This window comes from Nocardioides sp. dk884 (assembly GCF_009557055.1).
GTDB lineage: Bacteria > Actinomycetota > Actinomycetes > Propionibacteriales > Nocardioidaceae > Nocardioides.
On sequence record NZ_CP045649.1, the window covers coordinates 3172116 to 3286923 of the forward strand.

Annotated in this window: 104 protein-coding genes (2 of these 104 only partly in view); 43 read left to right on the plus strand and 61 right to left on the minus strand. The window is 72.3% G+C overall.

The features are described from left to right. Positions 1-1033: the 3' portion of a phospholipase D-like domain-containing protein gene (locus tag GFH29_RS15230; RefSeq protein WP_153324650.1), read on the plus strand. It extends 356 nt beyond the left edge of the window; 1033 of the gene's 1389 nt are visible here — the last part of the coding sequence; the start codon falls outside the window, past its left edge; the stop codon is at positions 1031-1033. A gap of 212 nt (positions 1034-1245) precedes the next feature. Here GFH29_RS15230 and GFH29_RS15235 read toward each other — a convergent pair whose 3' ends face one another. From GFH29_RS15235 to GFH29_RS15265, 7 genes are all read right to left on the minus strand, one after another. Then, positions 1246-2028 (minus strand): ABC transporter ATP-binding protein, encoded by a 783-nt coding sequence (locus tag GFH29_RS15235; RefSeq protein ID WP_153324651.1) that lies wholly within the window; start codon positions 2026-2028, stop codon positions 1246-1248. Then, positions 2028-2975 carry an ABC transporter permease gene (locus tag GFH29_RS15240; RefSeq protein ID WP_153324652.1) on the minus strand — a complete coding sequence of 316 codons (948 nt, stop codon included), beginning with the start codon at positions 2973-2975 and terminating at the stop codon, positions 2028-2030. Before GFH29_RS15240 ends, GFH29_RS15235 begins: the two co-directional genes overlap by 1 nt. Further along, positions 2968-4146, minus strand: coding sequence for a UDP-galactopyranose mutase (glf, locus tag GFH29_RS15245; protein ID WP_228387529.1), 1179 nt, complete (start codon positions 4144-4146; stop codon positions 2968-2970). Before glf ends, GFH29_RS15240 begins: the two co-directional genes overlap by 8 nt. Positions 4147-4197: 51 nt before the next feature. After that, complete coding sequence (locus GFH29_RS15250) at positions 4198-5103, minus strand: glycosyltransferase family 2 protein (protein WP_194289558.1); 906 nt, start codon at positions 5101-5103, stop codon at positions 4198-4200. Beyond that, the gene (locus GFH29_RS15255) at positions 5100-6065 is read right to left on the minus strand and encodes a glycosyltransferase family 2 protein (protein ID WP_228387530.1); all 966 of its coding nucleotides are present in this window, start codon (positions 6063-6065) and stop codon (positions 5100-5102) included. Before GFH29_RS15255 ends, GFH29_RS15250 begins: the two co-directional genes overlap by 4 nt. A 24-nt stretch (positions 6066-6089) precedes the next feature. Beyond that, positions 6090-7598, minus strand: a complete 1509-nt coding sequence (locus GFH29_RS15260) for an LCP family protein (protein WP_153324654.1) — start codon at positions 7596-7598, stop codon at positions 6090-6092. A gap of 228 nt (positions 7599-7826) precedes the next feature. Continuing rightward, positions 7827-8348 (minus strand): acyl-CoA thioesterase, encoded by a 522-nt coding sequence (locus GFH29_RS15265; protein WP_153324655.1) that lies wholly within the window; start codon positions 8346-8348, stop codon positions 7827-7829. Between the two features lie 23 nt (positions 8349-8371). Here GFH29_RS15265 and GFH29_RS15270 point away from each other — a divergent pair, with 23 nt between their 5' ends. Together GFH29_RS15270 and GFH29_RS15275 are read left to right on the plus strand one after the other, a co-directional pair. Continuing rightward, on the plus strand, positions 8372-9595 hold the full coding sequence (locus GFH29_RS15270; RefSeq protein ID WP_153324656.1) for an LCP family protein: 1224 nt from the start codon (positions 8372-8374) through the stop codon (positions 9593-9595). Beyond that, positions 9592-10479: a crotonase/enoyl-CoA hydratase family protein gene (locus tag GFH29_RS15275; protein ID WP_153324657.1), complete on the plus strand. Its 888-nt coding sequence runs from the start codon at positions 9592-9594 to the stop codon at positions 10477-10479. Before GFH29_RS15270 ends, GFH29_RS15275 begins: the two co-directional genes overlap by 4 nt. Positions 10480-10491: 12 nt before the next feature. On the opposite strand, the gene GFH29_RS15280 is transcribed toward GFH29_RS15275, so the two are convergent. After that, positions 10492-10833: a hypothetical protein gene (locus GFH29_RS15280; RefSeq protein ID WP_153324658.1), complete on the minus strand. Its 342-nt coding sequence runs from the start codon at positions 10831-10833 to the stop codon at positions 10492-10494. 472 nt (positions 10834-11305) lie between these two features. Between GFH29_RS15280 and GFH29_RS15285 the strand changes: the two genes are divergently transcribed. The 5 genes from GFH29_RS15285 to GFH29_RS15305 all read left to right on the plus strand — a co-directional run bounded on the left by GFH29_RS15285 (position 11306) and on the right by GFH29_RS15305 (position 18190). Further along, on the plus strand, positions 11306-12607 hold the full coding sequence (locus tag GFH29_RS15285; RefSeq protein WP_228387531.1) for a glycosyltransferase: 1302 nt from the start codon (positions 11306-11308) through the stop codon (positions 12605-12607). After that, complete coding sequence (locus GFH29_RS15290) at positions 12604-14499, plus strand: right-handed parallel beta-helix repeat-containing protein (RefSeq protein WP_153324659.1); 1896 nt, start codon at positions 12604-12606, stop codon at positions 14497-14499. The genes GFH29_RS15285 and GFH29_RS15290 overlap by 4 nt, the downstream gene beginning before the upstream one ends. Further along, positions 14496-15731, plus strand: coding sequence for a right-handed parallel beta-helix repeat-containing protein (locus tag GFH29_RS15295; protein ID WP_153324660.1), 1236 nt, complete (start codon positions 14496-14498; stop codon positions 15729-15731). Before GFH29_RS15290 ends, GFH29_RS15295 begins: the two co-directional genes overlap by 4 nt. 23 nt (positions 15732-15754) lie before the next feature. Then, positions 15755-17089 carry a UDP-glucose dehydrogenase family protein gene (locus tag GFH29_RS15300; RefSeq protein WP_153324661.1) on the plus strand — a complete coding sequence of 445 codons (1335 nt, stop codon included), beginning with the start codon at positions 15755-15757 and terminating at the stop codon, positions 17087-17089. 75 nt (positions 17090-17164) lie between these two features. Continuing rightward, positions 17165-18190 carry an OmpA family protein gene (locus tag GFH29_RS15305; protein ID WP_153324662.1) on the plus strand — a complete coding sequence of 342 codons (1026 nt, stop codon included), beginning with the start codon at positions 17165-17167 and terminating at the stop codon, positions 18188-18190. A gap of 16 nt (positions 18191-18206) precedes the next feature. On the opposite strand, the gene GFH29_RS15310 is transcribed toward GFH29_RS15305, so the two are convergent. Together GFH29_RS15310 and GFH29_RS15315 are read right to left on the minus strand one after the other, a co-directional pair. Next, positions 18207-18749: a flavin reductase family protein gene (locus tag GFH29_RS15310; RefSeq protein WP_153324663.1), complete on the minus strand. Its 543-nt coding sequence runs from the start codon at positions 18747-18749 to the stop codon at positions 18207-18209. Beyond that, positions 18742-19488: a pyrimidine reductase family protein gene (locus GFH29_RS15315; protein ID WP_153324664.1), complete on the minus strand. Its 747-nt coding sequence runs from the start codon at positions 19486-19488 to the stop codon at positions 18742-18744. Before GFH29_RS15315 ends, GFH29_RS15310 begins: the two co-directional genes overlap by 8 nt. Positions 19489-19622: 134 nt before the next feature. Here GFH29_RS15315 and GFH29_RS15320 point away from each other — a divergent pair, with 134 nt between their 5' ends. Together GFH29_RS15320 and GFH29_RS15325 are read left to right on the plus strand one after the other, a co-directional pair. After that, entirely contained in the window at positions 19623-21737 is a 2115-nt protein-coding gene (locus GFH29_RS15320) for an ArnT family glycosyltransferase (protein WP_153324665.1), read from the plus strand. Then, complete coding sequence (locus GFH29_RS15325; protein ID WP_153324666.1) at positions 21734-22945, plus strand: bifunctional glycosyltransferase family 2/GtrA family protein; 1212 nt, start codon at positions 21734-21736, stop codon at positions 22943-22945. Before GFH29_RS15320 ends, GFH29_RS15325 begins: the two co-directional genes overlap by 4 nt. Before the next feature lie 9 nt (positions 22946-22954). Here GFH29_RS15325 and GFH29_RS15330 read toward each other — a convergent pair whose 3' ends face one another. Continuing rightward, positions 22955-23515, minus strand: a complete 561-nt coding sequence (locus tag GFH29_RS15330) for a TetR family transcriptional regulator (protein ID WP_153324667.1) — start codon at positions 23513-23515, stop codon at positions 22955-22957. 119 nt (positions 23516-23634) lie between these two features. Between GFH29_RS15330 and GFH29_RS15335 the strand changes: the two genes are divergently transcribed. After that, positions 23635-24642 (plus strand): ABC transporter permease, encoded by a 1008-nt coding sequence (locus GFH29_RS15335; protein WP_153324668.1) that lies wholly within the window; start codon positions 23635-23637, stop codon positions 24640-24642. A gap of 74 nt (positions 24643-24716) precedes the next feature. On the opposite strand, the gene GFH29_RS15340 is transcribed toward GFH29_RS15335, so the two are convergent. Further along, complete coding sequence (locus GFH29_RS15340; protein ID WP_228387532.1) at positions 24717-25241, minus strand: Dps family protein; 525 nt, start codon at positions 25239-25241, stop codon at positions 24717-24719. A 254-nt stretch (positions 25242-25495) separates the two neighbouring features. Between GFH29_RS15340 and GFH29_RS15345 the strand changes: the two genes are divergently transcribed. Then, on the plus strand, positions 25496-25771 hold the full coding sequence (locus tag GFH29_RS15345; RefSeq protein WP_153324670.1) for a hypothetical protein: 276 nt from the start codon (positions 25496-25498) through the stop codon (positions 25769-25771). Between the two features lie 83 nt (positions 25772-25854). Here GFH29_RS15345 and GFH29_RS15350 read toward each other — a convergent pair whose 3' ends face one another. The 3 genes from GFH29_RS15350 to GFH29_RS15360 are packed head-to-tail and all read right to left on the minus strand — an operon-like array spanning position 25855 to position 32407. After that, positions 25855-26604, minus strand: coding sequence for a dienelactone hydrolase family protein (locus GFH29_RS15350; RefSeq protein WP_153324671.1), 750 nt, complete (start codon positions 26602-26604; stop codon positions 25855-25857). 48 nt (positions 26605-26652) lie between these two features. Further along, on the minus strand, positions 26653-31545 hold the full coding sequence (locus tag GFH29_RS15355) for an NAD-glutamate dehydrogenase (RefSeq protein ID WP_228387533.1): 4893 nt from the start codon (positions 31543-31545) through the stop codon (positions 26653-26655). 58 nt (positions 31546-31603) lie between these two features. Next, positions 31604-32407 (minus strand): tryptophan 2,3-dioxygenase family protein, encoded by an 804-nt coding sequence (locus GFH29_RS15360; RefSeq protein WP_153324672.1) that lies wholly within the window; start codon positions 32405-32407, stop codon positions 31604-31606. A gap of 86 nt (positions 32408-32493) precedes the next feature. On the opposite strand from GFH29_RS15360, the gene GFH29_RS15365 reads away from it, so the two are divergent. Beyond that, positions 32494-32982 carry a DUF2505 domain-containing protein gene (locus tag GFH29_RS15365; protein WP_194288959.1) on the plus strand — a complete coding sequence of 163 codons (489 nt, stop codon included), beginning with the start codon at positions 32494-32496 and terminating at the stop codon, positions 32980-32982. Positions 32983-32987: 5 nt separating this feature from the next. Here the strand turns inward: GFH29_RS15365 and pruA are convergent, their stop codons facing one another. The 3 genes from pruA to GFH29_RS15380 form a co-directional block, all read right to left on the minus strand. After that, entirely contained in the window at positions 32988-34622 is a 1635-nt protein-coding gene (gene pruA, locus GFH29_RS15370) for an L-glutamate gamma-semialdehyde dehydrogenase (RefSeq protein WP_153324674.1), read from the minus strand. A gap of 63 nt (positions 34623-34685) precedes the next feature. Further along, positions 34686-35030: a DUF6912 family protein gene (locus tag GFH29_RS15375; RefSeq protein WP_153324675.1), complete on the minus strand. Its 345-nt coding sequence runs from the start codon at positions 35028-35030 to the stop codon at positions 34686-34688. Beyond that, a complete protein-coding gene (locus tag GFH29_RS15380) occupies positions 35027-36472 on the minus strand; it encodes a WS/DGAT/MGAT family O-acyltransferase (RefSeq protein ID WP_153324676.1) in 1446 nt (481 codons plus the stop codon). Before GFH29_RS15380 ends, GFH29_RS15375 begins: the two co-directional genes overlap by 4 nt. A 154-nt stretch (positions 36473-36626) precedes the next feature. Here GFH29_RS15380 and GFH29_RS15385 point away from each other — a divergent pair, with 154 nt between their 5' ends. Together GFH29_RS15385 and GFH29_RS15390 are read left to right on the plus strand one after the other, a co-directional pair. Continuing rightward, on the plus strand, positions 36627-36992 hold the full coding sequence (locus GFH29_RS15385; RefSeq protein ID WP_153324677.1) for a hypothetical protein: 366 nt from the start codon (positions 36627-36629) through the stop codon (positions 36990-36992). A 1-nt stretch (position 36993) separates the two neighbouring features. Next, entirely contained in the window at positions 36994-38364 is a 1371-nt protein-coding gene (locus GFH29_RS15390; protein WP_153324678.1) for a hypothetical protein, read from the plus strand. On the opposite strand, the gene GFH29_RS15395 is transcribed toward GFH29_RS15390, so the two are convergent. Together GFH29_RS15395 and GFH29_RS15400 are read right to left on the minus strand one after the other, a co-directional pair. After that, a complete protein-coding gene (locus GFH29_RS15395) occupies positions 38327-39598 on the minus strand; it encodes an AAA family ATPase (RefSeq protein ID WP_153324679.1) in 1272 nt (423 codons plus the stop codon). The two genes, GFH29_RS15390 and GFH29_RS15395, sit on opposite strands and share 38 nt — an antisense overlap. Next, positions 39595-40293 (minus strand): hypothetical protein, encoded by a 699-nt coding sequence (locus GFH29_RS15400; RefSeq protein WP_153324680.1) that lies wholly within the window; start codon positions 40291-40293, stop codon positions 39595-39597. Before GFH29_RS15400 ends, GFH29_RS15395 begins: the two co-directional genes overlap by 4 nt. A 64-nt stretch (positions 40294-40357) precedes the next feature. Between GFH29_RS15400 and GFH29_RS15405 the strand changes: the two genes are divergently transcribed. After that, the gene (locus GFH29_RS15405) at positions 40358-40606 is read left to right on the plus strand and encodes a helix-turn-helix domain-containing protein (RefSeq protein WP_153324681.1); all 249 of its coding nucleotides are present in this window, start codon (positions 40358-40360) and stop codon (positions 40604-40606) included. Between the two features lie 24 nt (positions 40607-40630). Here GFH29_RS15405 and GFH29_RS15410 read toward each other — a convergent pair whose 3' ends face one another. Genes GFH29_RS15410 through sigE form a run of 3 tightly spaced genes read right to left on the minus strand, consistent with a single transcriptional unit; the run spans position 40631 to position 43095 of the window. Beyond that, positions 40631-41926: a S1C family serine protease gene (locus GFH29_RS15410; RefSeq protein WP_153324682.1), complete on the minus strand. Its 1296-nt coding sequence runs from the start codon at positions 41924-41926 to the stop codon at positions 40631-40633. 48 nt (positions 41927-41974) lie between these two features. Then, a complete protein-coding gene (locus GFH29_RS15415; protein WP_153324683.1) occupies positions 41975-42460 on the minus strand; it encodes a zf-HC2 domain-containing protein in 486 nt (161 codons plus the stop codon). Next, entirely contained in the window at positions 42457-43095 is a 639-nt protein-coding gene (gene sigE / locus GFH29_RS15420) for an RNA polymerase sigma factor SigE (protein ID WP_153324684.1), read from the minus strand. Before sigE ends, GFH29_RS15415 begins: the two co-directional genes overlap by 4 nt. 301 nt (positions 43096-43396) lie before the next feature. Here sigE and GFH29_RS15425 point away from each other — a divergent pair, with 301 nt between their 5' ends. After that, positions 43397-44002 carry an O-methyltransferase gene (locus GFH29_RS15425; RefSeq protein WP_323368666.1) on the plus strand — a complete coding sequence of 202 codons (606 nt, stop codon included), beginning with the start codon at positions 43397-43399 and terminating at the stop codon, positions 44000-44002. Between the two features lie 78 nt (positions 44003-44080). Here the strand turns inward: GFH29_RS15425 and GFH29_RS15430 are convergent, their stop codons facing one another. Beyond that, entirely contained in the window at positions 44081-46204 is a 2124-nt protein-coding gene (locus GFH29_RS15430) for an MMPL family transporter (protein WP_153324685.1), read from the minus strand. A gap of 74 nt (positions 46205-46278) precedes the next feature. Here GFH29_RS15430 and GFH29_RS15435 point away from each other — a divergent pair, with 74 nt between their 5' ends. Then, positions 46279-46737: a MarR family winged helix-turn-helix transcriptional regulator gene (locus tag GFH29_RS15435; RefSeq protein ID WP_228387534.1), complete on the plus strand. Its 459-nt coding sequence runs from the start codon at positions 46279-46281 to the stop codon at positions 46735-46737. Here the strand turns inward: GFH29_RS15435 and GFH29_RS15440 are convergent. From GFH29_RS15440 to GFH29_RS15450, 3 genes are all read right to left on the minus strand, one after another. Continuing rightward, a complete protein-coding gene (locus tag GFH29_RS15440) occupies positions 46723-47061 on the minus strand; it encodes a hypothetical protein (RefSeq protein WP_153324686.1) in 339 nt (112 codons plus the stop codon). The genes GFH29_RS15435 and GFH29_RS15440 overlap by 15 nt on opposite strands. Further along, positions 47058-48515 (minus strand): leucyl aminopeptidase family protein, encoded by a 1458-nt coding sequence (locus GFH29_RS15445; protein WP_228387535.1) that lies wholly within the window; start codon positions 48513-48515, stop codon positions 47058-47060. The genes GFH29_RS15440 and GFH29_RS15445 overlap by 4 nt, the downstream gene beginning before the upstream one ends. Positions 48516-48627: 112 nt before the next feature. Further along, the gene (locus GFH29_RS15450) at positions 48628-48795 is read right to left on the minus strand and encodes a DUF3117 domain-containing protein (RefSeq protein WP_081795029.1); all 168 of its coding nucleotides are present in this window, start codon (positions 48793-48795) and stop codon (positions 48628-48630) included. A gap of 176 nt (positions 48796-48971) precedes the next feature. Here GFH29_RS15450 and GFH29_RS15455 point away from each other — a divergent pair, with 176 nt between their 5' ends. Continuing rightward, on the plus strand, positions 48972-49766 hold the full coding sequence (locus tag GFH29_RS15455) for an enoyl-CoA hydratase/isomerase family protein (RefSeq protein WP_153324688.1): 795 nt from the start codon (positions 48972-48974) through the stop codon (positions 49764-49766). A 17-nt stretch (positions 49767-49783) separates the two neighbouring features. Here the strand turns inward: GFH29_RS15455 and GFH29_RS15460 are convergent, their stop codons facing one another. From GFH29_RS15460 to dapE, 4 genes are read right to left on the minus strand one after another with little or no spacing between them, the layout of a single operon-like run. Continuing rightward, positions 49784-50197, minus strand: a complete 414-nt coding sequence (locus GFH29_RS15460) for a hypothetical protein (RefSeq protein ID WP_153325831.1) — start codon at positions 50195-50197, stop codon at positions 49784-49786. 21 nt (positions 50198-50218) lie between these two features. After that, complete coding sequence (locus tag GFH29_RS15465; RefSeq protein ID WP_153324689.1) at positions 50219-50554, minus strand: DivIVA domain-containing protein; 336 nt, start codon at positions 50552-50554, stop codon at positions 50219-50221. After that, the gene (locus GFH29_RS15470) at positions 50554-51282 is read right to left on the minus strand and encodes a TIGR00730 family Rossman fold protein (RefSeq protein WP_153324690.1); all 729 of its coding nucleotides are present in this window, start codon (positions 51280-51282) and stop codon (positions 50554-50556) included. Before GFH29_RS15470 ends, GFH29_RS15465 begins: the two co-directional genes overlap by 1 nt. Next, positions 51279-52373 (minus strand): succinyl-diaminopimelate desuccinylase, encoded by a 1095-nt coding sequence (dapE, locus tag GFH29_RS15475; RefSeq protein WP_153324691.1) that lies wholly within the window; start codon positions 52371-52373, stop codon positions 51279-51281. Before dapE ends, GFH29_RS15470 begins: the two co-directional genes overlap by 4 nt. Positions 52374-52475: 102 nt before the next feature. Between dapE and GFH29_RS15480 the strand changes: the two genes are divergently transcribed. After that, the gene (locus tag GFH29_RS15480; protein WP_153324692.1) at positions 52476-53321 is read left to right on the plus strand and encodes an LLM class F420-dependent oxidoreductase; all 846 of its coding nucleotides are present in this window, start codon (positions 52476-52478) and stop codon (positions 53319-53321) included. A 21-nt stretch (positions 53322-53342) separates the two neighbouring features. On the opposite strand, the gene ileS is transcribed toward GFH29_RS15480, so the two are convergent. Further along, entirely contained in the window at positions 53343-56642 is a 3300-nt protein-coding gene (gene ileS / locus GFH29_RS15485) for an isoleucine--tRNA ligase (protein ID WP_153324693.1), read from the minus strand. Positions 56643-56931: 289 nt separating this feature from the next. After that, positions 56932-57801 carry a type IV toxin-antitoxin system AbiEi family antitoxin domain-containing protein gene (locus GFH29_RS15490; RefSeq protein ID WP_153324694.1) on the minus strand — a complete coding sequence of 290 codons (870 nt, stop codon included), beginning with the start codon at positions 57799-57801 and terminating at the stop codon, positions 56932-56934. Between the two features lie 95 nt (positions 57802-57896). Between GFH29_RS15490 and GFH29_RS15495 the strand changes: the two genes are divergently transcribed. Then, entirely contained in the window at positions 57897-58427 is a 531-nt protein-coding gene (locus tag GFH29_RS15495; RefSeq protein ID WP_153325832.1) for a DUF664 domain-containing protein, read from the plus strand. A gap of 67 nt (positions 58428-58494) precedes the next feature. Here the strand turns inward: GFH29_RS15495 and GFH29_RS15500 are convergent, their stop codons facing one another. Beyond that, positions 58495-60603, minus strand: coding sequence for an FAD-dependent oxidoreductase (locus GFH29_RS15500; RefSeq protein WP_153324695.1), 2109 nt, complete (start codon positions 60601-60603; stop codon positions 58495-58497). 111 nt (positions 60604-60714) lie between these two features. Further along, entirely contained in the window at positions 60715-61665 is a 951-nt protein-coding gene (locus GFH29_RS15505) for a patatin-like phospholipase family protein (RefSeq protein ID WP_153324696.1), read from the minus strand. 57 nt (positions 61666-61722) lie between these two features. On the opposite strand from GFH29_RS15505, the gene dapD reads away from it, so the two are divergent. The 3 genes from dapD to GFH29_RS15520 all read left to right on the plus strand — a co-directional run bounded on the left by dapD (position 61723) and on the right by GFH29_RS15520 (position 65029). Then, the gene (gene dapD / locus GFH29_RS15510; protein ID WP_153324697.1) at positions 61723-62682 is read left to right on the plus strand and encodes a 2,3,4,5-tetrahydropyridine-2,6-dicarboxylate N-succinyltransferase; all 960 of its coding nucleotides are present in this window, start codon (positions 61723-61725) and stop codon (positions 62680-62682) included. Between the two features lie 94 nt (positions 62683-62776). Continuing rightward, positions 62777-63757, plus strand: a complete 981-nt coding sequence (locus GFH29_RS15515; RefSeq protein ID WP_153324698.1) for a hypothetical protein — start codon at positions 62777-62779, stop codon at positions 63755-63757. A 258-nt stretch (positions 63758-64015) separates the two neighbouring features. Beyond that, positions 64016-65029 (plus strand): hypothetical protein, encoded by a 1014-nt coding sequence (locus GFH29_RS15520; protein ID WP_153324699.1) that lies wholly within the window; start codon positions 64016-64018, stop codon positions 65027-65029. A gap of 3 nt (positions 65030-65032) precedes the next feature. Here the strand turns inward: GFH29_RS15520 and dapC are convergent, their stop codons facing one another. Together dapC and fdxA are read right to left on the minus strand one after the other, a co-directional pair. After that, complete coding sequence (gene dapC, locus GFH29_RS15525; RefSeq protein WP_153324700.1) at positions 65033-66145, minus strand: succinyldiaminopimelate transaminase; 1113 nt, start codon at positions 66143-66145, stop codon at positions 65033-65035. 32 nt (positions 66146-66177) lie between these two features. Then, positions 66178-66504 (minus strand): ferredoxin, encoded by a 327-nt coding sequence (gene fdxA / locus GFH29_RS15530; RefSeq protein ID WP_153324701.1) that lies wholly within the window; start codon positions 66502-66504, stop codon positions 66178-66180. Positions 66505-66626: 122 nt separating this feature from the next. Here fdxA and GFH29_RS15535 point away from each other — a divergent pair, with 122 nt between their 5' ends. Both GFH29_RS15535 and GFH29_RS15540 read left to right on the plus strand, forming a co-directional pair. Beyond that, positions 66627-67574 carry a GNAT family N-acetyltransferase gene (locus GFH29_RS15535; protein ID WP_153324702.1) on the plus strand — a complete coding sequence of 316 codons (948 nt, stop codon included), beginning with the start codon at positions 66627-66629 and terminating at the stop codon, positions 67572-67574. Between the two features lie 79 nt (positions 67575-67653). Further along, positions 67654-68010, plus strand: coding sequence for a hypothetical protein (locus tag GFH29_RS15540; RefSeq protein ID WP_153324703.1), 357 nt, complete (start codon positions 67654-67656; stop codon positions 68008-68010). A 54-nt stretch (positions 68011-68064) separates the two neighbouring features. Here the strand turns inward: GFH29_RS15540 and GFH29_RS15545 are convergent, their stop codons facing one another. The 4 genes from GFH29_RS15545 to GFH29_RS15560 are packed head-to-tail and all read right to left on the minus strand — an operon-like array spanning position 68065 to position 71839. After that, on the minus strand, positions 68065-69789 hold the full coding sequence (locus tag GFH29_RS15545) for a VanW family protein (RefSeq protein ID WP_194288960.1): 1725 nt from the start codon (positions 69787-69789) through the stop codon (positions 68065-68067). Positions 69790-69799: 10 nt separating this feature from the next. Then, positions 69800-70156, minus strand: a complete 357-nt coding sequence (locus GFH29_RS15550; RefSeq protein WP_153324705.1) for a hypothetical protein — start codon at positions 70154-70156, stop codon at positions 69800-69802. 2 nt (positions 70157-70158) lie between these two features. Beyond that, complete coding sequence (gene mshB, locus GFH29_RS15555; protein ID WP_153324706.1) at positions 70159-71094, minus strand: N-acetyl-1-D-myo-inositol-2-amino-2-deoxy-alpha-D-glucopyranoside deacetylase; 936 nt, start codon at positions 71092-71094, stop codon at positions 70159-70161. A 25-nt stretch (positions 71095-71119) separates the two neighbouring features. Then, positions 71120-71839: a (deoxy)nucleoside triphosphate pyrophosphohydrolase gene (locus tag GFH29_RS15560; RefSeq protein WP_153324707.1), complete on the minus strand. Its 720-nt coding sequence runs from the start codon at positions 71837-71839 to the stop codon at positions 71120-71122. A 67-nt stretch (positions 71840-71906) separates the two neighbouring features. Between GFH29_RS15560 and GFH29_RS15565 the strand changes: the two genes are divergently transcribed. Then, positions 71907-72962 carry a hypothetical protein gene (locus GFH29_RS15565; protein WP_153324708.1) on the plus strand — a complete coding sequence of 352 codons (1056 nt, stop codon included), beginning with the start codon at positions 71907-71909 and terminating at the stop codon, positions 72960-72962. A 369-nt stretch (positions 72963-73331) separates the two neighbouring features. Here GFH29_RS15565 and GFH29_RS20840 read toward each other — a convergent pair whose 3' ends face one another. Next, positions 73332-76514, minus strand: coding sequence for a beta strand repeat-containing protein (locus GFH29_RS20840; RefSeq protein WP_153324709.1), 3183 nt, complete (start codon positions 76512-76514; stop codon positions 73332-73334). A 279-nt stretch (positions 76515-76793) separates the two neighbouring features. Between GFH29_RS20840 and GFH29_RS15575 the strand changes: the two genes are divergently transcribed. Then, on the plus strand, positions 76794-78413 hold the full coding sequence (locus GFH29_RS15575; protein ID WP_153324710.1) for a hypothetical protein: 1620 nt from the start codon (positions 76794-76796) through the stop codon (positions 78411-78413). Between the two features lie 16 nt (positions 78414-78429). Here GFH29_RS15575 and GFH29_RS15580 read toward each other — a convergent pair whose 3' ends face one another. From GFH29_RS15580 to GFH29_RS15595, 4 genes are all read right to left on the minus strand, one after another. Beyond that, on the minus strand, positions 78430-79242 hold the full coding sequence (locus GFH29_RS15580; protein WP_153324711.1) for a thioesterase family protein: 813 nt from the start codon (positions 79240-79242) through the stop codon (positions 78430-78432). Positions 79243-79362: 120 nt separating this feature from the next. Continuing rightward, entirely contained in the window at positions 79363-80901 is a 1539-nt protein-coding gene (locus GFH29_RS15585; RefSeq protein WP_153324712.1) for a malate:quinone oxidoreductase, read from the minus strand. A 193-nt stretch (positions 80902-81094) separates the two neighbouring features. Then, on the minus strand, positions 81095-82783 hold the full coding sequence (locus GFH29_RS15590) for an FAD-binding dehydrogenase (protein ID WP_228387536.1): 1689 nt from the start codon (positions 82781-82783) through the stop codon (positions 81095-81097). Between the two features lie 66 nt (positions 82784-82849). Next, positions 82850-84022 (minus strand): PAS domain-containing sensor histidine kinase, encoded by a 1173-nt coding sequence (locus GFH29_RS15595; protein WP_194288961.1) that lies wholly within the window; start codon positions 84020-84022, stop codon positions 82850-82852. A 61-nt stretch (positions 84023-84083) separates the two neighbouring features. On the opposite strand from GFH29_RS15595, the gene GFH29_RS15600 reads away from it, so the two are divergent. Further along, positions 84084-84611, plus strand: coding sequence for a GNAT family N-acetyltransferase (locus tag GFH29_RS15600; RefSeq protein ID WP_153324714.1), 528 nt, complete (start codon positions 84084-84086; stop codon positions 84609-84611). Positions 84612-84630: 19 nt separating this feature from the next. On the opposite strand, the gene GFH29_RS15605 is transcribed toward GFH29_RS15600, so the two are convergent. After that, the gene (locus tag GFH29_RS15605) at positions 84631-85440 is read right to left on the minus strand and encodes a GNAT family N-acetyltransferase (protein WP_228387537.1); all 810 of its coding nucleotides are present in this window, start codon (positions 85438-85440) and stop codon (positions 84631-84633) included. 118 nt (positions 85441-85558) lie between these two features. Here GFH29_RS15605 and GFH29_RS15610 point away from each other — a divergent pair, with 118 nt between their 5' ends. After that, positions 85559-85897 carry an HNH endonuclease gene (locus tag GFH29_RS15610; RefSeq protein WP_228387538.1) on the plus strand — a complete coding sequence of 113 codons (339 nt, stop codon included), beginning with the start codon at positions 85559-85561 and terminating at the stop codon, positions 85895-85897. A gap of 8 nt (positions 85898-85905) precedes the next feature. Here GFH29_RS15610 and GFH29_RS15615 read toward each other — a convergent pair whose 3' ends face one another. Genes GFH29_RS15615 through GFH29_RS15625 form a run of 3 tightly spaced genes read right to left on the minus strand, consistent with a single transcriptional unit; the run spans position 85906 to position 88959 of the window. Next, on the minus strand, positions 85906-86448 hold the full coding sequence (locus GFH29_RS15615; protein ID WP_153324716.1) for a TOPRIM nucleotidyl transferase/hydrolase domain-containing protein: 543 nt from the start codon (positions 86446-86448) through the stop codon (positions 85906-85908). Between the two features lie 47 nt (positions 86449-86495). Further along, the gene (locus tag GFH29_RS15620; RefSeq protein WP_153324717.1) at positions 86496-87521 is read right to left on the minus strand and encodes a formylglycine-generating enzyme family protein; all 1026 of its coding nucleotides are present in this window, start codon (positions 87519-87521) and stop codon (positions 86496-86498) included. A gap of 34 nt (positions 87522-87555) precedes the next feature. Further along, positions 87556-88959 (minus strand): MFS transporter, encoded by a 1404-nt coding sequence (locus GFH29_RS15625; protein WP_194288962.1) that lies wholly within the window; start codon positions 88957-88959, stop codon positions 87556-87558. Between the two features lie 129 nt (positions 88960-89088). On the opposite strand from GFH29_RS15625, the gene GFH29_RS15630 reads away from it, so the two are divergent. The 6 genes from GFH29_RS15630 to GFH29_RS15655 all read left to right on the plus strand — a co-directional run bounded on the left by GFH29_RS15630 (position 89089) and on the right by GFH29_RS15655 (position 95719). Beyond that, positions 89089-89772 (plus strand): IclR family transcriptional regulator, encoded by a 684-nt coding sequence (locus GFH29_RS15630; RefSeq protein ID WP_228387539.1) that lies wholly within the window; start codon positions 89089-89091, stop codon positions 89770-89772. A gap of 109 nt (positions 89773-89881) precedes the next feature. Further along, complete coding sequence (locus GFH29_RS15635) at positions 89882-90742, plus strand: alpha/beta fold hydrolase (protein ID WP_153324720.1); 861 nt, start codon at positions 89882-89884, stop codon at positions 90740-90742. A 12-nt stretch (positions 90743-90754) separates the two neighbouring features. Beyond that, positions 90755-92482, plus strand: a complete 1728-nt coding sequence (locus tag GFH29_RS15640) for a bifunctional 3-(3-hydroxy-phenyl)propionate/3-hydroxycinnamic acid hydroxylase (protein ID WP_153324721.1) — start codon at positions 90755-90757, stop codon at positions 92480-92482. Beyond that, on the plus strand, positions 92479-93423 hold the full coding sequence (locus GFH29_RS15645; RefSeq protein ID WP_153324722.1) for a 3-carboxyethylcatechol 2,3-dioxygenase: 945 nt from the start codon (positions 92479-92481) through the stop codon (positions 93421-93423). Before GFH29_RS15640 ends, GFH29_RS15645 begins: the two co-directional genes overlap by 4 nt. A gap of 569 nt (positions 93424-93992) precedes the next feature. Beyond that, positions 93993-94502: a SigE family RNA polymerase sigma factor gene (locus GFH29_RS15650; protein WP_153324723.1), complete on the plus strand. Its 510-nt coding sequence runs from the start codon at positions 93993-93995 to the stop codon at positions 94500-94502. Next, positions 94499-95719 carry a hypothetical protein gene (locus GFH29_RS15655; RefSeq protein ID WP_153324724.1) on the plus strand — a complete coding sequence of 407 codons (1221 nt, stop codon included), beginning with the start codon at positions 94499-94501 and terminating at the stop codon, positions 95717-95719. The genes GFH29_RS15650 and GFH29_RS15655 overlap by 4 nt, the downstream gene beginning before the upstream one ends. A 47-nt stretch (positions 95720-95766) precedes the next feature. Here the strand turns inward: GFH29_RS15655 and GFH29_RS15660 are convergent, their stop codons facing one another. From GFH29_RS15660 to GFH29_RS15675, 4 genes are all read right to left on the minus strand, one after another. Further along, complete coding sequence (locus GFH29_RS15660; protein WP_228387540.1) at positions 95767-96960, minus strand: PP2C family protein-serine/threonine phosphatase; 1194 nt, start codon at positions 96958-96960, stop codon at positions 95767-95769. 587 nt (positions 96961-97547) lie between these two features. Then, positions 97548-98153 (minus strand): hypothetical protein, encoded by a 606-nt coding sequence (locus tag GFH29_RS15665; RefSeq protein WP_153324726.1) that lies wholly within the window; start codon positions 98151-98153, stop codon positions 97548-97550. 359 nt (positions 98154-98512) lie between these two features. After that, the gene (locus GFH29_RS15670) at positions 98513-99739 is read right to left on the minus strand and encodes a Fic family protein (RefSeq protein WP_153324727.1); all 1227 of its coding nucleotides are present in this window, start codon (positions 99737-99739) and stop codon (positions 98513-98515) included. Between the two features lie 410 nt (positions 99740-100149). Further along, entirely contained in the window at positions 100150-100431 is a 282-nt protein-coding gene (locus GFH29_RS15675; RefSeq protein WP_228387541.1) for a hypothetical protein, read from the minus strand. 133 nt (positions 100432-100564) lie between these two features. On the opposite strand from GFH29_RS15675, the gene GFH29_RS15680 reads away from it, so the two are divergent. Next, positions 100565-101413, plus strand: a complete 849-nt coding sequence (locus tag GFH29_RS15680; protein WP_153337344.1) for a helix-turn-helix transcriptional regulator — start codon at positions 100565-100567, stop codon at positions 101411-101413. Positions 101414-101778: 365 nt separating this feature from the next. Further along, positions 101779-103092, plus strand: a complete 1314-nt coding sequence (locus tag GFH29_RS15685) for a DUF222 domain-containing protein (RefSeq protein WP_153324728.1) — start codon at positions 101779-101781, stop codon at positions 103090-103092. A gap of 228 nt (positions 103093-103320) precedes the next feature. On the opposite strand, the gene GFH29_RS15690 is transcribed toward GFH29_RS15685, so the two are convergent. Both GFH29_RS15690 and GFH29_RS15695 read right to left on the minus strand, forming a co-directional pair. Beyond that, positions 103321-103884, minus strand: coding sequence for a hypothetical protein (locus tag GFH29_RS15690; protein ID WP_153324729.1), 564 nt, complete (start codon positions 103882-103884; stop codon positions 103321-103323). A 124-nt stretch (positions 103885-104008) separates the two neighbouring features. Beyond that, positions 104009-105331 (minus strand): hypothetical protein, encoded by a 1323-nt coding sequence (locus GFH29_RS15695; RefSeq protein WP_153324730.1) that lies wholly within the window; start codon positions 105329-105331, stop codon positions 104009-104011. Positions 105332-106200: 869 nt separating this feature from the next. On the opposite strand from GFH29_RS15695, the gene GFH29_RS15700 reads away from it, so the two are divergent. After that, positions 106201-107193 (plus strand): tyrosine-type recombinase/integrase, encoded by a 993-nt coding sequence (locus GFH29_RS15700; RefSeq protein ID WP_228387542.1) that lies wholly within the window; start codon positions 106201-106203, stop codon positions 107191-107193. Positions 107194-107252: 59 nt separating this feature from the next. On the opposite strand, the gene ychF is transcribed toward GFH29_RS15700, so the two are convergent. The 3 genes from ychF to GFH29_RS15715 are packed head-to-tail and all read right to left on the minus strand — an operon-like array spanning position 107253 to position 109933. Continuing rightward, the gene (gene ychF, locus GFH29_RS15705; protein WP_153324731.1) at positions 107253-108326 is read right to left on the minus strand and encodes a redox-regulated ATPase YchF; all 1074 of its coding nucleotides are present in this window, start codon (positions 108324-108326) and stop codon (positions 107253-107255) included. 11 nt (positions 108327-108337) lie between these two features. Next, the gene (locus tag GFH29_RS15710) at positions 108338-109096 is read right to left on the minus strand and encodes a CDP-alcohol phosphatidyltransferase family protein (RefSeq protein WP_228387543.1); all 759 of its coding nucleotides are present in this window, start codon (positions 109094-109096) and stop codon (positions 108338-108340) included. 6 nt (positions 109097-109102) lie between these two features. Continuing rightward, positions 109103-109933, minus strand: coding sequence for an SDR family oxidoreductase (locus GFH29_RS15715; protein WP_153324732.1), 831 nt, complete (start codon positions 109931-109933; stop codon positions 109103-109105). Positions 109934-110009: 76 nt separating this feature from the next. Between GFH29_RS15715 and GFH29_RS15720 the strand changes: the two genes are divergently transcribed. Genes GFH29_RS15720 through GFH29_RS15730 form a run of 3 tightly spaced genes read left to right on the plus strand, consistent with a single transcriptional unit; the run spans position 110010 to position 112388 of the window. Further along, the gene (locus GFH29_RS15720) at positions 110010-110786 is read left to right on the plus strand and encodes an exodeoxyribonuclease III (RefSeq protein ID WP_153324733.1); all 777 of its coding nucleotides are present in this window, start codon (positions 110010-110012) and stop codon (positions 110784-110786) included. A gap of 56 nt (positions 110787-110842) precedes the next feature. Next, a complete protein-coding gene (locus GFH29_RS15725; RefSeq protein WP_153324734.1) occupies positions 110843-111907 on the plus strand; it encodes a DNA recombination protein RmuC in 1065 nt (354 codons plus the stop codon). 28 nt (positions 111908-111935) lie between these two features. Then, positions 111936-112388 carry a DUF6542 domain-containing protein gene (locus GFH29_RS15730; protein WP_153324735.1) on the plus strand — a complete coding sequence of 151 codons (453 nt, stop codon included), beginning with the start codon at positions 111936-111938 and terminating at the stop codon, positions 112386-112388. On the opposite strand, the gene GFH29_RS15735 is transcribed toward GFH29_RS15730, so the two are convergent. Together GFH29_RS15735 and GFH29_RS15740 are read right to left on the minus strand one after the other, a co-directional pair. Continuing rightward, entirely contained in the window at positions 112345-112971 is a 627-nt protein-coding gene (locus tag GFH29_RS15735; RefSeq protein WP_153324736.1) for an L-threonylcarbamoyladenylate synthase, read from the minus strand. The two genes, GFH29_RS15730 and GFH29_RS15735, sit on opposite strands and share 44 nt — an antisense overlap. A gap of 7 nt (positions 112972-112978) precedes the next feature. Next, positions 112979-113986 (minus strand): 4-hydroxy-3-methylbut-2-enyl diphosphate reductase, encoded by a 1008-nt coding sequence (locus GFH29_RS15740; RefSeq protein ID WP_153324737.1) that lies wholly within the window; start codon positions 113984-113986, stop codon positions 112979-112981. Positions 113987-114031: 45 nt separating this feature from the next. On the opposite strand from GFH29_RS15740, the gene xseA reads away from it, so the two are divergent. Continuing rightward, positions 114032-114808: the 5' portion of an exodeoxyribonuclease VII large subunit gene (xseA, locus tag GFH29_RS15745; protein ID WP_153324738.1), read on the plus strand. It continues 474 nt past the right edge of the window; 777 of the gene's 1251 nt are visible here — the first part of the coding sequence; its start codon is at positions 114032-114034; the stop codon falls past the right edge of the window.

Below are 114808 nucleotides of genomic sequence, written 5' to 3' on the forward strand. Positions count from 1 at the left end.
CAACCGGGACAACCGCGCCAAGCGCAAGGGCACGTTCAAGGACGGCACCCTGCGCCGCTGGGGCAAGGACCGCAGCTTCGTGACGTACTGCCAGGCCAGCTGCCGGGGCAAGATCGCCAACAACCACTCCAAGTTCTACGTCTTCACCCACACCGGCACGGCGAAGAACGTCGTGATGGTGAGCTCCTCCAACCTCAACCGCGGTGGCGCGGAGAAGGGCTGGAACGACCTGGTCACGATCAAGGGCCGGCCCAAGCTCGTCGCCCGCTTCGCCCAGGTCCACGTGGAGATGTCGCGCGATCGCCCGGTCCCCGGTGAGTCCCTGCGTGCCTGGCGCGTCGGGCCGTACTTCGTGCGGTTCTACCCCAAGCGCAGCAGCGGCGACCCGGTGATCGCCGACCTCAACAAGATCAAGTGCTACGGCGCCACCGGCGGTGCCGGCCGCAACGGCCGCACGGTCATCAACGTCGCGATGTTCGCCTGGTACAACGAGCGCGGCTTCAACATCGCTCGCAAGCTCGTGCAGCTCGCCGACCGCGGCTGCTACCTCTCGATGGTCTACGGCGCCCCGGGCCCGGAGCTGCGCAAGTTCCTCACCGACGCCACGAAGCGCAACCCGCGCATCAAGCTGTGGGACAGCCGCCTCAACCTCGACCTGGACGAGGAGTACGAGATCCGCGTGCACAACAAGTTCTATCTCGTGCAGGGCCACTACGGGAAGGACAAGTCGGCGTACCGCGTGCACACCGGCACCGCCAACTGGGCCGAGGGCACGCTGCACGCCGGCGATGAGAACACGATCAACATCTCCAACAAGGGTGTGTGGCGCCAGTACATGGACAACTGGGACCACATCGTGAAGAAGGGCAGCCGCCGCGTCGGCACCCGGATCCCGGCGAGCAAGCAGATCGGCAGCCGCCAGTTCCCGCGCCTCTCCCCCGACATGGCCGTCGGCCGCCCCGCCGTACCCCAGGCCCAGCTGAAGAAGAAGCAGGACCGGCAGGACGACGCCCAGTCGCAGTCGCAGGACTGACCGACACCCCCGCCTGACCCACGCACGCCGAGTCGGCGCCAATGGTTGCCCGACTCGGCGCGTGTGGCGGCGCGAGTCGGCGCCAATGGTTGCCGGCGTACGGCGTACCGGCGTACGACGCAGCAGCTGTCACCACAAGCGCCGACTCGATGCGCCATTCACGCCGACTCGGCGCGCCATTGGCGCCGACTCGGCGAAGGGTGGGGGGGTGCCTAGATGTCGGCGCCCATCTCGTCCTCGAGCTCGGAGTCGGCCGGGTCGGAGCCCGAGGCGTCGTCGTACTTGAGGTAGCGGATGCCGGCGGCGACGCCGCCGTCGAAGCCGACGCGTCCGTTCTCGAGCACCAGGACCCGGTCGCACATGCGGCGCACCGAGGCGGCGGAGTGGCTGACGTAGAAGAGCGTGCGGCCGCTGTCGCGGATCTCCTGCATCTTCTCCAGGCACTTCTGGCGGAAGGGCTTGTCGCCCACCGCGAGGACCTCGTCGGCCAGGAAGATGTCGGAGTCGACGTGGATCGCGATCGCGAACCCCAGCCGGGCGAACATCCCCGAGGAGTAGTTGCCCACCGGGGAGTCCAGGAACTTGCCGAGGTCGGCGAAGTCCACGATCGAGTCGAGCTTGCGCTCGGTCTCGGCCTTGCTCATGCCGAGGATCGCGGCGTTGAGGTAGAGGTTCTCGCGACCGGTCAGCTGGGGGTGGAACCCCGCACCGGTGGCGATCAGCCCGGAGATCCGGCCGCGGGTCAGCATCCGGCCCGAGTCGGGGCGCATGATGCCGTTGACCAGCTTGAGCAGCGTCGACTTGCCGGAGCCGTTGAGGCCCATCAGGCCGATCGACTCGCCCTGCTCGACGGTGAAGGAGACATCGTCCAGGGCGTTGAACGACTCGCTCAGCGGCTGGCGCCGAGCCGCCGCGATGGTGATCTCCTTGATGCTGCGGTGGTAGCGGATCGTGAACTGCTTGGTGACGTTCTCGGCGACGATGGAAGCAGTCATCACAGACGCTCCGGAATCTTGTTCTCGAGGCGGGTGAACGCCAGCTGGGCGATGACCAGGAAGACCAGCGCGACGCCGACGTGCGCGAAGCCGATGAGGAACAGGTCATCGGGGAAGTGGTCGGCCAGCGTGGCCTCCACGTCCTTCGTGGTCCCGGCCCAGAAGCCGCGCTGGAACAGCAGCACCGCCTCGGCCATCGGGTTGAACAGGTAGAACTGCGCGTACTCCCCGAACCGGTCCGAGACCATGCTGTAGGGGTAGATCATCGGGACGCTGAACGTCGTGAACTGCGTCAGCGTCTGCACGACGTTGCTGAAGTCGCGGAAGAAGACGTTCGCGGCGCTGAAGAGCAGCGCCAGGCCGGTCCCCCAGATCGCCACCAGCGTGAACCCCAGCAGTACGGCGGCGACGCCCACGGGGTCCGGCGTCCAGCCCAGACCCACGCAGAAGGCGACGAGCAGCACCATGCCGGGGATCACGTGGTAGGCGGAGGTCAGCATCGAGGCCACGGGGAACATCTCCCGTGGCACGGCCATCTTCCGCACCAGCGCCTTGTTGCGCACGATCGAGTGCGTGCCGGCGCCGAAGGTCTCGGTGAAGTAGTGCACGATCACCAGACCCGCGAACAGGTGGATCGCGAAGTTCTCGATCCCCTTGTCGAGGATCACGCTGATCACGAAGTAGTACATCGCCAGCCGGGTGGCCGGCTGGATGTAGGACCAGAACAGACCCAGGAACGAGCCCTGGTAGCGCGCGCTGATCTCGCGGCGCACGAGCAGGCTCAGCAGGTAGCGGCGCCGGAAGACCTCCAGCAGCCCGCTGTTCGCCGACGGCGGCGCGAGCGGGGCGTCGACGACGCGGGACTCGCGCTTCACGCGCTCCTGGCGCCGGGACGCCCGTCGCTCCCGGCGCTGCTCGGCGCGCTCGGCGCGCTCGGTGTCACTCATCCACTCCGCCACTGGTCAGCGGGGCACCCTCGGCGAAGTGCGGGCGCAGGCGGTTGTCGAACATCGACAGCGCGGACCCGATCGCCATGTGCATGTCGAGGTACTTGTAGGTGCCGAGGCGACCGCCGAAGAGAACCATCGGCTCCTTCTTGGCCAGGTCGCGGTACTTCAGCAGCTTCTCGCGGTCCGCGGCCGTGTTGACCGGGTAGTACGGCTCGTCGCCCTCCTCGGCGAAGCGGCTGTACTCGTGGACCACGATCGACTTGCCGGGCAGGTAGGTGCGCTCGGGGTGCAGGTGCTTGAACTCCAGCACCCGCGTCCACGGGACCTCCTGGTCGTTGGCGTTCACGACGCCGGTGCCCTGGTAGTCGTCCACGTCGACAGTCTCCGCCTCGAGGTCGATGGTGCGCCAGGAGAGGCGGCCCTCGCAGTTGCCGAAGTACTCATCGACCGGGCCGGTGTAGACGATCGGGACCTTGCCCTTGAACTCCTCGGCCACGTCGAAGAAGTCGGTGTTGAGGCGGACCTCGATGTTGGGGTGGTCGGCCATCCGCTCCAGCCACGCGGTGTAGCCGTCGACCGGCAGGCCTTCGAAGTCGTCGTTGAAGTAGCGGTTGTCGAAGGTGTAGCGCACCGGGAGGCGGGTGATGATGTCCGCGCTCAGCTCGGTGGGGTCGGTCTGCCACTGCTTCGCGGTGTAGCCCTTGACGAAGGCCTCGTAGAGCGGGCGCCCGATCAGGCTGATCGCCTTCTCCTCGAGGTTGCGCGCGTCCTCGGTGGCGATCTCGCTGGCCTGCTCGGCGATCAGCGCACGCGCCTCGTCGGGCGTGTGCGACTTGCCGAAGAACTGGTTGATCAGCCCGAGGTTCATCGGGAAGGAGTAGACCTGCCCCTGGAACTTCGCGAAGACCCGGTGCTGGTAGTTGGTGAACGCGGTGAAGCGGTTCACGTACTCCCACACGCGCTTGTTCGAGGTGTGGAACAGGTGGGTGCCGTACTTGTGCACCTCGATGCCGGTCTCCTCGTCGAACTCGCTGTAGGCGTTGCCGCCGAGGTGGTGGCGACGCTCGAGGACGAGGACCTTCAAGTCGAGCTCGGTGGCACAGCGCTCGGCGATGGTGAGGCCGAAGAAGCCGGAGCCGACGACGACGAGGTCGGGGGTGACGGACAAGGTGCTTGCTCCTGGAACGGGAAGGATCAGGGCCGGGCGAACTGGGTGAGTCTAGCCACCGGAGGAGCCGCGGGCGGGGACGGCACGCATGCCTCGGGCCGCCCTCATGGCCCGAATCACGTTGCGGGCCTCCGCGCGACCGCCGCGCAGCGGGCTGAGGAGCACCACGACGGCGGTGATCAGCCACGGCTTGAGACGCACCGCGAGGTTGGTGCCGTAGCGCAGGTGGACCACGAAGAGGTTGCGGTACATGTAGTAGCCCTTCCACCCCGCGAGGTCGTGCTGCTGGTCGAAGTCGAGCTGGCGCACGAGCACCGCGTCGCGCACCGCCCAGATCCGGAAGCCGGCGGCGCGGGCGCGCACCGCGTAGTCGACGTCGTCGTAGAAGATGAAGTACGACGGGTCCGGCAGGCCGATCGCGTCGATGACCCGGCGCCGGCACATGAAGCCCTCGAAGGCGACGTTCTCCAGCTCCACCAGCGGCGGCATCGCCGCACGGGTGCCGAAGTCGGTCTCGACCATGGACGTCTTCGGCTTGATCGCCAGCGGGTTGGTCAGGTCGAAGCGGGTCGCGGCCTTCTCGCACAGCCGGCCCTGGCGGTCCTCGCGCACCGCCATCAGGCAGTCCTCGTCCAGCGCCATCAGCACCGTCAGGCAGTCCGGCGCCGGGACGACGTCGTCGTCCATCAGCCAGACCCGGTCGAAGCCCTGCTCGTACGCCGTGCGCACGCCGAGGTGGAAGCCGCCGGCGCCGCCGAGGTTGTCCTCGCTGCGCACCACCTGCAGCCCGGGCACGTCGGCCTCGGCGAGCACCTGCGCGGTGTGGTCGGTGCTCGCGTTGTCGACCACGACCACCGCGTCGGGGGCGCGCTCGAGCGCGGCCAGGCCGGCCAGCATCTCGGCCAGGAGGTCGGCACGGTTGTAGGTGACGACGACGATCGCGACTGTCTCGTTCACCGCAGGAACCGCTCGTGGCCGGTGAAGTCGCCGCGCAGGCCCGCCACCCAGGCGCGCACGCTCAGCAGCAGCCGGGCCGGGCTCGGACGGGTGACGGTGTAGAACCACAGCGTCTTGGCGACGAACGCCAGCGCGTGCGGCGAGCCGTGGTAGTCGCGCAGGTTGATCAGGTTGTTACGCGCCATGCAGTAGTGCTTGAGGTCGCTCGCGCTGTGGTTGTACGTCGTGCGCCCGCCGAGCATCGGGGTGCCGAGGTCGTCGGTGGCGGGGTGCAGGAAGCGCGCGGCGGTCACGGTGGCGATCCGGGCGCCGGCCGCCTGGGCGCGCCAGAGGTACTCCACGTCGTCGCCCCAGATGAAGAAGTCCTCGCGGACCGAGCCGATCCGCTCGACGAGCTCACGGGTGACGAGCACGCCGTTGAACGGGATCACCACCTCGGGGATCAGCCCGTCGCGGGCCGCGGCCTCCACGTCGGCCATCGCGTGCACCACCTTCGTGCCGCCGGGCAGCCGGATGGGGAAGCACAGGCGCGCGGGGTCCTGCTCGGCCAGCACCGCCGGGCCCCAGAAGTCGAGCTCGCCGGCGTACGCGAGCAGCTCCTCGAGGCAGCCGGGCTCGGGGACGCCGTCGTCGTCCATCAGCCAGACCAGGTCGGCGCCGCGGTCGACCGCCTCGAGCAGGCCGACGTGGAACCCGCCGGCGCCGCCGCGGTTGCGGTCCAGCGTGCGCGCCAGGACCGGCACCGTGTGGTGCTCGTCGGGCGCCTCGCGGTCGTCGAGCGCGGCCAGCCACTCCCCCGTGCCGTCGCTCGAGGCGTTGTCGATCACGACCACCTCGGCCAGCCCGGGGACGGTGTCGAGCCGCTCCAGGAGCCGCTGCAGGAGCGTCAGCCGGTTGTAGGTGACGACCACCGCGACCACCCGCGGCGGCGCCTGGGCGCTGGAGTCCTCGGGCGCGATCACGGCGCCCACCCTAGGCGCGGCCGATCAGCAGGCACTGCCCAGGTCGTCGCTCTGGTTGGCCAGGTAGCCGTCCGAGAGCGACCCGAGCGAGCCGCCGGTGACCGGCGCGCTCCCGGCCCCGGCGGTGGATCCGCCGCCCTGCGAGCCGGCCGAGCCGTCCTGCGAGCCGCCCGCCGCCTTCGCCGGCGCCTCGTAGGTGCCCTCGGCCTTGGCGATCGCGTCGGCGACCTTGCGGTGCATCAGCTCGATGTCGGGGTCCGCGGTGTTGATCAGCGGCGGCACCAGGGAGACCGTGGACATCTTCTGCCCCCGGGCCTTGAGCGCGAGCTCGACGAAGCGCCCGACCTGGGAGGCCGGCAGGTTCGTGGAGACCATCTCGTTGGAGGCCTCGGCGATGGACCCGAAGTTGGTGACGGCCTTCTGCGGGCTGATCTGGCCGAGCATCGCGTTGAGCACGCACTTCTGCCGCGCCATCCGCGAGTAGTCGTCGGAGCCCTCCCGGGCCCGGGCGTACCAGAGGGTCTCGAAGCCGTCGAGCTTGCGCACGCCCGGCTCGATGTAGCCGGTGACGTCGTCTCCGAGACCGCCGACCGGGATCGGCTCGCGGACGTTGAGGGTCACGCCGCCGACCGCGTCGACGATGTCCTTGAAGCCGTCGAGGTTGACCATCGCCCAGTAGTTCATCTCCAGGCCGGTCGCCCCCTCGACCGCCGACAAGGTGGCGTCGATGCCGGGGTTCTCGGAGTCGCCGAACAGCTCGGCGTTGTCCTGGGCCCAGGTGCTCACGCCGTTGAGGTAGCAGCCGTCGCAGTCGAAGCCGTCGGGGAACTGCTCGGCCATCACCGAGCCCGGCGCGAACGGGAAGTCCTGCAGGTTGCGCGGGAGGCTGATCAGCACGGTGCGCCCGGTGCTGGCGTCCACCGAGGCCACGTTGATCGAGTCCGGTCGCAGTCCCCAGCGCCCCGCGCCGGCGTCGCCGCCGAACAGCGCGATGTTGAAGCGCCCGTCGTGCGCGCCCTTCACCTCGGTGGCGTTGAACATCGTCACCATCAGGTCGCGCTGCACGCCGACGAGGTGGGAGCCGAAGAGCAGCACGCCCGCGACGCTGAGGGAGAGGAAGCCGTTGACCCCGATCGCCGCGCGCCGCTGGACCAGCCCGAGGGTGAGCGGCTGACCGATCCGCCAGGCGTCCATGAACAGCGCCGCCCAGGCCACCGCACCGACCATGAGGAACAGGCGCAGCAACAACAAGAAGCCCGCGTCGGAGGCCAGCGCGAAGGCGACCTGGTGCCGCACCAGCGAGGCCAGCGCCACCAGCACCAGGGCGACCAGCGAGCCGAGCCACACCCGGATCGCGATCAGGCCGACGCGCCGGTTGCCGTGCAGCAGCTGCGCCGATCCCGGCACGAGCAGCGTCATGAGCATCAGCGCGACGGCGCGGCGGAAGCGGACGCGCGAGGCACGCTCCTGCGTGCTGACACGACCTGCTGCGTCGGCGGCGTCGTGCGACCCGGGGGAAGTGACGGGCGGCATCGAGATGCCTTTCATGTGCGTGGAGAACTGATGGGGAAGGATCAGTGGTGGTGCGGCCACCGCCGGGGCGGAGACGTCCGTCCAGTATCACCAGTCACAGCAGTCACCGTCCGTCGCGACGCGCCGGGGAATGGACCACTCGACGCTCAGGCACGCACAGGCCCGCTCAGCGCCGGTCGGCGCCGCTCAGGAGGCGACGAGCATCACGGGGCGCATCACGGGGCCGCATCACGGGGCGAGCGGGCCGCCCGCGCGACCGGAGTCGATCTCGCGCTTGCGCGCCAGGCGCGAGGCCCTGCGGATCTGCGCCTCGCGGTGGCGACGCACCTCGTCCGGGGTCTCCGGGCGCAGCCCCGGCACCTCGCGGGCGTGGCCGTGCTCGTCGATCGCGACGAAGACGAAGTACGCCGAGGCGACGTGCAGCGGGTCCACCGACGGGTCGTCCCAGGGCTGGGTCTCGATGCGCACGCCGATCTCCATCGAGGAGCGGCCGGCCCAGTTCACCTGGGCGAAGGTGCGCACGATGTCCCCCACGTGCACCGGGCGCAGGAACGCCATCGAGTCCAGGGCCGCGGTCACGGCAGGACCGCCGCTGTGGCGCTGCGCGACCGCTCCGGCGGTGGAGTCGGCGAGCTTGACGATCTCGCCGCCGTGCACGTTGCCGAGCAGGTTCGCCTCGCGGCCGGAGGTCATCATGGCGAGCGACACGCGGGCGTACGACGGGGTGCGGTCCTCAGCAGCTGAGGTCATAGGGGCACGGTAGCGTCGGCGCCATGGCAGACCGTCCCCGGTACGACGGCTCCGGGGACGACGCCCCGGAGTACGGCTGGCTCTACGGCGCGAAGGGCGAGGGCGACCCCGACGCCACCCGCCCCGTCCCGCGCCAGCCGCGTCCCGACGAGACCCGCGTCCTCCCCGTGCAGCCCCGCCCCGAGGCCGGCGGGTCGCGCACCCGTGCCGCCGAGCGCCCGGCCCCCGCACCGGCCCCGGCCCCCGCCCCCGCGCCCCCGCCGCGCGCGGGATCGCGCGGGCGCCGGCTGCGGTTCCGGCCGCGCTACCTGCTCGCGCTGATCCTGGTCTGGGTGGTCTACCTCGTGGCCGTGCCGATCTATGCCTGGACCGAGGTCGAGTCGGTCCCGTGGGAGCCCGAGGGCGAGCGCCCCCCGCAGCAGCCGGGCACGACGTACCTCATGGTCGGCAGCGACTCGCGCGACGACCTCTCCGAGGACGAGCGGCGGCGCCTCGGCACCGGCGGCGCCGCCGGGCAGCGCACCGACACGATCATGCTCCTGCACACCGGCGACGGCCCCAACGTGATGATGTCGATCCCGCGCGACTCCAACGTGGAGGTCCCCGGGCACGGCGTCACCAAGATCAACGCGGCGTTCGCCTACGACGGCGCACCCGGTCTGGTCCGCACCATCGAGAACGCCACCGGCATCCGCATCGACGAGTACGTCGAGATCGGCATGGGCGGCCTGGCCGGCGTGGTCGACGCGGTCGGCGGCATCGAGATCTGCCCCGAGTTCGCGATGAAGGACCCCGACGCCAAGCTCGACATCGACAAGGGCTGCCAGCAGGCCGACGGCCAGACGGCGCTGGGCTTCGCCCGCTCCCGCAAGACCGACCCGCAGTACGGCGACATCACCCGGGTGCGCCACCAGCGCGAGGTGGTCGCCGCGGTCGGCGACAAGGTGCTCTCGCCGTGGACCTTCCTCAACCCGGTGCGCTACTGGCGCCTGGCCAACTCCGTGCCCGGCTTCTTCGTCTTCGGCGACGGCACCGGCCCGATCGACGCGGCGCGCTGGGCCCTGGCGATGACCCGGGTGGAGGGCGACGCGGGGATGACCTGCACCGTCCCGATCCGGGACCTCGCGGTCAACTGGGACGAGGAGCGCTCCCAGCGGATGTTCCAGGCGATCATCGAGGACCGCACCGACGACATCGGCAAGGACCTGTGCACGCCGACCGGCCTGCCCCAGGAGGTCACCGGATGAGCCCTGACAGCGGCTCCGACTACGAGACGCTGCGCTGCGAGATCGACGAGCACGGCGTCGCCACGCTGACCCTGCACCGTCCCGACGCGCTCAACGCCTTCGACCTGACGATGGCCCGCGAGCTGGAGCGCTTCTTCCTCGTCGACGCCCGCGACGAGGCGGTTCGCGCCGTGGTCGTCACCGGGGCCGGCCGGGCGTTCTGCGCCGGGATGGACCTCGGCGCGGAGGGCAACGTGTTCGGCCTCGACGAGTCGGTGACCCCGACGCCGGAGGACCTGCGGGCCCACCTCACCGAGGCGCCGTACCACGACGGCGTGCGCGACACCGGCGGTCGGGTGACCCTGGCGATCCACGCGCTGCCCAAGCCGGTGATCGCCGCCATCAACGGCGCCGCGGTCGGCATCGGCGCGACGATGACGCTGGCCATGGACCTGCGCCTGGCCTCCACCCGGGCCCGCATCGGCTTCGTCTTCGGCCGGCTCGGCATCGTGCCCGAGGCCTGCTCGAGCTGGTTCCTGCCGCGCATCGTCGGCATCCAGCAGGCCCTGGAGTGGGTCTACGCAGCGGAGATCCTCGACGCCGACGCGGCGTACGCCGGGCGGCTGGTCCGCTCGGTCCACGAGCCCGACGACCTGCTGCCCGCGGCCCAGGCCCTGGCCCGGTCGTTCGTGGTGGACCGCTCCCCCGTCGCGCTCGGTCTGGCCAAGCAGCTGCTCTACCGCAACAGCGCCGCCGCCGACCCGCTCGAGGCGCACCTGTCGGACTCGCTGGCGATGTTCTGGACCTCGATCGGCGACGGCAAGGAGGGCGTGGCCGCCTTCCTCGACAAGCGCGCCCCGCGCTTCACCGGGCGCGCCGACGAGCTGCCGCGCGTCTTCGGCTGAGCGTCTCGTCCCTCACTGCCGGCCGGTCGCGACGACGGTCGTCTGGTAGCCGCGCCCCGGGTCGACCTCCAGGCTGAGGCGTTCGGCGTCCGGCACCCAGTAGCCCACGTAGAAGCTGACGCTCCCGCCAGCGGGCACCCGGTCCTCCGGTCGGGCGATCACGTCCTGCTCGTAGTCGAAGATCTGCTCGGTCGGCGCGAAGCCGCTGGCCAGCCGCAGGTGCAGCTGGCTGGGGTTCCATTCCTCCTCGGTGCCGTTGCGCACGCTCACCCGCAGCCGCATCGGCGCGCCCGGGCGGCGTTCGATCCAGGAGGAGGGCGTGAACTGCTCGGGCGGGTCCACCTGCACCCTCAACCCGCTCCCATAACGGAAGGATTCGCCGAATCCGGGCACTTTCGCCTGATCCGAGAATTGATTTGTTTCCGCGGTATTAACCGGCTCGCTCGGCGCGGCCCGCACATTCTTGGGCGGTTGCGCGCCCGCCCCCGCTGGCGCGCCGAAGTCGGCCTCGTCGCCGGGCCCTAGAACGCCACACCCGCTCAACAACAGGGGAATCGCGGCAATCGCGGCCCGTCTCGCCAGTCTCATGGCGCGACGTTAAGCGATCGAGGACCGCTCCCATCGAGTTCTTCGGGAAAAGGGCGCCTGTCCACGCCGCCGATACACAGAATTGGGGATAGGCGGGGCGATCGCAGAGGTCGGTCGCGGATTCCGCACATACGGTCTGGCCGACACGACAGCGCGACCCCCCGGTGCTGGTGTCTCTCGGCCTCAGCTCGGCGCGCTCCGCGCCGAGGAGCCCTCCAGACCAAGGATCTCCGTCACCGTGCCCGACCTCGCCGACTTCACCCTGCCCGAACTCGACCTTGCCGCGTGGCGGGCGGCCTTCCCGCTCGCCGTGGCCGGCGTCATCGTGTGGTCCCTGTGGATCTACCGGTGTGTGCTGTCCGCCCGGGCCCGGCCCATCGAGAACGACTTCACGACCACCACCTCGGTCGTCGTCCCCAGCTTCCACGAGGACCCCGACATCCTGATGCGGTGCGTGGCCAACTGGCGCGCCCAGGGACCCACCGAGATCATCATCGTCCTCGACGTCGCCGACACCGTGGCCTTCCACCGCCTCGAGGCCCTCGAGGACCCGGTCGTGCGGCCCGTGCTCTTCCGTCACGCCGGCAAGCGCTCGGCGCTCGGCGTCGGCATCCGGATGGCGACCTCCGAGGTCTTGGTGCTGGTGGACTCCGACACCCAGTGGGAGCCCGGTCTCCTGCTCGCCGTGCAGCGCCCGTTCCTCGACCCCGAGGTCGGCGGGGTGAGCACGCAGCAGAACGTCTATGAGGCCCGGGGCAACGTGTGGCGCCGGATCGCCGACTGGATGGTCAACCTGCGCTACTACAACTACGTGCCGGCGATGGGCCGCGCCGGCGCCGTCGCCTGCGTCTCCGGGCGGACCGCTGCGTACCGTCGCGCGGCGGTGCTGCCGGTGCTGGAGAACCTCGAGAACGAGTTCTTCCTCGGCCGCCGCTGCATCGCCGGCGACGACGGCCGGCTGACCTGGCTGGTCCTCGCCTCGGGGTTCAAGACCGTGCACCAGTCCTCGGCCCGGGCGCTCTCCATGTTCCCCGCCTCCTTCCGCGCCTTCGTCAAGCAGCGGGTGCGCTGGAGCCGCAACTCCTACCGCTGCTACCTCACCGCCGTCTACAAGGGCTGGCTGTGGCGCACGCCGTTCGTCACCAAGGTGACGGTCCTGCAGATCCTGCTGACGCCGATCACCATGGGCGTCACCATCGGCTACCTGCTCTTCAGCCGTCTCGAGCTCACCGTCCCCGGCGCCCTGTTGGCCGTGGCCTGGCTGCTCGCCGGCCGCGGGATCCGCGGCTTCTCCCACCTGCGCCGCCACCCGGTCGACATCCTGCTGCTCCCGCTGATGACGCTGGTGGTGATCTTGGTGGCGCTGCCGATCAAGCTCTACGCGTTCTTCACCATGAACAAGCAGGGCTGGCTGACCCGCTCGGAGACGACTGTCGGCGGGGAGGGCCAGGACCAGGCCTCACTGGCACCGCGCCACCACGCCCGCCGTACGACGACTGTCGCCGAGCCGTCCCTGTCCGCGGCGGGAGGCAACCAGTGACGCGCCGGTTGCGCCGGGTGCTCCTCGGCACCGCCCTCGCCGCCGTGCTGGTGGGGATGAGCGCCCCGGTCGCCGCAGCCGACCCGGAGATCGAGCCCGGCACCGACCCGGCGAGCGCGCAGTTCCCCTACCCCGGCGACCCGGAGTCGGAGGCCGCGCTGGTGGCCGGGGAGGACGACCGGCTGACCGAGGTGCGGACGGTGAGCTCCCTGGCCAGCTGGACCGCGAGTCCGACGAAGAGCCCCTACCGTCTCGCGACCGGCTCGGCCTACACCCTGGTCCTGACCGCCCGCTCGCAGCCCTACACGGTGGCCGACCTGCTGCTGCTCGCCCCGCAGACCTTCGTACGCCGCCCCGACGGCTCCTACCTGCTCAGCGAGCACCTGGTGGTGGAGTCCGGGGCGACCCTGAACCTCGCCAACCCCGGCGGACTGCGCCTGCACCTGGCCAGCGACTCCGACGGGTTCGTCTCGATCGTGAACTACGGCGGCCGGCTCAACATCGCCGGCGCGGACGGCGTGCCCGCGGTCATCTCCAGCTTCGACCGCGACACCGAGCGCCTCGACTCGCTCACCGACGACGGGCGTGCCTACCTGCGCGCCATCGGTGGCCAGGTCTCGCTCTCCCACGCCCGACTCGAGGGGCTCGGGTTCTGGAGCGGGCGGACGGGTGGGCTGTCGCTCACCGGCACCGACCGTCCCGACGCCGGGTCGCTGCACGACCTGGCGGACTCCTTGAAGGTCGGCCCGGTCGCCGACCAGGGACCCGACATCGACGGCAACAAGAACTCCGCCCTCGGCGACGTGCTGCCCGCTGGCGACCTGCCCGTGCCGACCGTCGACGTCGACGACCCGCGGTACAGCTATGTGTCGGCCGCCGTGGCCGACACGACGGTGACCGACAGCGCGTTCGGTCTCTTCGTCTCCGGCGCCAACGGCCTCGACATCCGCGACAGCGTCTTCGACGCCAACATCGTCTCCGGGCTGGTCCTGCACCGCTACGTGATGAACGCCGTGGTCGAGACGACCAGTGCGTCCGGCAACGGCCTGGACGGGCTGCAGCTGGCCCGGGCGACGACCGGCATCGTGCTCTCCGAGGTCGTCGCCAACGAGAACGACCGCAACGGCGTCACCATCTCGGGCCTGCCGCTGGCCACCGGACCGTCCGCGACCGGCACCAGCGTCGGCAGCTACGGCAACAACTCGATCGCCAACAGCCAGGTGCGGCGCAACGGCCGGTACGGCGTGGAGGTGATCGGCGGGCAGAACGTGGACGTGCTCGCCAACGACATCGCCGCCAACGCCGTCGGCGTGGTCGTCCGCGACGCCGCGACCGAGGTCAGCGTCGTCGGCAACCAGGTCAGCAGCTCCCACGACCAGGGGATCGCGCTGCGCGACGGCGTGGACGGAGCGGTCGTCACCGGCAACGTGGTCAGCGGCGGCGAGACGAGCGTCTACGTCCGCGACTCCAGCGCCGAGATCGACCAGAACACCCTGGAGGACGCGACCACCCACGCGGTGAGCTTCGTGGGCGAGGTCGGCAGCTCCTCGCTGCGGCAGAACAAGATCAGTGGCCGCGGTCCCAGCGCGATCGAGGTCGGCCGCGCGGACGGCCTGGACACCGGCGGCTGGGTCAACGACCAGGACGGCTGGGACGACACCACGCCGTTCCTGGTGACGCTCAAGCGGTTCGCCCAGCCGCTGACGGTGCTCTGGAGCCTGCTCGGAGCACTGCTGCTCTTCACCGCCGTGCGCGGCGCGCGCAGCCACCGCGCCCGCCGGCACCCCTACCTGGACAAGGCCCCCGCCTGGGACCCGGCCCCGGTGCAGGTGGGTGCGGTGCCGATGGGTGCGGCGCCGAGGGGCGCGGGGCATGACGGGAGCCCGTCATGAGGCTGCCCGAGTCGCCGCGCTCGCGGCTCCTCCTCACGGGCGCGGGCGGGGTCGTCGTGGGCATCCTCCTCGCCCTCCTCGTGGTCGCGGCCTGGCCGAACAGCAGCGAGACCCCGCAGGGACGGGACGCGGTGATCACCCCGCCGGTCCCCCCGCCGCCGAGCATCGAGGAGCTCCCGGAGTCCACGGTCCTGCCGGACCCGGGCACGCCGCTGCCCACCGACGAGGAGACCGACGAGGGCGACCAGGGCGACGGGGACGAGGGCGACGGCGAGCAGCCCGACTCCGCGCCTCTCCTTCCCGACGCGGCCCCGGCAGGAGAGGGCCCGCTGCCGGAGACCACGCCGGTCCGCTGCCCGGCCCCGACGACCACCGTCGCCTCGGCCGCAGAGCTCGAGCAGGCCCTCGCCTCGGCGGCCCCGGGCGACAGCATCGAGCTGGCCGACGGGACCTTCGCGGGGAACTTCACGACCACCGTCTCGGGCACCGAGGACGCACCGATCTTCCTGTGCGGCACCTCGGAGGCGGTGATCGACGGCGGTGACATCGAGGGCGACTACGCGCTCCACCTCGACGGCGCCCGGCACTGGCGGCTGGTCGGCTTCACGGTCTCCGGGGGCCAGAAGGGCATCGTGGCCGACGGGACCGAGTGGTCGGTGTTCCAGGGCCTCACGGTCTCCGGCACCGGCGACGAGGCGATCCACCTGCGCACCCACAGCACCGACAACGTCGTGCGCGACGCCACGATCAGCGACACCGGCCTGCGCCGCGACAAGTACGGCGAGGGCGTCTACCTCGGGTCCGCGGTCAGCAACTGGTGCACCTACACCGGCTGCGAGGCCGACCGCAGCGACCGCAACGTGGTCATCGCGAACACGTTCACCGACGTCACCGCCGAGGCGATCGACGTCAAGGAGGGCACCACCGGCGGCGCCATCCTCGACAACACCTTCGACGGCTCGGCCGTCACCGGCGCCGACTCCTGGGTCGACGTGAAGGGCAACAACTACCTCGTCCAGGGCAACACCGGCACCAGCGCCCCCGAGGACGGCTACCAGACCCACCAGATCCTCGACGGCTGGGGCGACTTCAACGTCTTCACCGCGAACCACGCCGACGTCAGGGGGCCGGGCGCCGCGATCTCGTCCTGGCCGCCGGGCGCCAACGTCGTGCGCTGCGACAACACCTTCGTCGCCGCCGACGAGGGCCTCAGCAACATCTCGTGCTCATGACCACCGACCAGAGGAACCCCACCATGTCCACCCCCGCTACCCCCCGCCTCACCGTCCTCGGCACCGGCTACCTCGGCGCGACGCACGCCATCTGCATGGCCGTGCTCGGGTACGACGTCCTCGGGGTCGACACCGACCGGGCCAAGGTCGCCGCCCTCAACGAGGGCCGCGTCCCGTTCTTCGAGCCCGGCCTGCCCGAGCTGCTCCGCAAGGCCCTGGACTCCGGTCGGCTGTCGTTCACCACCGACCTCTCGGCGGCGGGCGACTTCGGCGATGTGCACTTCATCTGCGTGGGCACCCCCCAGCAGGCCGACTCCCACGCCGCCGACCTGCGCTACGTCGAGGGGGTGGCGCGCGACCTCGCGCCGTACCTGCGCCGCCGGTGCCTCGTGGTCGGCAAGTCCACCGTGCCGGTCGGCACCGCCGCCCGGCTCACCCGGATCGTGCAGGACAACGCGCCCGCCGGCACGGAGGTCGAGCTGGCCTGGAACCCCGAGTTCCTGCGCGAGGGGTACGCCGTCGAGGACACCCTGCGCCCGGACCGGCTCGTCTTCGGCGTCGCCTCCGCCTGGGCCGAGGAGACCCTGCGCGCCACCTTCGCGCCGGTCATCGACGCCGGGGTCCCGGTGGTCACCACCGACCTCCCGACCGCGGAGCTGGTCAAGGTGGCGGCGAACTCCTTCCTGGCCACCAAGATCTCCTACATCAACGCGATGGCCGAGGTCTGCGAGGCGACCGGTGGGGACGTCCAGGACCTCGCCACCGCGCTCTCCTACGACACCCGCATCGGCGGGCGGTTCCTGCACCCCGGTCTCGGGTTCGGCGGCGGCTGCCTGCCCAAGGACATCCGGGCCTTCGTCCACCGCGCCGAGGAGGTCGGGGTGGGCAAGTCGGTGGCGTTCCTGCGCCAGGTCGACGCCATCAACCAGCGGCGTCGGGCCCGCACCGTCGACCTCGTGCGCGAGCAGGCCGGGGGCTCGCTGGCGGGTGTCCGCGTGTGCTGCCTGGGCGCCGCCTTCAAGCCGAACTCCGACGACGTCCGCGACGCCCCCGCGCTCGACGTGGCGCGCATGCTGCAGGAGGAGGGCGCGGTCGTGTCGGTCTACGACCCCGAGGCGATGGAGAACGCTCGCCGGGTCCAGCCCGGCCTGCACTACGCGGAGAGCGTCTTCGACGCCGCGGCCGGCGCGCACGTCGTGGTGCTGCTGACCGAGTGGGAGCAGTTCCGCTCGCTGGACCCGCGCCGGCTGGCCGAGGTGGTGGCCAGCTGCGCGATCGTCGACGGGCGCCACGCCCTCGACCGCGACGAGTGGGAGGGCGCCGACTGGACCTACCGCGCGCTGGGGCGGGCCGGCTGAGCAGGTGGTGCCCCTCGACGTGAGCGGCCTCCCGGTCCACACTGGCGCACCGGGGTCCGACGGGGTGGAGGCGCGATGAGGACGTGGGTGGCACTCACCGTGCTCGCCGTGCTGGGCACCACCGCGTCCTGCTCCGGCGCCGGCGACGAGGCGGCCCCACCCGGCGCCGCGCCGTCCTCGCCCGCCGCGCCGTCCTCGCCCGTGTCCGCGGTGCCGCCGACCGATCCCCGCTGTGAGCCGGGACCCGGGCGCGAGGTCGAGGAGCTGCCCGACGTGCGCGTGCCCGCCGTCCCGGTGCCCGCGGTCAGCGACCCCGCCACCGGCGAGCAGCTCGCCCCGGCCACCGAGGTGCCGGCCCAGGTCGTGGACGCGGGCTGCGTGATCCGCTACGACGCGCCGGGCGGCTGCCTCGGCGCCGTCGAGATCACCGCCGCGACGATCCCACCGGTCACCATCCCCGAGACCCGCGCCGGCGAGCGCACCTACGACGCCGTGACAGTGCCGGGGGACGAGCGTCCCGCGGCGCGCGCGGAGCAGGTGTGCCGGGTGCGGCGCGACGGCGCCGGGCTCTCCGCGTCGCGTCCCGGCGTGGTCCGCGAGGGGTTCTCCCGCGCCGGTGCGGCCCGGCCCGGGGACGACCTGGCGCCCACCGTCCGGATCCCGCCGGTGCGGCTGCCGGACGTCGACGTGGACCCCGAGCGCCTCGCGCGCACCGAGATCGAGGACGGTGTGGGCCGCCTGGACGGCGCCGACACGACCTCCTGGGTGGCGCCCGCCGCTGTCCTGTTCGACACCGACGAGGCCACGCTGCGCCCCGAGGCGGTCGCCGCGCTGCGCACCATCCTGGCCCAGGTGCGCGCCGAGCCCGGCGACCGGCCGCTCCTGGTGGAGGGGCACACCGACGACCGCGGCGACGCGGCGTACGGCCAACGGCTCTCCGAGCGACGAGCCCGGGCGGTCGCCGACTGGCTGGTCTCGGCCGGGTTCGACGAGCAGCGGGTGCGCACCCGCGGATGGGGCGAGCGGCGCCCGGCGTACCCCAACGACAGCGACGCGAACCGCCAGCGCAACCGCCGGGTGGTGCTGACCCTGCGGCGCTGACCCGGGTTGACCGGGCTCAGCCGGCGGCGCGCTCGGTGGGCGGCGCGTGCCGCTCCTCCGCCTCGTGGCCGGGGGTCAGGTGCGCGGCATCCGAGAGCCGTAGCGGCGTGAACGGGCCGCCGGAGACCGCCGAGACCGGCTCGGTGGCCAGGCAGAGGTGGTCGCCGCCCTCGTCGAGCAGGCTGGTGCGGCGTACGACGAGGCGGTGCGGGTGGTCCACGAGCACCGGCAGCCCGCCGGGCCCCGTCTCGGTGCGCAGCCCGGCGAACTTGTCATCGGTGTCGCCGGTCAGGGTGCCGAACCGCTCGGCGAGCGCCAGGTCGTCGGCGGTGAGGAAGTGCAGCGCCAGGTGCGTGGAGCGCTGGGCCACCCGGGCGGTGTGGTTGGCCTTGGACAGCCACACGCAGTAGCGCTCGGGGTCGATGCTGGACTGCGCGTGGAAGCCGACCAGGCAGCCGCCCCACTCGCGCACGCCGTCGGTCTCGTTGCCGGTCGTCACCACGATCAGCGGCGTGTCGATCGAGGACATGATCACCGAGAACGGGTCCTGCTCAGGCATCGGCCGGCCTCTCGTAGCGGAGGAAGAGGGTGTCGTCGGCGGCGATCGCGTGCCGCAGCGCGAAGCGGCGCAGCGGGCTGTCGGGCGGGGCGATCGACACCGGCAGCAGGTCGCCGCCGAGGATCGGGGCGACGGTGAGGCAGAGCTCATCGAGGCAGTCGTGTGCGACCAGCTCGCCGAGCCAGCGCGGCCCGCCCTCGCAGAGCACCACGCCGTGACCGCGCTCGGACAGGGCGGCGACGGCCAGGGCCGGGTCCACGGACCGCTCCCCCGCCACCACCACGTCGGCGACCTCGCGGGCGCGGGCGAGGCGGGCCGGATCGGCGCTCTCGCAGGTGAGCACGATCGTGCGCCGCCCCTCGGGGGCGTCGGCGAAGACCGGGCGGTCCCAGTCCAGCTCGAGGGAGCGGCTGACGACCGCGACCACCGGGCTGTCCGGGCGGCCCTGGTCGCGGCGGGCCGCGACCAGCTCCTCGCGCAGCCGCACCGGGCCGTAGCCCTCGCGGCGTACCGTCTCCGCACCGACGAGGACCACGTCGGCCAGCGAGCGCATGTCCACGAAGAGCCGGGCGTCCGGACCCTCCGAGAGCTCCCCGACCTTGCCGCCCACGGCGGCCGAGCCGCTCAGGGTGCCGACCATGTTGGCCATCACCCAGGCCCGGCCCGGGCGGCACCGGTCCACCGCGGCGTACGGCGTGAGCAGGTCGCCCAGCTCCTCGCCGGGTCGGAGCAGGTGCATGGGAGCCTCGAGACGGTCGGGGACGGTGGGCACCCGCGCCAGTGCCCAGCCTGACCGCTGTGCACACCGCACCTCACAGCAAACCCATAGCCGGCACACGGAGCAGGCCCAACGGCGCACCGGACGGTGGTGCCATGACCGCCACCACCGTGCTCCCCGAGACCACCCGGTCGGACACCGCGTCGCCTCCGACGCGCTGGTCCGCTCGCAGCTACCGCCTGGGGCTCGCCGTCCTGCTGGCCGGCACCGCCGTGCTCTACCTGTGGGGGCTGTCCGCCTCCGGGTGGGCCAACAGCTTCTACTCCGCGGCCGCGCAGGCCGGCTCGGAGTCCTGGACCGCGTTCTTCTTCGGCTCCTCCGACGCCGCGAACAGCATCACCGTCGACAAGACCCCGCTCTCGCTGTGGCCGATGGCCCTGGCGGTGCGGGTCTTCGGGCTGTCGTCCTGGTCGATCCTGGTGCCGCAGGCCATCGCCGGGGTGCTGTCGGTGTGGCTGCTCACCGCGACCGTCCGCCGCGCCACCGGCTCCCCCGGCGCCGCCCTGCTCGCCGGTGCCACGCTCGCGCTGACCCCGGTGGCGGCGCTGATGTTCCGCTTCAACAACCCCGACGCGCTGCTGGTGCTGCTGCTCATCGCCGCGGCGTACGCCGTGCTGCGCGCGGTCGAGCCCGGCGACGACCAGACCGTGCGGCACCCGGTCCGCTGGCTGGCGCTGGCCGGCGCACTGGTCGGCCTGGCGTTCCTCACCAAGATGCTCCAGGCGTTCCTGGTGCTGCCGGCGTTCGCGCTGGTGTACCTGATCGCCGGACGGACCACCGTGCTCAAGCGGCTCGGCCACCTGCTGGTCGCGTGCGGGTCGATGGTCCTCGCCGGCGGCTGGTGGGTCGCGATCGTGGAGCTGTGGCCGGCCGCCAGCCGTCCCTACATCGGCGGCTCGCAGCACAACTCGATCATCGAGCTGACCCTGGGCTACAACGGCCTCGGCCGCCTCAACGGCAACGAGACCGGCGCGGTGGGCGGCGGCGGTCCCGGTGGGGGTGGCCCCGGCGGCGGGATGTGGGGCGAGACCGGCCTGGACCGGATGTTCTCCGGCGAGATCGGCGGCCAGATCGCCTGGCTGCTGCCGGCGGCCCTGCTCCTGGCTGTGGCCGGGTTCTGGTTCACCCGCGGCCGCGGGCGCACCGACCTGACCCGCGCCGCACTGGTGCTGTGGGGCGGCTGGCTACTGGTCACCGGGCTCACCTTCAGCCTGATGGCGGGCATCTTCCACGCCTACTACACCGTCGCGCTCGCGCCGGCGGTCGCCGCGCTCGTCGGCATCGGCGCCGCGCTCGTCTGGCAGCACCGGCACACGGCCCTCGCGGGGGGTGTCGCCGCCGCCACCGTCGCCGCGACCGCGGTGACCGCCTTCGTCCTGCTCGGCCGCAGCGCCGACTTCCTGCCCTGGCTGCGCTGGGTGGTCCTGATCCTCGGCCTGCTGGCCGCCGTGGCCCTCGCGGCGCTCGCCTGGCTGCCGCGTCGCACGGTCCTCGCCACCGTGGCGGTCGCGCTGGTCGCCTGCCTGGCCGGCCCGACGTCGTACGCCGTGCAGACCGCGAGCACCCCGCACACCGGCTCGATGCCCACCGCCGGCCCGATGACGACCGGGGGCCCGGGCGGTGGACCCGGTGGCGCGCCGGGCGGTGCGCCGGGTGGTGCGCCCGGTGGTGCGCCGGGTGGTGCGCCGGGTGGCGCGCCCGACGGCGGGTTCGGCACCCCGCCCGCCCAGGGCCAGCTCCCGGGCCAGCCGCCGACGCAGGGCCAGCCGCCCCAGGGGAAGGCGCCCGGACAGGGCGGCGGTCCCGGCGGCCTGCTGCACGGCAGCGAGCCGGGCGAGGAGCTGACCGCGATGCTCGAGCAGGACGCCGAGGACTACACCTGGGTCGCCGCCGCCGTCGGCTCCAACAGCGCCGCCGGCTACCAGCTGGCGACCGAGGAGCCGGTCATGGCGATCGGCGGGTTCAACGGCTCCGACCCGAGCCCGACGCTCGCGCAGTTCCAGCAGCACGTCGCGGACGGCGAGATCCACTACTTCATCGGCGGGGACGGCTTCGGCCCCTCGATGGGCGGCAGCCGGGCCAGCAGCGAGATCGCCGCCTGGGTGGAGGAGAACTTCACCGCGACCACCGTCGACGGGGTCACCGTGTACGACCTCACCAGCCCGGTCAGCGACCGCAGCGACGTCAGCGACCTCGGGGGTACGGCATGAGCGCCCTGTCCTCGACCGTCCCGGCCCTCGGGCCGACCGCGGCCGTGGCGACCCTCGACGTGGTGATCCCGGTCTACAACGAGGAGCGCGACCTGGCCCGGTCCGTGGAGCGGGTGCGTGCCCACCTCCAGACCCTCCCGTGGCCGAGCCGGGTGACCATCGCCGACAACGCCAGCACCGACGGCACCGCCGTGGTGGCGCACCGACTGGCGCGCGCCTACGACGACGTCCGCGTCGTCCACCTGCCCGAGAAGGGCCGCGGGCGGGCGCTGAAGAAGGTCTGGTCCACCTCCGAGGCAGCGGTGCTGGTCTACATGGACGTCGACCTCTCCACCGACCTCAACGCGCTGCTCCCGCTGGTGGCACCGCTGATCAGCGGGCACTCCGACCTGGCGATCGGCACGCGTCTGAGCCGCGCCTCCCGGGTGGTGCGCGGGCCCAAGCGGGAGCTGATCTCGCGCTGCTACAACGTGCTGCTGCGCGGCACCCTGCGGGCGCGGTTCTCCGACGCCCAGTGCGGCTTCAAGGCGATCCGCGCCGACGTCGCCCGTGAGCTGCTGCCGCTGGTGCACGACGACGCCTGGTTCTTCGACACCGAGCTGCTGGTGCTCGCCGAGCGGGCCGGGCTGCGCATCCACGAGGTGCCGGTCGACTGGGTCGACGACCCGGACAGCCGGGTCGACCTGGTGCGCACCGCGCTCGACGACGTCCGCGGCATCGTCCGGCTCGGTGGCGGCCTGCTCACCGGCCGGGTGCCGGTCGCCGACGTCGCCGCCCGGCTGGGCCGGGCCTCCACCGACGCCGGCGGCGGGCGACTCGGCCCGCAGCTGGTGATGTTCGCGCTCGTCGGGGCCGCCTCCACCCTCGCGTACGCCGTGCTGTTCCTGGTGCTGCGCGGCGCCGTCTCACCGTTCCTTGCCAACCTGCTGGCCCTGCTGCTCACCGCGGTCGCCAACACCGCGGCCAACCGGCGGCTCACCTTCGGCGTGCAGGGTCGCAGCGACGCGGTGCGCCACCAGCTGCGCGGGCTGGTGGTCTTCGGCGTGGGCCTGGCGGTCACCAGCGGCTCGCTGTGGCTGCTCCAGCTCGCCGGCGTCGACGACCGGCGCCTCGAGGTGGTCGTGCTGACCCTGGCCAACCTGGTGGTGACGGTGCTGCGGTTCGTGGCGATGCGGCTGTGGGTGTTCGCCCGGCGCCGTCGCCGCTGAACCGCGCGATCAGGCCTCGGGGCGCAGCCCGGCCAGCAGGATGGATGCCAGGCGCTGCTGGAGGTCGGGTGCCGCGCGCAGCACGGCCTCGGGCTGGGGTCGCGTGACCATGCCGATCGCGACCACCAGCTCGAGGGCGCTGAGGTCGGCACGCACCAGGTGCCGCTCGCGGGCCGCGACCAGCAGCGCGTCGACGCGGGCGAGCGTGCGGTCCTGCGCCTCGCGGACCCGGTCCGACAGCGCGCCGGCGACGTGGTCGGCCAGCGCCGCCGTCAGCGCACCGAGGTCGAGATCGACGAGCCGGCGCAGGCAGCCCTCCCACGCCGCGGTGGCGCCCTCGTCGAGGCCCGCCAGCGCCTCGTCCACCACGACACCGACGTCGGTGAGGATCGCCAGCGCGACCTCGTCGAGCAGCGCCGCCCGCGAGTCGAAGTTGCGGTAGAGCGTCGCGATCCCCACCCCCGCCGCGTCGGCCACGGCGTCGAGGGCCACGTCGCTGCCCCGCTCGGCGAACAGGGTGCGCCCGGCATGCACGATCGCCGCCCGCCGTCTGGCTGCATCGGCTCGCACGTGCACCCTCCTCGTCGTGGTGGGGCGCGGCCCCGGGTTGACTTCGGCAGCGTAGCGGAGGAAAGTTCTCCAGATAATAACCGGAGACATATCCTCCGGTTGGCAGGACGAGGAGCCCGATGACGCAGACCGCCCGGACCGACAGCACCGACGCGCCGAGCGGCCGACCGACGCCACCGCCGCTCGTCCGCCTGATCGGCATGAGCGCGGGCCTCGGCGCGATCCTGGTCGTGCTGCTCGCGCTGTTCATCCTGCCCTCGCTCGAGAGCGGCCCGCGCGACCTGCCGGTCGGCCTCGTCGGCGACAGCGCGGCGAGCTCCCGCGTCGAGGAGGCACTGGAGACGGCGGCGCCCGGGGCCTACGACGTCGCGCGCTTCGACACCGCTGAGCAGCTCGCCGAGGCGGTGCGGGACCGCGAGGTCGTCGGAGGCCTCGTGGTGAGCCCCGGTGCGCTCGAGGCCGTCGTGGCCAGCGCGGGCTCCTCCGCGATCTCCGGCGCGCTCAGCGGTGCCGCCGAGGCCGTGGGTGCGGCCACCGGCAGCGAGGTGCGCGTCACCGACGTGGTGCCCCTGCCCGACGAGGACCCGACCGGGCTCGGGATCGGCGGTCTCGCCTTCCCCCTGGTCTTCGGCGGCATCGTGCCGGTGGTCGCGTTCGGCAGCCTCTTCCCCCGCAGCAACCGCTGGCGGCTGGCCGGGCTGACCGTGTTCGCCGGCGTCGGCGGGCTCCTGGTGGCCGGCGTGCTGCGCTTCTGGTTCGGCAGCATCGAGACGGGCTTCTGGCCGGTCGCCGGCGCCATGGCGCTGGGCATCGCCGCTCTCGCCCTCCCCCTGGCGGGGCTCAAGCAGCTGCTGGGCGCCAAGGGCTTCACGGTCGGCGCGATGACGATGATGTTCCTGGGCAACCCGCTCGCCGGCATGGCGACCACCGGCGCGTGGCTGCCCGCCGGCCTCGGCACCGTCGGCCAGCTCCTGCCCCCGGGCGCGGCCGGTGCGCTCGTGCGGTCCGCGGCGTACTTCGGCGGTGCCGGCGCGCTGGTCCCGGCCCTGACCCTCCTCACCTGGGTGGTCGTCGGGCTCGTGCTGTACGCCGTGGGCAGCCGGCGTCATCCCCTTCGCGCCGCCTGAGCCGGACATGACGCGGCCGCGCACCCGTGGAGATGGTGCGCGGCCGCGTCGTACGCAGAGCTGGTCTGCGAGGGTCAGGAACCGGCAGCAGCTGCCTTCGCCGCGTCGACCTCGGTCTCGGCGCCGGCGGTGGAGAGGTTGCCGCCCTTGTCCTCGAGGTGGGCACGGATGAACCAGTGGAACAGCTCCAGCTGCTCGGTCTGGCTGACGAACATGTCCTCGGTGACCGGGTCGAGCTCGCCGAGCTCGCCGATGCCCTCGCGGTAGCTCTTGATCACACCCTGGTAGACGAGGTCGAGGGCACCGAGGTGCTCCTGGGTCGTGGCCCGCCCGATCGAGTACTCATCCCACGAGCGCTCCTTGACGATCGAGCCCGGCGTGCCCATCGGCGAGCCACCGAGGGTGGCGATGCGCTCGGCGAGGTCGTCGGCGAAGCCGCGGACGGCCTCGACCTGCGGGTCGATCATCTCGTGCACCGCGATGAAGTGCGGGCCCACGACGTTCCAGTGCACATGCTTCAGCGTCAGGTGCAGGTCGTTGCAGGCGTGGAGGCGATCCTGGAGGAGAGCGACCGTGCGCTTGGCATCCTTGGCGCTCATCCCGGGGACGGTGTACTGGAGCTTCGACGTGGTAGCCATACCTCGCGGTACCCGTGGCCCATTCGGCACAAACGGCTCGACCAGACCGCCGCGCCGTCTGTCGGGATGGTGGCGCGGCGGCGGGCTGGTGGCGGGGGTGGCGCGCACAACCGCGCAATTGCTGGGAAAAACACCTCCCCCGGCCCCGGACCGGTGCTTTTCCCAGCAATTGCGCCGATACGTGCACCCGCCCGCCGACCCGGGTACCGGGCGGCATGCATCCCGAGACCAACCGACCCGGCCACACCGGCAGCGACCGCCCCGTCGACCTCGAGGGCGTGCCTGATCAGGAGGACATCTCCACCGCCGACGCCGTCGAGCGCGTGGAGCGCTCCCCGGAGGAGCAGGAGAACCGCGAGGAGGGCCCGGACGGCCGCGGCCCGGAGATCGTCGTCGACGAGGTCCCCGAGTACGACCCCGCCCAGGAGGTCGCCACGACCTCCCCGCCCCCGGAGGAGCCCACCGGCACCTCGCAGTGGCCGGCGCCCTGAGGGCGCCCGCCCGCCCCATGTAACGCGGGGTTATTGCCGCTGCACCCGTCGCATACGGCCTGTGCAGCGGCAATAACCCCGCGTTACAGCTGGTTCCCGGCCACCAGCACCCGCCCGAACAGCTCGCGCAGCGCGGCGAAGTGGCGCTCGGTGGCGGCCTCGTCGTACGCCGCGGAGTCGGACATCGTGTAGCCGTGCGGGGCGGGGTAGACCTCGTTGCGGTGGCGCAGGCCGGCGGCCTCGAGGGCCTCACCGAGCGCGGCGACCGCCTCGGGCGGCATCGAGGCGTCCTCGGCCGCGTGCCCGAAGACGAACTCGGCGCGCGCCCGCGCGAGCGAGAGGTGGGGGCTGTCGGGGGCGTCGGTGACCAGCCCGCCACCGTGGAACCCGCCCACCGCGGCCACCTCGTCGGGGCGCAGCCCGGCGGTGCGGACCGCGAGCCGGGCGCCCATGCAGTAGCCGGTGACCCCGAACGGCCCACGCGCGTGCGCGCCCAGCGTCGCCAGCCAGGCCGGCACGTCGGCGTCGGAGAGCTCCGGGGTCAGCCGGCGCACCCGCGGCATCGCCGTGGCGAAGAACGCCTCGCGGTTGCCCGGGACCCGCAGGTCAGTGGTCGGGGCGAGCTCGGCGGCGCGTCCCTCACGGTGGAAGACGTGCGGAGCCAGCACGACGTAGCCCCACGAGGCGATCCGGTCGGCCATCTCCTCGATGCGCGGGCGCAACCCGATCGCGTCGACGTAGAACAGCACCCCCGGTCGTCCGGAGCCGTCGTCACCGGTCAGGTAGGCCTCGGCGTCGCCCGCGGGCGTCGCGATCTCGATGGTGCGTCCCATGGCCGGCAAGCCTAGTGAGCCACCGCACCGCCCCTCGGCGCACCGCCCTCAGCCGGACGCCAGCAGCCCCCGCACCACCCGCAGCCCCACCGAGACCCGCGCCAGGTCGGTCTGGTCGTCGGCGCAGATGTCGGCGAGGGTCTCGGCCGCGCGGCTGATCGCCGCCGGGTCGGCCTCCTCCCAGGTCGCGACCCGGGCCGCCGCGGACTCCTCGGGCGAGGAGACCTCGAGCACCCGCGCGGTGAGCTCGGTGTGCACGGCGTACAGGTCCTCGCGCAGGGCGGCGCGCGCCATCGTCTGCCACCGGTCCGCGCGTGGCAGCGAGGAGATCCGGTGCACCAGCCCCGGCAGGCCGAGCCGCTCGCCCAGGGTGAAGTGCACCCGCACCACCTCGGCGGGATCCAGGCCCTCGCGGTCGGCGACGTCGATCGCGCCGAGCAGCATCGAGGCCGGCGCCAGCACCGCGACCCGGGTGGCGAGCTCCTCGGGCACCCCGTCGTCGACCAGCCGCTCCAGCCGGGCGTGGTACGCCGCGAGCTCGCGCCCGACCATCAGCTCCGGCAGCCGCGCGAGCACCGCCTGCACCGGGCCCCGGAAGCGCTCGACGGTGCCGATGCTGTCCAGCGGTCCGCGCCGGGTGGTGACCAGCCAGCGCGAGGCGCGCTCGACGAGCGTGCGCATCTCCAGGCGCATCCGGGTCTGCAGGGCGGCGTCGATGCGGTTGTCGTAGGCAGCGATCTCGCGGCGCAGCTCCAGGGAGCCGAACATCTCCCGGGCCACGAAGTTGGCCAGCGTCAGCTCCGCGGCGGAGGCAGTGGTCTCCCCCGCCAGCCGCGGCCAGAACGTGGTCCCGGCGCCGTTGACCAGGTCGTTGACGACCTGGGTCACGATGATCTCGCGGCGCAGCGGGTGGACCTGCACCTCCTCGGGGAAGCCCTCGCGCACCGCCCGCGGGAAGTAGCTCGACAGCTCGCGGGCCAGGTAGGGGTCCTCGGGCAGGTCGGTGGCGAGCAGCTCGTCGGCCAGCACGATCTTGGTCCAGGCCATCACCACCGACAGCTCGGGCACGGTGAGCCCCTCCCCACGGTCCAGGCGGGCGGCGACCTCGCGGCGGCTCGGCAGCCCCTCCAGCTCCCGGTTGAGCACGCCGCGGCGCTCGAGCTGGCGGATCCAGTCCTCGTGCACGTGCAGCATCGACGGCGCGTGGTGGGCGGAGTTGGCCAGGGCGAGGTTCTGCTCGGCGTTGTCGTGCAGCACCAGCGCGGCGACCTCGTCGGTCATCTCGGCCAGCAGCGTGTTGCGCTGCTTGGTGGTCAGGTCGCCGCCGCGCACCACCCGGTCGAGCAGGATCTTGAGGTTCACCTCGTGGTCGGAGGTGTCCACGCCGGCGGAGTTGTCGATGAAGTCGGTGTTGATCCGCCCGCCCGTGCCGGTGCCGCCCTCGCGGGCGTACTCGACCCGGCCGGCCTGGGTGAGGCCCAGGTTGCCGCCCTCGCCGACACAGGCCGCACGGACCTCGCGGCCGTCGACGCGGATCGCGTCGTTGGACTTGTCCCCGGCGTCGGCGTGGCTCTCCGCGGAGCCCTTGACGTAGGTGCCGATGCCGCCGTTCCACAGCAGGTCGACCGGCGCGCACAGGATCGCGCGCATCAGCTCGGCAGGTGTCATCGTCTCCACGTCGTCGCCCAGGCCCAGCGCGGCGCGCACCTGCGGGGTGATCTCGACCTTCTTGGCCGAGCGGGACACCACCGCGCCGCCCTCGGAGATCAGGCCGCGGTCGTAGTCCTGCCAGCTGCTGCGCGGCAGCTCGAAGAGCCGGCGCCGCTCGGCGTACGACGCGGCCGCGTCGGGCGTCGGGTCGAGGAAGATGTCGCGGTGGTCGAAGGCCGCGACCAGCCGGGTGTGCTCGGAGCAGAGCATGCCGTTGCCGAAGACGTCGCCGCTCATGTCGCCGATGCCGACCGCTGTGAAGTCCTCGCGCTGGCAGTCGATGCCGCGCTCGCGGAAGTGGCGCTGCACCGAGACCCAGGCGCCGCGCGCGGTGATGCCCATCGCCTTGTGGTCATAGCCCACCGACCCGCCGGAGGCGAACGCGTCACCGAGCCAGAAGTCGTAGTCGGCGGCGACCGCGTTGGCGAGGTCGGAGAAGGTCGCCGTGCCCTTGTCGGCGGCCACCACCAGGTAGCTGTCGTCGCCGTCGTGGCGTACGACGTGCGGCGGCGGCACCGTCTTGGCGTCCACCCGGTTGTCGGTCACGTCGAGCAGCCCGCAGATGAAGGTGCGGTAGCAGGCCTGCCCCTCGGCCAACCAGGCCTCACGGTCCCCGGGCGCCGGCAGCTGCTTGGCGTAGAACCCGCCCTTCGCCCCGACCGGCACGATCACGGTGTTCTTCACCATCTGCGCCTTGACCAGCCCGAGCACCTCGGTGCGGAAGTCGTCGCGCCGGTCCGACCAGCGCAGCCCGCCGCGGGCCACCGCGCCGAAGCGCAGGTGCACGCCCTCCACCCGCGGGGAGTACACGAAGATCTCATACGACGGGCGCGGCTCGGGCAGCTCCGGGATCGCGGCGGGCTCGAGCTTGAGGGAGATGTAGGGGCGCGGGCCGCGGTCCGGGTCGTCGTCCAGGGGGCGGAAGTAGTTGGTCCGCAGCGTGGCGCGCACGTGGGTCAGGTAGGAGCGCAGCACCCGGTCGTGGTCCAGGCTCACCACCGCGTCCAGCGCGGCGGCGATCTGCTGCTCGAGGTCGTCGACGAGCGCGACCCGGTCCTCGGCCTCCGGCTCCAGCCCGGAGGCGGGGTCGAAGCGGGCCTCGAAGAGGCGCACCAGCAGCCGGGTGATGTCGCTGTTGGCGACCAGCGCCTGCTGGATCGTGGAGAGCGCGAACGGCGATCCGCCCTGGCGCATGTACTTGGCGTAGGCGCGCAGCAAGGTGGCCTGACGCCAGGTGAGCCCGGCGCCGAGCACCAGCGCGTTGAACCCGTCGGTCTCGTTGAAGCCCTCCCACGAGGCGCGGACCGCGTCCTGGAACAGCTCGTGGCCGTGGGCCGGCAGCTCGCCGTCGTGGCGCAGGCCGAAGTCGTAGACCACGAAGCGCCGGTCCTGGCCCTCGAGCTCGTAGGGCCGCTCGTCGATCACCTCCACGCCCATCGAGGACAGCATCGGCAGCACCCGCGACAGCGAGAGCGGCGGTCCGACCCGGTAGAGCTTGAGCCGCATCTCGCCGCGGTCGGCGTCGGGGGTCTGGTGCAGGGCCAGGTCGATGCCCTCCTCGCCCGGGATCGCCTCCAGGCGGGCGGCGTCGACCGCGCCGCTGCGCGGGGAGAAGTCCTCCTTGTAGGCCTCCGGCCAGGCGTCGGCGAAACGGCGGCCGAGGCGGGCGCCGACCTCCTCGCCGTACTCGCTGATGACCGCGCCGAGGAAGTCGTCGCGCCACGACCGCGAGGCCTCGGCGAGACGCCGCTCGAGGTCGGCGGTGTCGATCTCGGGCGGCTCGGTGCCCTCGGGCAGGTGCACGACGAAGTGCACCCGCGCGGTCGTGGACTGGTTGATCCCGACGGTGAACTCCGTCGACACCGCGCCGAGCTGGTCGCGCAGGATCCGGGCGAACCGCTCCCGCACCGTGGTGTTGTAGCGGTCGCGCGGGAGGTAGACGAGCACCGAGACGTAGCGGCCGTAGGTGTCGGTGCGGGTGAGCACCCGCACCGCCCGGCGCTCCCGGGCGTGCATCGCGGCCTCGGCCAGCGGCGCGAGCTCATCGATGCTGGTGTGCAGCAGCTCGTCGCGCGGATAGGTCTCCAAGGTGTCCATCAGCGCCCGACCGGCATAGCTGCGCGGGTCGAAGCCGCTGCGGCGCAGCACCGCGGCGGCCCGCTCGCGCAGCAGCGGGATCCGCACCAGCGACTCGGCGTACGCCGAGCTGGACAGCAGACCCAGGAACCGGCGCTCGCCCACGACCTCCCCCGCGGCGTCGAACACCTTCACGCCGACGTAGTCGAGGTACGCCGGGCGGTGCACGGTGGCGCGGGAGTTGGCCTTGGCGAGCACCAGCAGGGTCTTCTCGCGGGCCTTGGCCCGCACCCGCGGCGGCAGCACCCCGGCCTCGGGCGACATGTCCGGGTCGGGGCGCAGGATGCCCAGGCCGGTGCCGGGGACTGCGCGCAGCCGGTCCTGCCCGCCGTCGCGGCACAGCTCGTACTCGCGGTAGCCGAGGTAGGTGAAGTGGTCGTCGGCGAGCCAGCGCAGCAGCTCGCGGCTCTGGCGGACCTCCTCCGGGTCCAGGCCGGCGGGCGGCTCGGAGCCGAGCTCGGCGACGATCTCCAGCATCCGGCCGCGGGTGCGCGACCAGTCCTCGGTGGCGTCGCGGACGTCGCGCAGCACCGCCTGGACCCGCTCGACGACCTCCTCGACGTCACCGCCCTCGGCGATCCGGCTGACCTCGATGTGCATCCAGGACTCGCGCACCACCCCGCTCTCCGGGACCCGAGCCCCGTCGCGCACCGGGCCGAGGGAGACCAGCTCCCCGGTGATGTCGCGGACCACGTCGAACTGCGGGTGGATCACCACGTGCACCTCGCGCTGCTGGCGCGAGAGCTCCATGGTCAGGGAGTCGACGAGGAACGGCATGTCGTCGACGACCACCTCGACCACGGAGTGGCCGGCCGCGGCCCAGCCGTCCTCGGCCAGGGTCGGGGTCACCACCCGCACCGCGGCGGTGCCCTGCGGGCGGGCCTTCGCCAGGCGGTAGTGGCTGGCCAGCGCGCCGTACACGTCCACGGCGGCGCGCCCGAGCATGTCCTCGGGCGCCACGTGGCGGTAGTAGTTCGCCAGCAGCGCGTCGATCTCGTCGGGGGGCGGGCCACCGCTCCCCCGGCTGCCGCGCGCCACCTGCGCAGCCTGCTCGACCAGCTCGGACTTCTGGACCACCTGCGTCGACACTGACACGCCCCTGACCCTAGGCCGCGGGTGTGACCGAGCCAACTCTCCTCGCCGACGCGGCCGCTCAGAGCGTCGAGCGCAGCTCCCACAGCAGCGGGTAGTACTGCAGCGGCACCCGCCCGCGCAGGTAGCCCGCGCCGCTGGACCCGCCGGTGCCGGAGCGCGCCCCGATCATCCGCTCGACCATCACCACGTGCCGGGCCCGCCAGGCCGCCGCCAGCTCGTCGTGCTGCAGCAGCGCCTCGGCCAGCGACCAGACCTCGGCGTACCCCTCCCGGTCGCGGTACGCCGTGCGCAGCGAGACGCTCACCTCCTCCTCGGTGGCGGCGGCGAGCCCCTGGGCGCGCAGCACGTCGAGGAAGGCGTCCCACAGGGTCGGCTCCGCGAGCCGTCGGGCCAGCCGCTCCTCCTCCTCGCTCGTCAGTCCGCGGAAGCGCTCGAGGTAGCCGGGGTCCTGGGCGCCGGAGAGGAACTCCAGCTCGCGGAACTGCACGGACTGGAAGCCGCTGGCCGGCGCCAGCCGCTGGCGGAACTCCAAGAAGTCCTGCGGGGTCATCGTCTCCAGCACGTCGATCTGCTGCACCAGCACCCGCTCGATCACGTGCACCCGCTGCAACAGGTGCCGCGCCCACCACACCCGCCCGTCGCTCATCGCGTCGCGGGCGGCGCCGAGCTCGTGCAGCAGCTGCTTGAACCACAGCTCGTAGACCTGGTGGATGGTGATGAACAGCAGCTCGTCGTGCGCCGGCGGGTCGGACTCCAGGTGCTGGGCGTCCAGGAGCTGCGGCAGGCGCAGGTAGCTGCCGTAGGTCAGCTGCGCGCCCTGCTCGCCGAAGGAGACGAACGGCTCGCGCGGATCGGCGTCCATCCGGGCACGGTAGCCCGCGCGGGCCGCGATCGCGACGCATGGCACGATCGCGCTCGACCCGCACCACCGTGAAGGAGCTGGAGCCCATGGGCACCCGTGTGAGCCACACCCTGACCTACGACGCGCCGCTGGCCGACGTCCGCTCGATGCTGCTCGACCCCGCCTTCCGCGAGGAGGTGTGCGCACGCTGCAAGGTCCTCAGCTCCACCTCGACCCTCGAGCCGCTGCCCACCGGGCACCGGATCACCATCGAGCAGGTGCAGTCCGCGAGCGGGCTGCCGTCGTTCGCGACCAAGATCGTTGGCGACACGATCCGGATCGTGCAGGTCGAGACCTGGGCCGCACCCGAGCGCGCGGACGTCGAGGTCACGATCCCGGGCAAGCCCGGTGAGATCACCGGCAGCATCGTGCTGAGCGAGTCCGGCGGCGTCACCACCCAGCAGGTCGAGCTCGACGTCCGGGTCCGGATCCCGCTGGTGGCCGGCAAGATCGAGAAGCTGGTCGGCGAGATGCTGGCCAAGGCGCTGACGGTGGAGAACACCGTCGGGCGCGAGCGCCTCGCCCGCGCCGCCTGAGCGGGTCAGTCGCCCTCCATGTGCGGGTAGCGGTAGTCGGTCGGGGGCACGAAGGTCTCCTTGATCGAGCGCGGCGAGGTCCAGCGCAGCAGGTTGCTCGCGGCGCCGGCCTTGTCGTTCGTGCCCGACGCCCGCCCACCGCCGAAGGGCTGCTGGCCCACGACCGCGCCGGTCGGCTTGTCGTTGACGTAGAAGTTGCCGGCGGCGAAGCGCAGCCGCTCGCTCGCCCAGGCGATCGCGCGCCGGTCGCGGGCCACCACCGCCCCGGTGAGCGCGTACGGCGCGAAGGACTCCATCTGGTCCACGACCGTCTCGAAGTCGGCGTCGTCGTAGACGTGGACGGCCAGGATCGGGCCGAAGTACTCGGTGCGGAACATCTCGTCGGTCGGGTCGCCGCCCTCGACCACCGTGGGGCGCACGAACCACCCGACCGAGTCGTCGCACTGGCCGCCGGCGAGCACCCGCAGGGAGTCGCTGGCTCGGGCGCGCGCGATCGCGGTCTCGTGCTTGGCGAACGCGCGGGCGTCGATCACCGCGCCCATGAAGTGCGACAGGTCGCGCACGTCGCCCATGCTGAGACTCTCCACCTCGGCCACGAGGTCGTCGCGGATGCGGTCCCACACCGAGCGGGCGACGTACGCACGTGACGCGGCGGAGCACTTTTGGCCCTGGTACTCGAAGGCGCCGCGGACCAGCGCGGTGCGCAGCGCGTCGGGGTCCGCGGAGGGGTGGGCGAGGATGAAGTCCTTGCCGCCGGTCTCGCCGACCAGGCGGGGGTAGGCGCGGTAGGAGGCGATGTTCTCCCCGACCGTGCGCCACAGGTGCTGGAAGGTCGGCGTCGAGCCGGTGAAGTGGATGCCGGCCAGGTCGGGGTCGCCCAGCACCACCTCGGAGACCGCCACCCCGTCGCCGGGCAGCATGTTGATCACCCCGGGCGGCAGCCCGGCCTCCTCGAGGAGCTCCATCGTCAGCGAGGCAGCGAGCTGCTGGGTCGGCGACGGCTTCCAGATCACGGTGTTGCCCATCAGCGCGGGCGCGGTGGGCAGGTTGCCGGCGATCGCGGTGAAGTTGAACGGCGTGATCGCATAGACGACCCCCTCGAGCGGGCGGTGGTCGGTGCGGTTCCACACGCCGGGGCTGTTGGCGATCGGCTGCTCGGCGAGGATCTGGGCGGCGTAGTGGACGTTGAAGCGCCAGAAGTCGATGAGCTCGCAGGCGCTGTCGATCTCGGCCTGCGCCACCGTCTTGGACTGCCCGAGCATCGTGGCGGCGTTGAGGCGCTGGCGCCACGGCCCGGCCAGCAGCTCGGCCGCCCGGAGCAGGACCGCGCCGCGCTCGTCGGCCGGCATCGCCCGCCAGCCCGGCGCCGCGGCCCGGGCGGCCTCCAGCGCCGCACGCGCGTCGTCGTGGGTGCTCGCGCGCGTCACGCCCAGCACGTGGGCGTGGTCGTGCGGCTGCACGACGGGGATCTCCTCACCCCCGCCGGACACCCAGCGGCCGCCGATGTGGGCGGGCAGGTCGCGGGCGCCGGCCGACAGGTGCTCGAACTCGGTGCGCAGCGCCGCGCGCTCCGCGCTGCCGGGCGCGTAGGTCAGGATCGGCTCGTTGACGGGGGTGGGCGGCGTCGTGAGGGCGTCCATGGGCCGACTCTCTCACCCGGTCCGCGGCCCTCCAAGGGTTTCGCCCCGGCGGCCGCGGCCGCTTTAGAAGGCGGAGCCGTCGAGCAGCTGCGGGATCTCCTGGGTGGCGAACCAGGCCAGGTCGTCGTCGGGGTCGGGCTCGGCGTCGATGTCGACGTGGACGGCGACCAGGTCGCGCAGCGGCACGGCCGCGTCGGGGTCGGCGACCTCCGCGACCAGCACCACGCGCCGCCCGGGTGCGCCCAGCAGCTCGGCGGAGGCGAGGGCGGCCTCGGTGAGCGCGGCGTACTCGCCCTCCTCGGTCTCGTCGGGGGCGACGAACCGGTCCTCACCGGCCGGCACCTCACCGGCGGCGACGTGCGCGGCCAGTCCCTCGAGGGTGGTGGGGACGTAGACCCGGGTGCTCATGACTGCTTCTCCTTGGTGCGCCGCCGCCCGCGCGGCGCCTTCGGCCGCCCGCCGGTCACGGTGTCGAGCAGCTCGTCGAGCGCCTCGCCGATGCTCTGGGCGAGCACGTCGGCGTCCGGGACCAGGTCGCGGTCGGCGGTGATGCCGTAGTAGACCTGCCCGTCGTACGACGTGACGCCGATCGCGACCGTCTGGCCCGGCAGCAGCGACGGGACGGGGTAGGTCGCGACCATCCGGGACCCTGCGGCGTAGAGCGGGGTCTGCGGGCCGGGCACGTTGGTGACGGTGAGGTGGAAGCCGCGGCGCCGCTGGGCGGCCGCGACCCGGGCGCCGATGGCGTGGAAGGTCGCCGGCGCGAAGCCGGCGATGCCGGCGAGCCGGTCGGCCGCGACCGCGCGGCCGGTCTCCTGGTGGAGCTTGAAGGAGTAGGAGACCTGGTGCAGGCGGACCACGGGGCTCGGCTCGCCGACGGGCAGGTCGACCTCGTGGGCGGCGATCTGCGAGCCGAGCGAGGTCGCCTCGAGCTCCTCGTCGATGACCGAGACCGGCACGACCGCGCGCACCTTGCGCAGGCCGGCAAGCGACTCCGCGCGGTTCATCAGCCAGGCCCGCAGGCCGCCAGCGACGCTGGCCAGCACGACGTCGTTGACGGTGCCGCCGTGCGCGGTGCGGATGCGCCGGTGGTCCTCCAGCGGGCGGGCCACGCCGACCACGCGGCGCTGCTGGGACAGCGGGCCGCTGAGCGGGGTGACCCGCTCCGGCGGCCGGCCCGAGAGGCCGGTGGCGACCCGGGCGACCCGGTGGGCGGACTCGTCGGCGCCGCGCAGGACCTCCTCGGCGCGGCTGCGGGCGGTGTCGAGCAGAGTGGTGCGGTCACGCAGGTGGTCGCGCAGGGCGCCGACGACCAGGGAGGTGGGCGAGGGGCCGCGGTCCGGGCGCCACGGGTCGGCGCCGAGCTCCTTGGGCTCCGGGGAGGTGTCGAGCAGCACCTGGCCCAGCTCGACGGTGTCCACCCCGTCCACCAGCACCTGGTGGGACTTGTAGAGCAGCGCGACGTGGCCCTCGCTGAGGCCCTCGATGAAGTAGACCTCCCACAGCGGCCGGTTGCGGTCGAGGGGTCGCGACACGATCCGCGCGACCAGCTCGCGCAGCTGGTCGGCGCTGCCGGGGCGGGGCAGCGCCGAGCGCCGCACGTGGAACTCCAGGTCGAAGTGGGGGTCGTCGACCCACACCGGGTTGGCCAGCCGACCGGGCACCGACTGCAGGCGCTGGCGATAGCGCGGGACGAACGAGATCCGCTCGGAGATCAGCTCGCGCAGGCACTCGTGGTCGAACCCGCGCTCGCCGGGCTCGAAGATCTCGACCGTCGCGTTGTGCATCGGCGTCGCCGGGGTCTCCTCCGCCAGCAGCGCCAGGTCTCGTGGGCGCAGTCGCTCGCTCATCCGCCACGCCCTTCCCTCGCCGGTCCGGGCCGCCAGGCCCCCCACTTGCTCCGCATGGGATTCTGACAGACGTCGCGCCCCGGACGGCGCAGCAGCCGTCCGACACGTGCAGACGCCCGCACCCCACCGTGAAGAGGATGAGGAAGTGTCCCCCATGCGCCGTTCGATCGCGATCCCTGCGGTCCTCGCCACCTGCCTGTTCTTCGCCGCCTGCGGGGAGGACGACAGCGACTCGCCCACGGGCGACGCGGCCCCGCAGGTCATCGAGGTCACCATCCAGGACGGCACCGTCACCCCGAACGGCGAGCGCGTCCGGCTCGAGCAGGGCCAGGACGTGGAGTTCCTGATCGACGCCGACAAGGCCGGCGAGCTGCACGTGCACACCGACGGCGAGGGACAGACCCTCCCCTACAACAAGGGCGTGAGCACCCTGGAGCTCCCCCTCGACGAGTCCCCGGGCCAGATCGAGGTGGAGACCCACGACCCCGACGTCGTGGTCGTCCTGCTCGAGATCCGCTGAGGTGCCCGCCGACGGGCTGACACTGGCGCACGGCATCGGCGGGGCCAAGGACCTGCCGATCTCCCCCGAGCTGGCGATCGCCGGCGCGGTGGCGGCGCTGGTGCTCTCCTTCACGGTCCTCGCCGTGGCGTGGCGTACGCCGCGCTTCGACGGCCCCCGCAGCGGCCGGCCGGTCCCGCGGCTGGGCCGGATCGTCCTCTCGACGCCGTTCCGCGTCGCCGCGCGGGTGCTCGGCATGGCGCTGTTCGTGTTCGCCGCCGTCGCCGCGCTCTTCGGTGAGAACCTCCTGACCAACCCGATCTTCGGGATCTTCTACGTCTGGTGGTGGGTGGGCCTGGTGCCCGCCTCGTTCTTCCTCGGCCCGGTCTGGAAGGCGATCAGCCCGGTCCGCACCATCAACCTGCTCGTGGCCCGGGCTACCGGGTCGGACCCCGACCGCGGCCTGTTCGACTACCCCGCCCGGCTCGGCTACTGGCCGGCCGCGCTGGGCCTGTTCGCGTTCGTGTGGCTGGAGCTCGCCTACGTCTACTCCACCGAGCTCGGTCCGGTGCGGCTGTGGTGCGCGGCGTACGTCGCGATCATGCTCATCGGCGGCGCACTGTTCGGCAACACCTTCTATGAGAAGGCCGACCCCTTCGAGGTCTACTCCACCCTGGTGGCGAAGATGTCGATCTGGGCGGTGCGCGACGGGCAGCTGGTGGTGCGCACCCCGCTGTCCAACCTCGACTCTGCCGAGGTCGGCCCGGGCCTGGTGGCGGTCGTGTCGGTGCTGTTCGGCAGCACCGGCTACGACTCGTTCCGGGAGAGCACGTACTGGCTGAAGTTCATCCAGAACAACGAGACGATCACGACCACCCCGTGGCTCGGCGAGTGGATCGGCACCTTCGGCCTGCTGGCCATGGTGCTGCTCGTGGGGCTGATCTTCGTGGTCGCGACGATGGCGACCGGGGTGCTGTCGGACCCCGAAGGTGGTGCGCGCGGCCGCTGGGCGGTACGCCGCCGGCTGCCGAACCAGTTCGCGCACTCGATCGTGCCGATCATCGTGGGCTACATCGTGGCCCACTACTTCACCTACCTGGTGGAGATGGGCCAGCTGACCCTGATCCAGGCCAGCGACCCGCTCAGCAACGGCAGCAACCTCTTCGGCACCGGCGACTGGAAGGTGAACTACGGCCTGGCCGATCACCCGACGTTCATCGCCAACCTCAAGGTCGTCGCCGTGGTCATCGGCCACGTGCTCGGCGTGATCTCCGCGCACGACCGCGCGGTCCGGCTGCTGCCGCCGCGCCACCAGCTCACCGGCCAGCTGCCGCTGCTGTTCGCGATGGTCGCCTTCACCGCCGGCGGGCTCTACCTGCTCTTCGCGTCCTGACGCTCCTCGCCGGCGCCCCGAGCAGGGCGTCGGCGAGGGCGCCGACGCCGCGGGTCAGCGCGGAGTCCCCACCGTCGAGGAACGTGCGGCCGGTGAGCAGTGCCCGGTCGGTCGCGGCCCGGTCCTCGGGCAGGAAGTGCAGCCCGGCGAGAGGCACGAAGCCCGCCACCATCGACGCGACCTCGCGCTCGGACCATCCCAGCGTCGGGCGCATCCGGTTGAGCACCACCCGCAGCGGCGCGGTCACGCCGTTCTCGCGCAGCTCCACCAGCGCGCGCGCCAGCCTGGCCAGCCCCACGGGATCGGGGGCGCCGACCACCACCACCTCGTCGGCCGACTCCAGCGCGGCGAGCGTGAGCTGGTGGCGCGCCGGGCGCGGTCCGACGTCGGCCAGCGGATCGCTCTCCAGGCTGGCCCCGGTGTCCACGACGACCTGCCCGGCGGCGCGAGCGACGTCGAGGAGCACCTCGAGCGCGCCCGGCCGGACCTCGGTCCACCGGTCCGGGCGCGGGAGCCCGGTGATGACCGACAGGTCCGCGCCGATCGAGCGCTGGACGGTGGCGAAGCGGTCGGCGAGCTGTCCCGCCGCGGCCAGCCGGGCGGCGGCCAGCAGCCCGGAGACCTCATCGAGGATGCCGAGCTGTTGGGAGATGCTCGCGGCCTGCGGGTCGGCGTCGACCAGCACCGTGCGCAGTCCCCGGCGAGCCAGCTCGGCGGCCAGGCCCACCGCGACCGTCGAGCGCCCCGGGGCGCCGGCGGGGCCCCACACCGCGACGATGCGACCCGGGCGCCCGGGGGCCGAGCCCGCGGCGGCGTCCCCGCGGTCGTCCGGCAGGTCCTCGGCCGCCGGCTGCGTCGGGGGCTGCTCGCGGGCCGCCAGGACGGCGCCGGGCAGGTCCTCCAGCCCGTCCTCGCCGAGCACCGAGGCGATCCCCAGCCGGACGGCGTGCAGGCGCGCGGCGTCCGCAGGAGTCGTGCGCGCCGCGACCGCCACCGCGCGTACGCCGTGGGCCCGCAGGTGCTCGATCGCCGGCCCGTCGAGGCCGGGGGCGTCGAGCCCGACCACCGCGACGTCGGCCTGCCCCGCGGAGGCAACGGCGAGCAGGTCGTCGACGTCCACGCACCGCTTCAGCACCACCACGCCGGTGGTCTCCCCCAGCAGCGTCATCGCCCGGGACTCCCAGGCCGCACCCGCCGCGACCACCAGGACGACGACGGGGGCGCGCACGCTCACCGACCCAGGGTCACGGTGACGACGGCATCGCCGCTGCGTCCGAGCCTGTCGAAGAACGCGGCCACGTCGGACTCCTCGACGGCGAGCACCAGCTGGCGCCGGCCGCTGACGCCGTAGGCCTCGTCGGGCGCCGGCACCTCGACGACCGCCACGTCGTCGAGCGCCGGCCCGGCGGCCAGGGTCGCGGGGTCGACCCCCGCGCCCGCGACGAGATAGACATCCACGGTCGACCCCGGTCCGACGGCCGGCGGGACCTGGTCGACGGCCACCGGCACCTGGACGGTGCCGGCGTCGGCCGCGGGGCCCACCGCCGAGCGCGGCAGCAGCTCACCGGCCCCGACCGCGCGCAGCAGCCGCAGGTCCGCGGGGATCTCCTCGTCGGCGGTGAAGTACCCCTCGAGGTCGGCCTCGTCGGCAAAACCGACCTCGTGGGCGACCAGGTCGGCAGCGGTGAGGACGTCACCGGCGCCGAGGTCCTCCGACACGGCCCAGACCGGCACCCGGTCGTCGGCCGCGGCGAGGAGCCGCGAGCCCAGGACCACCGACACCGCGACGAGCGCCACCCCTGCCCACATGCGCGGGTCGCGCCACCCCGGACGGCGCGTGCGCGTGGCCGCCGGGACGGCGGACGCGGCGACCTGACCGGGTGCTCTCGACACGGCGCCCATCATGCCCAGCACGGCTGTTGCGGACACCTGGTCCTCCACAGGACCGACCGGGGTGCTGCCAGCAGGGGGACCCGGGTGCGACGATGTGGCCATGGCCGGCACGCCCCGCTTCCTCACCCTCGCCGACGTGGCCGAGGTGCTCAACACCTCCGCGGCGCAGGTCTATGCCCTCGTGCGTCGCGGCGAGCTGCCCGCCATCAAGATCGGCGGACGCGGGCAGTGGCGCGTGGAGTCCGCCCAGCTCGAGGAGTTCATCGAGCGGATGTACGCCGAGACCCGCACGTTCGTCGACGAGCACCCGTTCGTGGAGGCCGAGCCGAGCGCAGATCCCCGTCCCTGAGCGGGATCGGCGCGCTCGACCGGGTCAGCCGACCTCGGAGTCGAGCTCGACCTCGACCAGGCGCTCCTGGCCCTCGCGCACGACGGTGAACTCCACGGTCTCCCCCGGCTGGTGGGTCCGGATCGCCACGATCAGCGCGATGCCGTCGCTCACCCGCTCCCCGTCGATCGCCACCACCAGGTCACCGGCCTCCAGGCCGCTGTCCTCGGCCGGGCTCCCGGCCATCACCGAGTCGATCTCGGCGCCCGCGCCCTCCTGGCGACCGGTCTGGACCTTTGCCCCGATCACGGGGTAGCGCGCCTCGCCGGTGCGCAGGATCTGGTCGGCGGTGATGCGGACCTGCTCGATCGGGATCGCGAAGCCCACCCCGATGTTGCCGGACTCGTTGCCCAGCAGCGTGCCGCCGGTGGTGGCGATCGCGGAGTTCACGCCGACCACCTGGCCGCGCAGGTTGACCAGCGGGCCACCGGAGTTGCCGGGGTTGATCGCCGCGTCGGTCTGCACGGCGTTGATGTAGGAGGAGTCGTTCGCCGAGTCGCCGGTGGTGACCGGACGCTGGAGGGCGCTGACGATGCCCGCGGTGACCGTCGAGCTCAGCCCGAGCGGCGATCCGATGGCGACGACCGTCTCCCCCACCCGCAGCGCCTGCGAGGCGCCCAGCGCGGCGGGGGTCAGGCCCTCGGCGTCGGCGGCGTACAGCACCGCGAGGTCGTAGACCGGGCTGCGCCCCACGATCTCCGCGGAGTAGCGGTTGCCGTCCTGGTCGACGATCGTGATCGCGTCGTCGCCGCGGCCGGCCTCGGCCACGACGTGGTTGTTGGTGACGATGTGCCCCTGCTTGTCGAGCACGAAGCCGGACCCGGTGGCGCCGCCGCCCTCGCCGTCGACCTCCGCGAGGATCTGCACGGTGCTGGGCAGCAGCTCCTGGGCGACCGCGGCGACCGAGCCGTCGTCGCCGTCCAGCGGCGGCAGCTCCATGAGGTCGACCCCGGCGAGGCCGGCGCTCACGACGCCGGGCTCGCGCTCGGCCAGCTCCTCGTGCAGCACGGCGCCGCCGTACCCGCCGAGCAGGCCCACGGCGAGCGCGAGCACGGTGACCGCCGGCCACATCCAGCCGCTGGGCCGGGCACGCCGGTGCGCCGGCTGGGCCGGCTGGGGAGCCGTCGGCGCCGCGCCGTAGCCCACCCACGGCGGCGGTGCCGTCGGCCGCGGTCCGGCGGGCGGCGTCCAGGTCGGCGCCGCGGCCGTCGGGACGATCGGCTGGGTCGGCTCGCCCTCGCCGGAAGCGGGCCGGGGCGCGGGCTCGTCGTGGTCGTTCACTCCGCCATCATCACCCGCACCCCGAAATCACGGCACCGCGGCCGGGTGTCAGGGACGGTGGGGCACCGGCCCGAACAGGGGCGAGGGTCCCTGTGTCGGGGTGACGTGGTTGACCGAGGCAGGCGCCGGCGGGCGGTCGACCGGCGGGGCGGAGGACTGGCTGGACCCGAGCACGAGCACGCCCAGCACCGCGGCGCCGACCGCGCCGCCACCGACGGCCGCGACGGTCCCGCGGCGGGGCCGGCGGGAGGCGGCGGTGGCCAGGGCGAGATAGGCGTCCCCGGGAGGTACGCCGAGCCGTGCGTCCGGGTGCATCCCGGCACACGCGCCGCGCAGCGAGCCCTTCAGCCCGTCCGGTGCGTGGGCCTGCCCCATGGCCAGGCCGGCGAGGCGGGTCTTGACCCAGCCCTCGCGCTCCACCAGGTCCCGGCAGCTGTGGCACTGGTGCACGTGGGCCCAGGCGCGCTCGGCCTCGGCCTCCGGCAGCTGACCGTCGAGCAGGGCGCTGACGCGGGTCCCGAGGTGGCCGATCACTGTGCCCTCCCCCGTCCGAGCAACCGGTTCGTGGCACTGTCGGCCGGCTCGAGCACGTCGGGCGTCGGGCCGGAGTAGCGGGTGCGCCCCGCCGCCGGCGCCCGGTGCGCGAGCGCGGTGCGCAGCATCGCGCGCCCGCGGTGGATGCGGGAGCGGACGGTGCCGAGCTTCGCGCCGAGGATGTCGGCGATCTCCTCGTAGGCGAGTCCCTCGACGTCGCACAGCACGACGGCGGCACGGAAGTCCGGGGGCAGCGTGGCGAGCGCGGCCTCGACGTCGTCGTCGAAGCGCTGCTCGGTGTAGGCGGCCTCCGGGGGCAGCGAGGTGCTGGTGAGCCGGTCCGCGCGGGCGTCGGACAGCGCGTCGAACCGGATCCGCTGCTTGCGGCGGGCCTGGTCGAGGAAGAGGTTGGTGGTGATCCGGTGCAGCCAGCCCTCGAAGGTGCCCGGGGTGTAGCTCGACAGCGAGCGGAAGACCCGGACGAACACCTCCTGGGTGAGGTCCTCGGCGTCGTGCCGGTCGCCGGTCAGCCGGTAGGCGAGGCGATAGACCCGATCGGAGTGGCGCTCGACGACCTCGTCCCAGGTGGGCACCTCGGCGGAGGGGACGGCGTCCTGGTCTCGGTGGCTGTCCATCCCTGCTCCTTCGCCGCGCGACTCGGTCGGCGTCGCGTACCTCGTCCGCACTGGCGCTCTGACCTTCCTCACGCTAGGGGTGCTGCCTGAGAGGAACCTGACCGGCTCTCGTGCTGCAGAACGAACGACACGGAGGCGGTGTTCCCCCGAGCCGCACCGGCCTCGCGCCCGGTACGGTGAGCATGCACGTCCGCGACCTGCCCGCGATCCGGGCCGGCGACGTACCCAGGAGGCCGACATCACCACCAACCCGCCGACGAAGCCCGTCCAGGCATCGAGCTGGGCTCATGCCGAGACCTACGTGCCCGAGGACGAGGTCCTCGCCGCGGCGCGGGCCCGCGCCGCCGAGGTCGGAGTCGTCCCGATCGGTTCGGGCAGCGGCGCCGCGCTGCGCTTCCTGGCCTCCGTCCTGGAGGCCCGTGCGGTCGTCGAGGTCGGCACCGGCACCGGCGTGTCCGGGCTCTGGCTGCTGCGCGGAATGCGTGCCGACGGCGTGCTGACGACCGTCGACATCGAGACCGAGCACCAGCGCCTCGCGCGCCAGTCCTTCACCGAGGCCGGGATCCCGACCAACCGGGCCCGGACCATCTCCGGCTCGGCCCTCGACGTGCTGCCGCGCCTCACCGACGGCCACTACGACCTGGTCTTCTGCGACGGCGACAAGACCGAGTACTCCGCCTACCTCGCCGAGGCGATGCGCCTGCTGCGCCCCGGCGGCGTGGTGGCCTTCGACAACGCCCTGTGGCACGACCGGGTCGCCGACCCGGCCCAGCGCGACGAGGAGACCGTCGCCATCCGCGAGCTCGGCAAGGAGATCGCCGCTCACGACGAGCTCGTCTCCCTGCTGCTCCCCGTCGGCGACGGGCTGCTGCTCGCGAAGAAGGAGTGGAACCCCGAGACCCACTGAGGTCGGGGCTCCCCCACCGCTCGCCGCGACGGGCTCGGACCTGCTGGTCCGAGCCCGTCCGCGTCTTCCGTCACGTCCTCAGCGTGCGTTCGCCGGCTCCGGGGCCTCGGCGCCGTCCGCCGCGGGCCCGGAGACCTCGAAGCGCGTGGGCCACCAGAACCTGTCGCCGAGCAGCAGGGCCAGGGCCGGCACCAGGACCGTGCGGACCAGCAGGGTGTCGAGCAGGACGCCGATGCAGATGACCGTGCCGATCTGGGCCAGCACCACCAGCGGCAGCACGCCGAGCACGGCGAAGACCGCTGCCAGCACGATGCCCGCGCTGGTGATCACCCCGCCGGTCGCGGTCAGGGCCCGGAGCATGCCGCGGCGTGGGCCGTGGGTGCGTGCCTCCTCGCGTGCTCGGGTGACGAGGAAGATGTTGTAGTCCACGCCGAGCGCCACCAGGAACAGGAACGACAGCAGCGGGGTGCTGTTGTCCAGGGCGTCGAAGCCCAGCGGACCGGTGAACAGCCACCACGAGGCGCCGAGCGCAGCGACGTACGTCGCCAGCACCGTGAGCACCAGCAGCACCGCGGCGACGGGGGCGCGCAGGAGCGCCAGCAGCGCGCCCAGCACGAGCACCAGGATCAGCGGCAGGATCACCATCCGGTCCCGCACGGCGCCGGTGTTCTCGTCGACCGCCTGGGCCTCGGTGCCGGTGACGTGGGTGTCGTCGTAGTCCGCGAGCCGGTCGCGCAGCCGCTCGATGCCGTCGCGGACCTCCTGCGAGCCGGGGTCGCCGGCCAGGACCGCGTCGATCTGGGCCACGCCGCCGCCCTCCTCGGTGATCCGCGCGCCGCTGACCCCCTCGGTGTCGGCGATCGTGCGCAGCACGCCGCGGGTGTCCTCATCGCCGGTGACCACCCGCGCCGGGTCGATCACGCCGGCGGGGAAGGACTCGCTGACCCGCTGGAGCGCGGTGATCGCCTCGGGCTCGTCGAGGAACTGGTCCTCGGTGTCCAGCCCGGAGCGCAGGCCGAAGACACCTGTCGCGAGGATCGCCAGGAACACCAGCGAGGCGACGACGAACGCCGCGGGCCGGCGCGAGACCTGGTGCCCGATCCGGGCCCAGACCGAGGTGGTGCTGTCGACCAGCGAGGCCTCACCCACGTGCGGCACCTTCGGCCAGAAGATCCACCGCCCGAACAGCACCAGGGCGGCGGGCAGCACGACCAGCGCGGCGACGGCCGCCACGACGATGCCGATCGCGCTGGCCAGGCCCAGCCCGCGCGTGGTCGGTGTCAGCGAGAGCAGCAGCGTCAGCACGCCCAGCACCACCGTCGTGGCGCTGGCGAGCACCGCCGGCGCCGTACGACCCAGCGCGACGCGCATCGCCTCGTGGCGCGACTCGCGTCGGCGCAGCTCGTCGCGGTAGCGCGAGATCAGCAGCAGGGCGTAGTTGGTGCCGGCGCCGAAGACGAGCACCGACAAGATCCCCACCGTCGACTCGTCCCAGGCCACGTCGAGGCGCGCGAGCACCTGGGTGGCCAGGATCGCCGCGACCCGGTCGGCCACGCCGACCACGATGATCGGCACCAGCCAGAGCACCGGGCTGCGATAGGTGATCACCAGCAGGATCGCGACGATGCCGATCGTGGACAGCAGCAGGCGGACGTCGGCGCCGGCGAAGACCTCTGCGAGGTCGGCGCGCACGGCCGCCGGGCCGGTGACCTCCTCCTCGACCCCGTCCGGGACGCCCTGGGCGAGCTGGTCGCGCAGGTCGGCGACCACGTCGGAGTTCTCATCGGAGGTCGCGGCCTTGACCGGGACCACAGCGATGGCCGCGGTGCCGTCCTCGGACACCTGGAGCGGGCCGTCGGGGCCGACCGGCGCGGCCTTCACCTCGGAGGCCAGGCCGCGGAGCTCACCGAGGGCCGCGTCCTCCAGCTGGCCGCCCCCGGCGGCGCTGAAGACGACGACCGCGGTGCTCGCGCCCTCGTCGGGCAGCTGCTCCTGGAGCTCGGTGGCATAGGTGCTGTCCTGCCCGGCGGGCAGCGCGTCGAGGTCAGAGCGGGTGCGGTCGCCCTCGCCCACGAGACCGAGCATCAGCACCCCCAGCACCAGCGGGAGCAGCGCCACCAGCCAGGCGGTGCGGCGTCCGGTGATCAGCCTCGTCAGCCGACCGCCCGCGTGCTGCCCGGAACGGGCCGCGGTGTTGTCCATGAGCGCTCTCCCTGCATCCTTCTCGCCGCAATTCCTGATGGTTCGCTAACTTAGATACTAAGGAGGCGAGCAAATTGCCGGAGCAGCCGTACCAGACAGGCCCGATCCCCGCGTTGCGCGAGCTGATGACGCTGACCGGACGGGTGCGTCACCACCTCGCCCGGCGTGCGGGGCTGAGCGAGACCGAGCTGCTCGCGCTCGACCACCTCTCCACCGGGGTGCGCGGCCCCGCCGAGCTCGCCCGCCTGCTCGACGTGAGCACGCCGGCCGCGACCGGCATCGTGGACCGTCTCGAGCGCCGCGGGCACGCCGTACGACGCGCGCACGAGGCGGACCGCCGGCGCACCGAGGTGCACATGACCCAGTCGGGGCGGGTCGAGGTGCGCGCCCAGCTCGAGCCGATGATCGGGGCGATGCACGACCTCGACGCGGAGTTCAGCCAGGAGGAGCTGGACGTGGTCGAGCGCTACCTGCGCGGCGCCCAGGGCGCGATGCGCGCACTGCTGGACGAGCCGGAGTCAGAGCCGCGCTGAGGCCTCGAAGCCGTCCCAGCCCTCCGCGACCCCGACGATCTCGCAGGGCTGCACGAGCACGGGCGGGCTGCCGATGATCCGAGAGATCTCCGAGCCCGCGACTGTCTCGGCCAGCTCGGCCTCGAAGTCCGCACACGCCTCGTCGGAGGCGAAGACGTAGACCGCCTCGAACCACTCCCCCGGCACCGTGCGCCAGACCTTGAACCGCAGCCCGGAGCGGCCGGTGTAGCTCGCGTGCTCGGCGCTCGCCACGTGGCGGGCGAGCTCCTGACCGACGCCGGCCGGGGCATCCCCCAGCGGCCAGCGCACGGTCAGGCCGTTCACCCGATGCCCGCCAGCGGTGACTCGCCGCCCAGCCACTGCAGCAGCGCCCGGGCGCCGAACCCCGTGGGCCCGGTCGTCCACTCGTGTCGCTCCTCCGGGGCATCGCCCACGGAGGCCACGTCGAGGTGGGCCCAGGGGACGTCGCCGACGAAGTGCTGGAGGAACAGCGCCGCGGTGATGGCGCCGGGTCCGCCGGCGGCGTTGTCGGCGTCGGCGACCTTGGAGGAGAGCTTGTCCTCATAGACCGAGGCCAGCGGGAAGCGCCACAGCTCCTCGCCCGAGGCCGCGCCGGCGGCGTCGATCGCTGCGGCGAGCCCGTCGTGGTTGGCGAAGAAGCCGCCGAGGTGCTGGCCGAGCGCGACCTTCATCGCGCCGGTGAGCGTGGCGACGTCGACGACCACGGCCGGGTCGAGCTCGCTGACGGCGTAGGCCAGCGCGTCGGCGAGGACCAGGCGTCCCTCGGCGTCGGTGTTGGTGACCTCGCTGGTGCGCCCGCCGTAGTGGCGCACCACGTCGCCGGGACGCATGGAGCTGCCCGACACGGCGTTCTCCGCCGCCGGGACCAGCCCCACGACGCGCACCGGGCAGTCGACGTCGCGCAGGGCGGCCATCGTGGAGAGCACCACGGCGCCGCCGGTCATGTCGCGCTTCATGGTGGTCATGGCCTGGGCGGGCTTGATCGACAGCCCGCCGGTGTCGAAGGTGATCCCCTTGCCGACGAGCACCACGGTGGGCGTGTGCCGCCCGGCCGTGCGGGGCACGTAGTCCAGGCGGATCAGGCGCGGCGGCGTCGCCGAGCCCTGACCGACCCCGATCACGCCGCCGAAGCCCTCGGCGGCGAGGCGCTGCTCGTCCCAGACGGTGGCCTCGAGGCCGGCCTCGGCGGCCAGCTCGACGGCCTGCTCGGCGAGCCAGGCGGGGTTCTTCAGGTTCGAGGGGACCGTCGCCAGCACGCGGGAGCGCCACCCGGCGCCGCCGATCGCGATCGCACGTCGTACGACGTGGTCCTCGGCGCCCGGGACGCCGGCGAGGACCACCCGGGTGACGGGCAGGTCCTCGGGCGGCGTGGAGCGCCAGTGGAAGACGAAGGAGCCGAGAATGGTCCCGACCACGAACGCCTCGATGCCCTCGGCGCCGGCGACCGCCGGGACCGAGGTGGCCACCGCGTCGCGGCGGCGTACTGCTCGGGCGAGCTCGGCGCCGGCGCGACGCAGGTCGGCCGGCCGGGCCGCACCCACCCCGACGAGCAGCACCAGGCGGAGCTCGGGGTTGTCTGGACCACCGGGCGCCACCGGCAGCGCGGTGACCTCGCCGGCGGCACCGGTGGCCCGCTCACCCTCGAGGAGCGCGAGGAGGTCGACGCCCAGCAGGGTGGCGAGCTCCTCGGCGCCCGGGCCGAGCAGGACACTGCCCGCACCGTCGGCGGGCAGGACCGGCACGGCCACCACGTCCACCCCGCGCACTGCACTCGGCCGCTGCTCGCTGATCGCGAACTGCGGAGGTGAGGGCTGCGCGGGGAGGACGGGGGTGGTCCGAGCGGAGGACGATCGTGCGGGTGTCAACGACCTAGCCCACGACATCCTTGAGAGCATTGCCGAGCGCACCGGCTTCCTCGGCGTTGAGCTCGACAACGAGACGGCCACCGCCCTCGAGGGGAACGCGCATCACGATGCCCCGCCCCTCCTTGGTGACCTCCAGCGGACCGTCGCCCGTCCGCGGCTTCATCGCCGCCATCCGGCACCTCTTCCTTGCGGTTGTCCCTGCACCGGATCGAGCGACCGCGGCGCGCGTGCTGGATCATTATCCCCCATCCCCGGAGTGACTGGGGCCACACCCCACGCAGTGCGTGCGGCGTGTTCTGGTCGGGTACGTCTTCAGGTTGCAGTACCGCAGTGGGGCAGACTGCCCGGATGACCGACTCCACCGTCCTGCTCGACCTCACCGACGGGGTCGCGACCGTGACCCTCAACCGTCCCGGGGCGATGAACAGCCTCGACGTCGCGACCAAGGAGCTGCTGCGCGACACGCTCCAGCAGGTCGCCGACGACCCGGCCGCGCGCTGCGTGGTGATCACCGGCACCGGTCGCGCGTTCTGCACCGGCCAGGACCTCAAGGAACACATCGAGATCCTGCACAGCGCCAGCAGCGAGCAGCTGTTCCGCACCGTCGAGGAGCACTACAACCCGATCGTCACCGCGATCGCCACCATGCCCAAGCCGGTGATCGCCGCGGTCAACGGCGTCGCGGCCGGCGCGGGCGCCAGCATCGCGATGGCCTGCGACCTGCGGGTCGTGGCCGACACGGCGGGCTTCAACACGGCGTTCGCCAACGTCGCGCTCTCCTGCGACACCGGCGCCAGCTACTTCCTGCCCCAGCTGGTCGGCAAGGCCCGCGCCCTGGACCTGCTGTTCTTCCCGCGCACCGTCGGCGCCGCGGAGGCACTCGAGCTCGGGCTGGCCAGCAAGGTGGTCGCGGCCGCGGACCTGGGTCCGGAGGTCGGGCTGCTGGCCCAGCGCCTCGCCGAGGGGCCGACCCTGGCCTATGCCTCGATCCGGCGGGCCGTGGACCACTCCGCAGGCCACGACCTCGCCGACTCGCTCGCCTTCGAGGGCCAGATGATGAACCTCACCGGCGCGAGCGCCGACCACCGCACCGCGGTCGCGGCGTTCGTGGCCAAGGAGCAGCCGGTCTACGAGGGGCGCTGAGCGGCCCTCGGGCCTCCTCAGACCACCTGGGTGACGTAGGCCCAGGTGAAGACGCCGACGCCGACGACCATCCCGAGATGGGCCAGCAGCGAGAGCCACGGCCCCTGCGACCAGCCGTCGCCGGACCCCTCCGCGGCGTGCTTGCCGCGCGCGGGCAGCCAGCGCATCAAGATGGCGAGGCCGGCGAGCCCGACGACCCACCACAGGCCGATCGCCACGATCCCGACCGTCGGACCGCCGAGCACCGTGTCGTCGCCGGCGACGAGGAACACCGTCCAGACGACCAGCGCGAGCACGCCGGCCACCGTGTGCAGGTCGAGCAGGCGTCGTCCCACCTGCAGCGTGCCGGCCGCCTGGGAGCCGCCGAGACGCAGGCGGGTCAGGACCACCACGACGGCCGCGAGAACGGTCAGGACGACGACGACAGACATGGGCACGGGGGGCAGTGTGCCCTACGCCGTCCCGGCCTCGCGATCGGACGGCGCCCCGGTGGACGGCGACCCGGTCGAGGACGGGCTCGTGGTCTCCCCCGGCGGCGTGGTGGCCGCGGGCTCGTCGAGCTGGCCCGCCAGGCGGTCCAGGAGCGCGTCCACCTCGGACATCCGGTAGCCGCGGAAGGCCAGCGAGAACCGCACCCGCCGCAGGTCCTCGGCGCGCACCGGACCCTCGGCGGGCACGAGGACGTCGGGGCGGTCGTCGTACTCCTCGGCCATGGGGGTGCCGCGTCCCGCGGCGACCACGGCCACCGCGCCCATGAGCAGGACCAGCGCGACGCCGAAGAACCACATCACTTCGGGTGCTCCTCGCGTGCGGCCCGCAGCAGGGCGACCGCCTCCTCGACGTCGTCGGTGATCGTGAGCATGTCGAGGTCGGACTGCTGGATCTTGCCCTCGGCGAGCACGGTGTCGCGCAGCCAGGCGATCAGCCCGGTCCAGTAGGCGGTGCCGAGCAGGATGATCGGGAAGCTGGTGACCTTGCGGGTCTGCACCAGGGTCATCGCCTCGAAGAGCTCATCGAGCGTGCCGACCCCGCCGGGCAGCACCACGAAGCCCTGGGTGTACTTCACGAACATCGTCTTGCGCACGAAGAAGTAGCGGAAGTTGACCCCGGAGTCGACCCACTCGTTGAGGCCGGACTCGAAGGGCAGCTCGATCCCGAGCCCCACGCTGAGGCCGCCGGCCTCGCAGCAGCCCTTGTTGGCCGCCTCCATCGCGCCGGGGCCGCCGCCGGTCACCACGGCGAAGTCGGACTCGGCGAGCGCGCGCCCGAGCTGCTCGCCCAGGGCGTACGCCGGGTCCTCGGGCGAGGTGCGCGCGGAGCCGAAGACCGCCACCGCCGGGCCGAGCTCGGCCAGCGCCCCGAACCCCTCGACGAACTCGGCCTGGATCCGCAGCACCCGCCACGGGTCGGCGTGCAGCCACTCGGCGGGGCCGCGGGTGTCCAGCAGCCGTTGGTCGGTGGTCGTGCCGTCGACCTGCGTGCGCCGCTGGATCACCGGTCCCTTGTACTTCGTCATGCCTCGCCTCCCAGCCAGGCGCGCAGCCGCGCCTCGCAACGCTCGATGTCGGCCACCGGCACGTGCTCGTCCTGCTTGTGGGCGAACAGCGGGTCGCCGGGTCCGTAGTTGACCGCCGGGACCCCCAACGCGGTGAAGCGGGCGACGTCGGTCCAGCCGAACTTGGGGGCCACCTCGCCACCGACGGCGGCGATGAAGGCCTGGGCCGCGGGGCGGTCCAGGCCGGGCAGGGCGCCGGGGGCACTGTCGGTCACCCGCAGCTCGAAGCCGTCGAAGACCTCCCGCACGAACGCGAGCGCCTCCTCCTCGCTGCGGTCCGGGGCGTAGCGGAAGTTCACCGTCACCACGCACTCGTCGGGGATCACGTTGCCGGCGACCCCGCCGCGGATGCCGACGGCGTTGAGGCCCTCGTGGTACTCCAGCCCGTCGATGACCGGGCGCCGCGCCTCGTAGGCCCGCAGCCGGTCGAGCACCTCCCCCGCGGCATGGATCGCGTTGACGCCGCGCCAGCTGCGCGCGGAGTGGGCGCGCTCGCCGGTGGTGGTGACCTCGACGCGCAGCGTGCCCTGGCAGCCGGCCTCGACGGCGGCGTTCGAGGGCTCCATCAAGATCGCGAAGTCGGCGCGCAGCAGCTCGGGGTCGCTCGCGGCGAGGTGGGCCAGGCCGTTGTGCTCCGAGGCGATCTCCTCGCCCTCGTAGAGCACGTAGGTCACGTCGCGCACCGGCTCGGCGAGGTCGTGGGCGAGCTTGAGGATGACCGCGTCGCCGCCCTTCATGTCGCAGGTGCCCAGGCCGTGCAGCACGCCGTCGACAAGGCGGCTGGGCAGGTTGTCGTTGACCGGCACGGTGTCGAGGTGCCCGGCGATGACGACGCGCTCGGGGCGGCCCAGCTCGGTGCGGGCGACGATGGTGTTGCCGCGTCGTACGACGTGGAGGTGGGCCAGGGGCTGCAGCGCGGCCTCGACGGCGTCGGCGATCGCGCGCTCCCCCAGGCTGACGGACTCGATGTCGACGAGCGCGGCGGTGAGGGTGACCGCATCGAGGCTCAGATCCAGCGTCGGGCGTCCGGTGTCCTGGTCGGTGGAGGTCATGGCTGAAGTCAACCAGCCGCCGGTCACCGTCGGCCCCCGCACCGGCACCCGGGTGCCCCGAACGACTACCGGATCGGTAGAACGCGTTCTAGTGTGACGGCCATGCGCCACGGAATCGTCCTGTTCACCTCCGACCGCGGCATCACGCCCGCCGCCCTGGGTCGGGCCGCCGAGGAGCGCGGGTTCGCCACGCTCTACGTGCCCGAGCACACCCACATCCCGGTGCGGCGCACGGCGGCGCACCCCGGCACGGGCGACGAGACGCTGCCCGACGACCGCTACGCGCGCACGCTCGACCCCTGGGTCTCGCTGGCGACGGTCGCGGCGGTGACGGAGCGGATCGGGTTGGCCACGGCCGTCGCGCTGCCCGTCGAGTCCGACCCGATCACGCTCGCCAAGCAGATCGCCACGCTCGACCATCTCTCCGGCGGGCGGGTCACGCTGGGCGCGGGGTTCGGCTGGAACACCGACGAGCTCGAGGACCACCACGTCCCGCCGGCCCGACGGCGCACGGTGCTCAAGGAGTACGTCGAGGCGATGCGGGCGCTGTGGACCCAGGAGGAGGCCTCCTACGCCGGCGAGCACGTCTCCTTCGGCCCGTCGTGGGCCTACCCCAAGCCGGTCGGCCGGGTGCCGCTGGTGATCGGCGCGGGCGGCGGGCCGAAGACCTTCCGCTGGATCGCCGCCCACGCCGACGGGTGGATGACCACGCCCCGCCAGACCGACATCAGCGCGAACATCGAGGCGCTGAAGAAGGCCTGGGCCGAGGCCGGGCGCAGCGGGCAGCCGGACATCCGGGTGCTGATCGCGTTCCGCCCCGACCCCGCCGACCTCGCCGCCTGGGAGGCCGCCGGGGTCACCGAGCTGATCTGGGGCGTCCCGGACGCCGCGCCGGACGGCGTACTCGCCCACCTGGACAAGCTCGCCGTCCGCCTCGGCCTCTCCTGACCCTTCGCCGATCAGGGTGGGTCAGGCCTTGCGGATCACCAGGGTCGCCTGCTCGCCGTCGCCGACCGTCACGGTGGTCGCGTCGGTCCCGGCGCCGTCGCCCGCGTCGCTCACGTCGTACGACGTCGCGAGGGTCTCGCCGGCCACGAGCTTCTCGTGGGTGCGGGCGGCCTCCTGGACGGTGGCGGAGCCGGCGATGCTGAGCGCGATCCGGTCGGAGACCTCCAGGCCGGCCTCGCGGCGGGCCTGCTGGACCGCACGGACCAGGTCACGCGCCAGGCCCTCGGCGGCCAGCTCCGGGGTGACAGCGGTGTCGAGCACGACGAACCCGCCGCCGGCGAGCATGCCCAGCGCGGTGTCGTCGCCGGTGGTGCCGGCCACGGTCTCCAGGGTGTACTCGCCCTCCTGGAGCACCAGGCCCCCGGCGGTCACGGTGCCGTCCTCGGCCACCGACCAGTCACCGCTCTTCGAGCCCTTGATCGCACGCTGGACGTCCTTGCCCAGGCGCGGCCCGGCGGCGCGCGCGTTGACGGTGAGCTTCTGCTCCACGCCGTACGCCGAGGCCTCGTCGGAGGCGGCGTCGAGCAGGCGGACCTGCTTGACGTTGAGCTCGTCGGCGACGATCGAGGTGAACCCGGCCAGGGCGGCGGCGTCCTCGACGACCACCGTCAGCGAGGCCAGCGGCAGCCGGTTGCGCAGCCCGGAGGCCTTGCGCAGCGCCGAGGCGGCCGAGCAGACCTCGCGGACCTGGTCCATCGCGGCGACGAGGGTGTCGTCGGCCGGCAGCTCCTCGGGCGTGGGCCAGTCGGTCAGGTGCACCGAGCGGCCACCGGTGAGCCCGCGCCAGATCTCCTCGGCGGTCATCGGCAGCAGCGGGGCGACCGTGCGGGTCACGACCTCCAGCACCGTCGCGAGGGTGTCGAACGCCTCGGGCGAGGCCTCCCAGAACCGGTCACGCGAGCGGCGGACGTACCAGTTGGTGAGCACGTCGATGAACCCGCGCGTGGTCTCGCAGGCGTCCGCGATCGCGTAGCCGTCGAGCTGCTCGGTCATCGTCTCGACGTACTGGCGGGTCTTGGCGAGCAGGTAGCGGTCCAGCGGGTCGCTCGAGGTGGTCGAGCGGCTCGCCTCGTAGCCCGCGCCGTCGTTGGCCGCGTTGGCGTAGAGCTGGAAGAAGTACCAGGTGTTCCACAGCGGGATCATCACCTGGCGCACCGAGTCGCGGATGCCCTGCTCGGTGACGACCAGGTTGCCGCCGCGCAGGATCGGGCTGGCCATCAAGAACCAGCGCATCGCGTCGGCGCCGTCGCGGTCGAAGACCTCGCTGACGTCGGGGTAGTTGCGCAGCGACTTGCTCATCTTGTTGCCGTCGCTGCCCAGCACGATGCCGTGGCTGATGCAGGAGCGGAACGCCGGCTTGTCGAACAGCGCCGTGGCCAGCACGTGCAGCGTGTAGAACCAGCCGCGGGTCTGGCCGATGTACTCCACGATGAAGTCGCCCGGGAAGTGGCCCTGCTTCTCGGCGGTGCCGTCGAACCAGTCGCGGTTCTCGAAGGGGTAGTGGTTCTGGGCGAACGACATGGAGCCCGAGTCGAACCACACGTCGAGCACGTCGGGGACGCGGCGCATCATCGAGCGACCGGTCGGGTCGTCGGGGTTCGGGCGCACCAGGTCGTCGACGAACGGGCGGTGCAGGTTGGGCTCGCCGTCCTCCCCGCGCGGGATCCGGCCGAAGTCGCGCTCGATCTCCTCGAAGGAGCCGTACACGTCGAGACGGGGGTACGCCGGGTCGTCGCTCTTCCACACCGGCACCGGGCTGCCCCAGAACCGGTTGCGGGTGATCGACCAGTCGCGGGCGTTCTCCAGCCACTTGCCGAACTGGCCGTCCTTGATGTGCTCGGGCACCCAGCGGATCTGCTGGTTGAGCTCGACCATCCGGTCCTTGAACGCGGTGACCTCGACGAACCACGACGAGACGCCCTTGTAGATCAGCGGCTCGCGGCAGCGCCAGCAGTGCGGGTAGGAGTGGTCATAGGTCTCGCGGCGCAGCAGGATCGTGCCGTCGGTGACCGACCCGCGCTCACCCTCGCCGCGGGTGGCGGCCTTGAGGTGGTCGATGATCTGCAGGTTGGCGTCGAAGACCAGCACCCCGGCGTACTCCTCGACGGGGTGGGTGAAGCGGCCGTCCTTGCCGACCGGCATCACCGCCTCGATGCCCTCGCGGTCGGTGACCTCCTTGTCGACCTCACCGAACGCGCCGGCGGTGTGCACCACGCCGGTGCCGTCGGTGGTGGTGACGGCGTCGTCGGCGGCCACGACGCGGAAGGCGTTCTCGTGGCCGAGGTAGTAGCCGAACGGCGGGGTGTAGCGGCGCCCGACCAGGTCCGCACCGCGGTAGCGGCCGAGCACCGTGAACTCGCCCTCAGCATCGGCGAGCTCGCGCCGGTACGCCGGGAGGCGGGCCTCGGCGAGCAGGTAGCGCGCGGTCCGCTCGGTGCCGGGCACCGGCGCCTCGACCACGACGTAGTCGATCTCGGAGCCGACCATCACCGCGAGGTTGGAGGGCAGCGTCCACGGCGTGGTGGTCCAGATCAGGATGTGGGCGCCGTCGAGCACCGGGTCCTCGCCGGTGGCCTCGAGCGGGTAGCCGACGGTGACGGCGGGGTCCTGGCGGTCCTGGTAGACGTCGTCGTCCATGCGCAGCTCGTGGTTGGACAGCGGCGTCTCGTCGTTCCAGCAGTAGGGCAGCACCCGGAAGCCCTCGTAGACCAGGCCCTTGTCGTGCAGGGTCTTGAAGGCCCAGATGACGCTCTCCATGTAGGAGGGGTTGAGCGTCTTGTAGTCGTTGTCGAAGTCGACCCAGCGGGCCTGGCGGGTGACGTACTCGCGCCACTCGCCGGAGTACTTCAGCACCGAGGCGCGGCAGGCGTCGTTGAACTTGTCGATGCCCATCTCGACGATCTCGTCGGTGGTCTTGATGCCGTTGAGGCGCATCGCCTCGAGCTCGGCGGGCAGGCCGTGGGTGTCCCAGCCGAAGCGGCGCTCGACGCGCTTGCCGCGCATGGTCTGGTAGCGCGGGACGATGTCCTTGACGTAGCCGGTGAGCAGGTGGCCGTAGTGCGGCAGGCCGTTGGCGAACGGCGGGCCGTCGTAGAAGACGAACTCGTTGGCACCGTCCGCCCCCGGGTCACGCGCCTCGACACTGGCCGTGAACGTGGCGTCCTCGTCCCAGTAGGCCAGCACCTTCTTCTCGATCTCGGGGAAGCGAGGGCTGGAGGGGACGGCGTCGTGGCCGGCGGTGGAGACCTTGGGGTAAGTCATCGGGGGCTCTCCTGGGTCGTCGTGCTCGGGCTTCGGCCACGAGGACGACAAACGCCGCGGTACCACCTCGTTTGCCCCGCCCCAGGGGCGAGACCACTCATTGTCGGCTGTGACGGGCCGGCCCGCCCGGTTCTACTGGGCCCGGACCTGAGTCTGGGCCGTTCTTCCGGGGGCTCGCCGCTGATGACGGCTCGAACGCCTGTGCCTCAAGGGTACGCGTGGCCCCGGAGCGGCGCCAACCGGTCGGCGCTCGTGGACGGGCGGGCAGAAGTTGCCCGCGCGGGCCAGCTCACGCAGCACGGCACACCCGGCAGCGCACTTCTGCCCGTTCGGCCACGGCTGCCTCCAGCACCTGGCGCACCGCGGCGGGGTACCGCATCACGTCCTCCCAGGAGAACCGGAGCACCAGCCATCCGTGGACCGCGAACCCGTTGTAGCGCCGGCAGTCGTGAGCCAGCTGGTCCCGTCCGCCGTGCCACTCGAACGAGTCAGCCTCCGCGATGATCCGGCGCCCACGATCGGCCAGGTCGACGCAGCCGAGCAGCTCGGGCTCGCGGATCTCGACCTGAGGCTCCACCCCGAGCCCCGCGTCCAGCGCGATGGCGCGCAGCACCGACTCGAAGGGGTTCGCCGCCAGGGGCGTGGCCGCGGCGGCCACCGCCCGGACCCGAGCGGCGCCCGCGCCGCGGACCCCGTCCGCCAGCTCGGCGAGGTTGCCCCTCCCGAACCCGGCTCGCAGCGCGGAGTCGGCCACTGCCAGGGCCTCGTCGAACGGCAGCGTCCGCAGGCAGTCCACCAGCGTCCGCTCCGGTGTGGTGACGAGGCCGTCGCGCTCGGACAGGTCGGCCCAGTGGAGGACCACGCCCGGGCGGACCGGAGCGCGCCGGCTGCGCGGCAGCGTCACGTGCGGGCGGTCCGGCACCGTCTTCACCGCCCAGCCGTGGGTCAGGGCGGCGCTGGTGTGGGAGACCGTCCCCGCCAGCCGGTGCGCCGCCTGCCGCGCCTGGTCCACCCCGGGCAGCGCCCAGCGCCCGCGGGCCAGCCGGACCAGGTCGCCCGAGGCGACCGCACGGTCGAACGCGGCTCGCGAGGTGAGCGCGAGCAGCTGCCCGGTGGTCGCGGCGCCGCCGAGCTGCTCCAGGGCCTCGAGGACTGACACCCCGCCACCCTGACCCGGAAGCGGCCCGCGGCGCGCCCGCGTCTCCACAGCTTGACCCTCAACGGTCGCGCTGCTCGGATGCAACGGTGAGTGACATGTGGCTCGACCCCGCCGAGGACCCCCGCGACCTCTCCCCCGCACGCGGCGAGAAGGGGACGGTGCTGCAGTACCTGCGCAACTACCGCCTGACCTTCGAGCTGAAGTGCCAGGACCTCGACGCCGAGCAGCTGGCCCGGCGCGCGGTGCCGCCCTCGACGCTCTCGCTGCTCGGGCTGCTGCGCCACCTCGCCCAGATGGAGCACCACTGGTCGGTGCGGGTGCTGCGCGGCGTGGACACCCCGCAGCTCTACAAGACCCCCGAGGACCGGGAGGCCGACCTGCACGGCGGCAGCGCCGACCCGGCCGTGGTCGAGGAGGCGTGGGCGACCTGGCGCCGGGTCAGCGCCGAGGCCGACGCGGTGTACGCCGCCGAGGACTGGGACCGGCTCCTCGGCGATCCGGGCACCCCCGAGGCGGAGCGCAACGAGGTCCGCGACGTGATCGTGCACGTGCTCGAGGAGTACGCCCGGCACGTCGGCCACGCCGACCTGCTGCGCGAGTGCCTCGACGGGCGCACTGGGCAATAACAGCGCTCGACCCTGCCCGGCACGGAGCCGGACAGGGTCGAGAGCGCGTGACGGGGCTCGCTCGAGCTCAGAGCTCCGTCGTCGCCTTCCAGGCGGAGTGGATGGCGCCGTGGATGTAGTTGACCTCGCCGGCGTCGCCGACCACGTCGACGCTGAACCCGGCGGCCCGCAGCTCGTCGGCCAGCGGCGCCGCGGAGGTGGTGCCGTCGGCGTAGATCACCATGTCGGCGGACGCGGAGTGGCTTGTCTCCCCCTCGGTCCACTCGACCCCGGACTCGGTGATGCGGGTGACCGACACGTTGCGGTGGATCTGCACCCCGTGCTGCTTCGCGTTGCGTACGGCGGTCCAGCGTCGGGGCATCGCCAGCGGCAGGCCGAGCTGCTGCTGCTCGTGCAGCAGGGTCACCCGGCGACCCCGCTCGGCGAGGAACTCGGCGAGCTCGAGGCCGACCAGGGACCCGCCGATCACGACGACGTCCTTGCCCATCGGCAAGAACCCCTTGGTCAGCTGGCGTACGACGCCGGGCCGCTTGGTCAGCCCGGAGAGGCGACCGAGGCGACCCAGGGTGCGCAGCACCGGGCCGGCCTCGTCGGCGGTGGCGGTGCCCAGCATCAGCGCGCGCAGCGTGTCACCGGTCTGCACGATCGGCAGGTCGCCGCCGGGGAAGTCCGGCTTGGGGCGGACCGCACCGGTGGCCACGACCACGTGGTCGGGCCGCAGGGCGCGGATCGTCTCGACGTCCGCCGGGGTGTTCAGCTTGACCGCGATCCCGAGACGCTGGATCTCCGAGCGGAACCAGCGCAGCAGCCGCTCGTTGTCGGGGGTGGTCATCGTGGAGAACCACATGGTGCCGCCGAGGCGGTCGGACTTGTCGATCACCGTGACCCGGTGACCACGCTCGGTGAGCACCCGGGCGCTCTCCAGGCCACCGGGGCCGGCACCGACGACGACCACGTGCTTGGTGGCCGAGGCGGGCTTGAGCGGGAGCAGCGTCTCGTTGCCCAGCGCCGGGTTGACCGCGCAGAACGGGGTGTCGTCGAAGAAGTTCTCCGCCACGCACAGGTAGCAGTTGATGCAGGGCCGGACCTCGGCGAAGCGACCGTCGCGGATCTTGTTGGGCAGCTCCGGGTCGGCCAGCAGCTGGCGGCCCATCGCGGCGTAGTCGATCTGCCCCTTGGCCAGCGCCTTCTCGGCGACCTCCGGCAGCATCCGGCCCACGGCGATGACCGGGACCCCGACGTGCTTCTTGATCTCCGCGGCGTTGGCGAGGTAGGCCCCGACCTTGTCGGGCAGCGGGCCGTCGGTGAAGTTGTCGAAGGGGTTGCGCCCCCAACCGGTCACGTGGATGGCGTCGGCGCCGGCAGCCTCGAAGAGCTGTGCCGCCTCGACCGCCTCGTCCAGCGTGAGACCGCCCTCCTGGCCGTACTCCTCACCGGAGACCCGCACCAGGACCGCGAGACGGTCGCCGACGCGCTCCTTGACCGCGCTGATTACCTCGCACGCGAGGCGGGCCCGGTTGACCAGCGGGCCGCCGTACTCGTCGGTGCGCAGGTTGTCGCGCCGGTTGAGGAACACGCCGAGGATGTAGCCGTGGGCGACGTGGATCTCGATCGCGTCGGCGTCGGCCTTGGCGACGCGCTCGGCGGCGTCGGCCCAGGTGGAGACCAGCCAGGCGATGTCCTCGTGGGTCATGTCCTGGTAGACGGTCGGCTTGCCGGCGGTGGCGGCGCCCATCCGAGCCAGCTCGCTGGGCGTGCTGTCGGCCAGGGCGGACATGTCGTAGCTGTAGTCGGGCTGGTTCGGGGCCAGCACCGGGCGGTCGTTGGCGACGTCGACGCGCGCCACCTTGCCGTGGTGGGTCGACTGGATGCACAGCTTGCTGCCGGCGGCGTGGATGGCGTCGGCGAGCGCCTTGAGGCCCGGGATGTACCGGTCGTCGGAGAGGCCGGGCTCCTTCATGGAGGCCGCCCCGTGGGGGAACGCGATCGCGCAGGCGCCGGTGATCACCAGGCCGGCGCCGCCGGCGGCGCGGGCCACGTAGTGGTCGATCTCCGTCTGCTCGATCTCGCCGTGCTCGGAGACGTTCATGTCCATCGCGGGGAGGACGATGCGGTTGCTCAGGGCCATAGGGCCGATGCGCCCCGAGGCCATCAGGTAGGGGAACTGGACGCTCATGTACTCAACGGTAGGACGCGGTTCCCGCATGCTGAGAACCGCTGCCGACGTGAGAACGCCGACACTCCACCAGTCCCCACCCCGGCCCCCAGAAGGAGGTCACCGGAGAGGTCACCGGAGCGGGTCTGCCTCGACCCCCGCGGCGTCCAGCGCGTCGCTCGTGAGCCGGTACCCGAGCTCGATCAGCTCCTCGGCGCGGTGGAAGTCCAGGGACCGGCACGAGTCCACCGGCACGGTCACGACCACGTCGGCCGGCACCGCGGCCATCCGGTAGCGCGCGACCACCCCCTGCATGGCCTCGAAGGACTGGGCGGTCACGTCGCGCATCGTCAGCTCGGCGGGGAGCTCGTCGGTGCCCCAGCTGGTGCGCACCGGCTGGGGCACCAGCTCCTGGTCGCGATCCTCGCGGCCGGTGATGCCGACGACCGTACGACGCAGGCGGCTGCGCCACTCCTCGAAGCGCTGGGGTGCAGCCGACTCCTGGGTGGGTGCGACGTGGTCGCGGACCCGGCGCCGCGGGCCGGTCAGCGACACCGCGACGGTGAGGTCGGACGCGACACCCACCGTCGGGTCGATCGGGACCGGGTTGGTGAGCCCGCCGTCGACGAGCAGCCGCCCGTTGATCATCACCGGCGTGAACACGCCGGGGATCGCGATCGACGCGCGGACGGCCGCGCGGAGCGGGCCGCGCTGGAACCACACCTCGCGCCGGGCCGCCAGGTCGGTCGCGACCGCCGTGAAGGGCACCGGCAGGTCCTCGATCTGGACGTCGCTGAAGATCTCCTGGATGGCGTCGAGCAGCCGGTCGGCCGCCAGCACCCCCGGCGAGGCGAGCTTCGGGTCCAGCAGGCGCAGGACGTCGCGCCACTGGAGCGACGTCGCCCAGTCGGCGAACTCCTCCAGGCGCCCCGCGCTCGCCAGCCCGCCCACCAGCGCGCCCATCGAGGTGCCGGCGACGGCGACGATCTCGCAGTCACGCTCCTGCACCGCCCGGACCGCGCCGATGTGTGCGTAGCCGCGAGCGCCGCCGGAGCCGAGAGCCAGAGCCACGCGAGTCGCCATGGCCCGACGCTAGAACACGGCGGGGTCCCGCGGCGCCGCGACGGTAGGATCCGGAAGGTGACTGACGCCCTTCCGACCACTGCCTGGGGCCACGGCCTCGCCACCCTCGACGCCGACGGCCACGTCCTGGACGTGTGGTTCCCCGCCCCGGCTCTCGGAGCGTCCGACGGCAGCGCGGCGCCGGCCGAGCTCGCCGCGGCCGCCGGGGAGGATCCCCTCCGCGGCGTGCGCACCGAGGTCCGCACCGTCGAGATCAGCGACCTCCAATCCGCGCCGACCTCCACCGAGGAGGTCTGGCTGCGCCTGCACCTGCTCTCGGCGCGCCTCGTGCGCCCCCACACGATCTCGATGGACGGCGTCTTCGGGCTGCTCACCAACGTCGTGTGGACCTCCGCCGGGCCGTGCGCGGTCCAGGGCTTCGAGCTGACCCGCGCGCGACTGCGCGCCGCCGGCCAGCAGGTCGCGGTGTACGGCGTGGACAAGTTCCCCCGGATGGTCGACTACGTCGTCCCCACCGGCATCCGCATCGCCGACGCCGACCGGGTCCGCCTCGGCGCCCACCTGGCCGAGGGCACCACCGTCATGCACGAGGGCTTCGTGAACTTCAACGCCGGCACGCTGGGCGCCTCGATGGTCGAGGGCCGCATCTCGGCGGGCGTGGTGGTCGGCGACGGCTCCGACGTCGGCGGCGGCGCCTCGATCATGGGCACCCTGTCCGGCGGCGGCAAGCAGGTGATCTCGGTCGGCGAGCGCTGCCTGCTTGGCGCCAACTCCGGCCTCGGGATCTCGCTGGGCGACGACTGCGTCGTGGAGGCCGGCACCTACATCACCGCCGGCACCAAGGTCGTGGTCTCCGACGCCTTCGAGACCGAGGGCAAGCCGCGCGTCGTCAAGGCCCTCGGCCTCTCCGGGATCAACAACGTGCTGTTCCGCCGCAACTCGATCACCGGCGCGATCGAGGCCGTGCCGTGGAAGAGCGAGCGCGTCGAGCTGAACGCCGCGCTGCACGCCAACTGACCGAGTCGGCTGACGTCTCGAGGAGCGGGTCCCCACACCGGGGACCCGCTCCCCGCATCTCGGATGCGTTTCGCGACACCCGGAGAATGAGGGCATGCGCAAGAAGTTGGGAGCGGCAGCGCTACTGGGAGCCGGCGGCCTCCTCGCCGTGAGCCTCACGGTGGGCATCGACGGCGTACGCGAGGAGATGCGGGACGCGATCCCGTTCCTGCGACCCACCGAGCAGTGCACCGCGAGGGTCGACGGTCGCACGGTGACCCTGAGCCTGGAGCAGGCCGAGAACGCCGCGCTGATCACGGCGATCTCCGTGCGCCGCGGCCTGCCCGCACGAGCGGCCTCGATCGCGCTCGCCACGGCGTACCAGGAGTCCAAGCTGGTCAACATCGACTACGGCGACCGCGACTCGCGCGGGCTCTTCCAGCAGCGTCCCTCCCAGGGCTGGGGCACCCCGCGCCAGGTGACCGACCCGGTGTACGCGACCAACGCCTTCTACGACGGGCTGACCAAGGTCCGCGACTACGAGTCGATGGAGGTCACCGAGGCGGCCCAGGCGGTGCAGCGCTCCGCGTTCCCGAACGCGTACGCCGACCACGAGGCCGATGCCCGGGTGCTGGCCTCCGCGCTCACCGGCCACTCGTCCGAGGCCTTCACCTGCACCGTCGACCTCGACCTCCCCGAGGCCTCCGACAAGCTGACCGGCACCGGCCTGGTGCCGCGGGCACAGCACGTGCTCGAGGAGGTCGAGGGCGCCTTCGGGCCGCAGTCGCTCGGCGGCTTCGCCCCCGGCGGCGTGCGCGACGGGCACATGAAGGGCTCCGCGCACTACGACGGGCGCGCGATCGACATCTTCTTCCGCCCCATCAACGAGGCCAACCAGGTGAAGGGCTGGGCGCTCGCCCACTACCTGGTCGCCAACGCCGAGCGCCTCGGCATCGAGACCGTCATCTTCGACGACCGGATCTGGCAGGCCAGCGACTCCGAGGACGGCTGGGAGGACTACCGGCCGCAGTCGTCCGCAGGCGACCGCGCGATCCTGGAGCACCGCGACCACGTGCACGTCGACGTGGCCGACTAGTGCCTCGGCCGGGGCTCGGCTGAGGCCCGGCTGAGGCCCGGCTGAGGGCTTGCTAAGACCCTGCGGCCAGGCGTGTGACCTCGGCCCCGATCCATGGGGCGGGCGCATTCGGCTCCGTACCGTGGGAGACGTCCAAGACGCGGAGCTGGGAACAACCCTCCGCGCGACCAGACCAGACCCGCAGGTCACCACCCCACGGGTGGGACCTGTCGTGTGTCCGGCGGACCACTCCGCCGCCTCGACCCCATTTCTGGAGACATGCGCGCCCGGACAGGAACAGCCGCCATCCTCGGAGGACTCGCCTCAGCCCTCCTCACCGCCACCCTCAGCACCGCCGGCGCCCCGGCGACGCCGGACGAGGCCCACGAGAAGCCCACGCACTCGCAGACGGCCCGGCACCGGCACCGCGCCGGTGACTGGCAGTGCGTCGCGAGGGCCGACGGACGACGTGTGCGACTCACCGGCGAGCAGGCCAGGACCGCCACGCTGATCGCCGCGACCGCCCGCCGACGCGGCCTGCCCACCAGCGCCGCCACCACGGCGCTCGCCACGGCGTACGACCAGTCGGGCCTGCGCAACATCGGCCCGCACAGCGGCCCCGGCCGCGGCGTGTTCCGCCAGTCCCCCGCCAAGGGCTGGGGCACCGCACGGCAGCTGAGCGACCGCCGCTACGCCATCAACGCCTACTACGACGTGCTCGCCCGCGTCGAGCGTCTGGGGACGCGACCGGTCACCGGCGCCGCCCGCAGGGTGAAGCGCGCCGACCTCCCGAAGGCGCCGGCCCGGCTGCGCCCCGACGCACGGACGCTGTCGGCCTCCCTGCTGGGATCGGCCCGCGGCTCGTTCACCTGCACGGTCGGCAAGAGGTTCCGCAAGGCGCCCGACCGCCTCACCCAGGTCGGCCTGGTCCCCCGGGCCTACGCCCTGCTGGGGGACATCGAAGGGACCTTCGGCCCGCAGATGATCGGCGGCTTCGAGCCCGGCGGAGTGAACCACGGGCACATGAAGGGCTCCGCGCACTACGAGGGCCGCGCCGTCGACATCTTCTTCCGACCCATCAACCCGGTCAGCAAGCTGCGCGGCTGGGCGATGGCGCACTACCTCGTCGCCCACAGCGAGCGGCTCGGCGTCCGCACCGTCATCTACGACGGCCGGATCTGGCAGGCCGAGGACTCCGAGGACGGCTGGGAGCGCTACACCCCGCAGTCCGACATCGGCGACCGCAAGATCCTCGAGCACCGCGACCACGTGCACGTCGACGTCTTCGACTGATCCTCAGCCAGCGGAGCGAAGGCGGTCCACCGCGGCGGCGACGCGCTCGTCGGTGGCGGTGAAGGCCACCCGCACGTGGCGGCGTCCGGCCGCACCGTAGAAGGCGCCCGGCGCGACCAGGATGCCGCGGTCGGCGAGCCAGGAGACGGTGTCCCAGCAGTCCTCGTCGCGGGTCGACCACAGGTAGAGCGACGCCTCGGAGTGCTCGACGCGGAAGCCGGCCTCCTCGAGCGCGGCGCGCAGGACGCCGCGGCGCGCGGCGTACCGGGCGTGCTGCTCGAGGGCGTGCGCGTCGTCGTCGAGCGCCGCCTTCATCGCGACCTGCTGGGGCTCGGGCATCTGCAGGCCGAGGTTCTTGCGGACCGCGAGCAGCTCGCCGACCAGGTCGCGGTCACCGGCGATGAACGCGCAGCGGTAGCCGGCCAGGTTGGAGCGCTTCGACAGCGAGTGCACCGCGAGGATGCCCTCGTGGGAGCCGCCGCAGACGTCGGGGTGGAGCACCGAGACCGGCTTCTCCCCCTCCCACGAGCACTCGATGTAGCACTCGTCGGAGACCAGGATCGTGCCGCGCTCACGGCACCACTCGACCACCTTGCGCAGGTGGTCGATGCCGAGCACCCGGCCGCTGGGGTTGGACGGCGAGTTCAGCCACAGCAGCGCCGGGACCTGCGGGCCCAGCGCGGTGAGCGAGTCGGTCGCCATCGGCGTCGCACCGCACAGCGCCGTCCCGACCTCGTAGGTCGGGTAGGCCAGCTCGGGGTGCACGATCAGGTCGCCCGCGCCGAGACCGAGGTGGCCGGGCAGCGAGGCGATCAGCTCCTTGGAGCCGATCAGCGGCAGCACCTGGTCCAGACCGAGGCCGGTGACCCCATGACGGCGCTCGAGCCAGTCGATCGCCGCCTGCCGCGTCGTAGCCCGCCCGATCGTGACCGGGTAGCCCGGGGAGTCCGCGGCGTCGCACAGCGCCTGCTGGGCGACCTGCGGGGTCGGGTCCACCGGGGTGCCGACCGAGAGGTCGACGATCCCGTCGGGGTGCTGACGCGCCCGCTCCGCATGGGCCGCGAGGTGGTCCCAGGGGAAGTCGGGCAGCAGGCTGGAGACGCGGGTGCGCGACAAGCTCGGGCGCCGTTCTGGAGTCGTGGAGAGGATCAGTGGTCCTGGTTCTGCGGCGGGAGCGCAGCGACCATCGGGTGGTCCTTGTCGATCTCGCCCATCTTCGCGGCGCCACCGGGCGAGCCGAGGTCGTCGAAGAACTGGACGTTGGCGTCGTAGTAGCCCTTCTGCTCCTCCGGGACGTCGTCCTCGTAGAAGATCGCCTCGACCGGGCAGACCGGCTCGCACGCGCCGCAGTCCACGCACTCGTCGGGGTGGATGTACAGCATCCGCTTGCCCTCGTAGATGCAGTCGACCGGGCACTCATCGACGCACGCGCGGTCCTTCAAGTCGACACACGGCTGGGAGATGACGTACGTCACCGGTTCCTCCTGAGGGGTCTGCGCCCGACGGGCGCGGACGAGTGGGCGAATGGTGGAAAGCCTAGTATCCCGTCGTGCACGGAGCGCCGGAACCCCAGGATGCGAACAGAAATGTCGGACGATTGAGGTCACCGTCGCCGGACGGGCCGGTCGGGCAGCACCTGCTCGGCCCGCACGTGGTAGGCCAGCGGGTCGTCGTACGACGCCTGCTGCGCGGCGAGACCGGGCCCTCCGGCGGGCCGGGGATGACCGACCTGCTCGGCGTCTGCACCGCGTGGGACGCCCGGTCGTGCACCGTCGCCCCGGAGGACGGCGAGCCCGTGGTGATCGCCCTGGCCGACATCGTCTCCGGCAAGCCGGTGCCGCCGCGCCCGTCGGTGCGCCAGCGGGTCGGGGTCCGCGAGGCCGAGGGCCACGCGCTCGCGCTCTGGCCCGACGTCGAGCAGGAATCCCTCGGCGACTGGGTGCTGCGCACCGTGGCCCAGCCGGTCGGGCGCCCGCTCAAGCGGGCCAACTCGTGCCTGGCGATGGGCGATCCGGGCCGCCCGCTGCCCGAGGCCGTGGCGGCGGTCCTGTCCTTCTATCGCGAGCGCGGGCGCACGCCGCTGGCGCAGGTGGAGGCGGACTCCCCCACCGAGTCCTGGCTGCTCGCGCACGGCTGGTCGGCGTACCCCGGCGGCGAGGCGGCGTTCGAGCTGGCCTCCGTCGCGCGCGTGCGCCGCGCCCGCCGGGCGATCGGCGGCACCCTGCCCGACGGCGCGACCGTCACCCTCGAGGTCGACGGCCCCCGCGCCCTGGCCGAGGTACGCCGCGACGACGAGCTGCTCGCGAGCGGGCGGGCCGGGCTCGACGGCGACTGGATCGGCCTGCACGCCCTGCACGTCGCGGAGCCGCACCGGCGCCGCGGGCTGGCGGGCCTGGTGCTCGACGAGCTGCTCGAGCTGGCCGCCGAGCGGGGCGCGACCACGGCCTGGCTGCACGTGGAGACCGACAACGAGCCCGCCCGCGCGCTGTACGAGGGCCTGGGCTTCGCCACCCACCACGTGGCGCGCTACCTCCAGGCCGACTGACGCCGGCCGGCCCGGACACGCCCGGGGCCATCGTGCGAACGAGCCCCGGTTATCCAGACTTTGTTTGTATGGTTACCTCATGTTGAGCCACCACACCCAGCCCGTCACGGGCGCGACCCTGCCGACCAGCACGCTCGCCCACGTGGACGCCGCGGTGTGTCAGGAGCTCACCGTGCTCCAGGGCCGTGCCTGGTCGCCGCGCGCCACCATCAGCGTCGTCGAGGTCAGCACCGACGGCGGCACGACCTGGGAGGAGACCACGCTCACCGGCGACAACGGCCCCTCCGAGGGCGTCGAGTGGGAGCACCCGTGGCGACCCGGCGAGCCGGGCACCCACCTCGTGGTGCTGCGCACCAGCGACTCCGCGGGCAGCGTCGCCACCACCGAGCCCGGCATCCGGGTGACGGTGGCGCCGGCACGCCGGCTCGCGGGCTGACCGACCTGCCGGCTGCGGCCGGGGGCACGCGCCCCCGGGCCGCGGCCGGGCCCGTCAGGGCTTGCAGATGATCGTGTCGGAGGGGATGTAGGTCGTGGTGATCTTCTCGGTGCGCACGACCTCCTTGGAGCCCGGGCGCTTGAAGATCCGCTCGACGTCCACGTCGAACCCGCTGTAGCCGGTGTTCGGCAGGCACTCCGGCCCGCTCAGCGTCTGGGTCTTCGGCGACGTGTAGGCGTAGCGCTCGCTGGTCGTGGTCTCGATGTCCCACGTCTTGGTGGACCACATCGACACGGTCACGACGCCCTGCGAGCGCCCCGCGCTCGGGGTGACCTTGGCGTCGATCAGGACGCCGTGGTCGGTGTCGTTGCGGAAGCGCAGGTCGACGGCGCCCCAGGCGACGGTGGCCTCGCGGCCGACCGGGTAGCGGTCGATGTAGACCGAGTGGGGCTTGTGCTCGACGTCCTCGAGACCGGCGAAGAAGGCCGCGTTGAACAGCGTCGTCGCCATCTGCGACACCCCGCCGCCGAGGTCCTCCTTGAAGATGCCGTTGCTGATGATCGTGCCGGTCGTGAAGCCGTTCTCGACCGTGCGCTCGCCGACGGTGTCGTTGAGCGAGAAGGTCTCCCCCGGCTTGAGCACGGTGCCGTCGATGAGCTCGGCGGCCCGGCCGATGTTGACGTCGCGGTAGGTCGCCGGCGGGTAGTACGTCGTGAACGAGGAGACCTTCTCCTTGATGCCGAGCGCCTGGGCGTCCTCGGCGGTGAAGTCCGGCTCGTCGACGGTGGCGGCGATCTCCATGCTGCGCTTGCCCTCGGGGGCGGTGACCAGGCGCAGGAAGCCGCCGGTGACGTCGTCGGGGTCGTAGGTGACGCCCTCGCGACCGGGCACCACCTTCGGGCGGCCGTTGACCAGGCGCACGGTCGCGTCGACCGCGGCGCCCTCGTCGCCGATGTTGTCGTCGATGAGCTCGATCAGCGCGGCCTCGTCGAGCTCCGGGACCAGCCGGCCCTTCTCGGCCCGCACGCCCAGCACCGGGGCGAAGTCGTCGGGGCCCAGCTCCACCGAGGAGCCACGGAAGTCCAGCGTCACCGGTCCGGAGAGCGCCGGGTTGGCGAACTCGTCGAGCGCGCGCTGCACCTCGGCCTCGTCGATGTCGGGGTCGGCGGCGCGGACCGGCAGCTTCGCGACCGGGTCCTCGCGCAGGTAGGCGGAGAGGATCTCCTCGCGTGCGGTGTCGGGGTCGATCGCGCGTCCGTTGCGGGGCTCCACGACGCGCACGCCGCCGTCCTCGAAGACCAGGTCGCCGTCGCGCGGCGGCGTACCGACCCGCTCGGCGAGCTCCTTGAGGAGCGCGTCCATCCGCGCGTCGTCGACGTCGACGACCGCGTCGAGGTCGTCACCTCCGACGAAGTAGTCCCACAGCCGCGAGGGCGACCAGCTGCGCTCGCCGCCGGCGGCCGCGACCGAGCTCTCGACGTCGACCGACAGGCCGGCGTCCGCGGCGGTGACCTGCTCGACCCGCTTGCCGACCTTCACGGTCACCGAGCCGTCGACCCGGTCGGCCAGCGCGTCGTCGAGCACGCGCTCGGCCTCCGCCCGACTCTTGCCGCCGATCTCGACACCGGCGACGGTCGTGCCGCGGGGTACCTTGTCGCCGGCCAGGACGTAGAGCGCGCCGTAGGTCAGCGCGCCCAGCACGACCAGGCCGAGGACGACGAACGCGACGACGCGGCCGCCCGCCTTCTCTCGTCCAGGGGTAGTATCCGATGCACTCACGGCGCACATCTTAGGTAGTGGGTGGGAGCCGAGTGCGCATTGACGAGCGCCCCGGCAGGGTCGCTAGCGCGCCCAGGGCCACCACCGCAGCGGTGATCAGCACGGCATAGCCCGCCAGATCCCCCGCGATGACGTAATCACCTTCACTCCGCGGCACCGCCAGGTAGCCCACCATCGCCACCCAACCGGCGGCCCAGGCGACGCGCCGGGTCCACCCCGGCGGCAGCGCGATCGTGGTGGCCACGGTCGCGGCCAGGCCGAGCAGCAGGCCCCACCAGTGGCCGTGGACGGCCACCGTGGCGAGCGCCGTCGCCGCCCCGAGCAGGAGCACCGGCACCGCGAGCAGGCCGGAGAGGACGCGCCGCACGCTCAGTCGTCGAGCGGGAGGCCGGCGAAGAGATCGGTCTCCAGGCCGTCGGGGCCGAGCTCGCCGCGCTGGCCCTTGGCGATGCGGTAGAACTCCTCGCCCCAGGCGGTCTGGCCGACGTTGTTGCTCAGCGCGAAGAACGGGCCGTCGGTGGTGATCTGGGTCGCGTGGGCGGCCAGGGCCGCCATCTTGCGCTCCACGTGGTCGGTGGCGTCGATGCGGGCGGAGAGCAGCTCGTCGGGGGTGACGAAGTGCGGCAGCGGGCCGTCGGGGTCCATGCCCTCGAAGCTGTTGTCGCCCGCCGCGCGCAGCGTGCGCAGCCCCTCGCGCATGCGGCTCTCCGACATCGCGCCCCAGTAGATCTTCGCGATGTCCCACGGCTCGCCGAGGTCGAGGCGGTAGGACGGCACCGCGGCGAGCGAGGCGGCGTACGTCGCGACGCGGTGGGCCTGGATGTGGTCGGGGTGGCCGTAGCCGCCGAACTGGTCGTAGGTCACCAGCACCTGCGGGCGGACCTCGCGGATGATCTCCACGAGCAGGTCGGCAGCCTCGGTGAGGTCGGCGCGCCAGAACGCGTTGTCGTGGATGTCGTCGGCCGGGATCGCGTGGCCCTGCTCGTGCCACTTCATGCCGGAGTCGCGGAAGCGGCCGAAGCCGCCGAGGAACCGGTGGTCGGTGACCCCGAGCGCCTTCATCGCGTCCGCCAGCTCGCCGCGGCGGTGCTCGCCGAGGCGGTCGTCGCGGTCGGCACCGAGGTGCTCGAGCTCGGGCACCAGGATCTCGCCCATCTCACCGGCGGTGCAGGTCACGAGGGTGACGTGGCGGCCCTCGGCGACGTACTTGGCCATCGTGGCGCCGTTGCCGATCGACTCGTCGTCGGGGTGGGCGTGCACGAGCAGCAGGCGCTGGGACGCCTGGGCCGGGAGGTCTGCGGTCATGGCTCGATCCTAGGGGGCGCCACCCTCAGGGGCGCTTGAGGCGTCGGGGCGCGGTGGGCAGGTCGAGCGGGGCCGCACCGGGGAGGGGCTGCGGGGCGTCCTCGCGGTCCAGCCAGCCGTCGTAGGCGTCCACGAGCAGGTCCAGCACCGCCTCCGGGGCGTCGCTGACCACCGCCCACGGGTGGTCCTCGTCGTCGTCCTCGCCGGCCAGGCGCTCGCGCAGCACCTCCGCGTCGTACCCGTCCGCGCGCAGCCGGGCCTCGAGGGCGTGCGCGTCGTCCTCCTCGAACACGATCGCGCGCAGTCCGGTGGGCGCCGGCATCGCGCGCAGCACGGCCGCGAGCTCGGCGAGGAAGGGGCGGTCGGGCTCGAGCCAGTCCACGGCGTCGGGGTGCGTGGGGTCGAGCTCGTCGGCGCCGAGCCAGCGCACCGCGTCGTGCTCGACCGGCTCCGGCTCACCGCGCACCAGCCGCGCGGTGGCGACCCGCAGCTCGTGGGTGTCCCCGATCGGCGCGGTGCCCTGCAGCCAGCCGGTCACCTCGACGCCGCAGCCGAGCTCCTCGGCGATCTCCCGCTCGAGGGCGGCCGCGGGCCGCTCCCCCGGCTCGACCTTGCCGCCGGGCAGCTCCCAGCGACCGGCGAGGGCCGGGGGCGACGTGCGTCGGGTGGCCAGCACCCGGCCCGCGCGGACGATGGCCGCCGCGACGACCTGCTGCCTGGTCTCTGCGTCCCTGCCGGTGCTCACGGACCCCGAGCCTAGTGCGGGGCGGGGACCGTCCCGCGTCGCGGCCCCGGGGGTCTACGGTCGTGGGATGAGCGAGCCCACCCAGCGCGCCGCGGTCCACCTGCACCGCCGAGAGGAGGACCCGGAGGCACGCGCGGCCCTCGCCGCCGACCTGGGCGGCCCGGTCGGGCTGTCCGGCGTGCTCGGCGACCTGGACGGCCGGCTGCGCCGCACCTGGGCGCCGGGACGCGCCGTACGACGGGCGCTGGCGTGGGAGCGCGCCGACAGCCGCGACCGTGGCTGGTGGCCACAGGGCATCTCCTCCTCCGCGGAGGCCGCGGCCGATCCGGTCGTCGACACCGTCGAGGGCCGGCGGCTGCTGGTGACGACGTGGTACTCCAAGGCCGGGGCCGGCGCGCGGGTCAGCTTCGTCGACCTCGACTCGCTGCGCTACCGCCACGTGCTGCTGGTGCGCGCGGTCGGCGGCGGGCCGGACGGCGCGCGCCCGGGGATCGCGCCGGTGACCGCGCACGCGGGCGGGATCGTGTGGGACGGACCCCGGCTGCACGTGGCGGCGACCCGGCGCGGCTTCCACACCTTCGACGTGCGCGACATCCTGCGGGTCCCGGAGGGCCACGGGCTGGAGACCTCCGGGCACCGCTACGTGCTGCCCATGGCGTCCTCGCAGCGCGGTGGCGTGGACGGTGACGGCGAGCGGCTGCGCCACTCCTTCCTCTCCCTGGACCGGGAGGCGGCGCCGCCTCACCTCCTCGTCGGCGAGTACGGCTCCGCGCGCCAGACCCGCCGCCTGGCGCGCTTCCTCCTCGACGCCGAGGGCGACCCCGTGGTCGGGGACGACGGGCTCGCCCGCGCGCTCACCGCCGACGACGCGACGATGGTGCGCTCCCAGGGGGTCGCCGTCGCCCGCGGACGCCACCACGTGACCGCGTCGCAGGGCCCGTGGACCCCCGGCACCGTGTATGTCGGCGGGCCCGGTGACTGGCGCGCCCACCGCTTCGCCGTACCGATGGGGCCGGAGGACCTCACCTGGTGGCCCTCTCGCGACGAGCTGTGGACCCTCACCGAGCACCCCGGCCGCCGCTGGCTGGTCGCCCTCGACCGGGCGTGGTTCGACCGCCGCTGAGGCCGGTGGGCCGGGTGCGCTGATCCCATGTAACGCGGGGTTATCGACGCTGCACACGTGGTGTACGCCGTGGGAAGCGTCCACAAGACGTGGGAACAACGCGCCAGCAAAGCGGTCCGAGGGATGTCCCCCGACACCCCGAAAACGCAAAAACCCCTCGAAGAGGGGTTGATGGCCTAACGTGACGGGGCGGTCCGGGTCAAGCTCGCGCAGCGGCAACAGAGAATGGCCCGGACCGCGTCCGTGGAACCGGCACGTGATGGCCGGTAGTGATGTCAGCGGGAGGATCGAATACCTCTCCCCCGCCGGGGGTCGGGCCCCGCGAGATCCTCAGATCCCGCGGAGCCCTCCCGTGTCAGACCTCTCGCGTCAGCGAACGGCCTTGGTGTTCGACTTCGCCTTGGTGTGGACCGACTTGGAGCCGACGATGACCGCGCGGTACTTGGTCTTCTTGGCCTTGTTGTTGTCGGCCACCGTGAAGACGCGCGAGCCGTTGGCGTTGAGCACGTCGGTGTCGACCAGGACCTGCTTGCCCTTGGCGTTGATCTTGAACAGCTTCACGATCGCGCCCGCGGCGATCTTGTTGCTGGCCTTGACGGTCAGCTTGTCGGCCTTCTTGCCGTTGTTGGCACCGGTGATGCTGGCGGTGATCTTCACCGGCGGGTTCGGGTCAACGACGACCGGGGCAGCCTCGACCTCGATGGTGTCGGTCAGGGTCTCGGACTGGATGCCCGAGGTGACCAGCGCGGTCACGTTGACCGTGCCGGCCTCCGTCACCGAGAAGGTGTACGTCGCGACACCGGCGGCGTTCGTCGTGCGGTTGACGGTGGCGTCGCCGCCCGCGCCGTTGCGGTTGAACTCCACGCTGGCGCCGGCGACCGGGCGACCCTCCTGGTCGACGACCTTGACGGTCTCGGTCACCGAGGTGCCGATCTCGACCGCGCCCTCGGCGCTGGAGGTCATCTCGAACGTCGAGCCAGCGAAGTCGACCGCGTAGTACTCGACGGTCTCGGTGTCGGTGAAGGTCTTGCCGTTCACCACGGTCGACACGGCGCCTGCGGCGGAGGTGTAGGTGGTGGTGTCCGTCGTCCAGCCCGCCGTGACGACTGCGTCGAGCTCGGCGGTGCCGGTCACGTAGAAGTCGCCGTCCGCAGCGAAGTCGGACGTCGCGGTCGTCGACGAGAGCGTGAAGTTCTCAGCGGTCTCGCTGAGGGCCACGTCCTCCCCACCCACGCGGTTGCCGAACTGGTCGGTGGTGAACAGGTCGAAGTAGACCCGGTCACCCTCGAGGGCCGGCGCCACGGCATTGCGCTGCACCGACTCCGGCGACATGACGATCTCGACCTTGCCGCCGTTGAGCGGGTTCGCGGAGGAGAAGTCGACGCCCTCGGTGTCGCTCGCGCCGGCGGCGGCGGCGGTCAGGGTCGCGGCGACCTTGCCGTCGTCGTCGAAGCCCGTGTCGCGACCGATCGTGTAGGCGAAGGACACCTCGCCGTCGGCGTCGGTGACGAGCGTGCGGCTCGTGCCGATGTTGAGGTAGTCACCGACCAGGTCGCCCGCCTCGATGGTGGTCTTCGCCGGAACGGCCGCGCCGGGGCGGGTCGAGGCGACGAAGTGGCCCTTGTCGAGGGTGACGGTGACCTGCTGGCCGACGACCGGCGTGCTGGTCCCGCCGGCGCCCGGGATGGCGACGGTGGCCGTGCCGGTCACCAGGGTGCCGGGGGTGTTCTCGCCGGTGTTCTCGGCGATGGTCACCACGGCGCCCGCGATGGGGGCGGCGCTGATGAAGTTGATCGCGACGTTGGCGACCTGGGTCGCCGCGACGCCGAGGGCGGGGGCGGCCGCGTCGAGCGAGCCACCGAGCTCGGTGCGCTGCGGGGTCTCTGCCGGGTCGCTGATCTTGACCTCGAAGGTGCCGTCGGCACCCGTGGTGAACGTGCGCGAGGCCACCAGACCGGTGCCGGTCGCGGGCACGATGCCGGCGTCCTTCGCGGAGTCCGAGCCCGTGGTGCCCTGGGCGTAGGTCACGTCGACCGAGCGGTTCGCCAGGACGGTGCCGTCCTCGAGGGCAACCTTGCCGGTCGCGGTGGCGATGCCACCGGCGGCGACGTTCTGCTCCCGCGCAGGGGTGAGGACGACCGAGGCCTGGCCGACCTTGACCGAGAGCACCTCGGCAGCGGCGATCGCGCCGTTGCCCAGCGCGTCGGCGCCAAGCGCGGCGTTCAGGGTGTAGGTGCCGGACGGCGTACCGGTCGGCAGCGTGACGTCGAAGCGGCCCGCGGTGGAGCTGGCCTGGGTGCTCGTGCCCGTGGCCGGCACCCGGACGGGGGCGGCGGTGGCGTCGAACGGCGTGACGGTCCAGAAGTAGTTCAGGCTCTGGCCGGGCACGGCGCGGTTGGCGCCCTCCTGGTCCTTGACCTGCACGCTGAGGTCGCCCGCGGCGTACTCGTCGCGGTCGAAGGCGGCGCCGTCGGTCGAGGTCGCGGAGAGGGTCGCGGGCGCCGCGACGTACTCCGAGACGGTGATGTCGGCGGACTTCTGGTCACCGGCGCCGGCGGAGTAGCCGGCCGTGTTGGTGGCGTCGGCGTAGTAGTACGCCGTGCTCGGGCCCTGGTCGAACGTGGCCTGGCCGGCCGCGTCCGTCGTCTCCACAGCCGTGGCGTCGGCGCTGCTGGTGACCCGGGCACCCGCGATGGGCGCACCGTTCTGGTCGACCACGGTGACGGTGACGGTCGCCTCGCCGCCCTCCTCCACCTTGGTGGAGCTCGCGGTCGCCGTGACCGTGGTGATGGCCTGCTTGTAGAGCGTGTAGGCCTCGACGTGGTCGCTGCCGCCCGTGACGGTCGCGCCGACGAGCAGCTGGTCGGTCGCGCCGTAGGTGTAGTCCGCCGAGATGTCAAGGACACCGCGGAAGGAACCGGTGGTGGCGCCGCGCACCGGGGTGACGGTGGCGGGGGTCGCGGAGGCTGCGGCGTCCGTGATGGCGTCGCCGGTCTTGAGCGCCACAGCGCCGCTGGCGAGCGACGTGGTGCCGTTGACGATCACGTTGTGACCGGCGCCGTACGGCGACTGGAACACGCCGAGCGCGGAGCCCGCGGCCAGGTTGACCGTGGCCACGGCGCCACCGGCGGGGGTGATCGTGAGGCCGGTGACGTCGTCCGCCTGCTGGGTGCCGCCGGTCGGGGTGCCGATCACGCGCAGGTCGACGTTCGCGCCGATGATCGCGCCGGTCGGGGCCCACTCCTGGGAGAAGGCGCCGTCGTCGTTGCGCGAGGAGACGGTGGCGATGTCCTGCCAGTCCGCGCCGATCTTGTACTGGAACGTCACCGACGTGATCGACGCCGGGGCCACAGCCTGCAGGCGGATCGTGGAGTCGGTGCCGTCGTTCTTCACCGAGGCCTCGCCGGAGGACTGGCTGACCAGCTCCAGTGCGGTGACCTGGTCGTTGATGGTGTCGGCCGAGGCCGAGGAGGCGAGGAGCGGGAGACCCGCGATCGCCAGGGCGGAGACGGCGGTTGCCGCCAGTCCCCGCTTAATGCCGCTGCTGTTCATTGCTTTGGTTCCTTCCGGATTGTCAGTCACGGCAGGAACATCCGCCCCCACCGCTGCCCGGCGATGCGACCGGAGTCGCAAGCCCTCATTGCTGAGACCGGGCTTCCTCGAAAGTAGGGATTTCCAGAACTTGTCACGGGGTTGTTGCACGCCACCATTCGTGTTGCAAGAACTCCTCCGTGCATCAATGCGCGGCTAGGTTCATTGGGCGACGTTCTGCGTCGAGCCGGTCAGGGGGGTCGGCTCGAGGACGGCGTGCAACGGGGGAACGAAAGGTACGTGGGCGCACTGAGCACCACAGAAGGCACCACCAGCACATCACCAGGCAGACGGCGGGGTCGCCCGCAGCGGCTTCCCGAGGACCCGCACCCGATCGATCGGGCCGAGGTCGGGGTCACCCAGCGAATCGCGTGGCTGTTAGCCACCGCACGTCTCTCCGGTGACCAGGAGACCTGCGCACGCGAGGCCTTCGTCGTCGGGCTGGGCGAGCGGCACGAGATCCACGTCGACCGCACCCGGATCAGCCGCTGGGAGTCCGGGCTCCACCTGGTGCCCGAGCGCACCGTGCAGGCCTACGAGGAGATGGTCGGCGCCGTGCCGGGCTCCTTCCTCGCGGTCGCGCGTGGTCTGGCCCGCTCGTTCGGCGCCGAGCAGCCCGCGCGGCGACTGCCGCGACCCGAGGAGGTCACCGACCTCGACCGCGTGTTCGAGGACCTCGACGCGGGTCGCGCGAGCGGCGCGCAGTGGCTCGGGCTCGCCGTCGAGCTCACCCAGTACGACCGGGTCTACCTGCACCCGGACACCTGGCGCTCCGTGTGCCGCTCGCTGCTGGCCGAGCTGGCCCGCGCCGTCGGGCCGGCGTACGTGTCGCGCTATGAGACCGCGACCATGCTGCTGCTCCAGCCGGACTCCCAGCGGCACATGCTGCGCGCGCTGGGCGAGTACTGCACCGACCCGCACGTGCAGGTCGGCCGGGGCGCGGTGAGCATGCTCGCCCAGCTGCCCGGCGACCAGGCCAGCGACCTGCTGATCCGCCTGCACGGCTCCGGCCACCGGACGCTCGCGCCTGCCACCTGGGGCGTGCTCGCCGCCAAGGCCGGGCGTCAGCAGTTCAGCGACGACTACCGCGACGTGCTGGTCCGCGCGGCTGTCCACGGGCTGCGCCGGGCGGAGGCGACGCCGCACGGCGTCAACGCCCTCGAGCTCGCCGCGCACCTGCCGGACCCGGCCTTCGAGGTGGTCCTGTCCTCGCTGCGCAACGAGGCCAAACGCACCTGGCTGCTGCAGAGCCGCACGACCCGCGAGCTGGTGCCGCCGGCCACCGCGCGCCAGGTCGCCTACCGCATCGCCGACCGCGCGCAGGCCACCGGGCCCCGCGCGCTGCGTGACGACCCCGACCTGATGCTGCGCCGACTGGTCCGGGAGGGCCTGTTCCACCTGGTCAAGGTGCGCCGGCGCCACGCGGCGCACCTGCTGGGCGCCAGCCCGTACGCGCGAGCCCTGGCTCCGCTGCTGCTCGACCTCGCCTGCGGACAGGACGAGTTCCTGGCCAGCCGCGCCTGGTCCCTGCTCTCCAGCCTGGACTGCACCGAGGTCCGCGACCGGGTGCGCGCCGCGGCGTTCGACTGCCGGCGCCCCTGGGTGCAGGGCCGGGCGCTCACCCAGCTGGGCCGCGACCGGCAGCCGCTGAGCGAGGCCGACGCCGACGCGGTGACAAAACTCCTGGCGACCGAGCACGCCGAGCTGCGCTACGCCGCGATGTTCGCCCTGGGGATGTCGAGCACCGACCACGTGCTGCCGCTCGCGACCCACGCCGACGACGAGCTCGCCGCGGCCGCCCAGTGGTGGCTGCGCACCGGTTCCGCGCTGCACGACCCGCTGCCGGCCGCCGCCGCCTGAGGCGGCCCCTGGTTGCTCAGGCGCGCGGCGCGCGGGCGAGCTGGCGCGACTGGGCGACGAGGCGGCCGGCGGAGTCCCAGACCTCGCAGTCCTCCTCGAACATCCCGCCCGCCAGGGTCCGGGTCGCGTGCCGCACCTTGAGCCACCCCGGCGCCGGGGTGGCTCGCAGGTGCGCGGTCAGCTCGATCGTGGGCGCCCAGCCGGGGCGGCCGAGGTCGAAGGTCACCGGCGGCAGCGCGTCCACCGCGAGCAGCAGCGCGAGCGGGTCGGGCTCGCGACCGGGCAGGCGGAACCACGCGCTCATCACCCCGGTCCCGCTCGGGGCACCGACGGCCCAGCCGACCTGGTCCGGGTGGAAGAGCATCTCGAAGCGGTCCATCAGCGGGGCCACCCGGCGCAGGTCCGCCGGGGCCACGGCGGTGGACACGCACTGCTCGCGCGGCGGGAGCTCCGGCTCGACCGCGGTCGTCCACACCTCCCCCGCGCCCGTCAGCTGGCCGTACGTCGCCAGCACCTCGATGCGCGTGGTGCCGTCCTGGCACAGACGCGCCGCAGCGGTGGCGAGGCTGCCGCCGTCGCGTCGTACGTCGACCTCCACGGTGGCGGGCCCGGCGACCGAGGCCGACAGGTAGTGGGCGCTCACCGCGAGCGGGTCCGGCTTGCCGGGCAGCGCCGCACGCAGCGCGGTCCCGACGGTCGCCAGCAGGTAGCCGCCGTTGAGCCCTCCCCCGACCTGCCACCCGGCGGCGAGGTCGGCGGCCCACACCCCCGGTCCGGCGGCACGCACCGCGGTGTGCAGGTCGAACTCCGATGAAGCGGTGGTCGTCATGGCGGACAAGGTATCCAACGATGCCCCCCAACGATGCCCTGCATCGAGAGGCGGTCCGGACGCCGACGGCCCCCGCCGCGCAGTGCGCAGCGGGGGCCGTCGAGGGAGTCGGGAACGACGTCAGCGGGGGGCGGGGACCTCGCCCAGGCCGAGCACCTCGGTGGTGTGCGCCATGACCTCGCGAGCGAGCTCGGGGTTCGCGCTCAGGTCGGTGCCGTAGGACGGGATCATCTTCTCCAGCGCCGGGCGCCAGTCCTCGATGCGGTCGGGGAAGCAGCGCTCCATGATCTGGAGCATGATCGGGGTGGCCGTCGAGGCGCCCGGGGACGCGCCGAGCAGGCCGGCGATCGACCCGTCGGCGGCCGTGATGACCTCGGTGCCGAACTGCAGCACACCGCCCTTGCCCGGGATCTTCTTGATGACCTGGACGCGCTGGCCCGCGGTGATCTTCTCCCAGTCGCCGGCCTCGGCCTCGGGGACGAAGTGGCGCAGCTCGGCGAGCTGGGACTTCTTGGTGGCCAGCACCTCCTTGATGAGGTACACGACCAGGCTCACGTTGCGCAGGCCGACCTGGAGCATCGGCCACACGTTGTGCGGGCGCACCGAGCGGAACAGGTCGAAGAGCGAGCCGAACTTGAGGAAGCGCACGCTGAACCCGGCGTACGGGCCGAACATCACGCTCGCCTTGCCGTCGACGACGCGGGTGTCGAGGTGGGGCACCGACATCGGCGGGGCGCCGACGGCCGCCTTGCCGTACACCTTCGCCTGGTGGCGGGCGACGATCTCGGGGTTGGTGGTGCGCCAGAACTCGCCGCTGACCGGGAAGCCGCCGAAGCCGCGGATCTCCTCGATGCCGGCGCGCTGCAGGAGGTTGAGGGCCTGGCCGCCGGCGCCGACGAACACGAAGCGGGCGGTGGCCTCGAAGGGGCCGGAGCCGTCGCGGCGCTTGCCGCGCACCCGCCAGCCACCGTCGTGACGCTGGAGGCGGCGTACCTCCACACCGGTCACCAGGTCGGCGGCGCCGCGGTCGCGCAGGCCGCCGATGAGCTGGCGGGTCAGGGAGCCGAAGTCGACGTCGGTGCCGGCCAGCGAGCGGGTCGCGGCGACCGGCTCGTCACCGGTGCGGCCGGCCATGAGCAGCGGGGCCCACTCGGCGATGACGGCCGGGTCCTCGGTGTACTCCATGCCCGCGAAGAGGGGCTGGTCGGCGAGGAGCTCGTAGCGCTTGCGCAGGTAGTCGACGTTCTTCTCGCCCCACACGAAGCTCAGGTGCGGGGTGGGATGCACGAACGACGTCGGGTCGGGGATCTGGCCGGACTCGACCAGGAACGCCCACATCTGACGGGTCAGCTGGAACTGCTCGTTGACCGAGAGCGCCTTGCTGACGTCGACGGAACCGTCGGCCAGCTGCGGGGAGTAGTTCAGCTCGCACAGGGCGGCGTGACCGGTGCCGGCGTTGTTCCAGGGGCCCGAGGACTCCTGGGCGAGCTCGTCGAGGCGCTCGACGATGCCGATCGTCCAGGTCGGCTCGACCTGGTTGATGAGCGTCGCGAACGTCGCGGACATGACCCCGCCACCGATGAGCAGCACGTCGTAGGCGGCGGTGCCGCCTGTCTGCTCAGTGGGAGCGGCGTTGGACTTGTCGACCTGAGTGGACACAGCGTTATCTCCTCGAAGAGCCGTGGCAGTTCGAGGGGTTCTGCCACGCGCGCGACCATTCAAGAAGGCGCTCTACACCCGGCATTCAGGGGGTGGTTGCAGGGGGGTCCCATTTGAGACCTGCACCACAGCCGCTCCACCGCTCTCCCCGTCGCACCGGGAACGGCTCGGCAACGACACGTACGGCGACGGCTCAGACGTCGACGGCGGCGGTGCGCCCCGCGGCACGTCCGGAGAACAGGCAGCCGCCCAGGAAGGTGCCCTCGAGCGCGTTGTAGCCCATCATCCCGCCGCCGCCGAAGCCGCTGACCTCGCCCGCGGCGTACAGCCCGGGGAACGGGGTCCCGTCGGCGCGCAGGCAGCGGCCGCCGAGGTCGGTCTCCAGGCCGCCGAGGGTCTTGCGCGACAGCACGTGCAGGCGCACCGCGATCAGCGGGCCGGCCTTCTCATCCAGCATCTTGTGCGGGGTGGCGACGCGGATCAGCTTGTCGCCGAGATAGCTGCGTGCGCCGCGCAGCGCGGTGACCTGCGCGTCCTTGCTGTAGGCGTTGTCGATCTCGCGGTCGCGCTGCTCCACGAGCGTGCGCACTGCGGCCTCCTCGACCAGCCCGGCGCCGTCGGGGCCGGGCTCGAGCCGGTTCATGCCGGCCACCAGCTCGGTAAGGGTGTCGGCGACGACGAAGTCCTCGCCGTGCCGCTTGAACGCCTCCACCGGCCCGGGGGCACCGGGGCGGATCCGCTTGAGCAGCAGCCGGACGTCCTTGCCGGTGAGGTCGGGGTTCTGCTCGGAGCCGGAGAGGGCGAACTCCTTCTCGATGATCTTCTGGGTCAGCACGAACCAGGAGTGGTCGTGACCGGTGGTGCGCAGGTGGCGCAGCGTCCCGAGGGTGTCGAACCCGGGATAGAGGGGCGCGGGCAGGCGCCGGCCGGTCGCGTCGAGCCACAGCGAGGAGGGGCCGGGGAGGATCCGGATGCCGTGGTTGTCCCACACCGGGTCGAAGTTGCGGATGCCCTCGACGTAGTGCCACATCCGGTCGGGGTTGATCACGTTCGCGCCGGTGTCCTGGGCGATCATGAGCATCCGCCCGTCGACGTGGGCCGGTACGCCGCTGACCATCCGCGCCGGCGGGGTGCCGAGCCGGGCCGGCCAGGCCTTGCGGACCAGGTCGTGATTGCCGCCGATGCCGCCGCTGGTCACGACGACCGCCTGAGCGCGCACCTCGAAGTCGCCGACCTGGACCCGGCTGCTGGGCCGGCCGCGCTCGACGTCGCTGGGCTCCAGCACCGCGCCGTGGACGCCGACCGCGACGCCGTCCTCGACCACGATGCCGTCCACGCGGTGGCGGAACAGCAATCGGATGCGCCCCGCCTCGGCGTGCGCGCGCACCCGTCGTTCGAACGGCTCGACCAGGCCCGGGCCGGTGCCCCAGGTGATGTGGAAGCGCGGCACCGAGTTGCCGTGGCCCTCCGCGCGCCCGTCGCCGCGCTCGGCCCACCCCACGACCGGGAACAGCCGGTGACCCATCTGGCGCAGCCAGGCGCGCTTCTCCCCCGCCGCGAAGTCGACGTAGGCCTCCGCCCAGGCGCGCGGCCAGCGGTCCTCCTCGCGGTCGAACTGGGCGCTGCCCAGCCAGTCCTGCCAGGCCAGCTCGTGGGAGTCGCGCACCCGCATGCGGCGCTGCTCGGGACTGTCGATGAGGAACAGCCCGCCGAGGCTCCACCACGCCTGGCCGCCGAGCGACTGCTCCGGCTCCTGGTCCAGGAGTACGACGTGGCATCCCGCGTCAGCTGCCTCGGCGGCGGCCGCGAGGCCGGCCAGCCCGGCGCCGACGACCACGATGTCGGTGCGGGTCAGGGTCGGGGTGCTCGGCTGTGGCTCCACGGCCGCGATCCTCGCACGCCCCGGGGCGGATCGGCCGCGATCGGCGCGCAGGGATCAGCGCACGGATCAGCGCGGCAGGCCGAGCGGCAGGACGAAGGAGAAGGTGCTGCCCTCCCCGGGGGCCGACTGCACCCAGATGGCGCCGCCCATCAGCGTGAGCAGCTGGCGGCACACCGCGAGCCCCAGCCCGGTGCCGCCGTACTGCCGGGTGATCGTGGGGTCGGCCTGGCTGAAGGTCTCGAAGAGCCGGTCCTGCTCCTCGGAGGCGATGCCGATGCCCGAGTCGGACACCCGCACCAGCACCTTCACCACCTCGGTGGTGCGCTCCGCGACCTCGACGTCGACGGCCACCCCGCCACGGTGGGTGAACTTCACGGCGTTGCCCAGCAGGTTGGCCAGCACCTGCGCCACCCGCTCGGGGTCTCCCACGAGCGCGGCGGGCAGCTCCTCGTCGATGCGCACGGTGATGCCGAGCCGGGTGGCCTCGGCCGCGGCGCGGACCCGCTCCACGCTGCCCGCCACGACCGCGCGCAGGTCCATCGGGCGTCGGTCGAGCAGCAGCGCACCGGCTTCGATCCGGGAGAAGTCGAGGAGGTCGTCGACCAGGCTGCGCAGCCGCTCGCCGTTGCGCGCGAGGCTGCCCACCAGCATCCGCTGGTCCGGCTCCAGCGGCGTCTCCGCGAGCAGCTCCGCGCTCGCGAGGACGCTCGTCAGCGGGGTGCGGATCTCGTGGCTGATGTTGGCCAGGAACAGGGACTTGGCCCGGTTGGCCTGCTCGGCGCTGCGCCGGGTGCCGTCGAGCTCGCGCTGGAGCCGGTTGCGGGCGGTGATGTCCTCGGCGATGCCGTAGACCCCCTCCACCACGTCGTCCACCACGATCGGCAGCGCGGAGATCGCCAGCTCGACCAGCTCGCCGTCGGGGCGTCGCAGCACCGTCTCGAACTGCACCGACTCCCGATCCAGGGCCCGCTGGAAGTGCACCAGCACCGGCACCAGGTGGGCGGGCGCGAGCAGCTCGGCGAAGCGGCGCCCGAGCAGGTCGCCCACCGCGCGCCCGCTGAGCCTCGCTGCCGCCGGGTTGACCGAGTCGAAGCGCCCGTTGAGATCGACCGAGAACACGGCGTGCGGGTGGTAGTCGAACAGGGAGCGGAAGCGCTCGCTGGTCTCCGCCAGCACGCGCTCGGCGCGCCGCAGCTGCTCGGCCTCGGCACGCAGGCCGTCGCTCTCCTCCCCACCCACGGGCGGAGTCTTGCACCATCTGTCCCCTCGGTGGGGGACTCGCGGCTGCCATGCTGGAGCGATGACCCCCGAGATCGTTGCCAGCGAGGCCCTGGACACCGCCACGCGCGCGGCGCTGTGGCGGCTCTGGGCGAGCGCCTTCGACGACTTCGAGGACACCGACGGTGCCCACGCCTTCGGCGGCCTCCACGCGCTGGTGCGCGAGGGCGCGGAGGTCGTGGCACACGCCAGCGTCGTCCCGCGCCGGCTGCTGATCGGGCGCGAGGCCTGGGCCGTGGGCTACGTCGAGGCGGTGGCGGTCGCCCCGGCCCGCCAGCACCAGCGCCTGGGGAGCGCGGTGATGACCGCCCTGCAGGACCTGCTGCCCGGCCGCTACCCGTTGGCGATGCTCGCCACCGGCGAGCACGGCTTCTACGAGCGGCTCGGCTGGGAGCGCTGGCGCGGTGCGTCGTACGTCGTGCGCCGCGGCGTACGCGTGCGGACCTCGGAGGACGACGACGCGCTGATGGCGCTGCGGCTGCCGGGCTCCCACGGGCTCGACCTCAGCTCGCCCGTGGCGTGCGAGGACCGGCCCGGCGACGCCTGGTGAACCGGCCTGGTGAGCTAGCTCAGAGCCCGATGTCGTACGGCGTGGTCGTGGTGACCCGGACCATCCCGGAGCGCTCCAGGATCGGCCGGGAGTACTCCGTCGAGTCGCTGTGCAGCAGGGTGCGGCCCAGGGCGAGCGCCGAGCGCGCGCGGGCCGCGGTGACCGCGCGGTAGATCCCGCGGCCACGCCACGGGGCGAGGGTCGCGCCACCCCACAGCCCCGCGAAGTCGCTGTGCGGGACCGGCTCGAGGCGGCCCGTGCAGACGACCCTGCCGTCGGCCTCGGCCACCCACAGCTCGGTGCCGTCGCCGGCGGCCAGGCGGCGCAGGAGGGCCTCGGCGGTCCGCTCGGAGACGGGATCACCGAAGGCCTCATCGAGCATCCGGCAGGCCGCGCGGACGTCGGCCTCCTCGTGCACCCGCCGCAGCGTGACGCCGGCCGGGAGCGCGATGTCGAGCGCCAGGAGGCGCGCGTCGCCGACCATCACCGACTCCTGCTCGGCCGGCTCGAAGCCGTGCGCGAGGAGCAGGTCGTGCAGGCCGGGCGCCCGGTCGTGGCCGCGGGTCTTCCACTCCAGGCGCCGGACGCCGCGCTCGCGGAAGTGCGCGAGCACCCGCGGCACCCACTCCACCAGGCGCGCGCGCAGCTCCTCGTCGCTGCCCTCGCCGAGGTCGCGGTAGGTCACGAACCCGCGCTCCCCCGGGAACTCCAGCAGGTGCAGCGGCCCCAGCCGCACCCGAGCACTCGCCCCGATCGCCTCGGCGTCGGTGCGCAGCTGGTCGTCGTACGCCGCCAGCAGTCCCGCCTTCTCCAGCACCTCGTCCGCCACGCTCCCCATCCTCCCGCGAGTCGGCGCCAATGGTTGCGCGAGTCGGCGCTCGTGGTTGCGCGAGTCGGCGCCCATGGCGGCGGTACGACGCGCGCCCGCCGATCGCTAGGCTGCGCCGGTGCCTCCACGCCGCCGGTCCGCCACCTATGCCAAGCGGCGCCGCACCCGGATGGCGAAGGTCGAGCACGACCTCACCGACGCCCAGTGGCACGCGCTGATGGAGGCCTGGGGCGGGTGCGCCTACTGCGGCGGCGACGGCGCCGCGCTGCAGAAGGACTGCATGCTGCCCATCTCGCGCGGCGGCCGCTACACGCTGCTCAACGTCGTGCCGGCCTGCGCCTCGTGCAACGCCAGCAAGTGCAACACCGAGGTGATCACCTGGATGCGCCGCAAGCGCCTGGACGAGCCGGCGTTCCTGGCCCGCCAGCTGACCATCGCTCGCGCGCTCAGCGACTGAGGGGCGCCTCAGGCGCTCCAGATCCAGCTCAGCAGACCCTCGAGCGGCTCCGGCACGGACTCGAAGGCCACCGCCTCCGCCATGAGCGCGGCGTACTTGGCCTTCCTCGCACCGGACGCGGCGATGTAGTGGCGCAGCTGCTCGAGGACCTCGAGGTCGCGGTAGGCGGGCTGGTCCTGGAAGTTGCGGAAGGTCTTGAGGTCACCACCCGCCTCGAGCAGCGGGGTCATCCCCGCCGCGCCGATGGCGCGCACGAGCTCGAGCTCGAGGTCGGGACGGCAGGCGAAGAACCCCTGCCGGGTGAGGTCCTCGCCCTCCTGGCGGTTGAGGGCGCCGGCGACGAAGCGCTCCTCCTTCTCGTCGTACAGCCCGCCGACCCGGTGGCCGAGCGCAGCCGCCTCGGCGATCGCGCGGCCGAAGTTGCCGGCACCGCCGATCACGGTGACGGTGATCTGCTCGGCATCCAGGTCGACTCCGAAGCGAGGGGCGAGAGCGACGACGGCGGCCTGGTCGGACGCACCTTCGACCAGCAGCGTGATGGGGCGGGGCACGACGACATTGTCTCTTCCTCGCCATCGGGGGATGGCGCCAGGGCCGCTCAGACGACGTCGTTGGCGCAGCGGAACCCGATGTTGCCGGCGGAGGACTCGGCGGTGTTGGAGGAGCGCGCCGCCACCCGGTAGCGGTTGCAGTAGCTGTCGTGGCACAGGTAGGACCCGCCCCGCATCACCCGCGGCACCCCGCCCTCCTCGCCCGGCACCACGTCGCCCTCGGGCGCGAGCGGGTCGCGCACCGGATCACCGGCCGCCGAGCGGTCGGCGTACTCGGTGGGCCGGAAGGTGTCCTCGCACCACTCCCAGACGTTGCCGACGGTGTTGTGCAGGCCGAAGGCGTTGGGCTGGTACGCCGTGACCGGGGCGGTGGTGAGGTGGCCGTCCTCGAGGGTGTTGACCTCGGGGAACGGGCCCTGCCAGATGTTGCAGCGCCAGCGCCCCTTCGGCTGCAGCTCGTCGCCCCACGGGTAGCGCGCCCGGTCCAGCCCGCCGCGGGCGGCGCGCTCCCACTCCGCCTCGGTGGGCAGCCGCTTGCCGGCCCAGCGGCAGTAGGCCTGCGCGTCGCGCCAGCTCACGTGCACGACGGGATGGTTCTGCAGGTCGGTGCTGCTCGACCTCGGCCCGCCCGGGTGGCGCCAGTCGGCGCCCCGGACCGCCAGCCACCACGGCGTACCGGCGGCGGGGCCGAGCACGTCGGCGGGGCTCGCCTCGACCGCGAGGTGGAAGACCGCCGAGATCCCGTCGCGCTCCGCGTCGGTCACATAGCCCGTCGCCTTCGCGAACGCCGCGAACTGCGCGTTGGTGACCGCCTTCGCATCGATGAGGTACGCCGACAGGTCGACCTGGTGCACCGGCGTCTCGCCGTCGCCGAGGTAGCCGTCGCCGTGGGAGTCCCCCATCGCGAAGGAGCCCGCGGGGACGCGCACCTGGCCGCGGGTGCTGCGCGCGCCCTGCGGCACCGCCTCGGCTGGGTGAGCGATCGGCGACCGGCCCACCACACCAGTCACAGCACCGGCCGCACCCGCCGGTGCGCAGCACGCCGGGGCCGCGCTCGCGGGGTCGCTCGTCATGGGCCGATCGTACGCACGCCCCGCCGACAGCGGCTCAGCGTGAGGCGTCCACGACGCGGGCCGACCGCTCGGTCTCCGCGAGGTCGTACGCCGCGTTGGCGGTGTCGTCCTCCTCGTCCATGGCGTCCCGGCTGTGCGCGCCGCGGTAGGTGGCGTGCAGCAGGTACACCGCCACGCCCGACAGCACGAGGATGACGGCGTACACGCGGTAGAGCCCCGACGGAGTGAGGCCCTGGCCCTGCAGGAACGTCGCGAGGTTGGGGGCGAAGAACGCCACCGCGCGCCCCAGGCCCATCATCAGCCCCACGGCCGCGGCCCGGATCGCGATCGGGTAGATCGAGGGACTGATGGCGTAGTACGCCGCGACGCCGCCGTTCACGGCCAGGCCGACCAGGACGGCGAGCACCAGCACCATCGTCTTGTCGTCGAAGAAGGCGGCGAAGGCGAAGAAGATGCCGAAGCCCAGGAACCCGATGATGGCGGTCACCACACGTGGGTGGATGCGGCGCGCGGCCAGGGAGAAGAGCAGGGCACCGATGACGCCGCCGGCGGCGACGAGCGCCTGGGCGGTGATGCCGAAGTCGGCGTTGCCGGTGGCCTCGGTGACCAGCTTGGCGGTCAGGCTGTTGGCGAAGTAGAACGCCGCGATCATCAGCGAATAGGCGATCCACAGCAGGATCGTGCGGCGCAGCATGATCCCGCGCAGGGCCCCGGCCACGAAGCCGCCCTGCTGCGCGCCGGCGCTGCGCGCCGCGGGCAGCTCGGTCGCCTGCTGGGCCCCGACCTTGGCGGCGATCTTGTTGTAGGCCTTCAGCGCGCCGGCAGGCCGCTTCTCGACCAGGAAGTCGACCGACTCCGGCAGCACCAGCCAGGTGACGACGAGGAGCACGGCGGTGACGATCGCGGAGAAGAAGTAGGGCCCGCGCCAGGTGAAGGCGTCGATGAGCGCGACCGAGAGGAAGCCGCCGATCGCCGCGCCCAGCGGCAGGCCGATGCCGTAGAGCCCCATGACCGCGCCGCGGCGCTTCTGGTTGGAGTACTCGGCGACCAGGACGCTGACGCTCGGGACGATGCCGCCGAGGAAGAGCCCGCCGAAGAAGCGGAAGGCGAGGAACGACTCGAACGACGTGGCCAGGCCGGCGAGGACCATGCCCACCACGATCAGCGCGAGCGAGAACAGGATGTGCTTGCGGCGCCCGATCCGGTCCGCGAGCGGGCTCAGGAAGATGGCTCCGATGCCCATGCCGAGGGTGCCGAAGGAGGCGACCAGGCCCTGCTGCCCCTTGCCGAGGTCGAAGTACTCGGTCATGGCCGGCAGCGTGAAGGCCGTCACCAGGATCTCGTAGCCGTCGACCATCGTCAGCAGGATGCAGAGCGCGACGATGACCCACTGGTACGGGCTCATCGGGTTGCGCCGAATAGCGTCGGTGAGTTGCACGGGATCTCCTGCCGCGTAAACGTGTAGTAAATGCACGGCCCCGTGCATCTAACGAGCAAGAGTCGGGCCAGCGATCCCACCTGTCAACCCCCCAGCGCCGTGGGGCATCCCTCGTCTAGGGTGCCGAGCGTGAGCGACAGCCGACCCGCACCCGGAGCCCAGACGCTCGCACGCGGGCTGCGCGCACTCGAGCTGGTCGCCGTCGCGCGCGACGGGGCGACGATCCAGGAGATCGCCGCCGAGCTCGACGTCCACCGCTCGATCGCCTCGCGCATCCTCTCCACGCTGGCCGACGCGCGCCTGGTCGCCCGCAGCACCGACGGCCGCTATCGCCCCGGCGCCGGCCTCGCCGCGCTCGCCACCGGGGTCCACGGCACCCTGCGTGCGATCGCCGAGCCGTTCATGCGCGAGCTCGCCAGCGAGCTCGGCGCCACGATCTCCCTGCTCGTCGCCGAGGGCGAGGAGGCGGTGGCACTCGCGGTCATCGAACCGCCGGCGTCGGGCTACGTCCTCTCCTTCCGCACCGGCGCCCGCCACCCGCTCGGCCGCGGCTCCTCGGGCGTGGCCCTCCTCGCCGCCGGGCCGCCGGCCCCGGGCGAGGCGGAGAAGGTCACCACGTCGCGCACCCGCGGCTACGCCGCCACCTTCGGCGAAGTCGAGCCGGGCGCGTACGGCGTCGCCGTGCCGCTGTCGCTGGCCGAGGGCATGCCAGCCGCCTGCCTCAACCTCATCACCTACCGCCCCGAGGTGGCGGAGTCGGCCGCCCCTCGGCTGATGGCGGCCGCCGAGCGGATCTCCGCCGCTCTCTCCTGAGCGATTCCGCTCAGGTCCTTGACAACCCCCGGATGCGGGTGGTGCCCTGTTATGCATCTCGTTGTGTAATTATCGACCAGCAACGTGTAAATAACGCACAGGAGCCCGCATGTCCCTCACGAAGGAATCCGCCGCCCGCGACGTGGTGCTGTCCTCTGGCACCCACGTCCGCTACTACGAGGCCGGCGACGCCGACGCGGCGAGCGTCGTGCTGCTCCACGGCTCGGGCCCCGGCGCGACGGGCTGGTCGAACTTCTCCGGCAACATCGGCGCCATCGCCGACGCCGGCTTCCACGTGATCGCCCCGGACATGCCCGGCTGGGGCGACTCCGACGCGGTCGCCACCAAGGACATGGACCACGACCGCGACCTGATCGAGCTGCTCGACGCCCTCGGCCTCGAGCGCGCCGCCCTGGTCGGCAACTCGATGGGCGCGCACACCGCGGTCCGCTTCGCGACGCTGCACCCCGAGCGGATCACCCACCTGGTCACCATGGGCGCCTCGCTCGGCAAGGGTCAGGCCAGCCTCTTCGGACCCTCCGGCGGCCCCAGCGAGGGCCTCAAGGTCCTGGTGCGTGCCTACAAGGACCCGAGCCCGGAGAACATGAAGGCGCTCGTCGAGATCATGACCTACGACACGGCGCGCTTCGCGACCCCCGAGCTCACCGAGGCCCGCTCCGCGGCGGCGCTCGCGCGCCCCGACCACCTGGCCAACTACGTCGAGGGCCTGGCCCACGGCGCGCCGATCCCGATCAAGGTCGACCGCGAGAAGATCCGCGAGATCCAGGCCCCGTCGCTGCTCATCCACGGCAAGGACGACCGGGTCCTGTCCTACGAGGTCACCCTCTGGCTGCTCGCCAACATCCCCCACTCCCGTGCCGTGCTGCTCAACCACTGCGGCCACTGGGCGATGATCGAGCACGCCGAGGAGTTCAACCGCCTCGTCGTCGACTTCCTGCGTCACAACTGACGAGGCGCCGCGATGACCGCCACCTCACACCTCGACACCGACGTCCTCGTCATCGGCGCCGGTCCCGTCGGGCTGACCCTCGCCAACCTCGTGGCCCTGCGCGGTCATCGCGCGACGGTCCTCGAGGCTCGCACCGAGCTCATCGACTACCCGCGCGGCGTCGGCCTGGACGACGAGGCGATCCGCACCCTGCGCACCGCCGGGTTGTGGGAGCAGATCGAGCAGTTCACCGTCCCGCACCACGTCGTACGCCTCGTCAACGGCAAGGGCAAGGTCCTCGCGACCAACGACCCGCAGACGCAGGAGTTCGGCTTCCCCCGCAAGCACGGCTTCAACCAGCCGGTGGTCGACCGCGAGCTCGCCAAGGGCCTGGGCCGCTTCGCCGACTCCTCCCTGCGCTTCGGGCACCGCGTGATCGACCTCGTGGACCACGGTGACCACGTCAGCGTCACCGCGGAGACCGTCGACGAGCACGGTGCCGTGACCGGCACCGCCTCCTTCACCGCGCGCTACGTCGTGGGCTGCGAGGGCGGCAGCTCCTTCACCCGCAAGTGGATGGGCGTGGAGTTCGTGGGCAAGTCGCCCTCGACCCGCTGGGTCGTGGTCGACGTCGAGAACGACCCGATCGGCGCCCCCAACGTCTACCTCGGCGCGGACCCGGAGCGTCCCTACGTCTCCATCGGTCTGCCCCAGGGGATCCGCCGTTGGGAGTTCATGCTCCACGACGACGAGGCGACCGAGCTGTGCGATGACCGCGAGTTCATGAACGGGCTGCTCTCGCGCTTCGTGCCGGACCCGGACGCGCTGCAGATCATCAACCAGCGCACCTTCACCCACCACGGTCGTGTGGCCTCGGACTTCCGCAAGGGCAACGTCCTGCTCGCCGGCGACGCGGCGCACCTGATGCCGGTGTGGCTGGGCCAGGGCTGGAACTCCGGCATGCGCGACGCGACCAACCTCGCGTGGAAGCTGACCGCCGTGCTCAACGGCGACGCCACCGAGGCGCTGCTCGACACCTACACCCTCGAGCGCCACAAGCACGTCTCGGACATGATCGACGTCAACATGACGGCCGGCACGGTCATGAAGATGAAGCCGCTCGGCGGCTGGGTCCGCGACCGCGCCGCCTCGGCGCTCAACTTGGTGCCGACGTGGAAGTCGTACTTCACCGAGCTGCGGTTCAAGCCGATGCCGCGGTACGCCGCCGGCGTCGTCGTCGACCAGGTCACGATGGAGCCGGGCACCGCCCAGGCCAGCTTCAAGGGCTCGCGGCTCGCGCCGTTCGTCGACTCCCCCGGCGCGGCCTCCCCCGTCGGCCTGCAGTTCATCCAGCCGCGGGTCAACACCACCGACGCCCGCGACGTGCTGCTCGACGACGTCACCGGCGACTGGTGGGCGCTGGCGACCTGGGGCACCAACCCCACGACGTACCTCTCCGCGGAGGACCTGGAGCTGGCGCGCCGCCACGGCGTCAAGCTGCTGAGCTTCATCCCCGAGACGCAGCGCGAGTGGGCCGAGAAGCAGTACGCCGACTCCCCCGCTCCGGTCACCGTCGTCGGCGACACCTCCGGCGCCCTCAAGCGCTGGTTCGACGTCCGCTCCTGCGGCCTGGTCATCCTGCGCCCCGACCACTTCATCGCCGCGGCCGCGCTCAACCAGCAGGCCTCCCAGGCCCTGGCCGCCGTGGCCGAGGCCGCATCGCTGTCCCCCGTCACCTCCTCGAAGGGAGCACTCGCATGAGCCTCGCGATGGTCTGCATGTCGCACAGCCCGCTGCTGGAGTTCAACGACCCGTCGCCCGCGGTCAAGGCCGAGGTCGACGCGGCGTTCGCCACCGCGCGCGCGTTCGTGGAGGACTTCGCGCCGACGCTGGTCCTCGCCTTCGCGCCCGACCACTACAACGGCTTCTTCTATGACCTGATGCCGCCGTTCTGCATCGGCTACGAGGCGCTCGGTGTCGGCGACTACGACACCGCCGAGGGCCCGCTGGTCGTCCCGACCGGTCTCGCCGAGCGGCTCGCGGAGTGGGTCGCCGACCGCGACCTCGACGTCGCGATTTCCCGCAAGATGGAGCTCGACCACGGCGCCATCCAGCCCCTGGAGATCCTCTTCGGCGGCATCGACGCCGTGCCGACGATCCCGGTCTTCGTCAACGGCGTCGCCAAGCCGTTCGTGAAGATGTCGCGGGTGCGCAAGCTCGGCGAGGCGATCGGCTCGTTCCTCGCGACGCTGGAGGACGAGCGCGTCCTGGTCATCGGCTCGGGCGGGCTCTCCCACGACCCGCCGGTGCCGCAGTGGGCCACGGCCGACGACGACCAGCGTGCCCTGCTGCTCAACGGCCGCCACCCCACTGCTGCGGCCCGCGACGCCCGCCAGCAGCGCGTCATCGACACGGGCAAGGCGTTCGCCGCCGGCACCGCGACCATCCAGGACCTCAACCCCGAGTGGGACCAGGCCCTGATGGACGTGCTCGCCTCGGGCGACCTCTCTCCCATCGACGCGATGACACCGGAGCAGATGGCGAAGGACGCCGGCAACTCCGCGCACGAGGTCCGCACCTGGGTGGCCGCCTTCGCCGCCCTCGGCGCGGCCGGGAGCTACGAGGTCACCTCGTCGTACTACCGCCCGATCCGGGAGTACATCGCCGGCTTCGGCGTGATGACCGCGCGCACCACCGACTGAGGTCCCCCCTCCCCCCACCCGGTCGGTCGGAACGACACCCGGGGCCCGCTCGCGCGGGCCCCGGGTGTTTCGCATCTGGGGGCCCAGTCGCCCCGGCCGACCTGCACGTGCGGGTCGGTGCAGTACTCGCCCAGCGCGCGCAGCATGTGCCGCTGGGGCGAGGTAGGGATGAGCCAGTTCGGCCATCGGAGCCTCCCGAGACGGAGTCGAGATGGGGTGCTGCCACTGGTTCAACCGTATGCGTGACCACCGACAGCCGGCGACGCGATCGCGCGGACGCCTCAGCCGGTCCGAAGCGACCTCGACGCGCCACGCGTGCTGAATGGGATGGACGTCCCGCTGCTTGTCGTCCCACCCCAGCTGGCGGACCTCGATCCCATGGACTCGCCCGAGGCTGCGATCGGCGTCAGCGGTGCCACCCCGGTGCACCTCGAGAAGACCCACTGGTCATCGGTCACAAGTGCCACACACCTGTTCGACGACAGTTTCCGGGTGCGTGGCTGCACCCGGTGAGAACCCGCCCCAACCATCCCTGCCCGTGCGAGCGTTCCCCCGGTGAGGAGGTGGCCGTGGACGAGCAGGCGCTGGACCGGGAGTTCGCCGAGTGGGCGGCGGGCACGGAGCGCGCGCTGCTGCGCTCGGCGTACCTGATCTGCGGCGACCTGCACCGCGCGCAGGACCTGGTCCAGGAGGCACTGGTCAAGGTCGCCCAGCGCTGGCCGCGGCTCCGCGAGGGCAGCCCGACCGCCTACGCCCGCACCATCGTGCTGCGCGACCACGTCTCCTGGTGGCGCCGCCGCCGGCTCGAGGTGCTGACCGAGGATCCCGGTGCCCGCGAGCACGCCGCGGTCTCCTCGGACCCCGACACCGCCCTCGTCGTACGACGCGCGCTGGCCAGGTTGACCCCGGCGCAGCGCGCTGTGCTGGTGCTGCGTCACTTCGACGACCTGACCGAACGCGAGACCGCCGATGCCCTGGGGATCGCGATCGGGACCGTGAAGAGCCAGAACGCCGCCGCACTGGCGCGGCTGCGAACCGGTGCCCCGGAGCTGCTCGAGCTGATCGGGAGGACCCCATGAGCGACCCCGCCGACCGCATCTCCCTGCACGACGCCCTGCACCGCGCGAGCGACGCGATCGAGGCGCCCGGCATGGCGGGAGCCGCACTGGCCGAGGCCCGCCGCCGGGGCGCTCGCCGTCGCGGCGTCGCCTCGGCACTCGCGGCGGCCGCCGCGGTCGTGGTCGTGGTCGTCTCGGTGCAGGTCGCCACCGACGATCCCCGGGCCGAGAACTCACCGCACCGCCCGACCTCGCCGACGACGGGCGCCGCGGCGACCGCGCCGCCCGTCCCGCGGTCGCGGGTGCAGGAGCTGTGGGACCCCCGTGGCGCCGGCGCCCTGCCCGCCCTCGATCTCGGCACGCCGCACGCGCTGCCCGCCGCGCCGACCGCGCCGGGTCCGATCGCCGAGGCCGTCGCCCTCCTCGACGACGACGCCCGCCCGCTGCTGGTGGCCGCCGACGGCACCGCGGTGGAGCTGGACCTGCCCGCGGACCTCGGTCGTTGGCGCAGCCTGGCCCTCTCCCCCGACGGCCGTCGGGTCGCGGCGCTCGGCCGGGCCGTGTTCGTCCGGGACCTCACCGAGCGGTCCTGGCAGCGCATCGAGCGTCCTCGCGGCATCGACGTCGAAGCCCACGTGCGCTGGTTCTCCGACGACGTCCTGGCCCTGGAGAGCTATCGGGGCACCGTCCGGCTGGACCTGCGCACCGGCGAGCAGCAGGCGCTTCCGTTCGCCAGGTCCACCTCCTCGTGGGCACCGGCACCTGGGGACGACTCCTACGTCGCCCACACCTTGTCCGGCGTCCATGCGCTGCGCGAGCTGCGCGGGGCCGAGGAGGTCGCCCGGACCCACCTGGGCCAGATCGGCAGCCTCCAACGGTTCGTGGTGAGCGACGACGCGATCGCCGCCGCTCGGGGGAACACCACCTTCCCCCCGACCGCACCCCAGGACCGGGACCGGGACGGCCTGATCGCCGTGGACCGCGGGACGCTGGAGACCCGCGCCTTGCTCCCCGTCCCCTACGAGAGCTCGTGGTACTCCGACGGCGGCAACCTCAGCCCGCTCCTCTGGCTCAACGACGACACCGTGCTGTTCGTCGTCCAGGCCCCGGACGCTCCGAGCGAGTACCTCCTCGCCTGGGACGTGGAGACTGGCGACCTCGCCCGCGTCACCGAGTGGCCGGCGGCGTACGTCGTCACGTTCGCCGTGGACCTGCTCACGGCCGCCGACGACGACTGATCGAACATGGCCGCCCCGGGCCGCTGGGCGGCCTCATCGCCGACGGGCTACGGAAGCCGGTCGCTCGCCCGAGACGGGTCGGCTCCCGAGGCGGCCGTCCTGGACCCCTCGTGCCAGCCGTGCCAGTCCAGGACGAGCACGGTGGCGTCGTCCTGCAGAGCGTGCCCGGCGGCCGCGAGGGCGGTGTCGGACAGCGCCCGGACGACCTCGCGCGGGTGCAGGTTCTCGGTTTCCGAGATCGCGCCGGGGAGGTCGAAGTCTGCGGCGTTGCGTTCGAGCATCCCGTCGGTCACGAACACGATCCGGTCCCCGGGCTCCAGGGTCACCTGTGTGCTGGCGTAGCCGCTCTCGGCGAACATCCCGAGCGGCAGGTCGGCGTCGCACTCCAGCACGGTCAGCGCCCCGTCGCGCAGCAGGTACGGCGGCACATGGCCGGCGTTGACGAGATCGAGGCGGCCGGTCTGCAGCTCGACGCGCCCGATCAGGCCGGCGACGAAGTCCTCGCCGGCACGACTGGCGGCGTGGTCCGCCAACGCATCATTGGTGAGCGTCACCTGCTCGATCAGCGACATGCCCCGACGGCGCGCACCCCGCAGTCCACCGAGGCACATGCTGGCCGTCAGCGCAGCGTCGACACCGTGGCCCATGGCATCGGTCAACGACAGGTGCAGCCAGTCCCGCGCCAGGCTGTAGTCGAAGGTGTCTCCCCCGATGTCGGCGGCTGGCTCCAGCCAGCCGGCGAGGGTGAACGAGGCCGCCTCGCACGTGCGAGCCTCAGGAAGCAGCCGCTGCTGGATCTCTGCGGAGAGGCTGAACTGCTGGCTGCGCTCCGCCCAGTCGAACAGGTCCGTGTGCCGGCGGTTGGCGATCACGACGAACGCCAGGAGGTGCGCCAGCTCGGCGAGCTCGGCGACGACCTCGTGATCCGGCTCGTCCGGCAAGAACATCTCGAGCAGCCCGATCGCCTCGCCCCGCTCGGTCACCGGGGCCAGCACGCGCCACAGATGCGCCAGCTCGCCGTCTGCCCCCGCGTCACCCGGGGCGAGCACCTGGACCGCCTGGGTGCGCACCGCCTGCTCCCCGGGTCCCCCGTCGAACGGGAGCACCGTCGCGGACTCCTCGTCGTCGCGGCGCTCGCGCCGCAGCGCGGGATCATGCCCGGCCCCCTGGCCCGGCGCGAGCGGCACGTGCGCCAGGCGCACCAGCGCCCGCCCCGACAGGTCGGCGATGAGGAAGGACACGGCGGCAGCGTCGAACGCCAGACCGAGCTCGCGCGATACCTGATCCACAGCCTCGACCGGTGAGGCCGCCTCCGCTGCCGCGATGAACCGTCTGACGTCTGCGAGTCTGCGCCGACGCACCATTGCGGGAGCGTATCGACGGTACGCCGCGGCGACTCCGGCAGGGTCGGCTCCCGACGGCGCGGCAGGCCAGGCCAGGCCAGGCCAGGCCACCATCGTCAGGCAGAACGCGATCGGCCACGCGATGAGAACTGCAGCGGCCAGTCCTTGAGCCCTCCAGGGTCAGGCCCACGCGTCATCGAGGTGACGACCGCGTGGTTTCAGACGTTGAAGCGATAGGTTCCTGGCACTTTCCGCCCCTCGCCGACTCTTGCGGAAAACACGCCCTGACCTGGACAAACACCTCGTTGCCTGCCGGTGGATAGTCGTCGTTTGCGGTCGATTTCAGTGCTCGTGAGGGCAAGTTGAGGGCAAGACGCCTCGTCCGGACGACCTGTGGACGCCTCCGCCGCGCGCGAGTCCGACCCGTGCTCGTGCATCACCAACCCGGGTAAGGGCAACCGCTGGACTCCTTGGAGCCGGCGCCACTAGGCGATGTTCACTGGGCGCCAGCCCTTCCCTGAGTCCATCTCGCTTTTCCAGGCTTTGGGACTGAACTCACGCGACTCAAACGCGAGCCTCTGCTGGAAGTCCACGAGCTCCCACCCATCTTCTCCCTGCGCAACCGTGAGGAGGTTGTCACTCCAGAAGTAGTAGGGATCGTCCTCGGCGTCGCCTAGGAATGGGCACTCGACGAGTTCGACGAGGTGCACCACGAATGCTCCACTGGAGGATTCCTGGGAGCGCACCCAGGCCTGTTCCCCGGGTGCAGTCCTGTTGCCGGGGAAGCGCCTTGAGTCCGAGATGACCTTCAAGGCCTCCTCCGGAATGTCGGCCGCGAGATGCTGCTCGAACACCTCCTGCCCCAGGCCCGCGGTCTGGTCTTCCACGGCGTGGCTCATCGTGAGCGCAAAAACCTCAGCTCCATACCGATCCGCCGGCCCAGCAGCAGCCTCGCTCAACTCCTCGGTAGACGGCTCGGCCGGCACAGCCTCGGTGTGCACCGGGCCACCCGGATCATCGGTACTTGGCCGCGCGAAGGGTCGGGGGTCGTGCTTGACAGGCAGCGCGCTCTCCTCCACCGAAGAACCCACGGTCGCCTCCTCCGCCGGCGTCGCACCCGGGCCCTCGCCGCTTGAGCACGCCAGGGCTGACGCAGCGGTCATGGTCAGTGCCAACCAGAGTGCGAGACGATGGGTTCGCAAGCTACCGAACCTCCTCAGAAGGCGTCCGCAAAGACAAGAACGTACACCTTCTGTCCTTTGTACGCCCACGCATCCGTAGTTCGCCAGCGCGCGCTCGGGCACTCGAAGGCGACCACCACGCTCAACACGTACGCGCACCTCTGTCCCATCGCCGAGGACCGCACGCGGGCTGCAGCGGAATCGATCATGATGGCGTCGCGGGGCGATAGCCCGTGGGCTCCGTGCAGGTAGCCGGGCCGCGACGTCCCTCAGCCAGCAGCGAAGCGACGCCGCCCGGCCCGTTCAGCAAAGGCGTCCAACACCTCGACGACCTCGCCGGCCACCCACACGCGGTTACGGCGGAAGTTGTTGGCGGGGGCCAGCACCTCGGCGGCGACCATCTGGTCGATGGCGGTCTGCGCGGCGGGCTTGGAGATACCCAACCACTCGGCCAGCCGGTTCACCGTGACGGCGGGCTGGCTCATCACCAGTGGCAGCGCCCGCCACACAGACGCATCCGAGCGCGCCTTCACCCGTCCTGCCCAGTCCTCACGGATCGCCACCAGTTCTCGGACCAGAACCTCCCCGTTGCCGATCGCTGCGAAGGCAGCCCGCGAGAAGGCGCTGACGGTCGGATCCAGCTCGCCCGACCGGTAGGCGGTCAGGGCGTCGTAGTAGCCCTCCACCTCGCTCAGCAGGCCAGCGGAGACCGGCACGGTGATCCGTTGGGTGATTCCGTACGAGCGCAGCATCGCCTGCACCAAGGCACGGCCGGTACGTCCGTTTCCGTCGGTGAACGGGTGGATGGTCTCGAACTGCGCGTGGGCGACGGCCACCTGCAGGAACGGCTCGATGTCGACACGGCGGGTGAACGCCACCAGATCGTCGATCAGGCTCGGGACGCGATCGGCCCGCGGCGCAACGAACGACGCGGTGTGCGGCGAAGATCCCTTCGCGCCGATCCAGACCGGCTCGGAGCGAAACGCACCAGCGTGAGCAGGGTCGCTGTCGTGCAGCAGTGCCGACTGGACGTCGATGATGGTCTCCGCGCTGATCTGGTCGGACAGCGCGACAGCCTTCTCCATCGCGGCGGCGTTCGCGGCGACCAGATCAGCATTCGGGCGGTCGGACTCACCGATGCTGGCCATTGCCAGGGCCCTGGCCCCGGCGGTGATCTGCTCGATCTGCGAGCTCGACGCCGACTCCGTGCGCAGCAACACCGCGGCCAACGGACTGACCTCTTCCCCACCCAGCGCGCTCGCCATGGAGGCGTCGAAACGGGTCAGCGCGTTTGCCGCCTCAGCAGCTTCGGCCGCCGCTTCGGGAGAGACGACCAGGGCCAGCTCGGCGATCCTCGGCGGTACGGAAGCGGTGTATGGCCCGCGACTGCGCAGCCGCTCTCTGCGCGACATCTGCCTGGCCTCGTCCGGTGATGGCGCGGACCACTCCACCTGCTCAGAAGAGCAGGCCCAAGGGTTCGACGCAACGGGGGGCATGCAGCGATCTTAACCAAGGATCAGCGCTTAACCTTTAACAAGAGGCATCCTAAGTCAGGCTTTTCCGAACACCCTTGGTGAAGGGCCCAGCCACCTCAGGCTCTGGGCGGCTCGAGTCCACAGCCGGAAGGGGCGCGCCACGCAGAGCGGGTCCTTGGCGGCGACGGAACCCATCTGGCACCGGCACCGTTTGACGGTCGTGACTTCGCGCGTCGACTATTCCGTTTGCTTCTTTGGCTTCATCAACGGCCGGGGCGCCCAGGGCCATTGACAAGGCGCTGCACGTCCACTTCTTCTGGAAGGAGTCCAACGACGACGAGAACGAGGGCTCTGCCGCCCGATCGTCGCCTCGGAGGTTCATCCGTACGTCGACCCGGCTCGTCCCGACGAGCCGGGTCGACGTGTCTAGGTCACCCGCGCCGGGTCAGGAGCCAGACGCGGGCGCGCTGCAGCCAGGGCAACTCGCCGAACACGATGGTCGGCACGGCAACCGTCGCCAGTACGAACGTGCGCAGGACCGTGTTGGCGTCGCTTAGCCACGGGCCGAGGACCAGCGACAGTACGGTCAGGGTCGGGAAGACCGCCAGCCAGATCATGACGGCCATCTGCGGCCGGGTGGGCGGACCGACCGGCGCGGGTGCGGTCGCTCGGACGTGGCTGGTGTCGGCCTGGCTTTGGGTGATGGTGCTCATCGACTTCTCCTTGGGGTGATGACGGGGTGTCGAGCAACCACGGTGGTAGCGCATGACCATGCGGAGAAGGCACAGCTCAACCGGGGACTGGCGGTCCCTGTCTGAACCATCGCCGGCGACGCATGATGGGGGCATGATCGACCGTGCCGGCCTGGCCGACTTCCTCCGCCGGCGCCGCGACGCCCTGCGCCCCGAGGACGTCGGGCTGCCGCCGGGCTTCCGGCGCCGCGCGCCGGGACTGCGCCGCGAGGAGGTCGCGCAGCTGGCCGGGATGTCGACTGACTACTACGCCCGGCTGGAGCAGCAGCGTGGCGCGCACCCGTCGGCGCAGATCGTGGCGTCGCTGGCCCGAGCGCTGCGCCTGGAGCTCGACGAGCGCGACCACCTCTACCACCTCGCCGACCTCACGCCCCCGGCGCGGCGGGCGGGGCGGCACATCGGTCCCGGCCTGCTCGCCCTCGCCGACAGGCTCACCGACGTGCCGCTCGTCATCGCCACCGACGTCGACGAGGTGCTCTGGCAGAACACCCTCGCCGACGCGGTGCTCGGTCACCGAGAGCCCGGGACGGGTCGCGAAAGCAACATCACCTGGCGCTGGTTCGCGGTCCCCGGGAGCCGGGACCGCTTCCCCGGGGAGCACTGGTCGACCCATTCCGCCGCCCACGTCGCCGACCTCCGGGCGACCCACGCCAGGAGAGCCGGCGACCCCGACGTCGTCGAGCTAGTCAACGACCTGCTCGAGCGGAGCGCGGAGTTCCGCAGGCTCTGGGAGCGGCACGAAGTTGCTGTACGTCGACACGCGCTCAAGTCGATCGTGCACCCGGAGGTCGGGCTTCTCGAGCTGACCTGCGAGATCCTCTTCACGCCCGAGGAGGACCTGCGGATTCGTGCGTTCCTGCCGGTCGAGGGCACCGATGCCCGGGAGAAGCTCGAGCTTCTCCGAGTGATCGGCACGCAGAGTTTCGAGCAGAGCGGCACCTGACGCAGGCGCCCTCGGTGCGCGACTGCCGACGATCCTCGACGGTTGTGGCTCTCATTTAGCCTGCGTGACCCGGGCGTCGCCCACATCGACGAAGACAGGCCGAGTCGTCATGGGGATGGACCCGCACAAGCGGTCGGCGACGATCGAGGGGGACTGCTGCACGAGCGCGCAAGCCAGTAGTTGCTTGGCTCGGGAATCGTCGTCCGCTTCGCGGCGGATAGACGCAGCTGGACGCGGGCGTCCGGGTGACCTTCGGCCCACAGCCCGGGTCGGCTACGCAGGGTCGAGCCGCGTCGATCACGCAGCATCTGGGTGGTCGTGAGTGGTGAGGGCCCAGTGTCGGTGGTGGCTGTTTGACTGTTCTCATGCAGGCGGACCCGGTGTGGGATGAGATGTCGGAGGACGAGGTCCTCGACTTCGCCGGCGCCTGCGCCGAGACCGCACAGCGGGCCGAGGTCGACCTGCTGCACGCGGCTTACCAGTGGGCGGTGATGCACTGCGCGCAGCGGTTGGACCCCCTCGAGGCCGCCAAGCCCGGCCGGGAGAACGCGCGGCGGCTGGGCGGTGCCGGCGTGTCTGAGGTGAGCGAGTTCGCTGCCGCGGAGCTCGGCGCGCGGATCGGGCGCTCTCCTTACGCCGCCGCGCGGCTGATCGCCGACGCCCAGGACCTGCACCACCGTCACCCGCGGCTATGGGAGAGGGTGCAGGCCGGCGAGGTACGCGCGTCGTACGCCCGTCACGTCGTGACCCGGACCCGCGACCTCAGCGTCGAGCAGGCGGCCTACGTCGACGCGGCGGTGGTCGAGTCCGCCGACGGGCGGATCACCTGGTCCCGGTTCGAGGCGCTGGTCGAGGGCAAGGTCGCCCAAGCGGCGCCCGAGGTCGCGCGGGAGAAGGAGGAGCGGGCCGCGAAGGCGCGGTTCGCCAAGAAGCTGCGCGGTGAGGCGCACGGGATGGCCTCGTTCATGATCCGCGCCGACCTCGCCACGATCGAGGCGATCGACGCGGCCGTGAGTGCCAAGGCCACCCGCATCGCGCAGGCCCAGCCCGACGCGCCGCACCGGCAGACCGACGACGAGCGACGGGTGTACGCCGTGCTGCTGCTGGCCACCGGCGCAGAGCCCGCCGCCGACCCGGCCGACCTGGTCCCCGACGTCCACCTCGTCGTGCACGTCTACCACGGCCCGGACCGCGAGGGCATCGCCCGGATCGAGGGCCACGGTCCGGTCACGGAGGAGTGGGTGCGCGAGGTGCTCGGGCCGCGGGCCCGCTTCCGGATCAGACCCGTGCTCGACCTCGCCGGTCAGGCGCCCGTGGACGGCTATGAGATCCCGGAGCGACATCGCCAGGCCGTGCATCTGATGACGCCGGCCGACACCTTCCCCTTCGCCTCCTGCACGAGCACCTCGATGCAGGTCGATCACACCATCGCCCACGATGACGGCGGTGCGACAGGCGTGGGCAACTACGGGCCGATGACCACCTTCCACCATCGGATCAAGACCCACGGCCGGTGGCAGGTCCAGCAACCCTTCCCGGGCATCTACGTGTGGCGCGACCCCCACGGCGCCCTCTTCCTCGTCGACCACACCGGCACCCGCCGGATCCCGACCCGATTCACCGAGCCGGTGGCCGTCGAGCTCTGGCACTCCCCGATCAAGATCGAGTACGCCGCTTGACCACACGCAGCAGACGCGGCTACTCGTGAGCGGCGAGCCTAGGTGGGACGGTTCCGCGCTCGAATCTCCCATCGCCTGGGGGTGCGGATTCAGTCGCTACTACGACCCTGCAACTGCCACGGCCTGGCGTGACGCCTTGACGCGCTGAGCTGCGACCAGGGAACGTCTTCAGGTTGGCGGTTCGGGCTGCCGGGGCCCACGAGGATGCCGCAATAGGGACACACCCAGTTAGGTGCACTCCTCGTCAAAGTCCGCAATGTCGGGCCCGCAGGCAGTCAAGAGCTGCTGGATGTGCAGCGTCATCGGGGCGCCGTCGGCCTGGTAGTCGACGTACAGGTCGGACACCTGCGCGCCACCTCGGTCGGCCGTGAGGGTGACCACCAGCTCCTCGAAGCCGAACTCGATGGGTTCGCTGCCGCAACTGTGGCTGACGGGTACACCGGAGACCCCCTCTTCGAAGGACCCGCGCAGTGGCACCTTCACGTAGGGCTCATCGAAATTGGGAGGGCTGCCTGCGCCCATGGCAAACGGGTAGTAGGAGTCTTTGACCCGGGCGGTTCCCCGCGCGAAGTCCGCCCGGGTCACTGTACGAATCCAAGCCGAGACCTCGAGGGGTTCGACGGGCGCTGTGAACCGGACGTCTTCCAAGACGATGTCGATGTCTTCCTCGGTGGAGCAGAGAAGGAAGGTGCCCCAGCTGGCGGCCCACGGTTGATTACCAGGGGGGCTGAAGAGCGACTTGCCGCCGACGCTGCTGCTTGCCGACAGCGGTCCGCTGCCGTCAACATGCACGGGCCTCTCGGTCGTAGCTCCTTCGGACTCCTGACTCGAACACGAGGTTGTAGCAGCGACGACACCCAGGAGCGCAGCGGAGACCGCTGCGCCCCTGAGTCGCCGGCGAATGATTACCCGCGGATTAGGCATTCCTGAGACGCTCCATGACTTTCCCGGCCCTGTCCGGGATGTCGTTGCTGCCACACAGCCACCGGCCGGCAGTGATGCTGTATGTCAGACGCGCCTCTTCGTTGTATGCCCGCGTTGAGCTCAGGTCGATCCCAATGATGCCCTTGAACTTCACGCCGGCCGAGTACGTGTAGGAGTTCGCGCCGGCGAGTTCCCGGTGCCAATTACCATCGCTGGTGAATCTCACGCACTTGCCCCAATCGGGACGGGTCACGCCACTGGTGTTCTCGCCAGCCTTACCGGTATAGCCCGTCGGCCTCCAGTAGACGACGTCGGGTTCGTCGCAGGGCTTCTGGGTGAAGTAGGAGAACACCTTCGTGTACTCCACGCCGACCCGGTAGCTACGGGCGTACGTCTTCATAGTCCAGTCGAACCCCGAGCTGCGAGAGGTGGTCGCTGCCCCGGAGGTCCCGAAGTCCCAACCGGATCCTGCGGTAGCAGCCGCCACTCCGAAGCTTGCGACGAGCGAGTCCGTCGACTTCACCCTGTGGGCCATCCGGGACCCATTGCCGCCGATGGGATAGGCGGTACCGATCGTGGCCGTCCGCTTACGCGTCCGACCGGTGTAGGCGCCGTAGCAGACCACCTGGTCCGGAGTGCCAGCCACGGCCCGCTCGGGGACGCTGACCGGATCGCCAAGACCGTCGTCTCCTGTCCCATCGGTCTCGTCGTCAACGAGCGTGGACCCGTCCCCCACCTCAGCCACGTCGAGAGCTACTGGTTCTTGATCTTCCGCAGCCTGGGTGCTGAGCATGGCGATGTCCTCACCGATGGAGAACGGCTGAACCTTCGCACTGCGGAGAGCCTTCGATGTCACGGCCACGGTGGGTGCAAGCGGGTCTACCCACTGCATCGTCCCATCGCTGGCGAGGACGGCCCGCACCGAGCCTGTGCCCGCGCCCTGAGCATTTCCCGCCTGGTCGAACGTGACGACTTGAAGAGTCGCTAAGCCGTCCTCGGTGAGGGTGTTGTCCGGCAGCGTCTCGGGAGCGATGCGCACTGAGTAGGTGTCACCGTCCACGGTGATGCTCGAGTCCGGCAACCAGTAGATCGGCGCCGCAGCCTTGGACCCGCCCATGACTTCCCGGTCGACATACACCGCGACACGGTCGACGCCGGAGTCCGGAAGACTCCCGGCGATAGCGAGGGGCGCCGCATCTACGGCCCCTGCTTGCGGAACGAGAGAGACGAAGCTCCCGACCAGAGCAGCGACCGCAGCCGCCGCCAAAGAAGTCTGCAATCGTGTGTTGCGGGCGTGAACCATGGTCCACCACATCCATTTATGTTATGGAAATCTCTCTCCGAGAAGTATTGATTTGTAGGTTCACACCGGACGTGGGCCTTCGTCCATACGCTGATCCGGGTATTCAGCCAGCTACCCAACTCGGTCGTTTCGTCCCCAGCGGCGTGCGGCGTGCGCCGAACAAGTCGGAGGGGGATCAGTAGACGCGGATTCTTCGAGCCCGTCAATGGCGGTGCCACGTGCTCGACTTCCGCCGCTGGGCGCATCAGGGCCGGACGAACACCTCGCCGGCGTCGCCGCGCAGGCGCCACCGCCCGCCGCTGATCGCGTCGGACGCAACGAGCCTGCAAGCCGAGACCGACGCGAGGGCACGAAGTGCATCTGCGTAGCCCAGGTCACTATCCGAGAACACTTGCCCGCCTGCGGCTTCACTGCCGGCATCACGTGGCAGTTCAGGACGGGCATGTCTTCTCCGAGGCCCTCGAGCCGCAGTTGAACGTAGTCGTGAACGTCCCAGAGGGTCGGCTGGTCCTGACTCTTGTTGTCGTGTCGCATGGCGTCGCGTCTCTCTCAGGCGGTGGCGGTTACGGCTCGTCAGTCACCAAGGGGCCGCGAGCGTGCCCTGGCGATCACGTCGCCCCAGCCAGGGGCGCGTGTCCGGGCCGCGACGGCGAGGGACCACGACCGATGGGATGGGACCAGTCGTCGACCTCGACCGTCGTCGTAGGACGCAGTTACCGTGATGGGTCTCGGAGAGGAAGGCTATGGCGTCCATCGAGCAGCAGTCCGGGGTTCCCGATGCCTGAGGGCATCAGCCGGCGCGGCGACTCCTGGCGGGCGCGCTACCGCAACCCCGAGACGGGCCGCCAGCACGAACGACCTTCGACAAGCAGGTCGACGCCGTGCGGTGGCGCCGCCAGCAGCTCGACGCCCTGGACCGGGGCCGCTGGGTCGACCCGGAGGCCGGCAAGGTCTCCTTCCTGGCCTACTTCGAGGCCTGGGGGCGCGACCAGCTGTGGACCGACGGGACCCGCAAGGCGATGTCGCTGGCCGCCCAATCCACGACCTTCGCGGAGCTGGACCTGCGCCTGATCCGGCCCAGCCACGTCGAGGCGTGGGTGAAGTCGATGACCGTGCCCACCGCCACCCGGGCGCGTCCGCTCGCTCCGGGCACGGTCAAGACCCGGTTCGTCAATGTCCGGACCGTGTTCCGCGCGGCGGTGCGCGACGGCATGATCGCCGTCGACCCGACCGGCCAGGTCCGTCTCCCCCGGCTGCGCAAGCGGGAGGCGGCAATGACGATCCCCACCCCCGAGGTCGTCCGGGCGATCCTCGAGGCCTCAGCGCCGCGCTTCCGCGCCTTCGTGGGGCTGTGTGCGTTCGCCGGCCTGCGGCTCGGTGAGGCGACCGCCCTGCAGGTCGGCGACGTCGACTTCCTGCGCCGCCAGGTGCACGTGCGACGGCAGGTCCAGCGCCTCGACGGCGCGGTCGAGATCCGGCTGCCGAAGTACAACTCCGAGCGCACCGTCCACGTCCCCGACGCGCTGCTGGAGATGCTCGCCGAGCACGTCGCGCTGGGGCTGGCCTACGACTGGCTGTTCGCCGAGGTCGAGGACGTCCCGCCGCACCAGAACACCATCGGCTACCGGTGGCGCACCACCCTGGAACGGGCCGGGGTCGCGGGTGTCCGCCTGCACGACCTGCGGCACTTCTACGCCTCCGGGCTGATCGCCGCGGGCTGCGACGTGGTGGCCGGACAGCGCGCTCTCGGGCACGCGAAGTCGACGACCACGCTGACCACCTACGCCCACTTGTGGCCCTCCGCGGAGGACCGGGTGGGCGACGCCGCGGCGTCCCTGTTCACCGAAGTCGTTGGTTCTGGTGAGGCACAGTGAGGGCAGAACGGCCCTGAAAATGCCGGAAACCGCCTCTGACCTGGGCGAACAGCGATCGCTCAGACGTTGAAGCGGAACTCCACCACGTCGCCGTCGGCCATGACGTAGTCCTTGCCCTCCATGCGCACCTTGCCGGCCTCCTTGGCCTTGGCCATGGTGCCCGCGGCGACGAGGTCGTCGAAGGAGACGATCTCGGCCTTGATGAAGCCCTTCTGGAAGTCGGTGTGGATGACACCGGCCGCCTCGGGCGCGGTGGCGCCCTTCTTGATCGTCCAGGCGCGCGTCTCCTTGGGCCCGGCGGTCAGGTAGGTCTGCAGGCCGAGGGTGTCGAAGCCGACGCGGGCCAGCACCTCCAAGCCGGGCTCGGTGACGCCGGCCTCGGCGAGGAACTCGGTGGCCTCCTCGTCGTCGAGCTCGATCAGCTCGGACTCGAACTTCGCGTCCAAGAAGATCGCCTCGGCGGGCGCGACGAGCTCGCGCATCTTGGCCTTGAGGTCCTCATCACCGAGCTCGTCGGCGTCGCAGTTGAAGACGTAGATGAACGGCTTGGCCGTCAGCAGGGACAGCTCGCGCAGCAGCTCGCGGTCGATCGAGGTGGCGATGATCGGCGTACCGGCCTCGAGCGCCTCCTTGGCCTCCTTGGCGGCCTCGAGGTTCGCGACCAGGTCCTTGACCTTGCGCGACTCCTTCTCCAGGCGGGTGATCGACTTCTCGACCGTCTCCAGGTCGGCCAGGATCAGCTCGGTCTGGATCGTGGAGATGTCGTTGCCCGGGTTGACCTCGCCGTCGACGTGGGTGACGTCGTCGTCGCGGAAGACGCGGGTGACCTGGCAGATCGCCGAGGACTCGCGGATGTGGGCGAGGAACTTGTTGCCCAGGCCCTCGCCCTGCGAGGCGCCGCGCACGATGCCGGCGATGTCGACGAACTCCACCGTCGCCGGGAGGATCTTCTCGGAGCCGAAGATCTCGGCGAGCTTGGCCAGCCGCGTGTCGGGCACCCCCACGACACCGACGTTGGGCTCGATCGTCGCGAACGGGTAGTTCGCCGCGAGGACGTCGTTCTTGGTGAGCGCGTTGAAGAGGGTGGACTTGCCCGCGTTGGGGAGACCGACGATTCCGATGGTGAGAGCCACGGGCCGCGAGTCTACGGGCGCGCGGCGACGCCTTCCGAATCGCGCAGGTCCTCGAGACCCACCACGTCGTCCTCATGGCTGCCCCGGGCGTGCCGCGCGGTCAGCCACAGGCTCTCCGCGAGGTAGACCGCCGGGTAGACCAGCGACACCAGCACCAGCGAGACCGGCGGGTCGGGCATCTGCCAGGTGATCAGCGCGAACACCACGAGCCACGCCGACGCCAGCGTCATGTTCAGCCCCCACAGCGTCGCGGTGCGCGAGGGGTAGACGTACTTCACCGGCACGAAGCTCAAGACCGCCAGCACCATCAGCAGCAGCGAGGTCAGGGCGACGTCGAGGTCGAGCACCAGCACGTAGAAGGCCACGATGTTCCAGTACGACGGGAAGCCGAGGAAGAAGTGGTCGTCGGTCTTGGCATCGCTGCGGCAGAACTGATAGCTCGCCGCCACGAGCGGGATGACGGCCACCACGGCGCCGCCCACCCCGTCGGGGAGCCGCCCGGTCGACCACAGCAGCGCCATCGGCGCGAAGGCGTAGGTGAGGTAGTCGACGATGTTGTCCAGCAGCGCCCCGTCGATCTGGGGCACCACCTCCTTGACCCGGAAGCGGCGGGCGAGGAAACCGTCGGTGCCGTCGATGACCATCGCGACGAGGAACAGCCACAGCACCGCGGTGACCTCGCCCTCGTAGGACAGGTGCACCATCAGCAGGGCCAGGACGACCCCGGTCGCGGTGTAGGCGTGGACCGCCCAGGCAGCAAGTGTCTTCACGGTGGCTCAGTCCCCACGCACGGTGATGTTCAACGGCATCCGGCGGCTGCGGCGTACGTCGCCCCGCAGCAGCGAGCGCACTCCGCGCCCGACGACGCGGCGGGGGGTGAGGTCGGCGTAGTCGCCGCGCCGCTCCCCCGTCACCAGCTCCAGCACCGGCCGGGCGGCCACCTCCGGGGACTGGCCCCACAGGCCGACGACCACCGGCAGCGCCCGCACCCGCTTCTCCATGCCGGGCATGACGGTGACGTCACCCAGCATCTCGGTGCGGACCAGGCCCGGGTCGAAGCCGTGCACCTGCACGCCGGTGCCGGCCACCTCCTGGCGTACGGCGCGGGTGAACATCCGGTTCCACGCCTTCGACGCGGCGTACGCGTTCTGCAGCGGCACCGGCTTGGTCGCACCCTTGCCCCACACGTTGACGACCTGGCCGCTGCCCTGCGCGAGCATCGTCTGCACGGCGGTGCGGGTGCCGTGGAAGACGCCGCGCACGTTGGCGTCGAGGACGCGCTCGAAGTCGGTGGGGTCCAGGAGGTGCGTGGGGCCGTAGGGGCTGCCGGTGCCGGCGTTGTTGACCCAGATGTCCAGCCCGCCCAGCATGATCGCCGCGTCGCGCAGCGCCTCGACCTGGACAAGGTCGGCGACGTCGGTGTCGCGGCCCTCCGCGCGGATCCCGCTGCGGCGCAGCTCGGCGACGGCCTGCTCGACCCCGTCGCCGGGGAGCGCCCCGACGACGATGCTCGCCCCGGCCTCCCCGAGCAGCTGGGCGATGGCGCGGCCGAGGCCGCGGCTCCCGCCGGTGACGACGGCGACCTGGCCGGCGAGCGGTGCGTCCATTTTCCCGGACCTCCTGGATTCGTGCTGCGTATGGTCCGAGGACAGGCCTGTAAGGCTAGCGGCTTAGGCTTCCGGAGTGCGCCTCGCGACCTGGAACGTCAACTCCCTCCGCTCCCGCATCGACCGCGTCGAGGCCTTCCTCGAGCGCCACGACGTCGACGTCCTCGCGCTGCAGGAGACCAAGGCCAAGGTCGACCAGCTGCCGCTGATGGGCCTGCAAGCCAGGGGCTACGAGGTCGCCGCCGCCGGCACCAGCCAGTGGAACGGCGTCGCGATCATCAGCCGGGTCGGCCTCGAGGACGTCCAGGTCGGCTTCGAGGGCATGCCGGGGTACGGCGACCCGGTCGCGCCGGAGGCCCGCGCGATCGGCGCGACGTGCGGCGGCGTACGCGTGTGGAGCCTGTACGTGCCCAACGGCCGCAAGCCCGACGACCCGCACTACGTCTACAAGCTCGACTGGCTGGCGCGGCTGCGCGAGGCGGCCCTGGACTGGCGCGACGGCGACACCGCGCTGGTCGGCGACTGGAACATCGCGCCTCTCGACGAGGACGTGTTCGATATCAAGCAGTTCGCGCGGTCCACGCACGTCACCCCGCCCGAGCGCGCGGCGTTCCAGCGCTTCATCGACGACGGCTACGTCGACGTCGTGCGACCGCACACGCCGGGCCCGGAGGTCTACACCTACTGGGACTACTTCCGCCAGCGCTTCGAGCGCAACCGCGGCCTGCGCATCGACTTCGTGCTCGGCTCCCCCTCCCTGGCCACGCGCGTGACGCACGCATTCATCGACCGCGAGGAGCGCGCCGGCACCGGCGCCTCCGACCACGCCCCGGTCGTCGTCGACCTCGACTGACCCCGCCATACGCGCCGACTCGCGGGGTTGTCGGTGGCGGCGGCCATGCTGGGGCCATGCAGACGGTGACGATCTTCCTCGCGCTGGTCCTCGGGCTCGGCCTCGGCGTGCTCCTCGGGGTGCTGTGGGCGCGCTCGCGGCCCGCCCACGTCGAGGCGCTCGGCCAGGGCATGGTCGACCAGGCCGAGGTGATGCAGGGCCTCGACCGGCTGAGCGACCAGATGCAGGCCCTCGAGCACGCGCGGGCGGTGTGGCAGGGGCAGTTCGCCCAGCAGGTCGACGACATGCGCCACACCACCGACACCCTGCGCCAGGAGACCCGCTCGCTGTCCACCGCGCTGCGCAAGCCCCAGGTCCGCGGCCGCTGGGGCGAGATGCACCTGCGCCGGGCCGTCGAGCTGGCCGGCCTCGTCGACCGCTGCGACTTCTCCGAGCAGGTGCGCCTCGAGGACGGCGCGCTGCGCCCCGACCTCGTCGTCCAGCTCGTGGGCGGACGCCAGGTCGTGGTCGACGCCAAGGTCCCCCTCGACGCCTACCTCGACGCCACCGGCGCCAGTGACGACGACGAGCGGGCCGCCCACCTGCTGCGCCACGCCCGCCAGCTGCGCACCCACGTGGACGCGTTGTCGGCCAAGGCCTACTGGCGCTCGCTGCCCCAGACCCCGGAGTTCGTGGTGCTGTTCGTGCCGGCCGAGTCGTTCCTCGCCGCCGCCCTCGAGACCGACAACTCCCTGCTCGAGCACGCCGCGACCCGCCAGATCGTGCTGGCCACCCCGACGACGCTGATCGCGCTGCTGCGCACGGTGGCCCAGGGCTGGACCCACGAGGCGATCGCCGAGCAGGCGCGCGAGATCCACCACCTCGGCCGCGAGCTGCACGCCCGCCTCGGGACCATGAGCGGACACCTCGACGCGGTCGGGCGCTCGCTCAACGCCGCGGTCGGCCACTACAACTCCACCGTCGCCTCGATGGAGTCCCGGGTGCTGGTCGCGGCCCGGCGCTTCTCCGACCTCTCGGTCACCGACGAGGAGCTGCCCGGCCCGCGCACCGTGGAGCTGCGCGCGGTTCCCCGGCGCGCCGCGGGCGACTCGGACGCCGAGGACCCTACGGTGGCGCTGTAGCCGCGAGGCCAGCATCGAGGAGGTGCGCGTGAGTCGTCCCCTGACCCTGTGGGAGCAGGGCAACGACCCCGGACTGCAGGTCGCCGCCCTCGCCGCCGCGATCACCCTCAGCGCCGTCGTCCTCGACCTGCACATCGGCGGGGACGTCACCTGGTTCACCGACGTCGTGTTCGTCTCCGCCTGCATCGCCGCCGCGCTGCTGGTGCGGATGACTGACTTCTTCACCGTCGGGGTGCTGCCGCCGCTGCTGATGCTCGGGGTGTTCGCGATGCTCGCGACCACCACCCGCGAGACCATCGCCCACCCCGAGGACGGGTTCGTGCAGGCGGTCGTCTCCGGTCTCTCCGGGCACAGCCTCGCGCTGGTGGTGGGCTACGCCCTCGCCCTCGGCGTGCTCGCCATCCGGCACCGGGTCCAGGTGCAGGGCAAGCCCCTGATCAGCCCTCGAAACGCGACGGGTCGCCCGCCCCACGGCGGATGACCTCGGGCGCGCCGCCGGAGAAGTCCACGACGGTCGTCGGCTCCGCCGGGGTCTCCCCCGCCTCGATCACGATGTCGACGTCGTGGTCGAGGTCCTCCTTGACCTCCCAGCCCATCGTGCGGGGCTCGGTCTCGCCGGGCAGGATCAGCGTGCTGGACAGCATCGGCTCGCCGAGCTCCTCCAGCAGCGCCTGCACGACGACGTGGTCGGGGATCCGCACGCCGACCGTCTTCTTCTTCGGGTGCAGCAGTCGCCGCGGCACCTCGGGCATCCCGGGCAGGATGAACGTGTAGGGCCCCGGCGTGGCCGCCCGGATCGCGCGGAACGCCGAGTTGTCGATCTTCACCAGCTGGCCGAGCTGGGAGAAGTCGCTGCACATGAGCGTGAAGTGGTGGCGGTCGTCGAGCCCGCGGATGCGCAGGATCCGGTCGCGCCCGTCGCGGTTGCCGACCCGGCAGCCCAGCGCGTAGCCCGAGTCGGTCGGGTAGGCCACCAGCGCGTCGTCGTCGCGCATCGCGTCGGCGATCTTGGTGATCAACCGGCGCTGCGGGTTGTCCGGGTGCAGGTCGACGTAGCGCGCCATCGAGGGCTCAGCCCTTCGCCGCGGCGGCGGCCTTGAGGTCGCGACGCAGCTCCTTGGGCAGCGAGAAGATCAGCGACTCCTCCGCGCTGTGCACCGCACGCGCCTCGGGGTAGCCGCGCTCGGCCAGGAACGCCAGCACGCCCTGCACCAGCTCCTCGGGCACGCTCGCGCCGCTGGTCACGCTGACCGAGCGGACACCCTCGAGCCACGCCTCGTCGATCTCGGAGGCGTCGTCGACGCGGTACGACGCCCGCGCCCCCGCCTCGAGCGCGACCTCGACCAGGCGCACGGAGTTGGAGGAGTTGCCCGAGCCGACCACGATCAGCAGGTCCGACTCCGGCGCGATCTCCTTGACCGCCAGCTGGCGGTTCTGGGTGGCGTAGCAGATGTCGTCGCTGGGCGGGTCGAGCAGGTCGGGGAAGCGCTCGCGGATCGCGGCCACGGTCTCGAGGGTCTCATCGACCGACAGCGTCGTCTGGGAGAGCCAGGCCACCCGCTTGGGGTCGCGCACCGTGATCCCGGCGACGTCCTGGGGGCCCTCCACCAGCTGGATGTGCTCGGGTGCCTCACCGGCGGTGCCCTCGACCTCCTCGTGCCCGGCGTGGCCGATCAGCAGGATGTCGTAGTCGTCGGCGGCGAAGCGCTTGGCCTCGTGGTGGACCTTGGTGACCAGCGGGCAGGTCGCGTCGATCGTCTTCAGTCCGCGCTCCGCGGCCTGGTCGTGCACCGCGGGCGAGACGCCGTGGGCGGAGAACACGACCGTCGCGCCGGCCGGCACCTCGTCGAGCTCCTCGACGAAGATCGCGCCGCGCGACTCCAGGTCGGAGACGACGTGCTTGTTGTGCACGATCTGCTTGCGCACGTACACCGGCGCGCCGTACAGGCCCAGCGCCTCCTCGACCGTCACCACCGCGCGGTCGACACCGGCGCAGTAGCCACGCGGCGCCGCCAGGAGGACGGCCTTGTCGGCCTCCTCGGGGCTCAGGACCGGCGGCATGCCCACGTGGGTAGTCATGACGCCAGTCTAAGGACGTCGGTGCCATCCCCTAATCTCGCGCCCATGGCCCTGGAAACCTCGCTGGAGTCGCCGGCGCCCGTGCGACAGATCGCCAACGCGATCTCGGGCTGGGTCGACCGGCTCGGCGCGGTCTGGGTCGAGGGCCAGGTCGCCCAGCTCAACCGGCGCCCCGGGATGGCCACCGTCTTCCTCACCCTGCGCGACACCGTCGCCGACATCTCGATCACCGTCACCGCCTCGCGCACCTACATCGACGGCCTCAACCCGCCGCTGGTCGAGGGCGCGAGCGTGGTCGTCCACGCCAAGCCGTCGTACTACGCCAACCGCGGCACCCTCTCGCTGCAGGCCCGCACGATCCGCATGGTGGGCCTCGGCGAGCTGCTGGCCCGCCTCGAGCGACGCCGCCAGCTGCTGGCCGCCGAGGGGCTCTTCGCCGCTGAGCTCAAGCGCCCGCTGCCGTTCCTGCCCGGCTGCGTCGGCCTGGTCACCGCACCCAACAGCGCCGCCGAGCGCGACGTGCTCGAAAACGCGCGCCGCCGCTGGCCCGCCGTCCGCTTCGAGGTCGCGTACGCCGCGATGCAGGGCCCCCGCGCCACCAGCGAGGTGATCGCGGGCCTCGAGCGCCTCGACCGCGACCCGGGCGTCGAGGTCATCGTGATCGCCCGCGGCGGCGGCTCCGTCGAGGACCTGCTCCCGTTCTCCGACGAGGGGCTGATCCGCGCGGTCGCCCAGGTCCGCACGCCGGTGGTGTCCGCGATCGGCCACGAGCCCGACACCCCGCTGCTCGACCTGGTCGCCGACGTGCGCGCCTCCACCCCC

Excerpts from the sequence above, each read along its gene's own strand:
- GFH29_RS15310 (WP_153324663.1), bottom strand. The coding sequence starts at position 18,749 with ATGCCTGAGCAGGACCCGTTCTCGGTGATCATGTCCTCGATCGACACG.
- GFH29_RS15340 (WP_228387532.1), bottom strand. The coding sequence starts at position 25,241 with ATGAGCGCCAAGGATGCCAAGCGCACGGTCGCTCTCCTCCAGGATCGC.
- GFH29_RS15325 (WP_153324666.1), top strand. The coding sequence starts at position 21,734 with ATGAGCGCCCTGTCCTCGACCGTCCCGGCCCTCGGGCCGACCGCGGCC.
- GFH29_RS15635 (WP_153324720.1), top strand. The coding sequence starts at position 89,882 with ATGTCCCTCACGAAGGAATCCGCCGCCCGCGACGTGGTGCTGTCCTCT.
- GFH29_RS15565 (WP_153324708.1), top strand. The coding sequence starts at position 71,907 with ATGAGCGAGCCCACCCAGCGCGCCGCGGTCCACCTGCACCGCCGAGAG.
- GFH29_RS15460 (WP_153325831.1), bottom strand. The coding sequence starts at position 50,197 with ATGTCTGTCGTCGTCGTCCTGACCGTTCTCGCGGCCGTCGTGGTGGTC.
- GFH29_RS15455 (WP_153324688.1), top strand. The coding sequence starts at position 48,972 with ATGACCGACTCCACCGTCCTGCTCGACCTCACCGACGGGGTCGCGACC.
- GFH29_RS15315 (WP_153324664.1), bottom strand. The coding sequence starts at position 19,488 with ATGCACCTGCTCCGACCCGGCGAGGAGCTGGGCGACCTGCTCACGCCG.
- GFH29_RS15640 (WP_153324721.1), top strand. The coding sequence starts at position 90,755 with ATGACCGCCACCTCACACCTCGACACCGACGTCCTCGTCATCGGCGCC.
- GFH29_RS15465 (WP_153324689.1), bottom strand. The coding sequence starts at position 50,554 with ATGTGGTTCTTCGGCGTCGCGCTGGTCCTGCTCATGGGCGCGGTGGCC.
- GFH29_RS15680 (WP_153337344.1), top strand. The coding sequence starts at position 100,565 with ATGATCGACCGTGCCGGCCTGGCCGACTTCCTCCGCCGGCGCCGCGAC.
- GFH29_RS15520 (WP_153324699.1), top strand. The coding sequence starts at position 64,016 with ATGCGCGCCCGGACAGGAACAGCCGCCATCCTCGGAGGACTCGCCTCA.
- GFH29_RS15715 (WP_153324732.1), bottom strand. The coding sequence starts at position 109,933 with ATGGACGCACCGCTCGCCGGCCAGGTCGCCGTCGTCACCGGCGGGAGC.
- GFH29_RS15265 (WP_153324655.1), bottom strand. The coding sequence starts at position 8,348 with ATGACCTCAGCTGCTGAGGACCGCACCCCGTCGTACGCCCGCGTGTCG.
- GFH29_RS15515 (WP_153324698.1), top strand. The coding sequence starts at position 62,777 with ATGCGCAAGAAGTTGGGAGCGGCAGCGCTACTGGGAGCCGGCGGCCTC.
- GFH29_RS20840 (WP_153324709.1), bottom strand. The coding sequence starts at position 76,514 with ATGAACAGCAGCGGCATTAAGCGGGGACTGGCGGCAACCGCCGTCTCC.
- GFH29_RS15380 (WP_153324676.1), bottom strand. The coding sequence starts at position 36,472 with ATGAGCGAGCGACTGCGCCCACGAGACCTGGCGCTGCTGGCGGAGGAG.
- GFH29_RS15670 (WP_153324727.1), bottom strand. The coding sequence starts at position 99,739 with ATGCCCCCCGTTGCGTCGAACCCTTGGGCCTGCTCTTCTGAGCAGGTG.
- GFH29_RS15645 (WP_153324722.1), top strand. The coding sequence starts at position 92,479 with ATGAGCCTCGCGATGGTCTGCATGTCGCACAGCCCGCTGCTGGAGTTC.
- GFH29_RS15345 (WP_153324670.1), top strand. The coding sequence starts at position 25,496 with ATGCATCCCGAGACCAACCGACCCGGCCACACCGGCAGCGACCGCCCC.
- GFH29_RS15240 (WP_153324652.1), bottom strand. The coding sequence starts at position 2,975 with ATGAGTGACACCGAGCGCGCCGAGCGCGCCGAGCAGCGCCGGGAGCGA.
- GFH29_RS15470 (WP_153324690.1), bottom strand. The coding sequence starts at position 51,282 with ATGACGAAGTACAAGGGACCGGTGATCCAGCGGCGCACGCAGGTCGAC.
- GFH29_RS15540 (WP_153324703.1), top strand. The coding sequence starts at position 67,654 with ATGTTGAGCCACCACACCCAGCCCGTCACGGGCGCGACCCTGCCGACC.
- GFH29_RS15450 (WP_081795029.1), bottom strand. The coding sequence starts at position 48,795 with ATGGCGGCGATGAAGCCGCGGACGGGCGACGGTCCGCTGGAGGTCACC.
- mshB (WP_153324706.1), bottom strand. The coding sequence starts at position 71,094 with ATGACCGCAGACCTCCCGGCCCAGGCGTCCCAGCGCCTGCTGCTCGTG.
- GFH29_RS15735 (WP_153324736.1), bottom strand. The coding sequence starts at position 112,971 with ATGGCGCGCTACGTCGACCTGCACCCGGACAACCCGCAGCGCCGGTTG.
- GFH29_RS15405 (WP_153324681.1), top strand. The coding sequence starts at position 40,358 with ATGGCCGGCACGCCCCGCTTCCTCACCCTCGCCGACGTGGCCGAGGTG.
- GFH29_RS15505 (WP_153324696.1), bottom strand. The coding sequence starts at position 61,665 with ATGGCGACTCGCGTGGCTCTGGCTCTCGGCTCCGGCGGCGCTCGCGGC.
- GFH29_RS15480 (WP_153324692.1), top strand. The coding sequence starts at position 52,476 with ATGCGCCACGGAATCGTCCTGTTCACCTCCGACCGCGGCATCACGCCC.
- GFH29_RS15300 (WP_153324661.1), top strand. The coding sequence starts at position 15,755 with ATGTCCACCCCCGCTACCCCCCGCCTCACCGTCCTCGGCACCGGCTAC.
- dapE (WP_153324691.1), bottom strand. The coding sequence starts at position 52,373 with ATGACCTCCACCGACCAGGACACCGGACGCCCGACGCTGGATCTGAGC.
- GFH29_RS15695 (WP_153324730.1), bottom strand. The coding sequence starts at position 105,331 with ATGTGGTGGACCATGGTTCACGCCCGCAACACACGATTGCAGACTTCT.
- GFH29_RS15360 (WP_153324672.1), bottom strand. The coding sequence starts at position 32,407 with ATGGACGCCGATCCGCGCGAGCCGTTCGTCTCCTTCGGCGAGCAGGGC.
- GFH29_RS15725 (WP_153324734.1), top strand. The coding sequence starts at position 110,843 with ATGCAGACGGTGACGATCTTCCTCGCGCTGGTCCTCGGGCTCGGCCTC.
- GFH29_RS15620 (WP_153324717.1), bottom strand. The coding sequence starts at position 87,521 with ATGACGAGCGACCCCGCGAGCGCGGCCCCGGCGTGCTGCGCACCGGCG.
- GFH29_RS15275 (WP_153324657.1), top strand. The coding sequence starts at position 9,592 with ATGAGCCCTGACAGCGGCTCCGACTACGAGACGCTGCGCTGCGAGATC.
- GFH29_RS15365 (WP_194288959.1), top strand. The coding sequence starts at position 32,494 with ATGGGCACCCGTGTGAGCCACACCCTGACCTACGACGCGCCGCTGGCC.
- GFH29_RS15260 (WP_153324654.1), bottom strand. The coding sequence starts at position 7,598 with ATGCCGCCCGTCACTTCCCCCGGGTCGCACGACGCCGCCGACGCAGCA.
- GFH29_RS15655 (WP_153324724.1), top strand. The coding sequence starts at position 94,499 with ATGAGCGACCCCGCCGACCGCATCTCCCTGCACGACGCCCTGCACCGC.
- GFH29_RS15235 (WP_153324651.1), bottom strand. The coding sequence starts at position 2,028 with ATGACTGCTTCCATCGTCGCCGAGAACGTCACCAAGCAGTTCACGATC.
- GFH29_RS15375 (WP_153324675.1), bottom strand. The coding sequence starts at position 35,030 with ATGAGCACCCGGGTCTACGTCCCCACCACCCTCGAGGGACTGGCCGCG.
- GFH29_RS15320 (WP_153324665.1), top strand. The coding sequence starts at position 19,623 with ATGACCGCCACCACCGTGCTCCCCGAGACCACCCGGTCGGACACCGCG.
- GFH29_RS15675 (WP_228387541.1), bottom strand. The coding sequence starts at position 100,431 with ATGAGCACCATCACCCAAAGCCAGGCCGACACCAGCCACGTCCGAGCG.
- GFH29_RS15350 (WP_153324671.1), bottom strand. The coding sequence starts at position 26,604 with ATGGGACGCACCATCGAGATCGCGACGCCCGCGGGCGACGCCGAGGCC.
- GFH29_RS15685 (WP_153324728.1), top strand. The coding sequence starts at position 101,779 with ATGCAGGCGGACCCGGTGTGGGATGAGATGTCGGAGGACGAGGTCCTC.
- GFH29_RS15600 (WP_153324714.1), top strand. The coding sequence starts at position 84,084 with ATGACCCCCGAGATCGTTGCCAGCGAGGCCCTGGACACCGCCACGCGC.
- GFH29_RS15385 (WP_153324677.1), top strand. The coding sequence starts at position 36,627 with ATGCGCCGTTCGATCGCGATCCCTGCGGTCCTCGCCACCTGCCTGTTC.
- sigE (WP_153324684.1), bottom strand. The coding sequence starts at position 43,095 with ATGGACAGCCACCGAGACCAGGACGCCGTCCCCTCCGCCGAGGTGCCC.
- GFH29_RS15580 (WP_153324711.1), bottom strand. The coding sequence starts at position 79,242 with ATGACGACCACCGCTTCATCGGAGTTCGACCTGCACACCGCGGTGCGT.
- pruA (WP_153324674.1), bottom strand. The coding sequence starts at position 34,622 with ATGGACGCCCTCACGACGCCGCCCACCCCCGTCAACGAGCCGATCCTG.
- GFH29_RS15270 (WP_153324656.1), top strand. The coding sequence starts at position 8,372 with ATGGCAGACCGTCCCCGGTACGACGGCTCCGGGGACGACGCCCCGGAG.
- GFH29_RS15495 (WP_153325832.1), top strand. The coding sequence starts at position 57,897 with ATGTGGCTCGACCCCGCCGAGGACCCCCGCGACCTCTCCCCCGCACGC.
- GFH29_RS15335 (WP_153324668.1), top strand. The coding sequence starts at position 23,635 with ATGACGCAGACCGCCCGGACCGACAGCACCGACGCGCCGAGCGGCCGA.
- GFH29_RS15740 (WP_153324737.1), bottom strand. The coding sequence starts at position 113,986 with ATGACTACCCACGTGGGCATGCCGCCGGTCCTGAGCCCCGAGGAGGCC.
- GFH29_RS15430 (WP_153324685.1), bottom strand. The coding sequence starts at position 46,204 with ATGGACAACACCGCGGCCCGTTCCGGGCAGCACGCGGGCGGTCGGCTG.
- ileS (WP_153324693.1), bottom strand. The coding sequence starts at position 56,642 with ATGACTTACCCCAAGGTCTCCACCGCCGGCCACGACGCCGTCCCCTCC.
- GFH29_RS15305 (WP_153324662.1), top strand. The coding sequence starts at position 17,165 with ATGAGGACGTGGGTGGCACTCACCGTGCTCGCCGTGCTGGGCACCACC.
- GFH29_RS15295 (WP_153324660.1), top strand. The coding sequence starts at position 14,496 with ATGAGGCTGCCCGAGTCGCCGCGCTCGCGGCTCCTCCTCACGGGCGCG.
- GFH29_RS15500 (WP_153324695.1), bottom strand. The coding sequence starts at position 60,603 with ATGAGCGTCCAGTTCCCCTACCTGATGGCCTCGGGGCGCATCGGCCCT.